Genomic DNA, 115343 nt, shown 5'->3' with positions numbered 1-115343 from the left:
GGAACGCGGCCGACGCGGTATCCGGCGTCCGGATGCGTTCCGATATTGTTTACAATGTTCAATATTGACCTGCAATATTTCAAATAGTTTCGTCCGCAGCAGCTTCCGTTTCTTCGTTTTTTAAATGAATTTCGATTTCGCCGTAGCTTTCGGGCTGCACAACCCTGACCAGCCCCTCTTTCGCCAGTTCCAGCAGCGCGATGAAATTGACCACCAGATAGGCTGCGCCCTGCTCCGGCCGGAACAGGGCGGAAAACCGGCTGAAACCTTTTTCGTTCAAAATCCGCAGAATCGACGTCATCTGCGCGCGCACCGAGATGGCTTCACGCACTACTTCGTGGCTGCGCGTATGCTTGGCGCGGGAAAGGATGCCGAGCCAGGCCTGCGTCAGGTCGGCGACATAAACTTCGGGCAGCTTGGCTTCGACGGCGATTTCCAGCGGCAGGTATGCCCAAGCGAAATCGCGCCCCGCCCGCGGCAGCGCGTCCAACCCCTGCGCCGCGAGTTTCATCTGCTCGTAAGCCAAGAGCCTGCGCACCAGTTCCGCGCGCGGGTCGGCCTCTTCCTCTTCCGCCTCTTGCGGACGCGGCAGCAGCAGGCGCGATTTGATTTCAATCAGCACCGCCGCCATCAGCAGGTATTCCGCCGCCAAATCAAACTGATAGGCTTCCATTTGGGCAATGTAGTGCAGATATTGCTCGGTGATTTTCACCATCGGAATATCGAGCACGTCGATGTTTTGCTTGCGGATCAGGTACAGCAGCAAATCCAGCGGCCCCTGAAAACTGCCCAGCACCACTTTCAGCGCGTCCGGCGGGATGAACAAATCCTGCGGCACATCGGTAACGGGTTGGCCGAACACCCATGCAATGGTATTTTCAGACGGCATCGGCGGTTGTGCGGACGGCGCGGCGGTACCGGCGGCGAAGTCGGGCTGCGGCATCATCGCGTTTTCCCTTTTCCGGTGTTTTCAGACGGCCTCATACCGGCCGCCACCGCATCTACCGCCGCCTGCGCGCAATACAGGCCGAACGTTGCCGTTACCAGCATACTCGCCCCGTAACCCGCGCACGACAACCCCTGCGGCGACGCGTCCGCCGCACACGTGCCGCCCGACTGCGGCGGCGTGATGTTTTCGGTGGAATAAACGCACGGCACGCGCATTTTTTCCTTCGTGTCGCGACTGAAGCCGTAACGCTTGCGCAGCGTGTAGCGTAGGTTGGCCAACAGCGGGTCGTGCGTTACCTTAGACAAATCGGCGGTGCGGATAAGCGCGGGATTTTTCTGCCCGCCCGCGCCGCCGCTGATGATGAAAGGCCGGCCGCTGCGCACGAAATATGCGGCCATCGCCGCTTTCACGCGCACCTGGTCGATGGCGTCGATAACGAAGTCAAAAGGCCGTCTGAAAATTGTTTCCAGATTGTTTTCGTCCACAAAATCCTCGATTTCCTCCACCTCGCACTGCGGGTTGATTTGCAGGATGCGTTCGTGCAGCGCCGTTACTTTCGGCTTGCCGAAATCGTCGGTCAGCGCATGGAGCTGGCGGTTGACGTTGGACTCGGCCACATTGTCCAAGTCAATCAGGGTCAGCCGGCCGATACCCGTGCGCGCCAGCGCCTCGACCGCCCACGAACCGACGCCGCCCACGCCGACCACGCAGACATGCGCCTTGCGGAAACGTTGCAGCGCATCGTCGCCGTACAGCCGCGCGATACCGCCGAAACGGCGTGAAAACAAGAAATCGGTATCGGACATATTCTGCCTTGCGGTGGGTCAAAAATCGGTAGGAAAGGGCTGGAAATATTGTTCGGACGCATTATACTTGAAAGCGCGGGGGCTGTTGCACAATGCGGAAATAACAGCCATAATCGAAACTCACTTTACAACCCTGCCGCTTGATGCGGTGCGCCAAGGAGAATGAATATGTACAAACATTTAGTTGTTGCTGTCGACGGCAGCGAAACCGCTCTGAATGCGTTGAAACATGCAGCCGATCTGGCAAGCTCGGTCCAAGCCCGCCTGTCGCTGGTCCATGTGGCCAATCCGGCCGAATACATGGCGCTCGCGCCCGAATTCCTCCAGCACGAAAGCTATGAAGCCGCTGCGGTGGCGCAAGGCAACGAAGTTTTGGACTTCGCGGAGAAAACGGCGGCGGGATACGGCGTGACCGATGTTGTGAAGTACCTGCTCGTCGCCAACAAAGGCGCGCGCGAAATGGCGCAGGATTTGGTGGATTACGCCGATGAAAACGGGGCCGACCTTCTGGTATTGGGTACCCACGGCCGCACCGGCCTGATGCACCTCCTGATGGGCAGCTTTGCCGAAACTGTCATGCGTCAGAGCCACCTGCCGCTGCTGATTATCCGTAGTAAAGCGGAAGAAGAGGCTTGAATCGGGAATACCCCGCAAGCCAAAGGCACTAAAGGAGCCGATAATAGCGAGAGGCCGTCTGAAATCCAGTTTCAGACGGCCTCTCGGCGTTTTAGCCGGATTGGCAAGTAACGGCCTTTGCATCCTTTAAAACAAACGGCCGCATATCCCCGCCTACCAAAGGTTAAACCACTCTTTATCCTGCTGTTTTTTCCTACTGCCGCCCTGCCCGTTCTGCACTTCGCGCTGTTCCCGACGGTAATCCCACGGCGCCTGCGGGTGCAGCCCGTTCCACAATCCGTTGCGACTCTGCCGCGCATTTTCCTGGGCGGCGGCATAGGCGGCGTAGTCCGTTTTTTTCTGTTTTTTCGCGGCATAGGCATTGTAATGCCATGCCGCGCCATCCCGAATCTGCATCAGGTTCAAGTCCTCGCCGTCCATGCGGACCTGCGCGACTTCCCGCCCGTAGCGGTCAAGCTCGAAAACGGTAACATTCACGTTTTCGCCGTCCGCCGCCCTTTTCAGGTTTTGATGCGAACGGGTGCCGTAAGCCTGCTGCAATTCGGGCGCGTCGATATAGGCCAAGCGGATTTTATGTTTGAGGCCGTCGCTGTCGGTAACGTGCAGGGTGTCGCCGTCGGATACGGAGCTTACGCGGCCGGTATAGGCCTGTTTGCTTATGCTCTTTCTGCGCTCCGGCTGTTTTTGCCGTACTACGGACGACAGCAGCTCGGTCAGGTCTTCGGGAACGGCGCCGCTGATTTTCCGTGCGGCGGCAAGGCCCGTGTCCAGCCATTCCGTCTGCCCGCTGCCGAGCACACCGAGCAATGCGATGATGATTGCGGCCTTTTTGAACATAATCGGGTTTTCTCCGTATGATATTTGAACAATCAGGCCGTCTGAAAAATTTTCAGACGGCCTATCCTGTTTTTAAACTGATTTTTCAGGCATTATCGGGTTCAAGTCAGTTTTGGCCGGGCAGGATGACTTTCGCGCCCTGTTCGGTACCCAATATCAGCACGTCGGCGGCGTTATGGCCGAAGATGCCGTTTTCCACCACGCCGGTAATGCGGTTGATTTCGTCTTCCATGCTGACCGGACGGTCGATGTACAGGCCGTGTACGTCTACAATCTGATTGCCGTTGAAAGTAGTGAAACCGACGCGCAGTTCCGGTTCGCCGCCCATCGCCACCAGCTTGCGCGACACCAGCGAACGCGCATGGGGGATGACTTCCACCGGCAGCGGGAATTTGCCCAAACGGGATACATATTTGCTTTCGTCGGCAATGCAGACGAATTTATCAGACGCGCTGGCGACGATTTTTTCGTTCAGATGCGCGCCGCCGCCGCCTTTAATCATTTGCAGCATACGGTTGACTTCGTCCGCGCCGTCCACATACACCGCCAAACCGGACACGTCGGACAAGGATACTTCGGGAATGCCGTATTTTGCCAAAAGTTCGCTGGATTTCACGGAAGTGGAAACCGCCCCTTTAATCTGTTTGCCGCTTTTGCCCAAAGCCTCGATGAAGATATTGATGGTCGAGCCGGTACCGATGCCGATGTATTCGTTTTCAGGTACGAATTCCACTGCTTTTTCAGCAGCAACGCGTTTCAGTTCGTCTTGAGTAGCCATAATGTTTTTCCTAATCGGTTGGGGGAAGGTAGATTGTTTCGATACTAACACTTTTCATGCCGCCAGTCATGGGGTATCGGCTTTTTGCAGCAACACCGCCGCCTGTGCCTCGATGGCCTCCATGCGCCCCAAGTAACCGAGTTTTTCGTTGGTTTTGCCTTTGATGTTCACACAGGCCGTCTGAATGCCCAAATCGGCGGCAATGTTGGCGCGCATGGCGGGAATGTGCGGCGCGAGTTTGGGCTTTTGTGCGATGATGGTCGTGTCCACGTTCACAACGCGCCAGCCTAAAGCCTGCACGCTTCTATACGCTTCGCGCAACAATACGCGGCTGTCGGCATCTTTAAACTCGGCGGCGGTATCGGGGAAATGGCTGCCGATGTCGCCCAAGCCCGCCGCGCCGAGTAAAGCGTCGGTAATCGCGTGCAAAAGCGCGTCGGCATCGGAATGACCGAGCAGGCCTTTTTCAAACGGGATCTTTACGCCGCCGAGTATCAAATCGCGGCCTTCGACGAGTTGGTGGACATCGTAGCCTTGTCCGATACGGATATTCATGTTTTGTCCTTTTTTCAATGTCAGGTCGTCTGAAAAACGGGTTGAGCATCTGTTCCCAAAATTGATTTTCTTTAAGCCCTTTTTTCAGACGGCCTCAGTATTTGATTTGATAGGCCGCTTACGAAAACTCGAATATTTCAAAACTCACGGCAGCTTGTTTCCTAACAATCCGAGTTTGCACAAAAAGTCTAAGTTGCGACGATTCAATCTGCCGAGCGTTCCGAAGCCAGATATTCGTCCAACACTTTTACCGCCAATGCCAGCGGCAGGTTAAACTGTCGGCGGATAAGTTTTAAATCCTGGATGCGGCTGCCCGACAAATTCTGCTGCAACCAGCGGTAGGATTCTGCTTTATCGGCATATAGCGCGGCCAGTGCTTTTTGGCCGGCACGTTTTTCCATGCCGTCTGCAAACAGATAAGCGGCTCCGACAAACACCAGCCCATACCATCCTTGCTTCTGTTCGGGCGAATAAAATACGACGACCGCAATAAAGGCGGACAATAAAATCAATTTCAGCCATACGAATGGTTTTTTCATTGCCTCATCCTGACTCAGAAAAATAAGATTTTCAGACGGCCTGCAACAACAGCCTCACAATAAATTCATCCTGCGGCAGCGTCAGCTTCAAATTGCGCGTATCTCCCTGCACCAGCAGCGGCTGCACGCCCAGCTTTTCCACTGCCGACGCTTCGTCTGTAATATCGCTCAAATCCTCGACCGACAAAGCTCGGTGCAATAAGGTCGTCTGAAAAAGCTGCGGGGTTTGCGCCTGCCACAATCCGGCGCGGGAAACGGTTTCGCCGATATGTTTTTTACCGTCGGCGCGTTTGAGCGTGTCGGCAACGGGTATTGCCAAAATACCGCCCTGTTCTTGTCCGCCCGCTTCCTCAATCAGACGGGTCAACGCCTCGGGCGGCAGGCAGCAACGGGCAGCATCGTGAACGAGAATGTTGTCCTGCTCCGCCGCCAACCCTTGAACCAACAATGCGGATACGCCGTTGCGCACCGTTTCGGCACGGCTTGCTCCGCCTACACGGAATACGCGTGTTTTACTGGAAGGGGCCGTCTGAAACGTTTGGTCTTCGGGCGATACGATAACGGCAATCAAATCAATGGCAGGATGGTTTTCAAAAATGGCTATCGTATGCTGCAACACGGTTTTGCCGTTGATTTCAACGTATTGCTTGGGCTTTCCCGCCCCAAAGCGCGCTCCGATACCGGCGGCCGGAATCAGGGCGATATGGCGACGCGTCATTCTTCGGCTCCGGCTGTTTCAGCTTTGTTGCGCCACAAACAGGCTTCGCCCAAACCGTCCAGATATTGTTCGTGTGCGGCGAGTTCCTCTGCGTTGGCTTTGATAACCTTCAAATGAGCCGGACGCTTGGTTTCGGCAATAATGACCGGTTTGACTTCCTCGTCTTCTTCTTTTTCGCCGCCCATTAAATCAAACTGTTGGCGCGTCATGGCGAGATAGACCTCGCCCAAAAGCTCGCAGTCAATCAACGCGCCGTGCAGCACGCGCTTGCTGCGGTCGACAGAAAGGCGATTACACAAAGCATCCAGACTGGCTTTCTGACCGGGGAACATTTCCCGCGCCATCGCCAGCGTATCAGTTACGGTACAGCCAAGCTCCTCGATGGAAGGCAGCCCCATACGGCGGAATTCCATGTTCAGGAAGCCGACGTCAAACTTGGCATTGTGGATAATCAGCTCGGCATCGCGTATAAAATCGGCAATCTGCCGCCCTACTTTGGCAAACGGCGGCGCGTTTTTCTCTTCCAAAACCTCAATGGTCAAACCGTGCACCTTTGCCGCTTCTTCAGGCATATCGCGTTCGGGATGGATATATAAATGAAGGTTGTTGTCAGTCATTTGGCGGTTGATCATTTCCAGACCGGCAAACTCGACCAAGCGGTCGCCGCCTTCGGCATAAAGGCCCGTGGTTTCGGTATCAAGGATAATCTGGCGTTTGCTCATAAAAATGTCGTCCTGTTTGAATTGGCTGCATCATACTAAACAGAGGGGTGAAAGTATAGCCGTCCCGCCATACAGATCTGAGGTCGTCTGAAAACACCAGTTATTTTCAGGCTTTGATATGAACACCTACACGACTTTTTGATTTAAATCAAAATTTTTCAAATTTATTTTATTTTAAATCATTAGGTTACCATTGATTACGACAATAATAACAATTATCATTTGCAATCTTGGATTTTTTGCGTATAATTCAATCCAACGAAACAGCAATCACAGAACGAAAGGAGAAAGAAATGCCGGAAAGTATTTTTAAGCAAGTCTCTCTCGACATTCTGAGACTGCATCAACAAACCGTGCGTTCGCTTTTAGCCACGCAATGTTGCAACGATTGCGAAGTGCACGATGCTATATATGTTACCTTAGACGGTCGTTATTACGTTTGGCTCCCCTGCATGGCAGAGGCGAAGCAGCCGCAAACCGGTATCCTGCTCATTGAAGACGAAGACAGCCACGCGCGTCTGAGCTGGGTGGCCAGCACAAGGGAAGTCAAACAAAAAGACAGCCTCTACAACCGCGTCGTTTCCGCCCTACAACGCAAAATGCGGCGGACGAAAAACAAATTCAATCAAACCGCCGATGCGCGTTTGCTCGAACTGACCCCGCAGCAGGGACGGCTGACTACAGACAGCAAAGATTTATCGCTTTCACCCCACGATTTGGTAAAGGCCCTTTATCCGGCAACACATCAATTAGGAGAATTTGCCTTGTAACAGTTTTGGTAGTGGTTTGTGTTCCTTTTGCGCCCCTTAAAATTTTAAAGGGGCGATTTTTTTGGCCGGACGACATACCGCCGTTTTCCCAACGGCCCGCCGGTTTTTCCAGTAAAATAAGGCCGTCTGAAAATACTGCTGGAACTGATATGCAACTGCTCAAATACATACAAGCGCAAGGATTAGGCAGCCGCAAACAATGCCAGTGGCTGATTGATAACGGTTGCATAGCCGTCAACGGCGAAATCCGCAGCGACGCCAAAAGCAGCATCAAACCGGAAGAAGTCGAAACACTGGCTATCGACGGAGAACCCATCTTTGCCGTGCCCCTGCCCTATTTCTATATATTGCTCAACAAGCCTGCCGATTACGAAACTTCGCACAAACCACAGCAATATCCCAGCGTATTCAGCCTGTTTCCCAATCATATGCGCAATATTGACATGCAGGCGGTTGGCCGTTTGGACGCCGACACCACAGGGGTTTTACTGATTACAAACGACGGACAGTTTAACCATCGGGTTACTTCGCCCAAACACAAGGTTCCCAAACTCTACCGCGTTACTCTAAAACACGCTGCCGACAACCGTCTGTGCGAAACGCTGAAAAACGGCGTATTGCTGCATGATGACAACGAGACAGTCGCTGCCGACGAAGCAGTATTGGAAAAACCGACCGTCTTGCTGATGACGATTACCGAAGGCAAATACCACCAAGTTAAACGTATGGTAGCTGCCGCCGGCAACCGGGTCGAACGCCTGCACCGCGAAAAATTCGGCGATTGGAGCGCCGACGGTCTGCCCTCCGGCGGTTGGAAATTTATCCGTGTGTAGGAAATTTTCAACCTTTTCAACAAATTTGTGAAATATTCTGTATTTTTTATTTTATAAAAATCAGTTATATAGATATAACAAAATTGTATTAACTCAATTTAACATCATGAAAAGTGAACTATTGTATAATTCACCTGTCTGAGTAACACTTACCCCGCAAGGGGTGAGTAAGTGAGTAAGACGTTTTCCCCGTAATGTGTTTGGCCATCTATACTTTTCCCCTTAGTATAGATGGTTTTTTTTATCTGCATTTTTTAATAACTAAAAATATTATCACTATAAAATTATTTTCTTACCATTTAATTTTTTTAATTTTACAGCGTAGAAAATATCTATCTGTCCATTCCTCCCTCTTCTCACTTTTACTCGGCTACCTGCATACAGCTGCAATTACCAACAGCATGAAAATCATTCAAGCCTCACTGAAATCGTATCTTCAGACGGCCTCTATATTCCTCTCGCAGGATATTTTCCTGTTATTATCCAATTTAGCAGGAAAATACACTATTTCTCTTTCTATTATTTGGTCAAAGCGGATAAATCCCTAAGCGTATAATATTACACTTCTTTACCAATTATTTATCCGTATCAAGAATGTCTGCAAACCAAACCCGTCAAACTTGGTCCAACCGTTTGACTTATATCCTTACCGTTGCCGGCGCGACTGTCGGTTTCGGCGCAACGTGGCGTTTCCCGTATTTGGTCGGTGAAAACGGTGGCGGTGCGTATGTGTTTTTATTCTGTATCGCCATGTTTGTTATCGGTATTCCGATGATTTTAGTGGAAAACGTTATCGGACGGCGCAAAGGTGTGAACGCGCTGGATGCGTTCGGCGGCTCGATGAACGGCAAACCCGTCGCTAAAATTTGGAAACTGGTTGGCTGGATGGGCTTACTCGGCGCGTTCGGCATTATGGCTTATTACATGGTGCTCGGCGGTTGGGTGATCAGCTATATCGTTAATATTATTAGCGGAAATCTGAATATTTCCAGCCCTGTCAGCGGCGAAATAACGAAAAGCTTCTTTACCGAACACATCGAAAACAACCCTTGGGAAATTGCGTTTTATACGCTGCTGTTTGTGGCGGTGAACCAATGGATTTTGGTCAAAGGCGTCATCGGCGGCATTGAAAAAGCGGCGAAATACCTGATGCCGCTGCTGTTTTTGTTCCTGATTGCCATGGTCGTGCGCAACGTTACCCTACCGGGCGCGATGGAAGGGATTACTTTCTATCTGAAGCCTGATTTCAGCAAGATTACCGCAGAACTTTTCGTCTTTGTTTTGGGGCAAGTATTCTTCGCTCTGAGTTTGGGTTTCGGCGTGATGATCACCTTGTCCAGCTATCTGGATAAAAACGAAAATCTGGTGCAAACCGCAGTCATTACGGCAATTACCAATACCATCATCGCCGTACTTGCGGGCTTTATGATTTTCCCGTCGCTCTTCAGCTTCGGCGTCGCCCCTAATTCCGGTCCGACTTTGGTATTCCAAAGTTTGCCGATTGTGTTCTCGAATATGTGGGCTGGACCTGTGTTCGCCGTGATTTTCTTCTCGTTGCTTCTGATTGCTGCGCTGACAACTTCGCTGACCATTTATGAAGTGTTGATTACGACCATTCAGGAAAAAACCAAAATCCGCCGTACCGCCGCGATTACGATTGTATTGGCTGCTATCTTTATCTTCGGCAACATCCCGTCTATTCTGAGCTATGGCCCGTGGAAAGACGTTTCCGTGTTCGGCAAAAATATTTTCGATGCTTTTGACTACATCAGCGGCAACATCTTGTTTATGCTGACCGCTCTCGGCTCCGCGCTGTTTGTCGGTTTCGTGATGAAGGATGAAGCGAAGGACGAATTGCTTTATAAAGGCAACCATAAGACGGTCAATATTTGGTTTGCCTATGTGAAATACCTCGTGCCGCTGGTGATTTTGCTGATTTTCGTCAGCAACCTGTTCTAACCGAACCAGACAATATTCATCAAGGCCGTCAGAAAACATGAAACAGGCTTTCAGACGGCCTTTGTTTCGTTTCTCGCAGCGAAATACGGTATAATCAGGCATTTCAGCACATTACCGACCCGTTTTCAGACGGCCTTTATCTTGAATTTATGGCTACAAAACCTTCCTCTTCCAAATCGCCATCACCGCGACAAAAAAACAGTCCTGCCAAAAACAACACGCGGAAAACCGGTGTCAAAACCCAACCCAACAAACTTTCAGAAAACCTGAAGGCTGCTAAAGCCCTGCAACGGGACGAAGCCAAGAAAAACCGTCCTGAACATGTCGTCAATCTGATTAACGATACCTTGTGGCTGCTGGGTTTGGTCGTAACCGCCTACATCGGCATTTCTCTGGCCAGCTTCGATATGACCGACCCTGCATGGTCGCACAGCGTGATGCCTGTCGAAGAGGTGCGCAACTTCGGTGGTTTGTTCGGCGCATACCTTTCCGACGTCGGCTACTATCTGTTCGGCCTGTCGTTTTGGTGGTGGATTGCCGCCTCTTGCGTGTTTTTGTATAAAAATTTCCGCCCGTTGCAAAAACAGGAAAACCACAAACCCTACAACCACCGTATCGCAGGCATGGCTTTGCTGCTGCTGTTGTTTTGCAGCCCGATTTTGGAATTTTTCCTTCTTAACAATACACTGGGCGACCGCCTGCCCGTCGGCGCGGGCGGTTTGGTCGGCGCGGTCGCCGGTACCGGCTTAAGCTGGCTGTTGGGCAAATCAGGCAGCCTGTTGATTATCGCCGTTATCCTGCTACTTGCCGTGTCGTTGCTGGCGCAAGTCTCTTGGCTGGAAGTTATGGCCAAAACCGGCCGCAATACCGAAAACATGCTGGTCGGACTGTTCCGCAGGCTGTTTGCGAAAAAACAGGAAGGCGTCATTACCGATCTGCCTGACGCGAAAAACACCCGCCGCATGGTCAAGGAAGCCAAAACGATTACCGCCGCCCCCGCACCGCTGCTGGAAGGCAGCAACAGTAACCGTAAAAAGTCAGTTGCCGTGTCTGTCGCCCCGCCGCCCAAAATCCAAACTTCGCTGTTTGACGACGAAAACCTCAACAATCCACCACCTTCCGGCGAATACCAGAAACCCGCAGTCAACTTGCTGCGCATCCCGCAAAGCGAACCCGTTACCGTCAACCCTGAGGAATTGCAGCAAACCGCCGAGCTTATCGAATCCAAACTGGCAGAGTTCGGCATCGGCGTGCAAGTCGTGTCCGCCACTTCCGGTCCCGTGATTACACGCTATGAAATCGAACCGGCTCAGGGCGTGAAAGGCAGCCAGATTGTCGCCTTGTCGAAAGATTTGGCGCGTTCGATGTCTCTTCAGGCAGTGCGCATTGTCGAAACCATCGCCGGCAAAAACACGATGGGCATTGAGTTGCCGAACGAAAAACGCCAAGACGTGATGTTGAGCGAAATTCTCTCTTCACCCGTGTTTACCGAAGCCAAATCCAAACTGACCGTTGCCTTGGGCAAAGACATCTCCGGTACGCCCGTGGTCGGCGACTTGGCAAAAATGCCGCACCTTTTGGTTGCCGGCATGACCGGTTCGGGCAAATCCGTCGGTGTGAACGGCATGATTATGTCGATGTTGTTCAAAGCCAAACCCGACGAAGTCCGCTTCATCATGATAGACCCGAAAATGCTGGAACTGAGCATTTACGACGGCATTCCGCACCTGCTCTGCCCCGTCGTTACCGATATGCGCGAAGCAGGACAGGCACTGAACTGGTGTGTGGCCGAAATGGAAAAACGCTACCGCCTGCTCTCGCACGCCGGTGTACGTAATTTAGACGGTTTCAACAAGAAAATCGAAGATGCCAAAGCCGCAGGCAAACCCTTGCTCAATCCGTTCAGTCTGAACCCCGACGAACCCGAACCGCTGGAAAAACTGCCAATGATTGTGGTCGTTATCGACGAATTGGCCGACCTGATGATGACCGAACGCAAAGCCGTCGAGCAACAAATCGCCCGCCTCGCCCAAAAAGCGCGTGCCGCCGGCATTCACATGATCGTCGCCACACAACGCCCCAGCGTCGATGTCGTAACAGGCCTGATTAAGGCCAACATCCCGACGCGTATGGCGTTTACCGTACAAAGCAAAATCGACAGCCGCACCATCCTCGACCAGATGGGAGCGGACGAATTGCTGAAATACGGCGACTCATTGTTCCTGCAACCGGGCAGCGCCGAACCCGTGCGGCTGCAAGGCGCGTTCGTTTCGGACGACGAAGTACACCAAGTCGTCAACTTCGTCAAAGCCCAAGCACCCGCCGACTATATTGAAGGTTTGCTCAGCGGCGAAGCCGCACTGGAAACCACCAACATCGTCAATCCGAATGCAGGCAGCGACGAACTGTTCGATCAAGCCGTCGCCTTCATCCTCGAGTCGCGCAAGACCTCCATCTCCGCATTGCAGCGGCAACTGCGCGTCGGTTACAACCGAGCCGCCAACCTGATGGAGGCACTGGAAAACGCCGGTATCGTCTCCCCTGCCGACGCCGGCGGAAGCCGGCGCATTTTGGCACAAAAAGACAATGCCTAAACAAGCAATCCTAAAAAAGGCCGTCTGAAAACCTCCGCAGGCATTTTCAGACGGCCTTTTCCCGAATTGGGCCGCATCTCCCTGCGAAATATATTTTATCCGAACATTGTGATATACTTTGCGGCTGAATTTTACCTTTTCCGCCTTAGAAACTGCGACAGGAAAACAATACGTTCCGGCCCTGCCGGGCTTCACTTTCCGCAAAGGCGGGAAACCGTTATCCGTTTATCAATCAACACAACAAATTAAGGGCTTACGATGAGCGTAACTGTTGAAACTTTAGAAAACTTGGAACGCAAAGTAATAGTGTCTTTGGCTTGGGCCGACATTAACGCTGAAACCGACAAACGTCTGAAACAAACCCAACGCCGCGTTAAAATCGACGGCTTCCGTCCGGGCAAAGCCCCGCTGAAAATGGTCGCCTCTATGTACGGCGCAAGCGTTCAGAACGAAGTTATAAACGAATTGGTGCAACGCGCGTTCTACGACATCGCCGTAAGCGAAAACCTGAAAGTCGCCGGCTTCCCCCGTTTTGAAGGCGTGGAAGAACAGGACGACAAAGATTCCCTCAAAATCGCCGCCATCTTCGAAGTATTCCCCGAAGTCAGCATCGGCGATTTATCCGCCAGCGAAATCGAAAAAGTAACTTCCGAAGTCGGTGACGCCGAAGTCGAGAAAACCGTGGAAATCCTGCGCAAACAACGTACCCGTTTCAACCATGTCGACCGCGCGGCCCAAAACAGCGACCGCGTCATCATCGACTTCGAAGGTAAAATCGACGGCGAACCGTTTGCCGGCGGTTCTTCTAAAAATTACGCCTTCGTACTGGGTTCCGGTCAGATGCTGCCCGAATTTGAAGCCGGCATCGCCGGCATGAAAGCGGGCGAAAGCAAAGACGTGGAAGTCAACTTCCCCGAAGACTACCACGGTAAAGACGTTGCCGGTAAAACTGCAGTATTCACCATCACCCTGAACAACGTATCCGAAGCCACCCTGCCAGAAGTGGATGCCGAATTTGCCAAAGCGTTAGGCATTGCAGACGGCGATGTCGCCAAAATGCGCGAAGAAGTGAAGAAAAACGTAGCGCGCGAAGTGGAGCGCCGCACGCAAGAACAAACCAAAGAATCAGTGATGGATGCGCTGCTCAAAGCGGTCGAGCTCCAAGTGCCCAACGCCCTTGTCAACGACGAAGCCGCACGGCTGGCGGAAGAAATGAAGCAGAACTTTGTCAACCAAGGCATGGCTAATGCAGGCCAGGTGAACCTGCCGGCAGATATGTTCAAAGAACAGGCGCACCGCCGCGTGGCATTGGGTCTGATTTTGGCCAAACTGGTTGAAGAAAACAAACTGGAACCGACCGAAGAGCAAATCAAAGCTGTGGTTGCCAACTTTGCCGAAAGCTATGAAGACCCGCAGGAAGTCATTGATTGGTATTACGCGGACGCAAGCCGCCTGCAGGGCCCGACATCGCTGGCCGTCGAAAGCAACGTCGTCAACTTCGTGCTGGGTAAAGCCAAAGTAACCGAAAAGACCTTATCGTTTGACGAAGTCATGGGCGCTCAAGCCTAAGGCCGTCTGAAACAGATATGAAAGCACCGAAGCGGCGCATAGCGTGTTTTGGTGCTTTTCAACCATTTACAGGAAACAAAAAATGACCTTCGACTTCAATAATTACCTCGTGCCGACCGTTATCGAGCAAAGCGGTCGGGGCGAACGCGCTTTTGATATTTATTCACGTCTGCTCAAAGAACGCATCGTATTTCTGGTCGGTCCGGTGGACGACCAATCCGCCAATCTGGTCGTGGCGCAACTGCTGTTTCTGGAAAGCGAAAATCCCGACAAAGATATTTTCTTTTACATCAATTCTCCGGGCGGCTCCGTATCGGCGGGCATGTCGATTTACGACACCATGAACTTTATCAAACCTAACGTATCGACCCTGTGTCTCGGCCAAGCCGCCAGCATGGGGGCATTCCTGCTGTCCGCCGGTGAAAAAGGCAAACGCTTCGCCCTGCCCAACAGCCGCATTATGATTCACCAGCCGCTCATCAGCGGCGGCCTCTCAGGTCAGGCATCAGACATTGAAATCCACGCTAAAGAGTTGCTCAAACTGAAAGAAAAGCTCAACCGCCTACTCGCCAAACATTGCGGCCGCGATCTGGCCGATTTGGAACGCGACACCGACCGCGACAACTACATGTCGGCCGAGGAAGCCAAAGAATACGGCTTGGTCGACCAAGTTTTGGAAAACCGCGCCTCTATACAGGCGTGACGACGGTAATCGTAAAAGGCCGTCTGAAACCGAAGTTTCAGACGGCCTTTCCATTTATATCAAACGTTCGGAATCAAATCACTCCGTTATTGGCCGTCACATCATCTGCACCTACGGCCTTCAACAGTTGCGAAGCGGTATAGCTTCCTCCCGAAGCGAATGTGAAACTATCGGCATTATTCGTGTGAGCATTCAGGATAGTCAGCGTATCGTCGGTACCTTTCAACTTGATTGTCCAGTTGGTACCGGTGGTGATTTCCAAATCTTTGATGCTCAGGCCGTCTGAAAAACGCACGCCGGCCTCGCCGACCCCTTCTCCGATACTCAGGGTATCATGTCCGCTCCCCTTGCCGAAGACTACGGTATCGGAATCTCCCTTGAAAGTAATCTTATCGTCGCCGATGCCGGCATCGACGATTGTTTTTCGCTCCACTTCAACGGTATCGTTACCCTTGCCTCCGTAAAAAGTGGTGTTTTTGAAATAATCTCCTTGGATATGAATTTTATCTCCTTTATCCGTACCGTAGATTATGTGTTCCCTTCCTTCATAAAAAGAACTGCTTGGACCTATTGTCCTATCATCCAGATATTCGATTACCTTGCCGTCGTCGGATAAATGCGAAATTCGCAAGCCGAAATGCTGGATAATCTGATTGAAAGTATAGCTGCCGCTATCAAATTCAAAATTGGACACCGCCCCCATCCACATCTGGTTTTTGATGGTCAGCACATCATCCGTACCTTTAATCGAAATATTCCATGTATCTCCGTCCGTGCGGGGAGTGGTAACAAAATCATTAAGATGGGGCATATAGCCGATACCTTCTTTGCCGTATCCACGGGTTACGGAAATTGCCAAGTCGTCCAGCGTCAGCCCGCCGGTGAATTTCACCGTATTCGCATGGATGAAGGGAGTGTATTCGTCATCAAGATCAAACATGAAATCAAAGATGGTATCGTGCCCGTATCCTCTGCCGAAAATATAGGTATCCTTATGCAATCCTCCTTCCAGATAGTCATTACCCGCGCCCCCATCCAGCAAATCGTCTCCTGAATCTGCGTAAAGTCTGTCATTGCCGTTACCGCCATAGAGTTTATCGTCAGGCACACCCAAAATTAAGGCACTGTGTTCAACGATGAGGTCATCCCCGTCTCCGCCGTAGAGGGTATCCCTTCCGTCGCTGCCGCCATTAATATAATCATCGTCGGCCGTTCCCCGCAGCGTGTCATTTCCTGAGGTACCGTACAGGCTTTTGCCGTAATGCCCTCCGCTCACCGCTTTCTGAAACTCGGCCGCACTGTATGATTTTCCGCCGATTTCAAATCTGCTGATAACCGGATTGGACAGGCCGTCTGAAAACTGGCGGCTGATGGTCATTTCCCCTCTTACGGAAGCAATAATCCAATCCGTACCGCCGCCGTCGGCTGCACGGGTAAACAGCCTAAGCGTACCGATATCGATTTTATCGTCGAATCTGACGGTATTGCGGTCGGAAGCCTCATCGATAACGGTGGTTTGCCCGTCGAAGAGATAAGTATCGTTGCCCTTTCCGCCATACAGACGGTCTTTACCTGTTCCACCGTCCAAAACATCGTTGCCGGCTCCGCCATAGATAATATCGTCTCCCTTTCCGCCATAGAGCCTGTCGTTTCCATCACCTCCGTTGATGTGATCGTTGCCGGCTCCGCCATCTACGATATCGTTGCCCCGACCGCTGTACAGACGGTTACGGCCTGCATTGCCTACCAGCAAATTATCGGCATTATTGCCCGCGCCATAAATATTCGCCTCTCCCAATAACTCAAGATTCTCAACATTGGTCGGCAAGGTATAGCTGATACTGCTGTTTACGCTGTCAATCCCTTCGCCCGGATTTTCAATAACCACATCTCCGATGTCGTCCACTTTGTAAGTATCGTTTCCGACGCCGCCGCGCATGGTATCTTGCCCCTGATCGCCCCAGAGTTTGTCGTGTCCGTCGCCGCCGTTGAGCGTGTCGTTACCATCCCCGCCGATCAATTCGTCATTTCCGGCATATCCGTTGAGCGTATCGTTACCGACTCCGCCGTCAATAACATCCCTACCGTCCGTACCGTTTATAACGTCATCTTTGGCAGTTCCCATGATTTTATTTTTAGGCGGTTCTTCATAAGTCGGCCGAGACAGCCCTTCTTTCAGCAAAGCCAATTCACGCGCCGTATAAGTCTCTGCTCCGAATTGAAACCGGTTGACGGCGGGTTCGGTTTCCGTTTTCAAATATTGGTTGCGGATGGTTAACGAAGTTTCATCATTGATTTTGATGACCCAATCCGTATTACCGGAAACATTGGTTGTCTGCGCGATTGAAATTTTATCTGCACGGATTCCGCTGCCGAATCGCACGGTATTGTTACCTTGATTATCGATGACGGTATCGTGCCCGCTGTCGGCATTGAAAACAAAAGTATCTTCGCCCATATCGCCCTGCAATATATCGTTACCCTTGCCGCCGTTGAGAATATCGTCGCCGTTCCCGCCATAAAGCCTGTCATCACCTTCGTCACCGTTGACCGAATCTTTGCCCTCGCCTCCGTAGAGTTTGTCGTTACCCTCGCCACCGCTGATATTGTCTTCACCGCCCATGCCGTAGACGGTATCGTTGCCGCGGCCGCCGTTCAAACGGTTGTAACCGTCGTTGCCGGTCAGAGTATTGTCGGCATTATTACCCAAACCGTAAATATTCTGCGTACCGGTCAGCGTAAGGTTTTCAACATTATTCGGCAAAACGTAGCTGACATTGCTGTATACACTGTCCGTACCGCCGTTGACGGCTTCATTGATTTTATCCGTGCTGCCGGTTACATAATAAACATCGTCTGCCGCCGTTCCCTGCATGGTTTTCGGAGACGCTTCTTTAATTGGGCTTACTGCATAGACAGTGTGTGCTTTTGTTAAAACATTACCTTTGTTCGCTTCCATGATTTATATTTCCCGTCAGTAGACTTCATTTCAATTTTTACAGTATTTAAAATTACTGCGAAGTATTCGACTTTAATTTTTCATAATAGTTCAAATCTTTTCTTTAAATAAAGTTTACGGTGAATTCCGCAATTTATTACAGACAATTTATCGATTGATACTCTCATACAAAAAATATAAAGAAGGCCGTCTGAAATCTTTGCAGATTTTTTCAGACGGCCTTTTTATGCTCAAAATCCAGTTACTGCACTACAGCGAACGGGCTACCTCGATAACGTCGAAACATTCAAGCTGATCGCCTTCCAAGATCTCGTTGAAGTTTTTCAGCATCAGGCCGCATTCGAAACCCATGCGTACTTCTTTAACATCGTCTTTAAAGCGTTTCAACGAGGCAAGTTCGCCGGTATGAATAACGACATTGTTGCGAATCAAACGGATGTGTGAATCGCGTTTTACCACGCCGTCGGTAACCATACAGCCCGCAATATTGCCAACCTTGGATACGCTGATAACCTGGCGGATTTCCACCGTACCGGTAACCTGCTCTTTCTGTTCCGGCGCCAACATTCCGCTCATGGCGGCCTTCACGTCGTCGATGGCGTCGTAAATAATGTTGTAGTAGCGGATTTCCACATCCTCATTTTCAGCCAGCTTGCGGGCGGAAGCATCGGCACGCACATTAAAGCCGATAATGAACGCGCCCGAAGCAATGGCAAGGTTGACATCGGATTCGGTAATCCCGCCGACGCCGCTGTGCAACACGTTCACCACCACTTCTTCGTTGGACAGTTTTTTCAGACTGCCTGCCAAGGCTTCGTAAGAACCCTGCACGTCGGCCTTGATAATGACCGACAACGACTGGGCTTGGTTTTCGCCCATATTGTTGAACATATTTTCCAGCTTCGCCGCCTGTTGCTTAGCCAAACGCACATCGCGGTATTTGCCTTGGCGGAACAATGCGATTTCACGGGCTTTTTTCTCGTCCGCCAATACCATTGCATCTTCGCCTGCATTCGGCACGTCCGACAAACCGAGGATTTCCACAGGAATCGACGGACCTGCCTCATTAATGGCCTTGCCGTTTTCATCGGTCATGGCACGGATTTTGCCAAAAGCCGTACCGGCCAGCAGCATATCGCCTTTTTTCAGCGTACCGCTTTGCACCAACAATGTCGCTACCGCGCCGCGCCCCTTATCAAGGCGGGCCTCAACAATGATACCTTTGGCCGGAGCATCGGCAGGCGCGGTCAGTTCCAACACTTCCGCCTCCAGCAACACCGCCTCCAGCAACGCATCAATGTTCAAACCTTTTTTGGCGGAAACATCGACAAACTGGACATTACCGCCCCATTCGTCAGGCACGACTTCATGCGCGGTCAGCTCTTGGCGGATACGCTCGGGATTGGCCGCCTCTTTATCGATTTTGTTTACCGCTACCACCATCGGCACGCCCGCCGCTTTGGCATGGGCAATAGCTTCGATGGTTTGCGGCATCACGCCGTCGTCGGCTGCGACCACGAGAATCACGATGTCGGTCGCTTTCGCACCGCGCGCGCGCATGGCGGTAAACGCTTCGTGACCCGGAGTATCCAAGAAGGTAATCACGCCGCGCGGAGTTTCAACGTGGTATGCACCGATGTGCTGGGTAATGCCGCCCGCTTCGCCTTGTACCACTTTGGCGCGGCGGATGTAGTCCAACAGCGAGGTTTTACCGTGGTCGACGTGGCCCATGACGGTAACAACCGGCGGACGCGGCAGCGCTTCGGCTTCCACTGCTTCCACGCCTTCATCCAAGAATGCTTCGGGATCGTCGGCGGCGGCAGGTTTGCCGATGTGGCCGAGTTCTTCCACCACAATCAGGGCGGTGTCTTGGTCGATGGATTGGTTGATGGTCACCATCATGCCCATTTTCATCAGGGCTTTGACCACTTCCACGCCTTTGACTGCCATTTTGTGCGCCAAGTCGGCCACGGTAATGGTTTCGGGAACCAAGACTTCGTGTACGACAGGTTCGGTCGGCGCTTGGAAAGCATGTTGGTTCGGCTCGAGTTTCAGTTTTTTGCCTTTCTTGCCGCCGCGTACGCGTTCCTCATCACCGCCGCGTGCCGCATTACGGTCGCGGCCGCCTTTGCCGCCTTTACCTTTGCTGTTGCGGCTTTGGTTATCATCGTCGCGGTTGTGACGGTCGTCTTTTTTCATGCGGGCGGAGCCGGCGGATTTATCACCGGCAGCCGCTGCTTTTTCAGACGGCCTCTGTGAAGATTCTGCCGTTTTAACGCCGCCTTGTTCGGCGGACTTACCTTCTTTGGCAGCCTTTGCTTCCTGCTGTACTTGTTGCCTCATGGCTTCGCGGCGTGCTTGGCGTTCCTGTTTTTCCTTCAGCAACGCCTCCTGATGAGCGCGCATGGCGGCGGCCCTGCGTGCCTCTTCGTCACGCTGCGCCTGTTCTGCCGCGCTGACAACGGGTTGCGGCACCTCAGGTTCGACGGTCGTCTTTTTCGTTTCCTTGGATTTGGCCGATTTACCCTGTTTGGCCTGTCGAGTTTCTTTAGGTTGCGATTCCTCTTTGGCGGGATGTTCCGTTTTACCCGCTTTCTCTGTTCCGGTTTTTGCCTCTTTGGCAGCTTTCAACTTGGCCGCTTCCGCTTGCGCTTTAGCTTTTTCTTCCGCCGCTTTTTCAGCGGCAGCCTTATCCGCTTCCGCTTTCTCTGCCGCGGCTTTTTCCGCTTCAACCCTTGCGGCTTCCGCCGCGGCCGCCTGCATTTTGACTTTTCCCGCTTCGGCTTTGGCTGTTTCCGTTGATATTTCCGCAGAAGGAATCACGACCGCGCGGCTGCGGCGGCGGGTTTCCACTTTCACTCCGCCGACAGTGCTTTCTTCGGTTCTGGTACGGCGCACGCTGATGGTACCGCCGCCTTCATTACCGTTTTTCTTTTGCAGGTAATCGCGCAAACGGCTCTTATCTTCCAAAGTGAGGCCGTCTGAACCGCTGTTTTTTTCCACACCGGCGCTTTTTAATTGTTTCAGCAGGTCGTCTACCGACCTTTTCAGTTCGGCGGCAAATTGTTCTACTGTCGTGTTACTCATCTATTACCCCCTCAGTTGCTTTCGGTAAACCAGTGTTCGCGGGCGGCCAAAATAACTTTTTTGGCTTCCTCTTCAGTAACGCCGGTAATTTCAATCAGTTCGTCCACGGCCAGTTCGGCCAAATCGTCACGGGTGATGATACCTGCCTGTGCCAAATCCCGCAGCATTTCGGTATCCAACCCCTCCAGCGAACGCAGGTCGTCGGCCACATCCTCCAGTTTTTCTTCGGAAGCAATGGCCAGCGTCAGAATCGCGTCGCGCGCACGGTTGCGCAGAACCTCCACGATTTCCTCGTCGAAACCGTCGATTTCCAACAGTTCCGCAGCCGGCACATACGCCACTTCTTCCAGCGTGGCAAATCCTTCCTGTAACAGAATGTCGGCGGTTTCTTCGTCGATGTTCAGATGTTCGGTAAAGAGTTTGCGGATGGCTTCGTCTTCTGCCGCATTGCGCTCGTCAGCTTCGGCCACGGTCATGATGTTCAACTGCCATTCGGTCAGGTCGGAAGCCAAACGCACGTTTTGTCCGCCGCGGCCGATGGCCAGTGCAAGCTGGTCTTCCGCCACGACGACATCCACCGCATGTTTGTCCTCGTCAATCACGATGCGCGTTACCTCTGCCGGTGAGAGCGCGTTAATCACGAACTGTGCCGTCTCCGGCGACCACAATACCACGTCGATACGTTCGCCTGACAACTCGTTGCTGACGGCGTTCACGCGCGAACCGCGTACGCCGATGCAGGTACCCTGCGGATCGATACGTTGATCGTTGGCTTTTACGGCCACTTTCGCCCGTTGTCCCGGATCGCGTGCAACGGCGCGGATTTCCAATGATCCGTCCTCGATTTCCGGTACTTCCATCGCATACAGCTTAGCCAGGAAATTTTTGTCGGTACGGCTCAGGATGACTTGTTTGCGGCCGGTACTGCCGATTTCGTCCACTCTCAACAGCAAAGCGCGGATACGGTCACCGCTGCGGAAGTTTTCACGCGGAATCATTTGGTCTCGGGGAATCAGCGCATCCAGTTTGCCCGACACTACCTCCACGATGATGCCGTGGCGTTCGACACGCTTGACCGTACCGGAAACGATGTCTTCTTTCCTTGCCAGAAACTCATTCAGAATCTGCTCGCGCTCGGCATCGCGGATGCGTTGCAGGATGATTTGTTTCGCCGTTTGCGCGGCTTGGCGGCCGAAGCCTTCGTTTTCGAGCTGCTCTTCATAATATTCGCCGATTTGGATTTCCGTACCCGGGATTTCTTCTTGGATTTCCTCGATGGTTTTTTCCACATCGGGATAGGTATAGTCTTCGTCGGCAACAATCAGCCAACGCCGGAACGTGCGGTATTCGCCCGTATCGCGGTCGATTTCTACGCGCACATCCATATGTTCGCGGTTGGCTTTCTTTTTGGCGGCGGTAGAAAGGGCAAATTCCAGTGCCTGAAACACCACTTCTGTATCTACGTTTTTCTCGCTGGCCAATGCTTCGGCCAATTGCAACATTTCACGACTCATTCTCAGAATCTCCGTTCATTATCAATAACTTTAAAAATTGAATTCGGGACGCAGACGGGCTTTGTCGATATTGTCGAATTCAATATCCACGCTTTTGCCGTCAAACGAAATGCTGACCGTACCGTTTTCGCAGTTTTCGATACGGCCGATGAAATTCTTTTGTCCATCAATCGGCAGACGGGTTTTGATTTTGGCCTGCCGTCCCGCAAAACGGACGAAATCGGCGGCTTTTTTCAACGGGCGGTCAAGGCCCGGACTGGAAATTTCCAGACGCTTGTAATCAATGTTTTCCACCGTAAAAACGCGGCTCAGATGATTGCTTACAGTCGCGCAGTCTTCCACGGTAATGCCGCCCTCTTTATCTATAAATATGCGCAAATCACCTTGCGCGGTCAGCTCAAAATCCACCAGCTCGTAACCCAAGCCCGGCAGAGTCTTGTCAAGAATATTTTGAATATCCATGTCGCTCCAGAGTACATAATAAAAAAATGGCCCTATGGCCATTTTTCCTGTAATACGAAAAATTTACTAATTATAACCCGTTTACCGAGAAAATAAAAGTATTGATTTGGCGTGTATTTTTCAGACGGCCTGTATCTATCGGGGGCGTTATCCGAAAAGCTTGCAGGACGCGGATGTGCCGACTAAAATCGTTCGGCCAATCAAACTGTTTATAGGGAAACCGCAAACCATGCCTGCACATACGATTTACAATTTTTCCGCCGGTCCCGCCGTTCTGCCCGAAGCTGTGTTGCGTACCGCGCAGCAGGAAATGCTTGATTACAACGGCACCGGTTTTCCCGTGATGGCGATGAGCCACCGTTCGGACATGTTTTTAAGCATTTTGCACCACGCCGAACATGACTTGCGCCAACTGCTGAACATTCCGTCGCATTATAAGGTCCTGTTCCTGCAAGGCGGCGCGACCACGCAGTTCAACATGGTCGCCATGAATCTGGCGCACGGTTTCAAACGCGCCGATGCCGTTGTAACAGGTAACTGGAGCCGCATTGCCTACGAACAGATGAGCCGCCTGACTGATGCCGAAATTCATCTGGCGGCAGACGGCGGCAAGCAGTTCGGCTACACCGCCCTGCCCGCCGTAGAATCATGGGACGTCTACAAGCATTCGGCTTTCGTCCATTTTGTGATTAACGAAACCGTACACGGCCTGCAATATCAAAACGTACCGAAACTTTCAGACGGCCTGCCGCCTTTGGTGTGCGATATGTCGAGTGAAATCTTATCGCGCGAATTCGATGTGAACGATTACGGTTTGATTTACGCGGGCGCACAGAAAAATATCGGTCCTGCCGGTGCAACCGTGGTTATTATCCGTGAAGACTTGCTCGATCGCTGCCCGAAAGACATCCCCGACGTATTCAACTACCAATCGCATATCAAACGCAACGGTATGTACAACACGCCTGCGACTTATCCGATTTATATGGCGGGTTTGGTGTTCCGCTGGCTGCTGACACAGGGTGGCGTAAAAAAAATCGAAGCGGTCAACAACCTGAAAGCCGAAACGCTCTACCGCGCCATCGACGGCAGCGGCGGCTTCTATATCAATAATATTCAAGCCGATGCCCGCTCAAAAATGAACGTTATTTTTAAAACGTCCGATCCTGACTTGGACGACACCTTCGTCCGTGAAGCCGAACTGCGCGGGTTATGCGCTTTGAAAGGCTACAAACTGCTGGGCGGAATGCGCGCCAGTATCTATAACGCCATGCCGCTTGAGGGCGTGGAAGCCTTAGCTGCATTCATGCAGGATTTCCAACGCCGTTACGGTTGAATGACCGGCAGGCCGTCTGAAAATAAAGATAAGGGATTTTCAGACGGCCTCATATCCGACCAGTCCGAACGGCCTGTTTTGAATTTATGCTATAACCCTCTTTTTTCACACATTTATCAAAGGTATGCCTATGGATGCCCTCCACCTTCTGACCACCCGCCGCTCTTCGAAGAATTTGACTGCTCCGGCCCCGAACGCGGAACAAATCGAGCAGATGTTGCAAGCCGCGACGCAAGTGCCCGATCACGGCAATATGCGCCCGTTCCGTTTTACCGTCATCGAAAGCGAAGACGGTTTGTCGTATTTCCGCAAACTGCTGACCCAAACCGTAACCGAATGCAATTTCGGTGAGGATTCGATGAAAAAAGCCGAAAAAGTCGGCAATATGGCACCACTGGTTATCGGCGTAACATTTAGTCCGAACTGCTCTTCGCCAAAACCGAAACCGGAATGGGAGCAGATGCTCAGCGCAGGATGTTCCGCCTATGCCCTGCAACTGGCGGCCTCGGCCCAAGGGTTCGACAATGTCTGGATTACAGGCTTGTGGGTAAACAGCCCGCAACTGCGAGAAGCGTTTGATTGCAGCGATCGGGAAAAAATCATCGGTTTGATTATGATCGGCACTTCCGCCGAAGAAACCGCCGGTCCGAAAAATACGGATTTAGACGAGTTCGTTACCCACTGGTAACGGAAGTTTTTGCGATTCCCTATATTTTTCAGACGGCCTTCCCTCCTTAATTGAAACAATAGGACAAAAGGCCGTCTGAATTTTTTCCGCAGTGAAAATCAATATGCCCTTCCGATAACAAGGAAAACTTCTGTATCCAATCTCCCGTTTAGCCGGCAAACCAAAACGTTGACTGAAACCCACAGTCTCCCAACAGTTACATCACGATACAAAAAGGCCGTCTGAAAATAATTTTCAGACGGCCTCTAACGGTTTCAAATCCCTATCAGGCGGGGTTCATGAAATTTTCAATTTCCTGCAAGGAAATATCCGGCGTCGCACCGCGCCGCGCCGCAACCAGCGCGCCCAGTGCGCAAGCGAAGGTAAGCGCCTCCTGCGGTTCGGAATTGTTCAACAGTTTGTAAGTCAAACCGCCCAAGAAACTGTCGCCCGAACCTACGGTATCGGCCACTTTCACCCGGAAACCGCAATGTCTGTGCAACTTACCTTTCTGATACAACACCGCGCCGTGCCCCCCTAGAGTAACGCATATATTGGGAACGCCGGCCAGCTTGGCCAAAAATGCGATGTTTTGTTCGATAGAATGATATGGAGAACCGTAAATTTCGGACAGTTCATACAATTCGTCATCGTTCAGTTTGACCAAATCCACCTTTTTCATGGTATCCAGCAGACGGCCTGTATCGTAAAACGGTTTGCGCAAATTGACGTCGAAAATCTTGAATTTCGCTTTCTCAATCAGCTTATCCAAAGTCGAACGAGAAACCTCATCACGAGTCGCCAAACTACCGAAAATGAAAGCGTCGGATTCGGCCACACGCTGCAAGGCCTCTTCCTGCAACTGAATTCTGTCCCAAGCGCAGGGATAGACTATTTCGTAGCTTGCACTGCCGCACTCGTTCAACTTGACTTTCACCAAGCTGGTAGCCTGATCAGGGGATACCTGCAACAAATCGGTATTGACGTTTTTACCTTTAATCTGACGCAACAACTCTTCACCGTCGGCATCATCGCCGCGGCAGCTGATAATACTACCGCCGACACCGAGCGATTCCAACCGCACTGCGACATTCAAAGGTGCGCCACCCAATACTTTACCCGTAGGGAAATCGTCCCACAGCACTTCACCGAAGCAAGTTACTTTCATTATGAATCTTCCTTAATCAACGACTTAGACAATTCTTCCAATGGTACGCCTTTGGTTTCCGGCATCATGAACATTACGAATACCAATTGCAATACCATCATGGCTGTAAAGCAGGCGAACACCCAGCTTGCACCGATTTCATCAAACAAATAGGGAATCGCAGCAGGAATCGCGGCAGCAAGCACCCAGTGGGTCGAACTGCCCAACGCCTGACCTTGCGCACGCAGGTGACTCGGGAAAATTTCAGAGATAAACACCCAGATTACCGTACCCTGGCCAACGGCGTGGGCAGCGATAAACAGGAAGAAAAACAGCGGTACCATCATGCCTTTCCATCCGAGGAAGAAAGACAATGACACTAAGCCGAGCGAAACAATATAGCCAAAAGAACCGATGTACATCAGTTGACGGCGGCCGAATTTATCGATTAAAGACAGGCCTACGAAGGTAAAAATCAGATTGACAACACCGATACCCACGCTGCTCAATAAAGCCGAACTTTTTTCCAAACCGGCAATTTCAAAAATACGCGGCGCGTAGTACAGGAAGGCATTGATACCCGACATTTGGTTGAAAAACGCAATCAGAAAAGCCAGCAATACCGGCAGACGGTATTTTTTCAGCAACAGACTTTCTTTTTTGCCGCCATCTTTCTGCGCGGAAGCCACCAGTTCGTTAATGTCCGCCTCAGGGTTGATTACCGCCAACACTTTACGCGCATCCTCAATGCGGCCTTTCATGACCAACCAACGCGGCGACATCGGAATGCCGAGTACCATTAAGGTATAAATCGCAGCCGGCACAACCTGAACACCCAGCATCCAACGCCAAGTGTTCGCACCCAAATCAAGGTTTGAGAAAATAAAATTGGAAAGATAAGCAATTAGAATACCGAATACGATATTGAACTGATACATCGCCACCAAGCGGCCGCGTTTGTCCGCCGGAGAAATTTCGGTAACGTAGGCGGGTGCGGCAATGGTCGATGCACCGACACCCAAGCCGCCGATGAAACGGAAGCAAGCAAAGGAATAAGGATCATGAACGAGCGCAGAGCCTAGAGAACCGACAACATACAGGATACCGATGGCAATCAGCGTTTTTTTACGGCCAAATTTATCGGTCGGAATACTGCCGAACAGCGCGCCGATAACCGTACCCCATAGGGCGGATGCCATGACGACCCACCCGTGAAACAGGCTGGAGCTGTTCCACAAATGCTGTAACGCCTGATCCGCGCCAGAAATCACCACGGTATCGAAACCGAACAGGAAACCCGCCAGCGCCACCGTGATGGACCAGATGAGAAGTTTTGACTGATTCATAAAGCGCCCTCACTTGATTTAAAGTTAAGAAGAATAGCCTGATACCACAATGCAATACCCGCCGTACCACATACGTGGCAAAACGGTAAAACTTCCGGTTTTCAGTCTGTTTCCTGATAAGGTGTCGTGAGGCGGCGGGCCTTTTTTTGAAATTGTTATTACACAGTGCAGGCAACGCCTTTTTGTAATAAAATTTACAATAGAAACTCTATATATAAACTATTATGTTTTAAAACATCAGCGCTTGCAAGCAAATATCAGTTTCATACTGCGATAAACTTGACCATTCGCAACCTTTTCCGATTTATCTCTTTACAGAAGGCAAACGCTTATCTACTTTTCTTTCAACCTCTCTTCTATCTGACACTGATTCTTAGTATTTAATGAAATTTAAATACACTAAACAAGCAATATTCGAATTATCAACAGGTTCTATAGTATAAATGTTGCCTAACCAATAAACAAAAGGCCGTCTGAAAACAATCAACCATATTTTCAGACGGCCTCAATACAAAAACCGGCCGACAACAGATGTCGACCGGTCACCGATTTTCGGCAAACTCAATTTGCCAATGTTTTCTCCAAATCAGCCAAAATAGTTTCCAACTCCGCGCGTACTTCTTTCGCATCAGCAGCCGGATTCCCTTCCGAATCCAGCGCATTATGATTGAAACTATCCACGAAAGGAGCAAATGTATCTTTCAATTTCAGCAGCTTAACCACATCCAGACGAGTATAACGGTTTCCGCCGTAACCAATAACAGCACCATTCTCATGCTGCCACTGGGCAAATTGCGACGGGCTGATTTGCACCAACTCACACACCTCGTCAAGCGTGAAATAGCGTTTGGCGGGAACAGCAGGACGATTAGCGTTGTTTGTCATAGTAATGCTCCACCATGCCTTTGAGTTTTTGGCTGGCATGGAAAGTGACTACGCGGCGGGCGGTAATCGGTACTTCTTCGCCGGTTTTCGGATTACGGCCGGGACGTTGCGGTTTGTCTCGCAACTGAAAATTACCGAAACCGGAAATTTTGATTTCTTCGCCGCGTGCCAAAGTGCTGCGGATTTCTTCAAAAAAGAGTTCGACGATTTCTTTGGCATCGTTTTTGGTTACATTGCTGACTTTATCTACCAAAATATCGGCCAATTCGGCTTTAGTTAGTGTCATATTATTACCTTCTGTTGTAATAGGTGCAGATTATTACCAATTTCTATTTAAAATTCAAGCGAATATTTATTTTTTAACTGCGAAGTTGCGCTCCCGCAGCAGTTGCCGCATCAATCAGTTTTCCGATAACCGGCTCGACTGTTTCATCCGTCAGCGTGTTTTCCATATCCTGCAAAATCACTTTGACCGCCATGCTCTTCATCCCTTCAGGCAGGCCCGTACCGCGATACACGTCAAATACGCTGATTTCCTGTACCAACTTGTTTGCCACACCTTTCAATGCGGCCAACAAATCATCATGAGTCACGGCTTCAGGTATGACAAACGCCAAATCCCTGCGAACCGGCTGGAATTTCGATACTGCCTGATAGCGCGTTTTTTCGCGTTCTAACACGGCTGCCATGTCGATTTCAAATATCAGCGGCGCTTGCGGCAAGTCGTATTTTTGCAGCCATTTCGGATGCAATTCGCCGACAAAACCGATGACCTGGCCGTCTGAAACAATATTGGCGGCGCGTCCTGGATGCAGGGCGGGATGTTCGGTTTTGACAAACTCAACCGCTTTGTTTTTCAACAGATTTTCTACATCGGCCTTGATGTCGTAAAAATCCGCGTTGCGCGTTTTTTCGCCCCATTGTTCCGGCATAGCCGCACCGTACCACAGGCCGCCGATGCGTTCGTTTTGTACAAACTGGCCGTCTGAACCTTTGCTGAACACGCGGGCAATTTCAAACACACGCACGCGGTTTTGCTTGCGGTTCAGATTGTTCTGCAAAATTTCCACCAAGCCGCCGATAAGCGTGGAACGCATCACGGCATACTGCGCTGCCAGCGGGTTTTGCAGGCGGATGGGGTTGGCGTTGGCGGCAAAATCAAGTTCCCACTGCTCGTCAACGAAGGCATAGCTGACCACTTCGCGGTAGCCGCGCGTCGCCATTTCGTTATAAACAGCAAAACGCGGACGACGGGTTTCGGGTAGCGCCAGCATTTTCAGACGGCCTGACGTGTAATCGTCGGGGATATTTTCATAGCCGTAAACGCGGCCGATTTCTTCAATCAAATCAGCCTCGATTTCGATGTCGAAACGGAAGCTCGGCGCGGTAACGCGGAAGCCTTCCGCCGTTTTTTCAGGCTGCAAACCCAAGTGCTGCAAAATGGTTTCCACCTGTTCGGCAGGAATGTCCACGCCCAACACGGTTTTCAGACGGCCTAAACGCAATTCGACCTGTTTGTTTTCAGGTAGCCTGCCCAACGCTTCCACCATTTCGCCTGCCGCACCGCCGCAGATTTGCAAAACCAATTCGGTAGCGCGTTCGATAGCATCAGCCTGCAAACGGTAATCCACGCCGCGCTCAAAGCGGAACGACGAATCCGAACCAAAACCGTATTGGCGCGATTTGCCGGCGATGATTTCAGGCGCAAACCAAGCCGCTTCCAGCACGATATTTTGCGTGTCGTCTGAAACTGCGCTCGCTGCGCCGCCCATCAGGCCTGCCAAACTCAACGCGCCTTTTTCATCGGCCACTACCAGCGTGTTTTCAGACAGAGACACGGTTTTCTCGTTCAGGCATTCCAGCGTTTCACCTTCGCGCGCGCGGCGGATGTGCAGGCTGCCTGAAAGTTTGTCGGCATCAAAAACATGCATCGGCTGACCGATTTCCAGCATCACATAATTGCCAATGTCCACCAGCGCGGAAATACTGCGGATACCGCTGCGCTCCAAACGCTGCTTCATCCAATCCGGCGTAGCGGCGCGCGCATTTACATTTTCAATCACACGGCTGATAAAGCGGCCGCAATCGGCAGGCGCATCAATCTGCACGGGCTGTTTGCGGCTGCCCGTGATTGGCGCGGCATGGATTGCAGGCTGCTTGAACGCGCAACCCGTCAGCGCGGACACTTCGCGCGCAATGCCTTTGATGCTCAGACAGTCGGCACGGTTCGGCGTGATTTTCAGCGTGAAGACCGTATCGTCCAAATCCAAATATTCACGGATGTTTGCGCCGACGGGAGCATCTTGCGGCAAAATGTGCAGACCGTTCACGCCGTCATCGGGCAGACCAAGTTCATCGGTAGAACACAACATCCCGTTCGACACCACGCCGCGCATCTTGGTCGGCTTGATTTTGAAATTGCCCGGCAACACCGCACCCGGCAGCGAACACGGCACTTTGATGCCCGCTTTCACATTCGGTGCACCGCACACAATCTGCACCAACTCCCCCGTACCCACATCGACTTGGGTAACATTCAAACGATCGGCATCCGGATGTTTTTCAACGGATTTCACTTCGGCAATCACCACGCCCGTAAACGCAGGCGCGGCAGTCTCGGCTTCTTCCACTTCCAAGCCGGACATGGTTAACAGATGTTCCAGCTTATCGGCGGAAAGTTCGGTATCGGCTTGGGTTTTCAGCCATGAGTAGGAGAATTGCATGTTATGTTCTCAATCAACTAATTAACTTTTTATCAGATTTTGTTTTCAGACGACCTGTTTGCTTGGGAGTGCAGGCTGCTTTTTAACTTTGTTAAGGCGGTTACTTTCAGGTAGCCTTTTCAAACCTTAAGCAATCAAATCAATAATATTGTTACGAACCACGCCAACAAGGTATAGCCTAAGGTGACACTCACTGTAAACGCCACACGCTCCCAGCTTTTAAACCACGGCATCAACCAACTACCGATCGCGGTGGCAAAACAGGATACGACAAACGCGGTAAATCCGTAATTCGACCATCTTATTGCTCCTTCCACATCGTCGCCGGTCAGGGTTTTCAAATCGGCCAACGACAAAGAGCGGTTTTCGCAATAGATGGACAGCAACCACAGCGCAACAGCAAGTGCATAGCAGGCGGATGGAGCGATATAGCGTTTCATGCCTCGGCTTTCGGGTAAGCAAATTTGATTTTTACTTCGCTGAAGCTGCCGTTTTCAAGTAACCTTTATCGTGCTATTTCAGCGTAATTTCTGCAAAAACGGATTAAAGGCAATTTCCCATAAAAAGCCATCGGGGTCAGCGATATAGCCGCTGTATCCGCCCCAAAATACTTTCTGCGGGGCTTTGACGATATTCACATTTTTTGAGGCGAGCTCAGAAAACAATGCATCCACTTCAGCTTCGCTGCCGACATTATGCGCCAACGTAAAACATGGAAAACCGCTACCCTGCACTAACACCTGCGCGTCTTGCGCTAAGGCTTCCTTACCAAACAGAGCAAACCGCAGCGCGCTTCCTGTTTCAAAAAACGCAATGTTTTCATTACTGTCCACCGTTTCCTGCCAACCGAATATGTCTTGGTAAAAACGGCGGGAAATAGCAAGATCGTCTACGCCGAGCGTGATGTAGTTAATATGCTGTTCCATAACGTTTTTCTATATTGGTTTAGTAAGCCCAGTATTGCTAGGCTACTTGTAATCCGCGTGGATATAACTAACCAGTTTGAGCAACTAGGCCGTAAAACTACCGAATACAGCATCAATTTCTGCACAGGCGCGTTGAACCGCTACATCCCAGTTACCCGCCGTGCCTTCGGCATAGATAGTGTCCACTGAAGCAAAACCTAAAAAGCCGCCAAGCAGCGTTTTCAGATAGCTCGAGGCAAAATCCATTTGCGCCATCGGTCCATCAGTATAAACACTACCACTAGCCTGCAACAGTAGTACTTTGTGCGCACTCATCAGCCCTCGCGGTGTACCATCCGCTCCGTAGCGGAACGTTTCGCCAGGCACAACTAAATTATCTAACCAGTCTTTCAAACAGGCAGGAATGCCGAAGTTGTACATCGGATAGGCAATGACGAGTCGGCGGGCGGATTTGACTTGATTTACTACCGACATCAGTTGTGCCAGCAAAGCGGTCTGTTCCGCATTCGGCTGCTGCCCTTGGAACACAGTTGCGACAAACATTTCCAGAACCGCCTTGTCCAGCGGCTGTATGTCAGTCTCTGCCAAATTAACAGTTTGTGCACTACCTACGGGCAGTTTGGATAACAGGTGTGCAACCATGCGATTGGTGGCGGAAGCAGAGGAATACGGGTCAGGGTGTGCGTTGATAATCAGAGTATCCATAATTTCGGCATCCTTGTCTTTACAATGGGGAAACAAACAATTGCTGGAAAATCAGGTTTAGGCTTGTAGCCTAGATTAACAAATCCGACATTTTCAAGCTATTTGAAAGGCAAGTAAGGCTACTTTTTAGGTCCAAACCGCCTGAAATAGCAGATGCAATGAAGTTAAAATCGCTTAGCCAAACTGCTTCAAAAAGTTCAAATCGTTATCAAAAAACAACCGCAAATCATTCACGTTGTAACGCAACATAGCGAAACGGTCGAGGCCGATGCCAAAGGCGAAACCGGTGTATTTCTCGGGATCGATATTCACGTTTTTCAACACGTTGGGATGTACCATGCCGCAACCGCCGACTTCCAGCCATTTGCCGTTTTCGCCCATGATGTCAATTTCGGCAGACGGTTCGGTGAACGGGAAGAAAGACGGACGGAAACGTACCTGCAAATCATCACGTTCGAAAAAGCGGCGGATAAAGTCGGTGAACACGGCTTTCAAATCGGCAAAAGTTACGCCCTCTTCTACCCACAAACCTTCAGCTTGGTGGAACATGGGCGAGTGCGTAGCATCGCTGTCCACACGGTAAACGCGACCGGGGGCGATAATGCGGATGGGCGGCTCTTTTTTGTCGAGCATGTAGCGGATTTGAATCGGGGAAGTGTGCGTGCGCAAAACATCGCCGTTTTCAACGTAGAACGTATCCTGCATGGCGCGCGCCGGGTGGTTTGCGGGGATGTTCAGGGCTTGGAAGTTGTGGAAATCATCTTCGATTTCCGGGCCGTCTGCCACTTCAAAGCCCATACCGTGAAAGAGTTCGACCACGCGCTGCAAAGTCAGGGTTACGGGATGCAGACCGCCATTTTCCTGCGCGCGTCCGGGCAGGGTAATATCGAGTGCTTCGGCGGCAAGCTGGGCTTGCAGTTTGGCTTCGTTGAGGGCATCACGTTTATTGTTAAAGGCCGTCTGAAACTGGTTTTTGCATTCATTAATATGCGCACCTATGGTTTTGCGCTCTTCAGGCGACATTTGACCTAAGGTTTTCAGAAGTCCGGTCAACTCGCCGGTTTTACCAAGATAACGGGCTTTGATTTGTTCTAGAGCGTTGAAGTCTTGCGCGGCCTCTACTGCGGCAATACCTTCTGCAACGATACGGTTTACATTTTCCATAGTGGTTTATCGTCTGTCGGTTGATGATGGGTCGTCTGAAACAATGAGGTCGCCTGTATGGTTTGGTATTGCCAAACTTTTCAGACGACCTTTTATCGTTTACGGCCAATCCGTTTGATAGAATCGGCGTATTTTAGCGCAAATCAATTCAAAAAAATAGGCTTTAAAGAAAGAAAATCAATCACATAGACTTTCTTCAAACAAAGAAAAAAGGAAGCCGTAGCTTCCTTTTCAAATTTTTTAGATTAAGCAGCCAAAGCTGCTTTGGCTTTCTCAACCAATTGTGCAAAAGCGGCTTTATCGAATACAGCCAGATCAGCCAATACTTTGCGGTCGATTTCGATAGAGGCGCGTTTCAGACCGTTCATAAATTTGCTGTAAGACAGACCGTTTTCACGAGCACCTGCATTGATACGAACAATCCACAATTGACGGAATTGGCGTTTGCGTTGACGACGGTCACGGTATGCGTATTGACCGGCTTTCATTACCGCTTGCTTGGCAACGCGGTATACGTTTTTACGACGGCCGCGGTAACCTTTGGCTAACGCGAAGATTTTTTGGTGACGGGCACGAGCGGTTACACCGCGTTTTACGCGTGGCATATTCTAAACTCCTTAAGCGTAGGGTAACATTTTAGCAACAGAAGCCAAATCGCGATCGTTTACCATAGAGGTACCGCGCAGTTGGCGTTTGTTTTTAGTGGTCTTTTTAGTCAAGATGTGGCGTTTGAACGCATGAGCGCGTTTTACACCGCCGTTACCCAGTACTTTGAAGCGTTTTTTCGCGCTAGACTTGGTTTTCATTTTAGGCATGGGAAAACTCCATTCGTTATTTAGATAAGGCATCAGGGGGTTTTAAAACATTGGTTTCAAACACTTGAACCCAAAATGCCACGGTTTTTTTGCCGCCAATCAAAAGCTTACTCTGAAGCGGCGATCAGAGTAAGCTAAGAATTGTAACTTTATTTTTTCTTCGGTGCAATCATCATCACCATTTGACGACCTTCCATTTTAGGGAAGGATTCGATTTGAGCCACTTCCGCCAAATCCTCTTTCACGCGCTCTAAAAGTTGCGCACCGAGTTGCTGGTGAGCCATTTCACGACCGCGGAAACGGAGTGTTACTTTGACCTTATCGCCGTCAGACAAGAAGCGGTTGATGTTGCGCATTTTTATTTGATAATCGCCTTCATCGGTACCCGGACGGAATTTAATTTCCTTAATTTGTACCTGCTTCTGGTTTTTCTTGGCTTCGTCGCGTTTCTTGGCCTGTTGGTATTTATATTTACCGTAATCCATCAGTTTGCACACAGGCGGTTTGGCAGTAGGGGAAATCTCTACCAAATCCACATCCTGCTCTTCGGCCATAGCCAAAGCTTCACGAACCGATACGACACCAAGCTGTTCGCCTGACTCACTGATTAAACGCACTTCTTTGGCGGTAATTTCGCCATTGATTCGTGCTTCGCGTTCTTGAGCGATGATGAATACTCCTATAAAAAATTAACTAATCACTAAGGACTCAGCGATTTCCTGTTTTAATTGTGAAATAAAATCGTCGATATTCAATGAACCTAAATCTTCTGCTTTACGACGTACTGCCACTTTGTTTTCCTGCTTTTCCTTATCACCGACAACGATTTGATAAGGAAAGCGATATTGGCTGTTATCACGAATTTTGTAACCGATCTTTTCATTGCGCAAATCTAGTTCGACACGAAAATTTTCCGCACGGAGCCTTTCCACTACCTGACGACAGTAATCCGCCTGATGTTCGGTGATATTCATTACCACCATTTGAACCGGTGCCAACCACAACGGGAACGAACCAGCATGGTTTTCAATCAGGATGCCGATGAAGCGCTCCAAAGAACCTAAAATCGCACGATGTAACATTACGGGACGCGCACGGCCGTTATTCTCAGTGACGTACTCGGCATCCAATCGATCAGGCAGGACAAAATCTAATTGCAAGGTACCGCACTGCCATGAACGACCGATAGCATCTTTAACATGATATTCAATCTTCGGACCGTAAAATGCTCCCTCTCCAGGCAACTCTTCCCATTCTACTCCACAGGCAGTCAAAGCATCGCGCAAACCTTGTTCAGCCTTGTCCCAAATATCATCCGAACCGGCACGTTTTTCAGGACGTAGGGAAAGTTTTACGGCTACATCATGAAAACCGAATTGTTTATAAATACGCACCAGCAGTTCGTTGAAACGGCGTGCCTCATCAACAATTTGATCTTCTGTACAGAAAATATGAGCATCATCCTGCACAAATCCCCGTACTCTCATCAGACCATGCAAAGCACCACTTGGTTCATTGCGGTGACAAGAACCAAACTCTGCAAGACGCATCGGCAAATCTCGGTATGAACGCAGACTGTTATTGAAAATCTGCACATGACCCGGGCAATTCATCGGCTTAACGGCATATTCGCGTTTTTCCGATTGGGTGACGAACATATTGTCTTTATAGTTATCCCAATGACCGGATTTCTCCCAGAAGGTTTTATCCATAATTTGCGGCGTTTTAACTTCTCTATAACCGGCAGCATCCAATTCTTTGCGCATATGCTGCTCTATGGTTTGCCACAACGCCCAACCGCGGGGATGCCAGAAAACCATACCAGGAGCCTCATCTTGCAAATGAAACAAATCCAACTGTTTGCCCAATTTTCGATGGTCGCGTTTTTCTGCCTCTTCGATGCGCTGGATATAGGCTTTTAATTCGTCTTTTGTTGCCCAAGCTGTACCGTAAATGCGTTGCAGCATTTCATTGTTACTGTCGCCGCGCCAATATGCGCCTGCCAGCTTGGTCAGCTTAAAATTTTTCAGAAAACGCGTATTAGGAACATGCGGTCCGCGGCACATGTCGACATACTCCTGATGATGATACAGCCCCATTTCCTCCACTTCGGGCATATCATCAATCAGGCGCAGTTTGTATTCTTCGCCGCGCTCCTGGAATGTTTTAATGGTTTCGGCGCGGGGAGTCATTATCTTAACGACATCATAATCCTGATTAATCAGCTCTTTCATCCGCGCTTCAATAGCGGCAACATCATCGGGTGTAAATGGTTTATCGGTAGCGATATCGTAATAAAAACCGTCTTCAATCACCGGACCAATAACCATTTTGGCGTTGGGATAAAGCTGCTTAACCGCATGACCGATCAGGTGCGCACAGGAATGGCGGATGATCTCTACACCCTCTTTGTCTTTCGGTGTAATAATCTGCACGCTGGCGTCTTTGCTAATCGGATCGCTTGCGTCTACGAGTTTGCCATTGACTTTACCTGCCACTGTCGCCTTCGCCAAACCGGAACCAATGGACGCAGCGATTTGCGCCACTGTTACGGGGGCTTCGTATTGGCGGACTGAACCGTCAGGCAGGGTAATGTTCAACATCAAAAACTCCGAAACATTAAAAAATAACGGCATTTAATGCCGTCTGAAATATTTGGTAGGCACGATTGGATTCGAACCAACGACCCCCACCATGTCAAGGTGGTGCTCTAACCAACTGAGCTACGTGCCTTCTACTTCTAAGCGTCGGATTGTATCTGATTACAACCTCATTTGGCAAGCAGGAGGTGTTTTTCAGACGGCCTGTATGACAATTCGTCCGCTTTTTGCCTCACTTTTAAGTTTGTGAGGCATCAACAACTGAAATTCCATCAATATCAAAAAACAACCTTCATTATCCGAACCTCTTGTATCAATAGCCCTCTTGCCATTCTGCCTTCATCCACTCCCTAGACGCGCACACCTGGGGTAAATTGCAGCTTTCGGCGCAATAGACTAGGTAGTAAGCCGGAGGACTGGGAATGGAAATATCGGGCCAGCCTTCCTGCCTTGAGGTCATCTGAAACCAAGAGGCTGCGCGCCAGCGCGATACCGCCGCCGTCCATTGCCGCCTGCAAGACTGCGGCGGAATTGTTGATGTACAGGACGGCAATGTATCGTCATGGATAAGGAGCAGATTCTACAAATCGCTCGGCTGGCGGATGTCGTGCATGGCGATAACGGCGAGCCTTTGATTATCCTGCGCCTATAATTTCTGCAAACCCTGCGCAACTGCTCGAAACCGCTCTGAATGTCGGGCAGTAAGTACATTCAATAAACTTTCAGACGGCACACGCCGCGTCCGCCCGCCGCTTTGGCGTATGAACAACGGCTTGCCCAAATAGTCTTCCAAACCTTGGATCAACTGCCGCTGGAAGCAGTGCGGCTGGGGTTGGCGGATTGACTTTCGGAAATACGGTATGGCCCCATAATCATAAAAAGGCCGTCTGAAATCAGGTTTCAGACGGCCTTTTTCTTATTTCCGGTTAAACGTCGCTGCTGGGTAGCTCTTTTTCAGTCAGCGGTTTGATGAACCAGATGTCGCGGCAGTAATCGGCAATCGAACGGTCGGACGAGAAAAAGCCCATATTGGCAATATTGATTAAGGCCGAACGGCGCCATTTTTTGGCGTTGCGGTAATGCTCGTCGGCTCGATACTGGGTATCGATATAGCTGCGGAAATCAGCCATCAGTTGGTAGTAGTCGCCGTAGGGTTGCAGCACATCGTTGTAACGGTTCGGCTCTTCGGGTGAGAAGGTGCCGTTGCTGATTTGGTTGACGACGCGGCGCAGGTCGTTGTCGCGTTCGATATAGCCCAGCGGGTCGTAACCGTTGCGGCGGATTTCCTCCACCTGCTCTACGGTATTGCCGAAGATAAAGCAGTTGTCGGCACCGACTTTTTCCAGAATTTCAACGTTCGCGCCGTCCAGCGTACCCATGCAGAGTGCGCCGTTGAGAGCGAATTTCATGTTGCTGGTACCCGATGCTTCGGTACCGGCAAGGGAAATCTGCTCGTGCAGGTCGGCGGCCGGAATGATGATTTCGGCAAGGCTCACGCTGTAATTGGGAATGTAAACGACTTTAATCAGATCGCGGATACGTTCGTCGTTATTGATGATTTTGGCAACGTCATTAATCAGGCGGATGATTTTCTTGGCCATGTAATAGGCAGATGCCGCTTTACCGGAGAAGACAAACACGCGCGGCTGCCAGTCGAAATCGGGGTTTTCCAGAATTTTGTTGTAGCGGTCGACGATGTGCATCACGTTCAACGCCTGGCGCTTGTATTCGTGAATGCGTTTAATCTGTACGTCGAACAGCGCGTCGGTACTGACTTTGATGCCCAGTTCGTTTTCGATATAGCGCGCCAGACGGGTTTTGGCCGCTTTTTTCACTTTGGCAAATTCGTTTTGAATGCGGGTATCGTCTACTTTTTCGTTGAGCCTAGTCAGATTGTCCAAATGCAGGCGCCAGTCGTCTTCGTCGAGATGTTTGTCGAGGAAGCGGGTCAATTCGGGGTTGGCGATGTTGATCCAGCGGCGCGGGGTTACGCCGTTGGTCACGTTGGTGAAGCGTTCGGGGAACACTTTGGCAAAGTCGGCAAAGATGGAAGTGGTCATCAGGTCGGAGTGGATTTTCGCCACGCCGTTGACTTTATGCGAACCGATGACTGCCAGCCATGCCATGCGGACGCGGCGACCGTTGTTCTCATCGATGATGGATACGCGGCGGACGAAGTCGTCGTCGAAGTTGCCGATGGCGCGCAGGGCGTTCAGGAAGTAGGCGTTGATTTCAAAGATGATGTCCAAATGGCGCGGCAGCAGGCGGCCCATCAAATCGACCGGCCAAGTTTCCAAGGCTTCGCTCATCAGGGTGTGGTTGGTGTAAGAGAAAATCTTGCAGCACATATTCCATGCTTCAGTCCATGCGATGCCTTCCTCGTCAATCAGGATGCGCATCAGCTCGGGAATCGCCAGCACGGGGTGGGTATCGTTCAGGTGGATGGCGACTTTGTCGGCAAGGTTTTTGATGCTGGGGAAACGGCATTTGTGGCGCGCCACGATGTCTTGTACGGATGCGGAAACAAGGAAATATTCCTGTTTCAGGCGCAGTTCGCGGCCGCTGTCGGTGGAGTCGTTCGGATAGAGGACGCGCGAGATGTTTTCATCGCTGTTTTGCGCACGGACTGCGGATGCGTAATCGCCGCGGTTGAAGTCTGCCAAGTCGAAACGGTTACCGGCGTGAGCCGTCCACAGGCGCAATGGGTTGGCGACGTCGCCGCCGTAGCCGGGGATGATTTCATCGTATGCCATCGCGGAAATTTCTTCGCTCGGATGCCATTCTTTTTTGTCACCCATATTGATGACTTGTCCGCCGAAGCTGACGGCGTATTGTTTGCTCGGACGGCCGATTTGCCATGCCAAATCTTGGTCGAGCCACAAATCGGGTTTTTCCACTTGCTGACCGTCCACGATTTCTTGTTTGAACATGCCGTATTGATAGCGGATGCCGTAGCCCATGGCGGGAATGCGCAAGGTGGCGAGCGAGTCGAGGAAGCAGGCAGCCAAGCGGCCCAAACCGCCGTTGCCCAAACCGGGGTCTTGTTCTTGTTCGCAGATGTTGGCGAACTCTTTACCCAACTGTTTGAACGCCTCGGCAAATTCGGCATACACGCCTTCGTTGATCAAGGCGTTGACGAAGGCGCGTCCCAACAGGAATTCCATGGAGAGGTAGTAAACCATGCGTTTGCCGTTGTCGATGTGGGCGCGGCGGGTTTTAAGGAAGTCTTCCGCAATCAGGTCGCGCGCAGCCAACATCGCGGCATTGAGCCACTGGTGTTCGGTTGCATCGTTGGGATCGACGCCCAAAATGAAAATCAGCTTGTATACGATAGATTTGCGGATGGTTTCGGCATCCGGTTTCGGCATAACGTATTCAAAGCCAGAGATAGGTTGTTTTTTCTTAGCCATAATAGTCTTTCTCGTGATTACCTTAGTTTGTGAAACGGAATGAAAATTTTAAATGGGGCCGTCTGAAAATACGGGCGGCCTGCCGGATTTCGGTATCAATCGCCTGCCTTATCTGTTAATTGCACACTTAACTGTTTCAGACGGCCATTATATAGGAAATCGGACGGGCTGATGCGGCACGGGTTGTAAAATGACGGTTCTTTGAACAAGGTCATACGCAACCCGATTCCAGCAGCGGTGGAAATTCCCGTCCGTCAGTCTTTTTTGTGCAGAATCCATATCCCCATATGCTCGACCGTGCATTTGGCGCTGTTGTAATTAAATTTCTTGGATGGCACACAGGACATTTCCCATTGTCCTTGAGGAAGGTTAAACAACTGCTGGCTGCGTTTTGCATTGACCAAAAGCAGCCATTCGCCGTCTATCAGCACCTGCATCGCCTTGATGCCGCGGTTGTGCCAACATGTTTCGCCCATTGCGAGGCCGTCTGAAGACAACCACTGTACCCGCTGCTCGTTCCACCACTGGTCTTCGTTCAGCAGCCTGATGCGGTTGCGCACGGCAATCAGTTCCTGTACATAAGTCTGCAACCCGTGTCTTTTATCCGGCCAGTCGAGCCAGCTAATCGAATTGTCCTGACAATAACCGTTGTTGTTGCCCCCTTGGCTGTTGCCGAACTCATCGCCCGCCAGCAGCATCGGCGTACCGTTGGCCATAAGAAGCGAGGCCAGCAGTGCTTTGGCCGTGTATTCGCGGTCGTTCAACACATGGATGTCGTAGGTCTCGCCTTCCACACCGTGGTTGTAGCTGATGTTTTCGTTGTGGCCGTCGCGGTTTTCCTCACCGTTGGCCACGTTGTGTTTTTCGTTGTAGCTGACCAAATCGTGCAGCGTAAAGCCGTCGTGGGCGGTGATGAAGTTGATGCTGGCCGACGGACGGCGCCCGCTGTGGCAGAAAATATCCGACGAACCGGCCAGCCGCTCGGCAAACGCGCCCAAACTGCCGCTCTCCCACACCCAGAACGCGCGCATGTCGTCGCGGAAACGGCCGTTCCACTCGGCGAACGGCTGCGGGAAATTGCCTAAATGGTAGCCGCCTTCGCCGATGTCCCATGCTTCGACAATCAGTTTGCGCGAGGCCAGCACCGGGTCTTGGTATACGACTTGGAAAAACCGCCCGTAGGCCTGGAAATCAGGTTCGCGGCCCAATACCGTACCCAAATCGAAGCGGAATCCGTCCACATGGAACTCTTCCACCCAATAGCGCAGGCTGTCGGCCGCCCAGCGGGTTACGTCGCGGCGGACGATATTCAGCGTATTGCCGCACCCCGACCAGTTTTCATAGTATCCGTCGCCGTTGAGCCAGTACCAAAGGGTATTGTCTATCCCCCGCTGGCAAAGCATCGGCCCTTGCCCGTCCTGCTCGGCGGTATGGTTGTAAACCACGTCCAAAATCACTTCGATACCGGCTTTGTGCAGCGTGCGCACGGCTTTTTTCAGCTCGTCTTCCGCGTTGGCGGGATTGACGGCATACGACGGCTCGACCGCGAAATGGGAATAGGTGTTGTAGCCCCAGTAATTGCTCAGGCCTTGCCGTTGCAGATGATATTCGTCCAGATGCTGGTGGATGGGCAGCAGTTCGACGGCGGTGATGCCCAGTTTCTTCAGATAATCGACAAGACGCGGATCAGACAAAGCCTGATAAGTACCTTTGTGTTTCAGATGCGGAAATTGCTTGGTCAGGCCTTTGACGTGGGCTTCGTAAAGCACCGTCCTGCCCCACGGCGTATTTGGGTGTCTGTCGTTGCCCCAATTGAACCGGCTTTTGCCGGCCACTATGCTTTTTGGGGCGATATGCGCATTGTCGCGCTCGTCCGTGTGATGAAACCAAGCCAGTTCTTCCTCGTTGCGGTAAACGGGCTTGCCGTCGATTTTTTTGGAATACGGGTCTATCAGCAGCTTCTGCGGATTGAAACACGAACCGCGCGCGGCATTTTCCCTGCCGTATACGCGGAAGCCGTACCGCTGCCCCGCCCTTACGCCCGGAACGAAACCGTAAAACACCGAACCGACCCGGTCAGGCAGGGTCAGGCGCGTTTCGACATCACCGTCGAACAGGCACAATTCTACTTTTTCGGCATTGATGGAAAACAGGGTGAAATTCACGCCCTCATTGGTCAAGGTGGCACCCATCGGGTAAGGCACACCTTCTTCGATATGCCATGTTGCGGCAGTCATGATGCTTCCTGAATCTTTTATTCTTTTATTTGAACTTAGGAGACGCGTGTCGGGCGTTTTTTGCTCCGAGGCCGCGTCCGAGGCCGTCTGAAACCGGCAGTTCCGTTTTCAGACGGCCTGTTCCAACAGACAGCTTATTCGCCGGATTGTTCCTCAACTGCCGCTTTATCCGCCTCTTTATACAAATAAACCGTCGCCAGCGGCGGGATGGTCAGCGACAGCGACTGCGCCCTGCCGTGCGAACCGATTTCATCGGTGCGGATTTCTTCGCCGCCCGATACGCCGCTGCCTTTGTAGACGGTGTTGTCGGAATTCATAATCTCGCGGTACACGCCGGCCTGATTGACGCCGAAACGGTAGTTTTCGCGCACCACCGGCGTGAAGTTGCTGATAACGATGACGCGGTTGCCTTCGCGGTCGCGGCGTTCGAATACAAATACCGAATTGTCGCCGTCATCGGCCACCAGCCACTCGAAACCTTCCGGCCATTGGTCAAGCTGGTAGAGCGGCGCAGTGTCTTTGTAGATATGGTTCAACTCGCGCACATAGTCCTGCATACCTTGGTGCCAGCCGCCCTCTTGGTCGAGCAGGAACCAATCCAGCCCTTCGTTGTAGTTCCACTCGCGGCCTTGGGCAAATTCGTTGCCCATAAACAGCAGTTTTTTGCCGGGGTAGCCGTACATAAAGCCGTAGTAGGCGCGCAGGTTGGCAAACTGCTGCCAGCAGTCGCCCGGCATCCGGCCCAGCAGCGAACGTTTGCCGTGCACCACTTCATCGTGCGACAACGGCAGTACGAAGTTTTCACTGTACTGGTACATCATGCCGAAGGTCATTTTATTGTGGTGGTATTTGCGGTTGATGGGGTCTTCCATCATGTAGTGCAGCGTATCGTTCATCCAGCCCATATTCCATTTATAGCTGAAATTCAGACCTTCTTGGCGGGTTACGTTGGCAAACGAGGTCGACTCTTCGGCAACTTCGGTGGCCGAAGGCACTTCGTTTTTCAGCATGGTGTTGGTGTCGCGCAAAAACGCCACCGCTTCCAGATTTTCGTTGCCGCCGTACTGGTTCGGAATCCACTCGCCCTGTTTGCGGGAATAGTCGCGGTAAACCATAGAGGCGACCGCGTCCACACGCAGGCCGTCGAAGCCGAAACGCTCTATCCAGTAAAGCGCGTTGCCTTGCAGGAAGTTTTTGACTTCGGTGCGGCCGAAGTTGTAAATCAGCGTATTCCAGTCTTGGTGGTAGCCTTCGCGCGGGTCGGCGTGTTCGTACAAAGCCGTACCGTCGAAATGGTTGAGGCCGTGGTCGTCGGTCGGGAAGTGTCCGACCACCCAGTCGAGGATGACGCCGATGCCCGCATCATGGGCGGCCTTAATCAAATGGCGCAATTCTTCGGGCGAACCGAAGCGGCTGGTCGGCGCATAAAGGCCGGTTGCCTGATACCCCCACGAACCGTCGAACGGATATTCGGAAACGGGCAGAAACTCGATATGGGTGAAACCCATCTCTTTGACATAACTTACCAACTCCGTGGCAAGCTGTTCGTAAGTCAGCCAGTAATTGTTTTCCGGATTGCGCTTCCACGAACCCAGATGCACTTCGTAAATACTGATGGGACTGTCGATGGCGTTGGCCTGCGCACGGAACGCCGGCTCCTCCACTTTGTCGGGCAGTCCGCGCACCACGGACGCGGTGGTCGGACGCAACTCCGCGCCGAACGCATACGGGTCGGCTTTTTCGCGCACGTTGCCGTTGGCGTCGCGGATTTCGAATTTATACAGGGCGTTCAGTTTCACGGCGGGGATGAAGATGTCCCAGATGCCGTTGTCGCGGTGGAAACGCATCACATGACGGCGGCCGTCCCAGTAGTTGAACTCCCCGACGACGGATACGCGCTGCGCGTTCGGCGCCCATACGGCGAAACTCACACCTTTCACGCCGTCAAGTTCGGCAAAATGCGCGCCCAAAGCTTCATACGGACGCAGGTGCCGTCCTTCGGCCAAGAGCCACAAATCCATGTCCTGCAAGGCGGTGCCGAACCGGTACGGGTCTTCTTCGCGCACGGCTTCGGCATCTTCGTTATAGCGGATGCTCAGGGCGTAGTCGGACGAGCTGTCGGGCAGTACGGCCACGAAAAAACCCCTGTCGTCGATTTTTTCAGACGGCCCGATGAGTTCTCCGGTTTCGCGGTTGACAATATCCACGCTGAACGCGCCCGGAATCAGGGTACGCACGACTTCGCCGCCTTCCGCCAGACGGTGGCGGCCCAAGTAGGCAAACGGATCGCCGTGGGTGGCGGAAAACAGGCTGTCGATGGTGTCGCGCTCTGCTTGGTCAAGCTCGTGGTAGGCTTTGGCGGCCTTGATTTTGCTGTTTGTTTTCATGCGTACCTCGTCAATCATGGCAAGTTGTCCGGCCATCAGCCGGTGGTTGGGGAAATCCTCCAGCGCAACCGGCAGCCTGCACGCCCAGTTGGGGTAGCCTTCGGCCACCCCCGGCACGTTCAGGTTTTCGGTTACGCCCAATAAATTTTCAAGCTGTACGGCATAAAGCCTGCTGCTGCTCAACGCACCGTAACGGTTTACCGCGTCCAGCAGTTCCTTCGTCATTTCAGACGGCATCTCTGCCTGCTGCGGCAGGCAGCCCGTCTGCTTGAGTTTGGCGAACAAATCGGCCTTATCGCGTTTGCGCTGTTCCGAGGCCGTCTGAAAAGCCGCATCGTCGGGCAGCGTACCCAGCCGGTGCATGATTTCCAAATCGCGTCCCGTCCAATATCCGGCCAGCGGCGCGACATCGTGGGTGCTGATCACCGTAACGGACTGCACCGGATAATGTTCCGGCAGCTCGAAACCGTCTTGGTTTTTGCTGAAATACATGACCTTGTAAGAGAAAACCTTGTAATGGTTGAGCAGATGGCGCGCCTCGTCAGGCACCGTACCCAAATCCTCGCCGACGACCACGCAGCGGTTGCGGTGGCTTTCCAAAGCCAATATGGCGAACATGACCGGCGCGTCATAATGCACATACGCGCCGAAATCCGCCGTTTTGTCGCCGACCACCCACCACAGGCGGCACAACGCCATTACATGATCGATGCGCAACACGCCGTACAAATGCATGTTTTTACGCAAAATTTCAACAAACTTGCGATAACCCGCACGCTTGAGCGCCTGCGGATTCAACGGCGGCAGGCCCCAGTTTTGTCCCGTCGGCCCCATCGGGTCGGGCGGCGCGCCGACGGACATATCCATACAGTAGCTGCCGCGGTCAAGCCAAGTATCCGCGCCGCTCCTAGCCGCGCCGACGGCCAAATCCCCGTAGATGCCGAGTTTCACTCCGTTGCGTTCCGCCGCCTCGTTGACTTTGGCAAGCTGTTCGGCACAGAGCCATTGCAGCCACATATAAAAGTGGATTTCCCGCCCGTGCGACTTGGCGAAATTCTGCACGGCCTTGCTATACGGATCGCGGAACTCCTCCGGCCAGACCGTCCAACCGACCGCGTCCGTTTTGCCGTAATACTGGTCGAGCGCCTCAAATAGGCCGAACCCGTACAAATCGCTGCCTTCACGGGCCACAAAGTCCTGAAACGCCGCCCTGTCCAACTGCGCCTGCGCGCTGCCGTCTTGTTCGAAAGCATCGAACGCGATTTGCAGCGCATCTCGTTTCAGTTCCCACACCGAGGCATACGCCACCGTATCGGTCAGACGCAATGCGGCTAGGCGTTTTTTAAGCGCGGACCGGTTCAGCCACTTGCGCGCTTTTTCGGAATAAGAAAACACGCCGACCTGTTCCACATCCAAATAAACCGGATTCAGCCGCGAACGCGAAGACGGACTGTACGGGCTGGCAAACGCCGGCTGCGACGTAAACAGCGCGTGCAGCGGATTGATGCCGACAAACTCAAGCCCGCGCCCGCCCGCATACTCCATCAGTTGCGCCAAATCGGTAAAATCGCCTATGCCCCAGTTGCGCTGGGAACGCAGGCCGTAAAGCTGCACGGTCAGCCCGTTCATCCGCAGGCCGTCTGAAAGACCTGCCGGCCGGTAAACCGTATCCGGCGCAACGATCAGCATCACCTGATAACTTTTGCCGTCGCCGTACACTGACAAATTGTGATAACCGCAAGGCAGCTCCGGCAGGAGCACCCATGCGCTGCCGTTCTCTTCACATAATCGGACAGGCAGCGTTTCTCCACCTTCGGTCCTCACCATCACCGTTTGCGCGTCAAGGAATCCGGCCGGTACGCTCACCCGCTCCTGCCGAAATTCGTGCAGCGCAACCGTGTCGTCATAGAGGCCGTCTGAAAAAAGGCCGTCTGAAACGTGGTTCTGCTGCAAAGTATGGACGATGGCCTCCATCACTTCGGGTTTCGTAACGTGGTACATTCCGTTGATGTCGTAAAAACCGGCATCAATGCCCAAACCCGCGGCCCGCTCCGTCAAAACGTTGTCATTCATGGCAACAATTCCGTCAATAGTTTCATTTTATTCAAAGTTTATCTTAATACAGATTGGCAGAGGCCATAAATGTAATTTCAGGTAATCCGCCATACTCGCCAATATATTCTTGCTTGATTTGATATAAACCAAAATTTTAATTTTTCCATTTGAAAATTTATCTCATTAAATTTCACGTACCAAGCAATATAATGTTGAATCGTGCGTATTAACGGTTTTGGCGACCCCGCCCGCATATAACAAAAGGCCGTCTGAAACAAACCAGTTTGTTTCAGACGGCCTCTCGAATACTGACGATACCGGACTTCTTAATGATGATGGCCGTGCGGACCGTGGATATGGCCGTGGGCGATTTCCTCGTTGGTCGCGTCGCGGATGCTGTCCACCGTCGCTTTAAAACGTATTTTCATACCGGCCAACGGATGATTGCCGTCCACCACCGCCTTGCCGTCGGCCACATCGGTAACACGGTAAATAATCACGTCACCGGTTGCAGGGTCGTCCGCCTCGAACATCATTCCCGCCTCCACTTCAACCGGAAAAACGCTGACATCCTCGACACGCACCAGCTCCGGATCATGTTCGCCGAAAGCATCGTCCGGCGACAACACCACATCCACCGTATCGCCTACCTCTTTACCGTGCAACGCCTCTTCCACCAAAGGGAAAATGCCGTCGTAACCGCCGTGCAGGTACACAATCGGTTCTTCCGTTTTATCCAGCAACTGATTGTCGGTATCAAACATTTCATAGTGAAGCGATACCGCAGAATTTTTAGCAATAGCCATTTACTATCCTTTTATCGGGTTATTGGCCGCATGTCCGCCGGCAGGTTTCCGACAAACACCGGAATCCGCATTCTAGCACAGCCCGACACCCCTTAACCGCCCCATGCCGTAAAATACGGCTCCCCAGTACATACTTGATTTAACTTCTGCAACCTGCAAATGGTAAATTTTGAAAATTTTTTAGTTTTTTGTTGCATTTTCACAACTAATACTCTTTTTTATATCCGACCTCCGAATATCATCTGAAATATATTTTCTCAAGCAATAAAATCAGGTCAACACGCTGATATATAAATCGTTTAACCCAAATAAATAAAAAGCGCAGGTAATAAATTTTCACGATTTACGGAACTAAAATGCCACTTTCACAAACTAAGCAGTACATTCATGCCTTTCCCTTAATATCCGAGTCCGTTGCATCGTCATATGCAGTGCGGCATAATTGAGGAAATTCAGCAATGAATTTTACTGTAAGGGGCCGTTCGCGGCCGTTTTTAGTTAAATTTTAAATCGATTTAAAAGAAGGTAATACAAAATGAAAAAATCTCTATTTGCTGCTGCTTTGTTGTCTTTAGCCCTGGCTGCCTGCGGTGGTGCCGACAAAGCTGCCGATACTGCTGCTTCCGCTGCTTCTAACGCTATGGATGCTGCTGCTTCCGCTGCCGACGCTGCTGCTTCTGCCGCTGATTCCGCTACCGACGCTGCTGCTTCTGCCGCTACCGGTGCCGCCGATACTGCTGCTTCCGCTGCCGCTTCTGCCGCTGACGCCGCTGCTTCTGCTGCCGACAGCGCTGCTTCTGCCGCCAGCGGAGCTGCTAAATAATACGCTTTCTAGCATACAAAGCAGGATACTTCATGTATCCTGCTTTTATTTTTCCCTTTTCAGACGGCCTCCGGCCCGTTGCCCAAACAATATGACGCATCCAGACCTCTACGCTCAACTACGCCTCTTCCTCGACGGCAACGAAATTACCGAACCGTCCCCCGATCTGCTTACCGACCAGCGCCGGCGGTTTACGTCCTCCCCCGACATCGTATTGCAACCGCGTTCCGTGGAAAGCGTGCAAAACATCATGCGCTTCTGTTTCAAACACAAAATCCCCGTTACCCCTCAAGGCGGCAATACCGGATTATGCGGGGCGGCGGTGGCCGAAAACGGCGTTTTGCTGAACCTTTCCAAACTCAACCGCATCCGTGAAATCAACCTTGCAGACAACAGCATCACGGTTGACGCAGGTGCCGTCCTGCAAAACGTACAACAAGCTGCGGCCGAAGCGGGACGTTTATTTCCCCTGAGCCTTGCCAGCCAAGGTTCGTGCGAAATCGGCGGCAATATCGCCTGCAATGCGGGCGGATTGAACGTTTTGCGTTACGGCACGATGCGCGACCTGGTATTGGGGCTGGAAACCGTCCTGCCCGACGGCAGCCTCGTCTCCCACCTGCACCCGCTGCACAAAAACACTACCGGCTACGACCTACGCCATCTGTTTATCGGCAGCGAGGGAACGCTGGGCGTGATTACCGGCGCGTCGCTGAAACTGTTTGCCCTGCCGCAAACCACCACAACCGCGTGGGTCGGCCTGCCCGACATCGAATCGGCAGTGAAGCTGCTGACCCTGATTCAGGGGCATTTCGCCGAAAGGCTGTGCAGTTTCGAACTTATCAGCCGCTTTGCGCTGGAGCTGTCTTCCGGTTTCAGCAACATTCAAAAGCCTGTCGAAGCCGAATGGCACATCCTGCTGGAACTGACCGATTCCGTCCCTGATCCGGAACTGGCCGACCGTTTGGCCGAATTCCTGTTCGAACGCGGTTTGGAAAACAGCGTATTGGCGCAATCGGAACAGGAACGCAACGATTTGTGGGCGTTGCGCGAAAACATTTCCGCTTCGCAACGCAGCCTCGGCACCAGCATCAAACACGACATCGCCCTGCCGATAGCCCGCGTCGCCGCCTTTGTCCGCCGTTGCGCGCCCGCCTTGAAAGCGCGGTTTGCCGACATTGAAATCGTCTGCTTCGGCCATCTGGGCGACGGCAGCCTGCACTACAACACCTTCCTGCCCGAAATCATGAGCAACGACGTTTACGAATACGAGGACATCATCAATACCATCGTTTACGAAAACGTTTTGCAGGACAACGGCACCATCGCCGCCGAACACGGCATCGGCACCATTAAAAAACACTGGCTGCCGCGGGTGCGCACCGAGTCCGAACTGACATTGATGCGTGCAGTGAAAGCCCATCTCGACCCGTACAATATTATGAATCCGGGCAAACTGCTGCCGTAGCCGTCAGAAAAGCTCAAGAGGCCGTCTGAAAAGTTTTCAGACGGCCTCCGCCCGTTTTCAAGGCAGCCGCCCTTCCCTGCCGCATCCTTACTTTCCTTGACATTTGCCCGTTCAGGCAACAATATCTGTTTATCCATCCAACTAACGAAAGGACAACCATGCCACAACCCCACACCAGAGACCCCTACGCGGGCTGGCGCGAGCTGACGTTGCGCGGCATGATTTTGGGCGCGCTGATTACGGTGGTGTTTACCGCATCCAACGTATATCTCGGCCTTAAAGTCGGCCTGACTTTCGCCACGTCGATTCCGGCCGCAGTGATTTCGATGGCGGTTTTAAAATTCTTCAAAGGCAGCAATATTCTGGAAAACAATATGGTGCAGACGCAGGCTTCGGCGGCGGGCACGCTTTCAACGATTATCTTCGTGCTGTCCGGACTGCTGATGGCGGGCTACTGGAACGGTTTTCCGTTTTGGCAGACCACGCTGCTGTGCGTGTCGGGCGGCATCTTGGGAGTGATTTTCACCGTACCGCTGCGTTACGCGATGGTGGTGAAAAGCAGCCTGCCCTACCCCGAAGGCGTAGCGGCGGCGGAAATCCTGAAAGTCGGCAGCGGCGAACATGAAGACGCGGAACAAGGACAAAGCGGCGACAGCGGCGTGCGCGAAATCCTGTCGGGCGGGCTGCTGGCCGGACTGATGAGCTTCCTGTCCGGCGGCTTACGCGTGATTTCCGACAGCGCCAGCTACTGGTTCAAAGCGGGCAATGCCATTTTCCAACTGCCGATGGGCTTTTCGCTGGCCCTGCTCGGCGCGGGTTATCTGGTCGGACTGACCGGCGGCATCGCCATTCTGGTCGGCATCTTTATCGCCTGGGGCGGCGCCGTGCCGTATTTTTCCAACATCATTCCGCAACCGTCCGACATGGACATGACCGCTTTCGCCATGCAGCTTTGGAAGGAAAAAGTCCGCTTCATCGGCGCGGGCACCATCGGTATCGCCGCAGTATGGACGCTGATTATGCTGGCCAAACCGATGGCCGAAGGCATGAAGCTGTCGTTCGGGACGTTCAGCGGCAGCGGTTCCGCTTCCGCCGAGCGCACGGAACAGGATTTGTCGCCCAAGTCCATGATTCTGATTGTGTTGGGCATGATGCTGCTGCTGGGTTTCAGCTTCTACCACTTTATCGCGGCGGCACAAATGTCCGCGGGCATCGCTTGGACGCTGGTGGTGGTGTGCACGCTGCTGACTTCGGTTATCGGCTTTCTGGTGGCGGCGGCCTGCGGCTATATGGCGGGTTTGGTCGGTTCATCGGCCAGCCCGATTTCGGGCATCGGCATCGTATCGATTGTGGTGATTTCGCTGGTGCTGCTGGCGGTCGGCGAATCGTCGGGACTGTTTGCCGACGAGGGCAACCGTCAGTTTATGCTGGCGCTGACGCTGTTTTGCGGTTCGGCTGTCATCTGCGTGGCTTCGATTTCCAACGACAACCTGCAAGACTTGAAAACCGGCTATCTGGTTAAGGCCACGCCGCGTTTGCAGCAGATTGCACTGATTATCGGCTGCGTCGCCGGTGCGATTGTGGTTTCGCCCGTGCTGGAACTGCTGTACGAAGCCTACGGCTTCACCGGCGCCATGCCGCGCGCGGGGATGGACGTATCGCAGGCGCTGGCCGCACCGCAGGCAACTTTGATGACCACCATCACGCAGGGCATTTTCGCGCACAACCTACAATGGAATTACATCTTCACCGGCGTCGGCATCGGCGTGGCGCTGATTATCGTCGATTTCATACTGAAGAAAAGTTCCGGCAACCGGCTGGCGTTACCCGTGCTGGCGGTGGGCATGGGCATCTACCTGCCGCCGTCGATCAATATGCCGATTGTCGTCGGCGCGTTCCTTGCCGCATGGGAAATCCCGCATCCGCACCCGCTCGGGCGATGCCGAAAACAGCCTGAAACGCGCCGACCGCACCGGCACGCTGTTTGCCGCCGGCCTGATTGTCGGCGAAAGCCTGATTGGCGTGGCGATGGCCTTCGTTATCGCCGTTTCCGTTACCAACGGCGGTTCCGACGCGCCGCTGGCCCTCGGTCTGAAAAACTGGGACACCGCCGCCTCATGGCTCGGCCTGGCCGGCTTCCTGCTCGGCATGACGGTTTTCGCACGGCGGATTCTGAAGGCTGCCCGTTAAACGGAAAAAGCAAAACACCTGCCGGAAAACTGTTTTCCGGCAGGCGTTTTGTTCTTATTTGGGCGTCGAGGCCGTCTGAAAAATGGGCGGGGGGAATTTTCAGACGGCCTCGGAACGCTATTTCAACACCACGTCGTTCGGCAGCTCGTCGGTTGAGGCCGTCTGAAAACGCGGGAAATGCTGCACCAGCAGCTTGTCCGTTTCCCGCAATCCCTGCTCCAGCCCGTTCACATAATCGCCGTTCAGAAAATGCCGCCGCATCGTGTCGCAGATGTCCTGCCAGCGCGGCTGGTCGATTTTGGCGGCGATACCGCGGTCGGCCACGATTTCGATAACGCGGTCGGCAAACGACACATACACCAGCACGCCGCTGTTTTCCTCGGTATCCCACACGCCCAATTCGCCGAACCATTGCAGGGCGCGGGTGCGCGGTTCCACCCTGTTCCATATGGCCGAAGCGGGATAGTGCGACTCGATGACGAAACGCACCTGCCCCCGATGGTTTTGTTCCGAAGCACCGATTTCACGACTGAGGCGTTGCAAATCCGATGTAGGAAAGTGCCGCTCCACCCTGCGGCGGGGGCTCAGCCAGTGCCGCCACAGGCGTTTGAATCTGTTTTGTTCCATTACCAACCTCCTGATGCGCCGCCGCCGCCGAAGCTGCCGCCTCCACCACTGAAACCACCGCCTCCGCCGCCATGCCAGCCACCGCCTCCGCCGCTGTGCCAGCCGCCCCCATCGCCTCCGCCGTCCGAAATGAAAATCTCCGCGATCTTAAAAAGACCGCTGAAACCGATCAGTGCAAGCACCGTCATAATCAGTCCGGCGACAAGGCCGGCCTGTACTCCCAAACCCAGCATCAAGGCCGCACCGAAAGCCGACGAACCGGTCAGCAGGCTGCCGATTGAGGGGCCGAAACACATTTTTAAAAATGCGCCGATGAAAAACAAGACAACCAGCAACACCAACAAATTGCCCATTCTGTCATCCGCGGCATCGGATTGCGTCGAGGCTTCAGGCAGTTTTTCGCCGGCAATCAGTTTTTCAATCTGGGCCACCGCCGCCGCCACGCCTTCGCCGGTCTTGCCCTCGCGCAGGTAAGGTCTGAGCACGTCTTGCAGTATTCGTTTGGCGTACACGTCGGGAATCGCGCCCTCCAAGCCGCGCCCTACCGCTAGATGGGTTTTGCGCTCGTCGCGCACCAGCAGCAGCAAAACGCCGTCGCTGACGTCTTTGCGGCCCAGCTTCCATTCCTCCATCACCCGCGCCGAGTAGTCGAACGGCGTTTCCGGACTGATGGCCGGCACGGTCAGCACGGCAATCTGGCTGCCTTTCTCGCGGCTGTATTGCAGCAGGTGCCCGTTCAGCTCTTCGCGTTCTTCGGGCTGCAACATCTGCGCGGTATCCATTACCGGATCGGTCAGTTTTGGGACGGGGGTCAGGTCGGCGGCAAACAGCCGCACGCAGGCAAACAGCACGGCTAGAAATGCCCCCAGCCTTTGTATTGCAGGTAGCAGCATGATGGCTTCTCCCTCTGTCGTTCGAGGCCGTCTGAAACTTTTTCAGACGGCCTCTGCGCCGTATCAGAACGATACTTTGGGCGCGGTGGACACTGCCGATTCGTTTTCGACGCTGAAGTTCGCACGCTGTTTCAGGCCGAACATTTTGGCGGTCAGGTTATCTGGAAACCGGCGGATGGTCGTGTTATAGGTCTGCACGGATTTGATGTAGTTGTTGCGCGCCAGTGTAATGCGGTTTTCCGTGCCTTCGAGCTGCGCCTGCAAATCGCGGAAACTCTGGTCGGCTTTCAACTGCGGGTAATTTTCCGACACCACCAGCAAACGGGACAACGCGCTGCTCAGTTCGCCCTGCGCCTGCTGGAACCGCTTGAGTTTCTCGGGGTCAGTCGCGTCTTCCGCCGTCATCTGGATGCTGCCGACTTTGCTGCGCGCTTCCGTTACCTTGGTCAGCACTTCGTCTTCGTGCTTGGCATAGCCTTTGACCGTATTGACCAGATTCGGTATCAGATCGGCGCGGCGCTGGTATTGGTTCAGCACCTCCGACCACGCGGCATTGGCCGCCTCGTCCTGCTCCTGCATGGTGTTGTAGCCGCAGCCGCTCAATACGAACAGGGAAGAGAACACCGTCAGCACGGCCAGTATTTTTTTCAACATAGGTTGTCTCCGTTAGTCAACAATGATTGCGCCCGTCGCGGGCGGGACAGGTCCAGTATATAGGAAAACGCAGCCGTTGGAAAAACGGGCGGCGGCGGGGGCGGCCTGAAACAAACGGACCGCCGCCCCCTTCGGTATCAAGGGAACGGCGGTCCGATAAGGCTGCCTGCGGCAGCCGCCGAACGCCATGCGGGATTTCAGACGGCCTCAAAGATGCAAAGGCCGTCTGAAAACGAAAGGCCGGCCATTTCCGTTCTGCTGCCGCAAATAAAACGGCATCAGGGCAGTTTCTGCTGCCACTTCTTCAGGTTCGCGCGCAAAAAGGCGAGCTGTTTGCGGTAGCGGCGGCAATGGATGCAGGCAAACAGGTGCAGTTTGAGCGAAAGGCGTTCGCGCGGGGTCAGTTTCCTGTCTTGCGCTTCGGAAAGCAGTTTGCAGGCTTCGCGGCATTTGAGCATGTTTTTCCTCCTCAGGCGTCCGAATCAAACCAGCGCAGTTGCAGGCAGCGGCGCAGGCCGTTGCGGGCGCGGTGCAGGATGACGTAGCAGTTGTCTTTGCTGATGTCGAACTGGCCGCATATTTCGTCCACCTCCATGCCCATGATTTCGCGCAGGTAAAAAATGCGGGCGGTGTCTTCGGGCAGGCCGCCCAGGCAGTTTTCCAGCGTGCGGAAAAAGTCCTGCTGCTCGGCGTAGTCTTCCGGCGGCCGCCACTGCGCGGGCGAGGCGGAATCGAGCCAGTGGCCGTCGGCATCGAAACAGGCGCGCCACGCTTCGTCTATGGCCTCGTTTTCCCGTTGCAGGCCTTCCAGACTGATGCCACCGTGCCTGCTGCGGCGGAAATGGTCGGTGATTTTATTTTTCAGGATGGCCATCACCCATGTTTTCAGGCCCGCTTCTCCGCGGAACTGCCGCTGATTGTCCCATGCGGCGGCAAGCGTGTCCTGCACGATGTCTTCGGCCAGCGCTTCGTCGCGCAGTTGGACGGCGGCGAAACGCAGGATGGTGGGGCGCAGGGCGGACAGAAGGCTGCCGAATGTTTCTTTTCCGAATGATGTCATAAATCCTGACTCTGCTTGGCGGGGCGGCCGGTACGGGGTGTTCCGCCGCGGTGCCGTAATATACCTTACCGCCGCCGGAGCGCCAAGTCGAAACGCCGCGCGGCCTAACCGTCAAACGGCTTTTTCTGCCAATAAGGCTTCCATGTTTTCAGACGGCCGCGGTATACGTTGCCGCCGCCCAGTTCGAACAACAGCGCGCCCGACAAATCGGTACGCAGCAGGGTGATGCCGTGCGCCTTCACCCGTGCCTGTACTGCGGCGGCCGGATGTTTGTAGGCATTGGCGTAGCCGCTGGAGGCGACGGCATATTGCGGCGACACGGCGTGCAGGAACAGGCCCGACGAGGCGGTGTCGCTGCCGTGGTGCCCCAGCACCAGAACCTGACTGTACAACGCGCCGCCGTATTTCCCGACCAGATCCGCCTCGCCGCGCCGCCCCAAATCGCCCGTTACCAAAAGTGCGTCGCCGCCCGCCACCACCCGCAGGACGCAGCTTCGGTCGTTGTCTTCCAGGCCCTGCGCGTTTTCAGACGGCCTCAGCAGCTCGAACCGCACGCCGTCCCACTGCCACTGCGTTTCGCGGCAGGGTTCCGCCTGCGGGTAAAATTCGGGCTGCCCCGCCGTTATCCGCGCCACCGTCCTGCCGTCGGTCACGGCTTGGAAGCCGCCGTCGTGGTCGTTATCGTGGTGCGACAGGATGAGCCTGTCCAGACGGCGCACGCCCAAGGCGTTCAGGCTGGGTACGATGCCCGCCGCCGCGGCCTGCGCCGTGCCCGTGTCAAACAACAAATCGTGTTCCTTCGTCCGCACCAGCACCGAAAGCCCCTGCCCCGCATCCATCACCACCGCTTTCAGACGGCCTTCGGCAACCGCTGCGGGACGGTAAAACGCAAAGCCCGCCAGCACCAGCCACGCGAACGGCCTCAAGCCGGTACCGCGCGGCAGCAACGCCAGCAGCGTGGCAACTGTGGCCAATACCGCCAGCGGCGGGGGCGCGGCGGCAACGGCCGCTTCGGGCGCGTGTCCGGCCAGAAACACAAGCAGCCGCAACGTATATTCCGCCAATGCCGCCGCCGTCCACTGCAACGGTGCGAACGGCAATACCGAACCGAGCAGCGCCAGCGGGGTCAGTACCCACGAAAACCACGGAATCGCCAGCGCATTCACCAGCGGGCTGGCCAGCGGCAGTGAGGCGAACAGATAGCCCAACAGCACCACCGACAACAGCGAAGCCGCCCACTGGCCGCGTACCGCCGCCATCCGGCCGCGCGCGTTCAGACGGCCTGCCGACACCCACACCAGCGCGGCGACTAGGCCGAACGAAAGCCAAGTGCCGACGCCCAGTACCGCCGACGGGTCGAACAGCAGCACCGCCGCCAGTGCCCGCCACCAGCCGTCCCAGCCCGACGCGCCGCTGCCGCGCCACCACGCCCATGCGAACACGGCCAGCATCAGCACGCTGCGCTGGGTCGGCACGGAAAAACCGGCCAGCACGGCATACAGCAGCGCGCCGGCCAACCCGCCGGCCAGCACCCACAACCGCGGTCTGGCCGGCACCAGCGGCAGCCGCCGCAATACCAGTTTGACCAGCCAGCCGAACAACACCGCCACCATCGTAACATGCAGCCCTGAAATGCTGACCAGATGCGTCAGTCCCAACGGGCGGAACGCCTGCCACAGTTCGGGCCGCAGCGCCGACTGTTCGCCTATGCTCAAGGCCCGCATCAGGCCGAGGCCGTCTGAAAAATCGTGTCCGCCGGTCTGCACGCCCTGCCAGCGGCGGCTGACCGCGTCGCGCCAGACGGCAATGCCCCCGCCGCCCGCTTCCAGCCGCACGCGTTCCCTGCCGACCGAGCCGATTCCGCCGATGCCGTTGGATAAGGCCCACGCCTCGCGGTTCAGCCCGCGCAGATTGACTTCGCCGACCATCGGCCTGACCCGCGCCGATACCCGCCACCTGCTGCCCACCGGCCAATCGCGCAGGCGGTAGTCCGACAGCAGCAGCGTAAACCTGCCGCCCCGCTCGTCCTGCGCGTTGCCGGTAAACTGCACCCGCCTGCCGTCCCGCCGCGGCATGTCCGCCACTTCGACGACCAGTTGCGCCGTTCCGACCCCGTCTAACGGCCACTGCCGCTGCAACGCCGCTTCCGTGCGCCACACGCCGTAGGCCACTCCCGCCAGCAGGAACAACAATCCCGCCACCGGCCTGAATTTCCAAGCCGCAGCCGCCGCGCACAAAAAGGCCGCCGCCCATCCTGCCCAGTGCGGCACGGACGGCAGCGCGAACGACAACACCACACCCGCCGCCCAACACGGCAGCGCATAACGCAACATAGTAACAATTCCCTTTTTAATAGTTTTATTTATGATAAATTAAATCGGCGTATGCGTCATGTGCCGCTCCGACGGCCGAAAGCTGATACGAAAGGCCGTCTGAAAACGGGATTCCCCCTTTTTCAGACGGCCTCTGCGCTTCGTCAGGCATCATAAAAACCGGAATCCCCCGAATCGGAAGTTCCGGCTTCGTATCGCAAGGCACCGGCTATTTTTTGGTCAGCGTAAAGCCGGTCCAGCCGAACAACAGCGTCAGCACCAGACACAGATAGCAGAAAAACGCATACGGCAGGTATTCCCACACCGGCACGTTCAGCGCGTGGCTGATGAACACGCCGCAGACGCTCCACGGCACCAGCGGGTTAATGACCGTACCTGCGTCTTCCAGCGTGCGCGAGAGGTTGCGCGAATGCAGGCCGAGCTTGTCGTATACGGGTTTGAAGGTTTCGCCCGCCAGCAGGATGCTGAGGTATTGCTCGCCAATGAGGAAATTCACGCCCACCGAGGTGGCGGCGACGCTGAACGTGGCGCGGCCGGCGTTGCTCAGAAACGCGCGCACCGCATCAAGCAGGCTGGGAATCACGCCCACGGCAAACAGCAGCCCGCCCAAACTCATGCCGAGAATCACGATGGTCTGGGTGAAGAACATGCTCTCCAGCCCGCCGCGCGAAATCAGTTTGGCAATGTCCTTAAACGCATCGCCTTCGAGTTTGTAGCCGCTGTAAAACCACGCGCCGAGCTGCTGCAAATCGGGCGTGCTGTGGAAATAGGTAACGGCCAGCGCGGCGGCGATGGTAAACAGCATGGCGACCACGGCGTTGACGCGCATCAGCGCCAGCACCACCAAAAGGCCGAACGGAACCAGCGAATAGGTGTGAATCAGCCCCGTGGCCTCAAGCTGGGTGCGGAAAACGTCTACGCTGTTCAAATCATTGGCGGCGACGTTGGGCAGCAGCCACAGCATCAGCGCCGCGCTGACCACCCACGCGGGAATGGTCGTATACATCATGTTTTTGATGTGCTCGAACAAATCGATGCCGACGATGGAGGCCGCGATGCCGGTCGTGTCCGACAGCGGCGACATTTTATCGCCGAAAAACGCGCCGGACACAATCGCGCCCCCCGTCATCGCCAAATCGGCATGAAACGCCGCCCCCATCCCCATGAACGCCACGCCGACGGTGGCGCAGGTGGTCAGGCTGCTGCCGATGGCCACGCCGATGACCGAGCAGAGGGCGAAGGCGGAAAAATAGAAATAAGTCGGCGAAATCAAGCCGAAGCCGTAATACATCAGCGTCGGAATCGCACCGCTCATCATCAGCGCGCTCACCATCAGCCCGATGAAGAAAAACAGGTATATCGCGCCCATACCCTGCCCGACCGCGCCGACCATGCCGTTTTGCATGTCGCCGTATTTCAGGCCGCGGCACAGGCCGTACGCCAGCAGCGCGGAAATGGCGGTAACGATCGACATATGCGGCAGCCAGCCCAGCGAAATGATGGTGTAACCCATGCCCGCAATCAGCACCAATACGACCAGCAGCGCCTCCCAGCGCGGCATTTCGAGCAATGATTTGAAACTGAACATATTGTCGTTCCCAGATAGATGTTTTTTGAATTTTTGGCATTTTATATGCTTGAGGCCGTCTGAAAAACAGTTTTCCGCACGATTTTGGAAATTTGGCCGAAATTTCCGACAATTCATTGCAAAATGGATTTTTCAGACGGCCTCGGGGTCAAGGCTGCAAAAATCTGCCGCAGCGCAGGAAATGCGCCGTCTGTTCCGCCACCGTCCGGCTGAATATCATCCCGCTGTGGCTGACCGGCAGCACGATGTGTCCGCCCATGCCCGGGCAGCGGGTCTCCCCGACCAAAACCGTACCGTCCTGGCTGCCGTGTAGTCCGAGCATCCGGCCCAAACCCTGCGGCTTGCTGCCCGCGATACTGCCCAGTTCGATGCCCGACGGCAGGGGCGGCGCGCCGCCGTCGAGCGCGCAACGGTAGGAGCCGCCCAAAAGCGGCGTACCCAAGCCCATGCTTCTGACCCGTTCCGCCGCCATACTGCCGCAATGCGGCGTTCCCAGCGTTACGATGCGCCCGCTCACTTTATCGGGATGGGCGGCGGCAAAATGGCGCAACACCAGCCCGCCCAGGCTATGGCCGACAAAATGCAGCGGCCCGCCGCCGTACCGGCCTGTCTCGACAAAGCGGTTCAGGGCGGCGGCATGTTGCGGCAACGTCTGCCACACGCTGTAATAACCGAAAGTGTCGACGGTGAAACCCTGTTCTTTCAGCAAAGCGGCAAACGGCTTCATCGCCCACGCGTGCATGTGCAGACCGTGCAGAAGAATAACGTGCGGCATATTTTGGCTCCAAACGATAAAGGCATATCCGCATATTACCGAAAACACAGGCCGTCTGAAACCCGCGGCGGCGGTTCAGACGGCCTTTCTGCTATAATTGCGCCCTACATCCTTCAATACGGAAACCAGCCATGTTTGCCCGAGCCGCCCAAGAACTTTCCACCGTGCGCGACATCCTGCGCTTCGCCGTCAGCCGTTTCAACGATGCCGAACTGTTTTTCGGGCACGGCTCCGACAATGCCCACGACGAGGCCGCCTATCTGATTCTGCACACCTTAAACCTGCCTCTCGACACGCTGGAGCCGTATCTCGACGCCAAACTGCTGCAAAGCGAAAAAGAAGAAGTGCTGGGGCTGATAGAGCGGCGCGTCACCGAGCGCGTACCCGTCGCCTACCTGACGCACCAGGCTTGGCAGGGCGACTTCGATTTCTATGTGGACGAGCGCGTCATCGTGCCGCGTTCGTTCATCTACGAGCTGCTCGGCGACCCGCTGCTGCCGTGGATAGAACACAACGAGCTGGTACACCGCGCACTTGATTTGTGCACGGGCAGCGGCTGCCTCGCCATCCAGATGGCGCACCACTACCCCGCCGCCGAAATCGACGCCGTCGACCTGAGTCTGGACGCACTCGAAGTTGCCGCCGTCAATATCGAAGAATACGGGCTGGAAGAACGCATCCGGCTCATCCACACCGATTTGTTCGAAGGTCTGGACGATACCTACGACCTCATCGTCTCCAACCCGCCCTACGTCGACGCCGAATCGGTGGAAACCCTGCCCGACGAATACCGGCACGAACCCGAACTCGCCCTCGGCAGCGGCACGGACGGTTTGGACGCCACCCGCAGCATCATCCTGCACGCCGCCAAACACCTCAATCCGCGCGGCGTACTGCTGGTGGAAATCGGCCACAACCGCGACATCCTCGAAGCCGCCTATCCCGAGCTGCCGTTCACCTGGTTGGAAACCAGCGGCGGCGACGGCTTCGTCTTCCTGCTGACACGCGAACAGCTTTTGGGTGAAAAATAAGCACCACCGTTGCCTTCGGCAATCAACAAATCACAAAGGCCGTCTGAAAAATTTTCAGACGGCCTTTGTTTCAACCGTTTCAATCCAATTCGTTGCCTTCTTCGTCCCAATAGGTTTTCTTCACCAACTGGTCATCCACATACACCGCTTCCGATTTCTTCGCCCCGTCGTCGTGCCAGTCCAGCACGATGCCGTTGCGGCGGCCGTTGGTAATGGTGATTTCCGACAACAGGCGGCCGTCCTCGTTCCAACTGATAATCTCGGTCGGCTTGTCGTTGACCATCATCATTTCGGTTTTCGGGCTGCCGTCGGCATACCATTGCTTCCAATAACCGTTGGCCTTGTCGTTTTTAAACTGGATTTCGCTTTCCTTGACGCCGTTACGGTAGTAGCGCGAACCCGTGCCCTCGCTCAACCCGTTCGCATACGGCATCACCGCCGATTTTTTACCGTTCGGATACCAGTTTATCCACTCGCCGTGCGGTTTGTTGTTGCGGTACGGACCGACCATTTTCTTTTGGCCGTTGAAATGCCACAACGTCAGCGTACCGTTGCCCAGCACCGGCACGAAATCCTTAATCTGGGCTGCCGATACCTGATACGGGTCGGAATACTTCTTCATCGACGGATAATAAAAATCCTGCACCTGCGCCATACCCGCATCAACCTGATACTGGCGGACATAAGCCACCGACGACATCGTCGCCGTGATTTTACCCTGCTGGTTGAAATAAACGGTATGGTATTGGGCAAACGCCGCTGCCGAACAGCAGACCAAACCCGCCGCCAACCCTGTGTTCCATAATCGGTTCATAATTGGTTTACAGTAATATTTACAAATCGACGGCCTTTTCGGTACAAATCGGGAATCAAGCAAAAAGGCCTCAAACCGCCTGTCCCGTCCGAACTCAAACCGTCTGCATATTTCGATAAGATATTATAAAACACTCCGACAGGCGCCGTCATAGCCCAATCGCACCATATCCGTTTGAATTGCCAAATAAAATGAGACCGATTGACTGTTTCTACTTCCGCACCCGCCAAACAAGGCAGGTTCGGCGGAAAGAACGGTACGCTGCCGCTTTATTTTATTTCGCATTAGAGAAACAAAGGCGGATAAAAGTTTCCCCATTATGCCAAATAATTTTACAAAGCGGCAAAAGGCCGTCTGAAACATCCTTTTTACAACGTTTCAGACGGCCTCGGATTATTTGCGGTTAAATAAAAACTCCCCGACGCAACGTCGGGGAGTCCGTAAACTGGCACGCCCACGGGGAATCGAACCCCGGTTACCGCCGTGAAAGGGCGATGTCCTAACCGCTAGACGATGGGCGCGGAATATTCTTGTGGCGCACCCGGAGCGATTCGAACGCCCGACCCTCTGGTTCGTAGCCAGATACTCTATCCAACTGAGCTACGGGTGCATCCTAATCCGCGCCTGACTTGCTGCGCGATTCAAGAAAGGGCGAATGATATAGAAACCGGACGGTATTGTCCAGCCTTTTTTAAACGATTTTCCGCCAAACGTTACAAGCATATGAATTTGAAAAACTTTCAAGGCCTGCGCCAACGGCTAGCCGCGTATTCCCAGACCGGACAAATCCCTGGCCATTTTTGCAGCCGCGTTGTCGGTCATGCCGCCGGCAAAGTCCAGAATCTTCATATAAGCCTGATAGAGGCTGTCGCCTTCGAGAATCGGTTCGCTGTTTTTCAACAGTTCCAATGCCAACGATTTGCGGACGTCGGTTTTCTTTTCCACGATAAGCGCGTAGGCAGCGGGAACAAGCAAATCCAAAATCGACCCTAGGCAAGGGAAAGTGGCGATTTCGGTAATCAGTTTGGTATGGTGGCGGAAAATGCGTGTGCGGGCCAGTTCTTTGGCTTTTTCCAGCGTATTCTGCACAGCGGGGCTGCACAATGCCAGCAAATCCTTACCCTTGAAACAACCTGCCAGCAAATCGGACTGGTGCATCATAAAGGTTTGCGCCACATCTTCGATGGCCCGTCCGATGGCGATGCCGCGCAGCATGGCGCAACGCTGCCGGCCCGACTGGGCGTGCCATGTGGGTTCGATGAAGGTCAGTTCCGACAGGATGCTTTCGACTTCGGCATCACTCAGCAAATCCAACTCGACGGCATCTTCCAAATCCAGTAACGCATAACAAATGTCGTCGGCAGCCTCCATCAGGTACGACAACGGGTGGCGCGCCCAATAATCCGCGCCTAATTCGATCAACCCCAATTCATCGGCCACGCGGCGGATAAACGGCAGCTCCGTCTGATAGATATTAAATTTTTTCAAACCGTTTTCGTGCAGTGTCGTCCACGGGTATTTCAGCAGCGCGCCGATGGTGGCCGAAGTCAGGCGCATTCCGCCGCCGTTCGGATACATTTCCAGACTGGCCAGAATCCGCAGGCTGTGCGCGTTGCCTTCATAAGTTTGCACGTCATTGCGTTCGGCCTGGCTCAAACCTTGCAGGTATTTACCGTTTTGCGGGTTTCTGAACCAATGGCGCAACGCATCTTCGCCGGTATGGCCGAACGGCGGGTTGCCCAAATCGTGCGCAAGGCAGGCGACCTGCACTACGGCGCCGATGTCGCTCGGCGTATTGCCTTCCGGCAGGAAGCCGCCCGCCTGCAACATCACGCCGACGCGGTTGCCGATGCTGCGTCCCACACTGGCGACTTCCACGCTGTGGGTCAGTCGGTTGTGCGTCAGGTCGTGTTCGGCCAGCGGGTGCACCTGCGTTTTTCGGCCCAGCCTGCGGAACGAACCGGAAAACACCACGCGGTCGTAATCGATATGGAAGTCGGTGCGCAGCGCATCCGCCCCTTCCTGGGTGGACGGCGTTACCGTCGGGACGATTTCGCCGTCTTTCGTGCGGAAGCGTTGGGTGGAAAGCAGGTTTTGCCAATTCATTTTTGCGGTCATCGGATACTCCGTCGGTCTGCCGGTTTCTTCTCTCTATTAAGACAAGAGGCCGTCTGAAAACGGATTTTCAGACGGCCTCTGAACAAAGGCAAACTGAGCATTCGGTTCTCAGGCGGTTGCGCGGCAAAAATCCCGGTTGCAAGGAAAAGCCCGGCAGCGGTATGGCGGGACGGGCAGCCTGAACGGCTGATCCGCCCTGCCCCGGCCGGATTTATTTGCCGCGCATCAGTTCGAAGAAATCGTCGTTGTTTTTAGAATCTTTGAGTTTGCCCACCAAAAATTCGGTAGCCTCGATTTCGTCCATCGGATGCAGGAATTTGCGCAAGAGCCACATGCGCTGCAACTGGTCGTTCGGCACCAGCAACTCTTCGCGGCGCGTGCCGGATTTGTTGATGTTGATGGCGGGGAACAGGCGTTTTTCGGCCATGCGGCGGTCGAGGTGCAGTTCCATATTGCCCGTGCCTTTAAATTCTTCGTAAATCACGTCGTCCATGCGGCTGCCGGTTTCCACCAGAGCGGTGGCGATGATGGTAAGCGAACCGCCCTCTTCCACGTTGCGCGCGGCACCGAAAAAACGTTTGGGACGGTGCAGCGCGTTGGCATCCACGCCGCCGGTAAGGATTTTGCCAGAGGTCGGCACGACGGTGTTATAGGCGCGGGCGAGGCGGGTAATCGAGTCAAGCAGAATAACCACGTCTTTTTTGTGTTCCACCATGCGCTTGGCTTTTTCAATCACCATTTCGGCAACTTGAACATGACGCTGCGCCGGTTCGTCGAAAGTAGAGGAGACGACTTCGCCGCGTACGGAACGGCTCATTTCGGTAACCTCTTCGGGGCGTTCGTCAATCAAAAGGACGATGAGTTCGACGTCGGGATAGTTGGCGGTAATCGCATGGGCGATGTTTTGCAGCATCACGGTTTTACCGGTTTTCGGCGGCGCCACCAGCAGGGCGCGCTGGCCGCGGCCGATGGGGGAAACGAGGTCGATGGCGCGGCTGGTCAGGTTTTCTTCCGCCTTGATGTCGCGTTCCAGTTTGAACTGTTTGGTCGGAAACAGCGGCGTGAGGTTTTCAAACAGGATTTTGTGTTTGCAGGCTTCCGGATCGTCGCAGTTGATGCTGTCGAGTCGCACCAGCGCAAAGTAGCGCTCGTTGTCTTTCGGAACGCGCACGCTGCCTTCGATGGTATCGCCGGTATGCAGGTTGAAGCGGCGTATCTGGCTCGGCGACACATAAATATCGTCGGGGCCGGCAAGATAGGAAGTATCGGCGCTGCGCAAGAAGCCGAAACCGTCGGGCAGGATTTCGAGCGTGCCCGAGCAGGTGAAGCTCTCGCCCTGCTTCATCATCTGGCGCACAATGGCAAACACGAGGTCTTGTTTGCGCAAGCGGTTGGCATTTTCGATACCGTGCTGCTCGGCCATTTCCAGTAGTTTGGAGATATGTTGGGTTTGTAGTTCTGAAACGTGCATAGTCGTCGGTTTTGGATGGATGTAGTCGTAATGGGAACGGAAGACGGGAGGCCGTCTGAAAAGAAAGGATTTTGTAAAAGGGAATTTCGGGCTGCCGGTCGGCGGAGAATTTTTTGGAAACCCGAATTGTAGGCAGTCGGCACGCAGGTGTCAAATGTTATGACAACAGACAGGAGGCCGTCTGAAACTCGTTTCAGACGGCCTGTATCGGTTTTACCGCTTGGGCTGCCAAGAATCTTTCAACGTAACCGTGCGGTTGAACACGGACTTGCCCTGCTAACGCTTTTTGCGGTCGGTAACGAAATCACCCAGCCGTTCAAACTGCCGGCGGCTCTCCGCAGGCAAATCGTTGGCGGCCGCTTCGATGTAGGCGGCGATTTCTTTGACCGATCCGGAGGTGAGGGAACCGGTAAACAACAGGGATTTGCCGTCTTCGCCGCGCACCACATCAGGGCGCGGCTTGGCGAACAGGCATCAACTTATTATCAAAGCACAGCCAATGGAATTTGAATTTATATTAATAAAATCAGCATCTTCCTAACACAGACGGGTATAAATTATTTTTCACAACTTAATTGGAATTTAAGAAACAAATTAAGAGAAATAACTCTAAAAATTATCAGAAACCATGAACGGTATCTGAACCATGTATTTTTATTGATTTTAATTAACGAAAGGAGATTTCAAAATGAAAGAAATCGACAGCAAAGAACTTCAATATGTTTCCGGTGGCGGGATACTCCCTTGGCCGTTTCCGGATCCGTCTGTACTGCCCCGAAGTAATCCGTCTACCCCGCCCCGCCGCTATAATAATCCTCATCTGTGGTTGCCTTTCTTTTTATAAAAACGCAGTTAAGGTAGGTTGAATATCCTGCCAATCAAACCTCAGAGTTCTGTATTTTTTATTTTTATTGATTTTAATTAACGAAAGGAGATTTCAAAATGAAAGAAATCGACAGTAAAGAACTTCAATATGTTTCCGGTGGCATGATAATCCGTTGGCCGCTTCCTGATCCGTCTGTGCCGCCCCACTACTATAATGACATTCGTCTGTGGTTTCCTATCTTATAATAAATAACGCAGTAAGGCAGGTTTGATGCCTGCCGATCAAACTGCAAAGGCCGTCTGAAAAATTCAGACGGCCTTTGTAATTTTGCTGTTTATGCTTTCGCCTGCCAGGTGTCCCTCAACCCTACCGTGCGGTTGAATACGGGCCTGTCTTTCGCGTGGTCTTTGCGGTCGGTGACGAAATAGCCCAGCCGTTCAAACTGCCAGCGGCTCTCCGCAGGCAAATCGTTGGCGGCGGCTTCGACGTAGGCGGTGATTTCTTTGACCGATTCGGGGTTGAGGAAATCGGTGAACGGCAGGTATTCGCCGTCTTCGCCGCGCACGGCATCGGGGCGGGGTTCGGTGAACAGGCGGTCGTACAGGCGCACGGTGGCGGGCACGGCATATTCGGCGGAGAGCCAGTGGATAACGCCTTTCACTTTGCGGCCTTCGGGATTTTTGCCCAAGGTGTCGTAATCCAAGCTGCATTTGAGTTCGACGATGTTGCCGGCGGCGTCTTTCACCACTTCGTCGCACTTCATCACATAGCTGTGGCGCAGGCGTACTTCGCCGCCGAGGGTCAGGCGTTTGAAGCCTTTGGGCGGGTTTTCGCTGAAATCGTCGGCTTCGATGTAGAGCGTGGACGAAATCGGCAGTTCGCGGCTGCCCATGTCTTCGCGGTTCGGATGATAGGGTGCGGTGCGGCTTTCGGCCAAGGCCGTCTGAAAATTGGTGAGCGTTACTTTGAGCGGGTTGAGCACGGCCATCATGCGCGGGGCGGAATTTTCCAACTCTTCGCGAATCGCGCCTTCCAACACGCTCATGTCGACGATGTTTTCAGATTTGGAAATACCGGCGCGTTTGGCAAACAGGCGCAGGCCTTCGGGCGTGTAGCCGCGGCGGCGCATACCGGAAATCGTCGGCATACGCGGATCGTCCCAGCCGGCAACGTGGCCGTCTGAAACCAGTTGGTTCAGCTTGCGTTTGGACGTGATGGAATACAAAAGCTCCAAACGGGAAAACTCGTATTGGCGCGGGCGGGTGGCGTGCGGCGCGGGGATATTGTCCAACACCCAGTCGTACAGCGGGCGGTGGGCTTCAAATTCGAGCGTACACAAGGAATGCGTGATGCCTTCGATGGCATCGGAAATGCAATGCGTGTAGTCATACATCGGGTAGATGCACCATTTGTCGCCGGTATTGTGGTGATGGGCGCGGCGGATGCGGTAGATGACGGGGTCGCGCATATTGATGTTGCCTGATGCCATGTCGATTTTCAGGCGCAGGGTTTTGCTGCCGTCGGGGAACTCGCCGTTTTTCATGCGTGTGAACAGGTCGAGGTTTTCTTCGACGCTGCGGTCGCGGTAAGGGCTGTTTTTGCCCGCTTCGGTCAGCGTGCCGCGGTATTCGCGCATTTCTTCGGGCGTCAAATCATCCACATACGCTTTGCCGTCTTTGATTAAGCCGACGGCGTAGTCATACAGCTGGTCGAAATAATTGGAAGCGAAACGCGGCTCGCCCGCCCAATGGAAACCGAGCCACTCGACATCTTCTTTGATGGCGTTGACGTATTCGTCGTTTTCTTTTTCGGGGTTGGTATCGTCGAAACGCAGGTTGCACAGGCCGTCGTAAATATACGCCAAACCGAAGTTCAGGCAGATGGATTTGGCGTGGCCGATGTGCAGATAGCCGTTGGGTTCGGGCGGGAAACGGGTTTGGATGGCTTCGTGTTTGCCGCTTTTTAGGTCTTCTTCGATGATGGTGCGGATGAAATGGTTGTCCGCGAACTGGTCTTTGTTGAGCATGATGGAATCCGGCGAATGTATTTTTCAGACGGCCTGCCGCCCGAACGGGAAATCGAAATCGGTTATTTTACCTGAGTCGTGCCGTTTTAGAAATCAGGCCGTCTGAAACCTTTTTTCAGACGGCCTCGCACGGCATCAGGCTGAAACACGGGGTTTGGTTGCGGCCAGACAGGGATGCAGCGCATTCATTTCATCCGCCCACGCCTTCAGTTCAGAAATGCCCGCCAATCCGGCGGCGGCGGTCAGATTATCCCTGAACAGCAGGAAGTCGACGGCGCACACGGCAAACAGCGTGCCGATGTTGAGCTGCGTGCCGAAGGGTTGCAGGTGCTCGGCCAACACGGGAACGGTGCGCGCGTTGCGTTGTTTGATTTGTTCGTGCCGCGCCGTCCACCATTCGTTTTCGGGACGCAGCATTTTTTCGGCAATCATGGCGACGGTGTTTTCCAGCAGCCCTTCCGCCAGCGCGTGCAGGTTCAGCACCTGCCAGCGGCTTGCGTCCTGCGGGTAAAGCGTCGCACCCTGCCCGACGGAATCAAGGTATTCGGCGATGACGTTGCTGTTGAACAGCCATTCGCCGTTATCGAGCTGCAATACGGGGATGCGGCCGAGCGGGTTGTCTTGGTTGTGCGCCGATTCGGCGGCGAACGACGATTTGACGGTTACCGGTTCTATCCGGTTTTCCAGCCCGTGATGGATGGCGGCGGCACGCACTTTGCGCACATAGGGGCTGGTTGTTGAAGACCATAGTTTCATTTTTCATCCTTTGCTGTTTCCGTTGCATGTTGGCAGATTTCGGGAACCAACCATTCCACGCCCGCGGCGGTGAGGATTTTCTGCATTTCCCCGTCGGGAGCGCGGTCGGTGAAGACCCTGTCGAAATCGGTGATGTCGCCCAGCCGCACCAGCGCGTGCGACTGGAATTTGCTGTGATCCACGCCGAGGAAGCGCACCCGCGCGTTGGCCATCATCGCCTGCATCACGCTTACTTCCTTGTAGTCGTAATCGAGCAGCGAGCCGTCGCCTTCCACGCCGTGCGTGCTCAATACGGCGTAGTCGACTTTGAACTGGTTGATGAAGTCCACCGTAGCGACGCCGGTTACGCCGCCGTCCAACGGGCGGACGACGCCGGAGGTGATGATGACGGTGTAGTCGCTGCGCGCGGAGGCCAGGGCGGCGACGTAGATGTTGTTGGTGATGATGCGCAGGTTTTTCCGCTGTTTGATCAACGCGGCGGCAACGGCCTCCATCGTGGTGCCGATGCTGATGAATAATGAGGCGTTGTCGGGAATATGGGCGGCGATGAGCTGGGCGATGGCGTTTTTCTCTTCCCTGCGGCTGTGGCGACCGCCCTGCCCGAATTCGCCTTCGAGCAGCACCTCGCCCAAGGCCGCGCCGCCGTGGTAGCGGCGCAAGACGTTTTCCGCACTCAGGATGCCGATGTCGCGGCGTATGGTCTGCGGGGTAACTTCCAATTCTCTGGCCAGTTGTTCGACGGACATAAAGCCGTGTTCGCGCACCAATGCGGTGATTTTTTCGTGTCGTCGGATTTGGGGTTTCATGGTTTCGTCCGTCGGGGGAATACAAACGGCGTGCGGCCGGTGCGTAATATTCAAACTTAAGGCCGTCTGAAACAGACTTTTCAGACGGCCTTACCGAATCCGGTTATTGCGCCTCGAATTTTTGTTCCAGACGCTCGATGCATGCGCCCAGATGCCGGCGCATGATTTTCACCACGCGGTTGCGTTTGCCGCTGACCAGCAGGTCTAAAATTTCGCGGTGCTCGGCGTGGGTATGCGTGTTGATGGGGCGTTTCTCGCGGCGCTTGGCATCGAACACCGCCACAATCAGCGACGAGCGGGCGCACAGCGTGTTCATAATGTCGAACAGCACGTCGTTGTCCAGCAGGCGCGCCAGTTCGACGTGGAAGGCGTTGGAAAGGCGGTTCCAGCCCACGCGGTCGCCGCTGCCGGACGCGGCCTCTTCGTGTTCTATCATGGCATAGAGCGGCTGCAAGCGCGCCTCCAAGTCGGGAAGGTCGACCAACATACCCAGAATCATGCCCTCCATTTCGATGCGTGCGTTGAACACGTCCTGCATTTCTTTCAAATCGGGCACATGTACGAACGCGCCGCGGTTGGGCTGCAAATCGACGATTTTATCGTGCGCCAGCAGTGAAAGCGCACCGCGCACGGTATTGCGCGAGCAGGTCATCTGGCGGCAGAGTTCCGATTCGGTGAGCTTTTTGCCCGGCAGCAGCACATGGTCGGTAATGCCGTCTAAAATCAGGGCGTACACGCGGAAAAGCTCGGAATCGTGGCGCTCTTCCAGAATCAATGAGGACGTTGTCGGTGCATTGACGGTTTTATTTTCGTTATTCATCATGGGGGTAGGTTTCCGGTTTTTCCCGAAGGCAGACGCAGGGCGGATGCCTGCCGTTCATAAAAATTAAAATTGTTGACAATATCAACACAGGCCTGCACAATAAGTGCACAAGAAAACGCCGAGTATTATAAAGGCAGCATATAGAGAGAGAAGCCCGCGCAGGCAGATATATTCCGGTTACGGTTTGAATATATCTGCCTGTTTTTTGTTGCCATTATAACCAGCGCGGACTTTTCTTGCCAGTTTTCAGACGGCCTGCAGCGCCGTCTGAAACGTTATGCTTCGACAATTTCGAAGCTGTGGGTTATTTTGGCCGTTTTGCCCAACATAATCGAGGCGGAACAGTATTTTTCGGCGGAAAGCCGGACGGCCTGTTCGACCGCGCCCGCTTTCAGGCCGCGGCCGGTTACCGTGAAATGGATATGGATTTCAGTGAACACGCGCGGCGGCTCTTCGGCGCGTTTGGCCGTTACCGCCGCTTGGCAGCCGGTGATGTCCTGCCGCTGCTTTTCGACAATCATGACCACGTCCGTGCTGGAGCAGCCCGCCACGCCCATCAGCAGCATTTCCATCGGGCTGGGGCCGCGTCTGACGCAGCCTTCCGCCGCCGAACCTTCCATGACCACGCTGTGGCCGGCCTCGTCGGTCGCCACGAAACACATACCGTCCATCCATTTTGAAGTAATCTGCATGATTTTATCCTGTCCTGAAATGCCGCCCCGCGTTAAGCGGCGGCTTTGGTTTGAAAACAGTGCGGATTGTAAATCATTTCGGCGGCCGGCAGAATCGGGAAGCCGGCCGCGTTTTTTCAGACGGCCTTCAGTCCCGATACGCCCAATGGTTGACCGGCCCGTGTCCCGAACCGATGTTCAGCGGATTGGCGATGGCGGCGGTGATATAGGCTTTCGCCGTTTTCACCGCATTCTCCACACTGAAGCCCTTGGCCAGCTCCGCCGTTACGCAGGCAGAAAACGTGCAGCCCGTGCCGTGCGTATGCGGCGTCGGGTAGCGGCGGCCCGACAGCTCCAGTTTTTCCCCGTCGGGCAGGAACACCCAGTCCGTGCATTGCGCGCTGCGGCTGCCGCCCGAATGGCCGCCTTTGATGACGACTGTCTTCACGCCGGCATCCTGCAAAATCCGCGCCGCGCGTTCGGCGTCTTGCGCGTTTTCCACATCGACGCCGGTCAGCACCTGCGTTTCGGGCAGGTTGGGCGTCAGCACGTCGGCCGACGGCAGCAGATGCCGCTTCATCGCCGCCACCGCCGAATCGTGCAGCAGCGGCGCGCCGCCTTTGGCTATCATCACGGGGTCGAGTACCATCGGGCCGAAACTGCATTCTTTCAGGCATTCGGCCACACATTCGATGATTTCCGCCGTTCCCAGCATACCGAGTTTGAAGGCGCTGATTTGGAAATCGTCGCGCACGGCTTCAATCTGGCTGCGGATAACCTCGGTCGGCACGAGGTGCACCGCCGCCACGCCGAGCGTGTTCTGCGCCGTTACCGCGGTAACGACGCTGGTGCCGAATACGCCGCGCATCTGAAAGGTTTTCAAATCCGCCTGAATGCCCGCGCCGCCGCCGGAATCCGAGCCTGCGATGGTTAATGTCTGTACGAACCGTTCTTGTTCCATTTCCAACCTCCTTGTGTTTTCAGACGGCCTGCACACTCGTGCGTGCCGCTTCCGAGACCTGCCGCGCCGTTACCGCCGCAAGGCTGTCCACCAATCTGACGCCGAACGTACCGCTCTGCGCCGCCGCCAGCCCTTCGGCCGCCGTCTCGCCCGCAACGGCATACACCGTGCACGCCTCGGCGGCCGCGTCCAAATATTCCTGCTCCGGCGCCACGGCCAGAAACGCCGCGATGACCGAACCGAGCAGGCAGCCCGAAGCCGTGATTTTCGGAAACAGCGGCGTACCGTTCGCCACCGCGACTGTGCAGAGGCCGTCTGAAACATAATCGGTCGCGCCGCTCACCGCCGCCACGCAGCCGTAACGCTTCGCCGCCGTTGCCGCGACTTCCGCCGCATTTGCCGCGCCGCCGCCCGCGTCGACCCCTTTACCCTGCCACGCGCCGCCCGCAATATAAGCCATTTCCGCCGCATTGCCGCGTATGGCCGCAAACCGGACTTCGGCCAGCAGCCGCTCCACCGTATCGCGCCGGAACTGCGTCGCCGCCGCGCCGACCGGATCGAACACCACCGGAATCCCGCGCGCGTTGGCCGCCTTCCCCGCCGCCAGCATCGCCTCGACGGTCTGCCGGCGCAACGTGCCGATATTAATCAGCAGCGCGGAACATATCGCCGCCATGTCCGCCATTTCCGATACTTCGTCCGCCATAATCGGCGACGCGCCGAGCGCCAGCAAACCGTTGGCGGTAAAATTCATCGCCACGCCGTTGGTGATGTTGTGTACCAACGGATTTTGCCTGCGCACCTTGTCTAAAAAACGAATCTGCATAATCACCGCTCCGCTAAACGTGTTGCCGGCCGTCTGAAACCGCGCCGGAATACAAAAAAGCACGCCTTCCGAACCGGGCGGAAGCCGTGCTTTTCCAAAAAACGAAAAAATACAAAAAGTTTCATCAGTTTCCTACGCCAGCATTATCTGTATCAGGTTCACGGGTATCATCTCAGCCGCCACCCGTTACGGCAGCAGCACCCCGACTTCTGCGGCTATCTTAGCGCAAACCGGCATACCGGCGCAAACCGCGCCGTTCACTTCATTGAGGCCGTCTGAAAACAGGCCGCGCGTCGCTGCAAATAAGCAAACCACCACTTAATTAACGGTATATTACAAAAACAAGCCGTAAAACCTCTTTTTATGCCTAATAAAACAACATTTTCCTAAATAAATGTAAAAATGAAATTGCAGATTAAAACAAAACGATTTATATTATCATTAACAATTTTATACAAAAACTGATTCTCCACAATAACGGGCTATTTCAATCATTCGAGATATTTAAGCCATGAAACCATCACACATACTCCCCCTTGCCGCCCTTATCGGCAGCATCTTCGGCAATCCCGTTTTCGCCGCGGACGACGCCGCATCCGAAACCGCTCCCGCACAGACCGAACTGAAGCAGGTAACGGTAAAAGGACATCGCAACGCGCCCGCCGCCGTGGAACGGGTCAACCTCGGCCGCATCCAACAGGAAATGATACGCGACAACAAAGACTTGGTGCGCTATTCCACCGATGTCGGCCTGAGCGACAGCGGCCGCCATCAGAAAGGCTTTGCCATTCGCGGCGTGGAAGGCAACCGTGTCGGTGTCAGCATCGACGGCGTGAGCCTGCCTGATTCGGAAGAAAACTCACTGTATGCCCGCTACGGCAATTTCAACAGTTCACGCTTGTCCATCGACCCTGAGTTGGTGCGCAACATCGACATCGTAAAAGGGGCGGACTCTTTCAATACCGGTAGCGGCGCCTTGGGCGGCGGCGTGAATTACCAAACCCTGCAAGGACGTGATTTGCTGCTGCCGGAGCGGCAGTTCGGCGTGATGATGAAAAACGGTTACAGCAGCCGCAACCGCGAATGGACGAACACAGTCGGCTTCGGCATGGATAACGGCAGCGTCGATGCAGCCTTGCTGTATTCACAACGGCGCGGCCATGAAACCGAAAGCGCGGGCAACCGCGGCTATGCGGTGGAAGGTGCGGGCAGCGGCACGAATATCCGCGGTTCGGCACGCGGCATTCCTGATCCGTCCAAACACAAATACCACAGCTTCTTGGCCAAAATCGGTTATCAGATTAACGAAAACCACCGTATCGGCGCGTCGCTCAACGGCCAGCAGGGACATAATTACACAAATGAAGAATCTTATAATTTGATGACTTCCGCGTGGCGCGAAGCCGACGATGTAAACAAACGGCGCAATGCCAACCTGTTTTACGAATGGACGCCTGATTCAAATTGGTTGTCGTTGTTGAAGGCAGACTTCGATTATCAGAAAACCAAAGTGGCGGCGGTTAACAACAAAGGCTCGTTCCCGATGGATTATTCCACCTGGACGCGCAACTACAATCAGAAGGATTTGGACGAAATATACAACCGCAGCATGGACACCCGATTCAAACGTTTTACTTTGCGTTTGGACAGCCAGCCGTTGCAACTGGGCGGGCAGCACCGCCTGTCGTTCAAAACCTTCGCCAGTCGGCGTGATTTCGAAAACTTAAACCGCGACGATTATTATTTCAGCGGCCGTATTTCCCGCACGACCAGCACGATTCAGCATCCGGTGAAAACCACCAACTACGGTTTCTCGCTGTCCGACCAAATCCAATGGAACAACGTGTTTTCAAGTCGCGCGGGCATCCGTTACGACCACACCAAAATGACGCCGCAGCAACTGAATGCCGACTGTCATGCCTGCGACAAAACCCCACCCGCACCCAATACTTACAGCGGCTGGAGCGGTTTCGCCGGTTTGGCGGCGCAACTGAATCAGGCTTGGCGTGTCGGTTACGACATCACTTCCGGCTACCGTGTCCCCAATGCGTCCGAAGTGTATTTCACCTACAACCACGGTTCGGGTAATTGGTTGCCCAATCCCAACCTGAAAGCCGAGCGCAGCACCACCCACACCCTCTCCCTGCAAGGACGCGGCGAAAAAGGCATGCTGGATGCCAACCTGTATCAAAGCAACTACCGCAATTTCCTGTCTGAAGAACAGAAGCTGACCGCCAGCGGCGAACCCGGCTGCACCCAGATGGATTATTACTACGGTCTGTGCAGCGACCCCTACACCGAAAAACTGGATTGGCAGATGCAGAACATCGACAAGGCCAGAATCCGCGGCATCGAGCTGACAGGTCGTCTGAATTTGGACAAAGTAGTCTCTTTTGTCCCTGAAGGCTGGAAGCTGTTTGGTTCCGTGGGTTACGCAAAAAGCAAACTGTCGGGCGACAACAGCCTGCTTTCCACCCAGCCGCTGAAAGTGATTGCCGGTATCGACTATGAAAGTCCGAGCGAAAAATGGGGCGTGTTCTCCCGCCTGACCTATTTGGGCGCGAAAAAGGCCAAAGACGCGCAATACACCGTTTATGAAAACAAGGGCTGGGGTACGCCTTTGCAGAAAAAAGTACAGGATTATCCGTGGCTGAACAAATCGGCTTATGTGTTCGATATGTACGGCTTCTACAAACCGGTGAAAAACCTAACCCTGCGCGCGGGCGTGTACAACCTGTTCAACCGCAAAGACACCACTTGGGATTCCCTGCGCGGTTTGTATAGCTACAGCACCACCAACGGGGTCGACCGCGACGGCAAAGGCTTGGAACGCTACCGCGCGCCCGGCCGCAACTACGCCGTATCGCTGGAATGGAAGTTCTAAACCCGTTTAACCGTTTTCAGACGGCCTTCAAATCATCAAAAGGCCGTCTGAAAACAACACCCGAAAGGACACACAATGAGCAATGAAATCACTTTTGCCAAAACACTCAAAGAAAAAACCGCCACCATCCACGACAGCGTAGACAATCTGGTGATGTCGGTTGAACCTTTCGCCAGCAACGAAAACTACATCAAGTTTTTGAAACTGCAATCCGTGTTCCACAAAGCAGTGGACCACATCTACAAAAACCCCGAACTGAACAAAGTCATTCCCGAACTGGAATACATGGCGCGTTACGATGCCGTGGTCAAAGATTTGGCCGATTTGGGCGAGCGGCCCTACGAATACGGCAAACCGCTGCCGCACGAAACCGGCAACAAAGCCATCGGCTGGCTCTACTGCGCCGAAGGCTCCAATCTGGGCGCGGCCTTCCTGTTCAAACATGCGAAAAAACTCGATTTCAGCGAAGAAAAAGGCGCGCGCCATCTGGCGGCCCACCCTGCCGGACGCGGCAAACACTGGCGTGCCTTTGTCGAACTCCTAAACGCCCTGCCTTTGAGCGAAGCCGACCAAGCCGAAGCGATTGAAGGCGCGAAAGAAGCGTTCGCCTTCTATAAAGTCGTGTTGCGCGAAACCTTCGGCCTGCCCGCAGGCGCGGAAGCGCCGGAAGGAATGCAGGCGCACCGCCATTAAGCCGTTCATTCAATAGGCCGTCTGAAAACAGTTTTTCAGACGGCCTTAACCGTTTTCCCGCCCCCGCCGAACATCCAAACCTGCAACACCCCAACCGTCATAATTCCCGAAATCCCCACCATTTGGCCGCCGGCGATATAAATCCCGCCCCATATCCGCTATAATCGCCCATTCTCCCCCATTCAAACAGGTACAACTATGGCGCAAAGCCGTTTCAACCAAACCGGTCCCAAAATCGGCCTGAGCGTACGCCTTGCCGAAACCCAAGCCGAAATCGAAGCCGCGCAACGCCTGCGCTATCAGGTCTTCGCCCAAGAACTGGGTGCGGAAATCGAAAGCGACGACGGCCGCGACGTCGACCCTTACGACCAATACTGCCACCACCTCCTCGCATTCGACGACGCCACCGGCGAAGTCATCGGCTGCTACCGGCTGATTACCGAAGACACCGCCCAAAAAGTCGGCGGCTGGTACAGCGAACACGAATTCGACCTCACCCCGTTGAAAGACATCCTGCCGCAAACCGTCGAACTCGGCCGCGCCTGCACCCACCCCGACTACCGCAACGGCGGCCTCGTCATGCTCCTGTGGACGGGGCTGGTCAAATTCATGAAAGACGAAAACCTGCGCTTCATGATAGGCTGCGGCAGCATCGAAATGCGCGACGGCGGCTGCGACGCGGCGGGACTCTACCACATCCTGAAAACCAAATACCTCGCGCCGGAACAATGGCGCGTCAAAGCGCTCAACCCGCTGAAATGGGATCGGATCACACCGTCCGAGAACCCCGTAACGCCGCCGCTGATTAAAGGCTACCTCAAAGCCGGCGCGTGGTTTTGCGGCGAACCTTGCGTCGACGAGGCCTTCAGTTGCGCCGACGTGCTGATTATGATGGACATCACGAAACTGAGCGACCGCTATCTGCAAAAATTCGCCCCCCGCCCATAAACGTCAGGGCACACAGGCCGTCTGAAAGTGCGAATCCAGCCTTTCAGACGGCCTGAAACGATTCAAACCCACACGCCCGACACACACAAACACACTCCCCCTTTGACATGACTGCCAAACTACGCTTCGCCTTCCGCCTTTCCTGCATCGCCGTCTGCCTGCTTTACGGCATGGCGGAAATGTTCTTCCTGTTTCCCTTTTACAGCAAACGGCGCAAACTGCGCGCCATCCAGTTGTGGTCGCTGCGCGTGCTCGCTTCCTGCGGCATGAAGCTGGAAACGTTCGGCACGCCGCCCGTCGAAGGCCGCGGGCAGCTCCTCATCTGCAACCATATCTCCTGGCTCGACATCATGGCGGTAAACGGCGCCTTTCCCGGCCGCTTCGTCGCCAAAGACGACGTTGCCAAATGGCCGGTGGTCGGCTATCTCGCCACGCAGGCGCAAACCGTTTATGTCACACGCAACAAAGGCACCAAAGGCAATACCGCCAAAATCAACAACGTTACCGAAGCCCTGCAAAACGGCGACACGGTCGCCCTGTTTCCCGAAGGCACCAGTACCGAAGGCCGAGAAATCCTGCCGTTCAAACCCAGCTTTTTTCAGACGGCCTATAACGCAAACGTCCCGCTGATTCCCGTACTCTGCCGCTACCCCAACCCCGACGGCAGCAGCCCCAACCCGCACATGGCCTACTACGGCGACATCAGCCTGTGGCAATCCATCTGCATGATTATCGGCCAGCCTTCGGGCAAAGCCGAGCTGCATTTCCTCGACCCGATAACCGCCCCCGAAGACCGCTACGCCGCCGCACAGGAAGTGCACGCTCTGTTGAGCCGGAAACAGCAGGAGTTGGGCTAAAACCGTTTATCCGGTGCCGGCAAACCGTATTTCAGACGGCCTGCCCTTCTATCGGCACCGTCAACACGAATCGGTCCGCCACTCAAATCAAAATAAAAGGCCGTCTGAAAGCATCTCCCGCTTTCAGACGGCCTCATCACTATCCGCAAAAGCCGCCAATCAGTATTTCACCGAATCATTGCCGCTTTTTTTCTGGATAAACTCGATTTTATAGCCGTCGGGGTCTTCGGCGAAAGCGATGACGGTCGTGCCGTGCTTCATCGGCCCCGCCTCGCGCACGACTTTTCCGCCCTTCTCTTTTACACGTTCGCAGGCTTTGTAAGCATCGTCCACCTCAATGGCGATATGGCCGTAGGCATCGCCCAAATCGTAGCTTTCGGTGTCCCAGTTGTGGGTCAGTTCCAAAACCGTGTTTTCGTCCTCGCTGCCGTAGCCGACAAAAGCCAGCGTGAACCTGCCTTCCGGATAATCGCGGCGGCGCAAGAGTTTCATGCCCAAAACGTTTTGATAAAAATCCAGGGATTTTTCGAGGTTGCCGACGCGCAGCATGGTGTGAAGCAGGCGCATGATTCTGTTCCTTTCATTATTTTCTAAACGATTCATTCTAACACACTCTCCGGCCTCCCGCCCGAACCGCGCAACGTCCATACGGAACGCATACACACTTCTTTGCATTCTATATTTGGCCGCCGCTATTGTCAGCGGCGGCGAAATTCGTTATAACACTATCGTTAAAGTTTATTTACACTGCTTTTTTATTCAGAAAAGGATTAAGAGATGAGAATCGGTATTCCAAAAGAATCTCTGGCAGGCGAAACCCGCGTGGCCTGCACACCCGCTACCGTCTCCCTGTTGCAGAAACTGGGTTTCGAGACCGTAGTCGAAAAAAACGCAGGTTTGGCCGCCAGCCTTGACGATGCGGCTTTCCAAGCGGCAGGCGCGACCGTTGCCGACAAAGCGACGGTTTGGGCCTGCCCTTTGATTTATAAGGTCAACGCGCCGTCCGAAGGCGAGCTGCCGCTGCTCAAAGAAGGGCAAACTATCGTCAGCTTCCTGTGGCCGCGCCAAAACGAGGCTTTGGTCGAAGCCTTGCGCGCCAAGAAAGTGAACGCGCTGGCGATGGACATGGTGCCCCGCATTTCCCGCGCGCAGGCTTTGGACGCTTTGTCTTCGATGGCAAACATCAGCGGCTACCGCGCCGTGATTGAAGCCGCCAACGCCTTCGGCCGTTTCTTCACTGGTCAAATCACTGCCGCAGGCAAAGTGCCGCCCGCGCAGGTTTTGGTGATTGGCGCCGGTGTGGCGGGTTTGGCGGCGATTGGTACGGCAAACTCGCTCGGCGCAGTGGTGCGCGCGTTCGATACCCGCTTGGAAGTGGCGGAACAAATCGAATCGATGGGCGGTAAATTCCTGAAACTCGACTTCCCGCAAGAATCGGGCGGCAGCGGCGACGGCTACGCCAAAGTGATGAGCGACGAATTTATCGCCGCCGAAATGAAGCTCTTTGCCGAGCAGGCGAAAGAAGTGGACATCATCATCACCACCGCCGCCATTCCGGGCAAATCCGCGCCCAAGCTGATTACCAAAGAAATGGTGGAAAGCATGAAATCCGGCTCCGTCATCGTCGATTTGGCGGCGGCGACGGGCGGCAACTGCGAACTGACCAAACCGGGCGAATTGTTCGTAACCGACAACGGCGTGAAAATCATCGGCTACACCGACATGGCAAACCGCCTTGCAGGGCAGTCTTCCCAGCTTTACGCCACCAACTTGGTCAACCTGACCAAGCTGTTAAGCCCGAACAAAGACGGCGAAATCACGCTGGACTTCGAAGACGTGATTATCCGCAACATGACCGTTACCCGCGACGGCGAAATCACCTTCCCGCCTCCGCCGATTCAAGTTTCCGCCCAGCCGCAGCAAACGTCGTCTGAAAAAGCCGCACCTGCCGCCAAGCCTGAGCCGAAACCCGTTCCCCTGTGGAAAAAACTTGCGCCCGCCGTCATCGCCGCCGTGTTAGTGCTGTGGGTCGGCGCGGTCGCGCCCGAAGCGTTTTTGAACCACTTTATCGTATTCGTTCTCGCCTGCGTTATCGGCTACTACGTCGTTTGGAACGTCAGCCACTCGCTGCATACCCCGCTGATGTCCGTGACCAACGCCATTTCCGGCATCATCGTCGTCGGCGCGCTGCTGCAAATCAGCCAAGGCAACGGTTTCGTGTCCCTGCTTGCCTTCATCGCCATCCTGATTGCCAGCGTCAACATCTTCGGCGGCTTCTTTGTAACGCGGCGGATGCTGAATATGTTTAGGAAAGGGTAAAAGCATGACTTTAGCCTACTGGTGCATCCTGCTTGCCTACCTGCTGCCGCTATTTTGCGCCACCATCGCCAAAGCGACCGGCGGTTTCAAGCCGTCGGACAACCGCAATCCGCGCGAGTTTCTCGCCCATACGCAAGGCTTGTCGGCGCGCGCCAATGCCGCGCAGCAAAACGGCTTCGAAACCTTCGCGCCCTTTGCCGCCGCCGTTTTGGTGGCACACGCCACAGGCAACGCCGAACAATCGACCATCAACCTGCTGGCCGTGTTATTCATCGCCTTCCGCCTCGCCTTTATCTACTGCTACCTGACAGATAAATCAACCATGCGGTCTTTGACGTGGGCGGGCGGATTATGCTGCATTATCGGGCTGTTTGTTGCCGCCGTTTGACGGTAGAGGCCGTCTGAAAACAAGCGTAGCGAGTTTCGCTAAAACATTTTTTTCAGACGGCCTGAAACCCGATTCCCCAATATTTAGGAGTTCGACCATGAAAGCAAAATGCCTGTGCGGCAACGTATCTTTAGAAGTGGAACACGACAAACACGTCCACGCCTGCCATTGCGGAATGTGCCGCATTTGGGGCAGCGGCGCGACGTTTTCGCTGATTGCCGCCAAACCGCCGAAAATCGACGGCGGTGAAAACATCGCCCGCTACCATTCGTCCGAATGGGCGGAACGCGCGTTCTGCAAAAACTGCGGTACCCACCTGTTCTACCATTTCCTGCCGAACGACAGCTATTTCGTCTTCGCCGGACTGTTTTCCGACAACGCCGATTTCAAATTGGAAGAGCAGATTTTCATCGACGCCAAAGCCCCCTATTACGAACTGGCAAACGACACGCCCAAGCTGACCGAAGAAGAATTTTTGGCACAATTCGGCGACGGATAATGTCGCTTGGGGCAACGGCTGTCTGAAAGTCGGGCAGGGTTGAGCTTACCAACCCGACCTGCCCTGCTACGAAATACAAAGGAAATTAGTATGAAAAAGTCTTCCATCATTATCTTGATTTCATCATTTTTTCTTACTGCTTGTGATTTGGGCTTTCCAAGGATGTCTGTCAATTATGATCACCTGCCTAAAGGAGAAATCAAAGAATATATTACTAAAATATTTCCCAATAAACCGGAGAAAGAAGAGTTGGGAAAAATGGTTTCGTCCCATTTAAACGGCGACAATAGCCCTGAAAATATCCAAAATGTAGTTTCAAATATGGGTATGACTTGTGCGGCAGGAAAAGAGTTTTGCGAATATAACGGGTATATTCGGTCAAGAGCTACAGGAGGACATTCCGGAAGCGGTCGTGCAAAACATATTTACCGCATCATTGTCTCTCCTAAAAAGGGGTTGGATTCTTTGAACGTTGAAAAACAAATCGTAGAAGATACTGAAAAAGGAAATTGAACATGGCAGATACCGGAAATTATAAAATCGTTAAATCACAACTTCCGCTAATTGGTGGCACGGCAGGACATAATTTTATTGTCGTATTGGACCCGAATAACCGTCCGATACACGAATTAAACGGGCTAGCAACTTCACAAGACGGAGAAATTAAACCAATAGGTTATTTACCTTCTGACAGATTACGTGTCTACAATGAACAAGAAGCTAAAATGAGGTTTTATCATCCCTCTCAAAACCAAGAAATAGTTTTCGAGGGAAGCTACGAAGAAGTCATGCATAAATTCAATTTAGGGTATGAAATAGGCCAAGAAATTAACAGACGCAATCCCTCATACCCTATATTGGGCTTGGGACAGAACAGCAATTCGGTTGCTTCTACCTTGTTAAGGGGCATGAATTTAAAAGACCCTGATTTGGGAATGGCCCTTACGCCTGGAGAAAATTCTTTGTTAATCCCTGAAGAAGAATTGAAACGTATCCGTCAAAATTGGGAACAACAACATAAATCCTTAAATTCTTCTCAAGAGAAACCCCAATCCAAATACGAAAAAACTATGGCTATGCTGCAAGGATTATTGAATGATACCGACGGTTCGTATGCAAAAAAACTTTTGGCTGATAATCCTGACAAAGTTGCCAGTTTCAACGAAAGAGTCCAACAGGCTTTAGAAGAAGAGCGGCAACAACAGCTAGTTGCTCAAGAAAACCAAAATATTCAACAAGAACAACAACGAGGCTTCTCCCGTTCTGTCTAAGCAAACATTGCCCTGACTAATGCAGCTTGAAGAGGCCGTCTGAAAAACGGTTTTCAGACGGCCTTAATACCTGTTTCACAATCAGTTACTTTCACAAATAATTGGAGAATCACCATGTCTTCAGGACTCGTTACAGCGGCGTACATCGTAGCCGCGATACTGTTCATCTTCTCGCTGGCGGGGCTGTCCAAGCAGGAAACCGCCAAGCAGGGCTGTTATTCCGGCGTAGCGGGGATGGCGGTCGCCTTGTTCGTTACCGTGTTTTCCGAAAACACCAACGGACTGGGCTGGATCATCATCGCCATGCTTATCGGCGCGGCCATCGGCATCTACAAAGCCAAAAAAGTAGAAATGACCGAAATGCCCGAGCTGATTGCGCTCTTGCACAGCTTCGTCGGCTTGGCGGCGGTTTTGGTCGGCTTCAACAGCTATATCGAGCCGGGCGACATCTCATCCGATATGCACACCATCCATTTGGTCGAAGTCTATTTGGGCATCTTCATCGGCGCTGTAACCTTTACCGGCTCGCTGGTCGCGTTCGGCAAGCTCAACGGCAAAATCAGCAGCGCACCGTTGCAACTGCCCGCCAAACACAAGCTCAACCTCGCCGCATTGGTTTTATCCTTTATCCTGATGCTGGTGTTCGTATCCGTTGACGGCAGCGGCCTCATCCTGATCCTGATGACCCTGATCGCGCTCGCATTCGGCTGGCACTTGGTCGCCTCCATCGGCGGCGCGGATATGCCCGTGGTCGTGTCCATGCTGAACTCCTACTCAGGCTGGGCGGCCGCAGCAGCAGGCTTCATGCTCTCCAACGACCTGCTTATCGTAACCGGCGCACTCGTCGGCTCCAGCGGCGCAATTCTGTCCTACATCATGTGTAAAGCCATGAACCGCTCCTTCATCTCCGTCATCGCAGGCGGCTTCGGTACCGACGGTTCCGCCGCAGCCTCAGGCAGCGAAGAAATCGGCGAATACCGCGAAGCCAAACCCGCCGAAGTCGCCGAAATGCTGCGCAATGCAAGCAGCGTCATCATCACCCCGGGCTACGGTATGGCAGTGGCGCAGGCGCAATACCCCGTTGCCGAAATCACCGAGCTTTTGCGTAAAAACGGCGCCGAAGTACGCTTCGGCATCCACCCCGTCGCCGGCCGCCTGCCCGGTCATATGAACGTACTGCTCGCCGAAGCCAAAGTCCCCTACGACATCGTGTTGGAAATGGACGAAATCAACGACGATTTCCCCGAAACCGACGTAGTGCTGGTTATCGGCGCGAACGACACCGTCAACCCCGCCGCCCAAACCGACCCGAACAGCCCGATTGCCGGCATGCCCGTATTGGAAGTGTGGAAGGCAAAAGAAGTCGTCATCTTCAAACGCTCGATGAATACCGGCTACGCAGGCGTACAAAACCCGCTGTTCTTCAATGAAAACAGCGTGATGTGCTTCGGCGACGCGAAGAAAACCGTTGACGAGATTTTGGCGGAATTGAAGAAATAACATTTAGAAACCAAGACAAAAGGTCGTCTGAAAACCTGATTTCAAGGTTTTCAGACGACCTTTTCTTATAAACAAATCACGCCAAACACCCTCCTCTGCCGTCATTCCCGCGCAGGCGGGAATCCATTGGTGGGATTAGGTTTGTTTGAATTGTTCTTAAGATTTCTTCGCCGAAAAGTAGATTCCCGCCTGCGCGGGAATGACGGTAGTGCGACAGAAATCTATGTCTCTACGCGCAACCTGCCCCCTCTCCCGTCTGGCGGGAGAGGGCTGGGGAGAGGGTGGCTTTACGGGCTGCACCAATTTGATTTTGCCTAAAGCCGCAAAGCCACCCCCATCCTAACCTTCCCCCGCTGGACGGGGGAAGGAACAAGGTTGCTGCTGCGACAAAAGGTTGTCTGAAACCGTAAACTCAGTTTCAGACAACCTTCTCCTTTTTTGCCATTACGCAATACTATAAAATCCGTGCTGCCGCCGGACGCGATATGGCTTGAAATTCAATAAAGGGAACGAAGAAATGGCGAAATGGAATATCTGGAAGAAAATCACGGAAACAATCAGTAAAAGTAAGACTTGGCTGGATGGACAGAGCAATGCGGTAAAAGTTTTGTGTGCAGGAGCCATGTCAGTAATCATTTTTGTGCTTGCTTATCTTGCAGCCATCAGAAACAGCGACAGCAATTCCGTCGGCTATTGGAACTTCATCATTCTGATTGTTTCCGCCCCTGTCGCTTTCGTCATCTGGCATTTCCGCGATGAAAACAACAGGCAGCAAATCGAGAACCAGCGCAAAGACATTAATCTGAAAGAATTTCAAAAACTATCAGAATGGGTCAGCGGAGTACATTTGCCGGAAATAAAAACCGTCAGTAAAACCACGCAGAAAAGCAGCTCAAAAGACGGAGCAGAAATTACAGAGCAAACGATGGAACAATCCGAAGAATATGCCAAAAAGCCGGATGCCGCCGATTTCGATACATTCAGCAAACGGGAGGGCGCGGTCGCTTTGCAGATTTCCGCCATTTACAACCTGCTGCCGTTTTTTCGAGGAGATTACGGAGAAAGTTTCCGTTTACCAGCGTTCAATTTATTAAAATCCGCTTGGCAGGCGATGCAGCAGGATAGTTTAAATCAGTTGGAAGTGGATAATTTATCCGATGAAAAACGGACGGAAATTATTGTTGATTTAGTAAAAAAAGCAAACCGCCCTATAGGGGTGGCTTTAACTCATATACTATTAAGTTTGAATCAGGGAAACACGAAACTCAATCTGCGCGATTTTCCTGAAATGCTGCCTAATATTTGCTTGGCTGGAATGAATTTTTCCTTGGGTGGAGTGAGTGAAATTGCTAAAGATTTATCGGGTTTGAATTTGAATGGAATTGATCTTCGGGGAAGCTTCTCAATAGAGGTTCAGTTTCAAGGAAGTCAATTGTTTATGGCTAAGTTACAATATGCCCAATTATCGTCAGTAAATTTTCAAAATGCAGATTTATCGCTTGCTAATTTACAGAATGCGGATTTACAAAATGCCGATTTAAGAGAATGTCAATTTGAATGGACGCAACTAAAACATAGAGAGACGCTGTCTTTCGCAAAAATAACAGTAAAAGATTTTATTGAAAAAATTTATCCTGATTGGAAAGAAAAAAATGATTCAGAATGGGAAGCATTGACGGAAGATGAGCAAACGAAAGTAATGCAACAATTCTGTAATGAAACAGGGATGCGGATTTTTGATGAAGAAGGGAAACGAATAATACCTCCCCTTTAGGAAAATAAAATCTGACTTCAATCGTGATTTACGCCCCAAAGGTCGTCTAAAACCGAAATCTTGTTTTCAGACGACCTTTTTTCATAATCAGACCATGCCCCCGTCGTCATTCCTGTGCAGGCGGGAATCCATCTGTGGGATTAGGTTTGTTTGGATTGCTCTAAAGATTTCTGTTGCTGAGAAATAGATTCCCGCCTACACGGGAATGACGGTAGTCAGGCAGAAATTGATGCAGAGACTTGCAGCCTGCCCCCTCTCCCGTCCGGCGGGAGAGGGTTGGGGAGAGGGTGGCTCTATGGGCTGCACCAGTTTGATTTTGCCTAAAGCCACAAAACCACCCCCATCCTAACCTTCCCCCGCCGGACGGGGGAAGGAACAAGGTTGCTGATACGGCAAGGGGTCGTCTGAAACCGCAAACTCAATTTCAGACGACCTCTTCTTATGAACAAACCACGCCAAACACCCTGCTGTCGTCATTCCCGCGCAAGCGGGAACCCATCGTAAATTCTAAGAAACAGATGTTTAAGAACAGCTGCCGAGATTTAAAAGTCGATTCCCGCCTGCGCGGGAATGACGGTAGTCAGACAAAAATTTATGCTGCGACTTGCGACCTGCCCCCTCTCCCGTCCGGCGGGAGAGGGTTGGGGAGAGGGTGGCTCTATGGGCTGCACCAGTTTGATTTTGCCTAAAGCCACAAAGCCACCCCCATCCTAACCTTCCCCCGCCGGACGGGGGAAGGAACAAGGTTGCTGCTATGGAAAAAGGTCGTCTGAAACAGAAATCCCATTTTCAGACGACCTCTCTTCATCACTCCGCAAGATCTCTAACACTCAAGCGGACAATCCCAAACGGGCGGCTTACCGCAAGCCGTTTGCGTCCAGCCATTTCTCCAAGTCTTCCACGCTGATTTTGCTGCCGTTTTCTTCCAAATCCAGCTTGTTGACTTGTTTGCCTTTGCCGTATTTCGCCAAGACGGGAGCCGCCGAGTTTGTATTGTCGGCAGCGGTGCATATGCTTCGGTATCCGCTCTGTCGGCGGCCGTCTGAAACGGTTTGATGAATATGAAGGCCGTCTGAAAACCTGATTTACGGTTTTTCAGACGGCCTTTTGCTTTCCTGCCGGCTTACAACAAATCCGGCAATGCCGAAGGCGATGCGATGCGGTGGTCGAACGGCCATGTTTCGGTTTGGTCTTCGGCGGCGATATAGCCCCAGTCGGCAAGTATGGTTTTCATGCCCGCGTTGCGTCCGGCCTGCATGTCGCGTTCGGCGTCGCCGACGTAAACCGTGTGTTGCGGGTCGGCATGGATTTGTTCGCACGCATACAGCATGGGTTTGACGCTGGGTTTGGATTCGCCGCAGGTGTCGCCGCTGACGACGACGGCGGGCGGGATGACGAAGCCGAGTTTGGGGACGAGTTTGTCGGTGAAGCGCATGGGTTTGTTGGTGATGATGCCCCATTTGATGCCGCGTTTGTCGAGTTCGGCAATCATTTCGTTCACGCCGTCGAACAGCGTGGTTTTGTCGGCATAGCAAAGGCTGTATGCTTCAAGGCATTCTTGCCGCCATGCTGCGAAATCAGGATGTTCGGCAGTCATGCCGACGCCGATTTTCAACAGGCCGGCCACGCCGTGGCTGGCATACGGGCGGATTTCCTCGATGCTTTTTTCGGGCAGGTTGTGGCGGCGCAATACGGTGTTGAGTGCGCCGCCGAGGTCTAGGGCGGTGTCGGCGAGCGTGCCGTCGAGGTCGAACAATACGGCTTGTATCATGTGTTTTCCTTTGGTGGAGGCCGTCTGAAAGGTTTTCAGACGGCCTTGTTGATTTAATGGCTGTGGCTGTGATGTGCTTCTGCATAGGGCGAACACAAAATCTCGTTTTTGTGCGGGTGGTGTTCGCTTTCGATTTGGATGGTGCAGTGTCCGATGTTTTTGTGGGACAACTCGTGTTCGATGCGGTAGGCGATTTGTTCGGATTCGGCAACGGTCATGCTGCCGTCCACGACGATGTGGCAGGATAAAACGTTGATATTGCTGGTAATCGTCCAGACGTGTAAGTCGTGGACGGATTTGACGCCGTCGGTATTGCGGATGACGGCGAGCAGGTCGTCGGTGTGGATGTTTTCGGGCGCGCCTTCCATGAGGATGTGCAGCGTTTGTTTGAGCAGGCTCCAGCCGCTGCGTCCGACCAGTGCGGCGACGAACACGCTGGCGAGCGGGTCCGCCCATTTCCAGCCGAACGCCATCATGAGTACGGCGGCGGCAATCGCGCCGATTGAGCCGACAAGGTCGCTTAAAACGTGCAGATACGCGCCGCGCATGTTGACGTTGGCTTCGGTGTCGCTGTTTTTCAGCATGTAAACCGCCACGCCGATGTTGACCAGCAGCCCGATGACGCTGATGACGAGCATCCCCAGCGTGGCGATTTCGGGCGGATAAAGCAGGCGTTTGACGGCTTCATAGAAAATCAGCACGGCGATGACCACCAGCGACAAGCCGTTGAACATGGCGGTGAGGATTTCAAAACGTTTGTAGCCGAAGGTCTTTTGCAGCGTGGTTTCTTTTTCGCCGAGTTTGAACGCCCACAACGCCACGCCCAAGGAAAATGCGTCGCTGAACATATGCCCTGCGTCGGAAAGCAGCGCGAGCGAATGGGTCAGCCAGCCGCCGAACGCCTCCAGCAGCATAAAGGCAGCGATGATGATAAACGACACGCGCAATACTTTTTTGTTGGCGGTATGCGTGTGGGCGTGTGCGTGATGATGGTGTTCGTGATGGTGAGACATAACGTTCCTCAACAGAGGTCGTCTGAAAATCCGGATGCAGGGTTTTCAGACGACCTTTTTGCCTTGTTTCAAACCCTGCTCGAAATCTTCCAACATATCCAATTCAAAGCGGCTGAAGCCCGCTTTTTCGCGCGCTTCGATGTTCACATAGCCGCGGAAGATAAACATATCGTAACGGGCAATCAGACTGCGGAACAGGGCCACAGGTTCCAAACCGCGTTCGCGGCAGAGGTGCTGATACCAATGGTTGCCGATGGCGACATGGCCCACTTCGTCGCGGTAAATGATGTCCAACACGCCGCAGGTTTCCGAATCGCCGCGCTGTTCCACCTTCGCGCGTATCCCCGGCGTAACGTCCAGCCCGCGCGCTTCCAACACGCGCGGCACCAACGCCATGCGCAACAGCGGGTCGTAGGCGGTTTTATACGCCATGTCCCACAAATGGTTGTGCGCCTCGAAATCGCCGTAATCGAAGCCGAAAGCGCGCAGCCTTTTGCGCATCAGGCGGAAGTGGTACACCTCTTCCTTCGCCACCCGCACCCAGTCGCGCACAAACTGAAACGACAGCGTGCGGAAACGGTATGCCGCGTCCAAAGCCAGATTGATGGCGTTGAACTCGATATGCGCAATCGCGTGCAGCATCGCCGCATAGCCTTCGGCCGTGTTCATCTTGCGCGGCGTCAGTTGCGACGGTGCGACCAAAACAGGCTTCGGCGGCCGTCCCGCGTGGCGGAAGTCCAGCGGCGGCGCGGCTCCTCCGGCAGTCAGCCCGTTATCTTCAACGGCGGCGGACAAGCTGTCTACCATCTCGCCCTTGCGGTCGGGATGGTGCTCCAGCAAAGCCTGTTCCAACAAGGGATAAGGGTTGTAAGGCATATCAATCCAATCGGACAACGTTGCCCCATTATACCGCAGGCCGTCTGAAAACCCGCCCGAATAAAAACCGGCCTGCTAGGCCGGTTTGGAAAAATGCTCGCAATCAGAATTTATACTGCGCACCCACGCCCAGATAATCCGCACCTTTCCATTTCACGTCTTCGTCGCCGTTGCGTTTGAAATAGTGGTCGTAATCCGCGCGGACGGCCCAGTTGTCGTTGACGTCAACCGTCGCACCCACGCCTGCGGTGGCGCGGGCTTTGGTGTCGGAGTCTTTCGCACCGGCAGTTTTCGATTTGTGCCGCACGCCCGCCACGCCCGCTTTTGCAAACACGCGCGCTTTTTTGGCGACTTTCGTGCCTGCGGTCAGGCGTCCGCCGTAAGTGTCGTTGCGCACTTCCACTTTTTCGTTGCCGAGGTTTTCAGGCGCGTCGTATTCCTGTTTGTCGCCGCCCTGATAATACACTTCGCCGCCCAGCCATTCGTTGAACTGGACGCCCGCACCGACTTGTCCGGCGGCGGAAGTATCGCGGTCTTTATTGCGGCGGTTGCCCCGTTTCACAGAAGCCCCGTCGCGCAACGCACCCGCCGTACCGAACACATACGGACGCGCACCGGCTTTTTTTTCGGCAGCCGGCTCGTTTTTGACCGGAGCCGCTTCGGCGGCGGGTTCGGGTGCACGCTCCGGCGGCAGCGGAACGGCGCGCGGCGCGTTACCCGAAAACCAGTTGTCGCACTGCTGCATACTCGCGCGGGTCGGTTTGCCCGAAGCATCCAGATACACGTTCACCTGCATATCCGGGCTGAACGGGATATATTTGCCTTGCAAGGCTTTGGACACACCGTCGCGCCCCATCCTGCGGCCCACGCCCTTATCGCACGCGCCCAAACGGTATTGCGGACCCAAATCCTTAATCGTCGCCGCTTGGACGCTGGTTTCGCCCGGGCGTTTCAAAGTCGGTTTATGAGTAAACGATTCATAAAATTTGGCCTGACCCGACTGCACCGCCGCATCGCATTCTTCGGCGGTGTCGTAGCCCACGTTGCCGTGCGCATCGCTCACCATGCCCGCATGGGCCTCGAAAGCAACGAAAGACGCGCCGACGGCGGCCAAAGCGGACAGCAATTTGATATTCTTCATAAAAGTCTCCGGTAAAATCCATGCCCGCATGCGGCGGACATGTCGCATATCTCATATACAATCTTAATACAGCCGCTGCCGTTTGGCTAACCGCATGTAATTTAAAGTAGCAATATTCAAATAACATTACCGCATTTACAACAATAAAATACCGCACAAAACAATAAACCTGCAACAAAAATACCAAAACCCGATTAAATAAATGTGAAACCGATTTCCGCCCCAATCATAGAAATCCATTGAATTTCAACGAATTAAAAACCAGCACCCGTTTTTACAAAAATTAAACGCCGCAATTAAGGCTTGTTTCCCGCCGAATAACACCTATACTAAGTCGCACTTAAACTATCCGGCAGCACGGACGCACCGTCCGCATGCCGCGAATCCACCACATCCAGCCGAAAGGAAGGACGACACATGAAACAAAACACCCTGCTGAAATTCCTTGCCGCCGCAGGCCTGAGCATAACCGTCGGGCTTGCGCAGGCAGGCGCGGTCGACGCGCTCAAAAAGTTCAACAACGATTCAGACGGCATCAGCGGCAGTTTCAGCCAAACCGTCAAAAGCAAAAAGAAAACCCAAACCACCAACGGCACATTCCAAATCCTGCGCCCCGGCCTGTTCAAATGGGAATACACCAAACCATATAAACAAACCATCGTCGGCGACGGCAAAACCATCTGGCTCTACGACGTCGATTTGGCCCAAGTAACCAAATCCGCCCAAGACCAGACCATCGGCGACAGCCCCGCCGCCATCCTCTCCAACAAAACCGCGCTTGACAGCAGCTACGCCCTCAAAGAAGACGGCGCAAGCAACGGCATCAGCTACGTTTTGGCCACGCCCAAGAAAAACAACGCCGGCTACCAATACATCCGCATCGGCTTCAAAGGCGACAACCTCGCCGCCATGCAGCTTAAAGACAGCTTCGGCAACGAAACCACCATCAGCTTCAGCAACCTGAACACCAAACCCAACCTCTCCCGCAACGCATTCAAATTCACCCCGCCCAAAGGCGTGGACGTATTGAGTAACTGATTTCTGCGTCCTCAAACAAAGGCCGTCTGAAAATTTTGTTTTCAAACGGCCTTTTATTGTCAAAAACAGAAGGAAACTATATCACCGCAGCAACCAAAACCTCGTCTGCCGTTATCGTTATTGCTTGCATTTACAACAACCATTGCCCATATTTATAGCCTCTGAAACTCTTGACATATGTACAAAACTCCAATTTTAGTTACTTACTTGATAAAATCCTAAGTTTTTTATATTTTTCTTTACGGCTAATTATAAAAAATAATAGAGACATTATAAAAAAACCAAATCCAAAAGATAAGTCTGATTTTAAATTACCAATATATTTATCCTTATAAATCATAACCATTTCATCATAAGAATAAAACATCACATTATTCAACTTCAGTTCATAAACGGTCATATTCTCATCCACTTTCGCATAAATTTTATAACCATATAAACTTCTTGGATTTTCACAAAATATTTTATTTGAATCAGACTCACACCTCCCTTCTCTCTGTCTCTTTACTGCTATCCAATCGCATCTACCAGGAGCATAAAGCCCACCGCCACTTCTAGATCCATAAGATACCAAGGGCTTGTCTACATTATCACAATAAATATTTATATTCTTATCCTTCGTTTTAATATAGATTCCATCTAACCTGTCGTTATACCTATCAGGTGGAGGACGGTCATCAAATATAATTTCACCCTCTACTGAATGAAGGTTTGCGTATTTAGGTTGTTCATAAATAAAATACTCATACTTTTTTAAATTCTCGATACCGACAATCAGAAAAGGAATAGAGAAAAAAAACAAAACAAAAGAAATCTGTTTAGGGTTAAAAGAGGAGGTTTTTACCTTTTTCATGAGGATACCATTCTCTGAAAAAAAATTTTCAGCAAACCACCACATTATCATATTCCTGCAACCTATTTTTCTTTTTTAGCCAAACACCGCTTTCGATATGGTGCGTAAACGGAAACTGGTCAAACAGGGCGGCGCGTTTGACGGTGTGGGTTCGGCAGAGGGTGTCGAGGTTGGCACGCAGGGTTTCGGGGTTGCAGGAAATATAGATGATATTGTCGAACCGGGAAACCAGCTTGAGGGTTTCTTCATCGACGCCTGCGCGGGGCGGGTCGACAAAAATAGTGGAAAAACCGTAATCTTTCAACGAAATGCCCTGCTCTTGCAGGCGGCGGAATTCGCGGCTTTGGGTATAGGCTTCGGTAAATTCTTCGGCGGAAAGGCGGGCGATTTTGATGTTGTCCCTTTGGTTGGCCTCGATGTTCCACTGCGCGGCGTAAACGGAAGTTTTGGACACTTCAGTCGCTAAAACCTGACGGAAATGCTGCGAGAGCGGCAGGGTGAAATTGCCGTTGCCGCAATAAAGTTCGAGCAGGTCGCCGCCGAGGTTTTGCGCGACATCACACGCCCAGCCGAGCATTTTTTCGCACACGCGGGCGTTGGGCTGGGTAAAGCTGCCTTCAACTTGGCGGTAGCGGAAGGTTTTGCCGTTTACGTTCAGCTCTTCGGTTATATAGTCTTGAGTCAAAACAATTTTCTGCCCCCTACTCCGACCGATGACATGAATGCCCAATTCACGCGCCAAAGTTTCGGCGGCAAGCTGCCACGCTTCGCCCAGTTTTTTGTGGTAAATCATGGTAACGAGCATCTCGCCGCTTAGTGCAGACAAAAATTCTACGGCGTACCAGCGGTTTTTGAGTTCGGGATTTTGCACAGCGGCTTCGATGAGCTTGGGCATCAAGGCGTTGATGGATTCGGAGGCGGCGGGAAATTGGTCGCAGCGTATCAGGCTTGCGCCGCTCGCTTTCTGCCCGCGCTCGAACATGGCGTAAAACATTTCGCCGCCTTCGTGCCAGATGCGAAATTCGGCGCGCATCCGGTAATGCTGTTCGGGAGATTCGAAAACTTCGATTTCAGGGAAATCGAGACCTTGGAAAAGTTTTTTCAGATAATCGGTTTTGTCTCGCAACTGCTGCTGATAAGCGGTCATTTCAGGCTACTCTTTTGATTTTGAAATTTTTTCGGTTTCGGCCGGATATTCGGCACGGCACCTACACCAGCCGGTTTTCTTCCAGTTTTTTTGTTACGGTTGCCGCGTCCCAGCCGTTGCTTACCGCCAAGGTGAGCAGTGCGGTTGCGGTTTCCAAGTTGCATTTGCCTGCGGTTAACGCGCCTGCCTGCCGCAACGGGCCGCCTTGGGCGTAGACGGCGGCGGCGCAGCCTTGCGGTACCTGGCTGATGTTGAGCAGCAGCCCGCCTTTGCGGGTAAATTGCCGCACGGCTTCGATAAATTCCGGTAAGGCCGGGGCGTTGCCGTGTCCGTAGCTTTGCAGGATGAGGGCTTTGGCGCGGGTGGTTTTGAGGCCGTCTGAAAGGTCTCGGACGGCGAAACCGGGAATCAGGGTGCGGCAGGCGACTTCGGCGGCGGGATTGAGCACCGATACTTGCAGGCCGTCTGAACGGTTGTTTTCAGACGGCCTCGGCATCAGGTTTTGCCAACCTGTGTTTTCATGCCATTCTGCGACGGCGCCGAAATGGGGATTGGCGAAACCGGCGGCGGTTTCGGTGCTGACTTTGCTGCTGCCGACGGCGGGATAGAGCTTGCCGTCAAAGGCGATGACCACTTCTTTCAAACCGAGTGAAAACGCGGCGGCGGCAACGGCCAGGTTGGACGGCGCGTCGCTGCCGTCCGCATCGTAAGGCCATTGCGAACCGGTCAGGACGACGGGTTTGTCCAGCCCCTGCAATGCCAGTGCGAACAGGTTGGCGGTATAGGCCATCGTGTCCGTGCCGTGCAGCACCAGCACGCCGTCGTACTGCGGGATTTTTACGGCGAGGATGTCCAGCCAGCCGCGCCAGTCTTCCAACGTAACGGCGGACGAATCGATAAGCGGGTCGCAGATGTGCCAATCAAAGTCGAGGCCGTCTGAAAAAGGTTGCAGGGCTTTTCCGGCAAGGGCGGTATCGGGACACAGGCCGTCGCTGCCGCGGCTCATGCCGATGGTACCGCCGGTGTAGAGTACAAAAATTTTCCGTTTCATTGTATTTTCCGTGAACAGGCCGTCTGAAAGAAACTGCGAATCTTTCAGACGGCCTGTTAACCGTGTTTGACAGACTGCCGCTATTCCGAACTTTGGCCCGCGTTTTTCGCGGCTTTGGCTGCCCTGGCGGCTTTACGTTTGTCGCGCAATTCACTGAGTTTCGCGCGGAAGAAGCTGATGCGGCGACGGCGCCTCCACCAGAAAAACAGCAGCACGGCCGCGCCGATGCCAATCAACACCAGCAGCCCCGATTGCAGGCTGTGGACTTTGGCCATCAACCAATCGATGTTTTCCGCACCATACGAACCGAGATACACCCACACCGGTACGGAAATCAGGGCGGCCAGCCCGTCCATCAGGATAAAGCGCAGGTAGGAAACTTTGCGGCTGATACCTGCGGTAACGAAAACGGCGGTGCGCAGGCCGGGCAGGAAACGGGCGACGAACAGCACCCAGTTGCCGTATTTGTCGAATTTTTCCTGCACTTGGGCGTAACGCTTGGGCGTCATTACGCGGGCAACGGGCTTAAAGTCCAAAATGCGGTGCCCCCACACGCGTCCGGCAACAAACATCAGGCCGTCGCCCGCCAATACGCCGAGCATACAGACCAACACCATCATATGCGCGTTGGCTTGGCCCAGACCGGAAATCACGCCGCCGGTAACCAGTGTAATGTCTTCGGGGATAGGCACGCCGAAACCGCATGCAATCAGCACGAGGAACACGGCGGCGTAGCCGTATTGGGAGAAAAAGGCTTCTAAGAATGCAAACATCGGGCTGGGTTCCAAAAGAAAATGCGTTGGGCTTTCAGACGGCCTTTCCGTCATATCGGGCTATTTTACCAAGAGATGAGGCCGTCTGAAACGTTCGCAAGGCCGTCGGTGAAAAATAAAGGCGGCAGCCGGACGCAGAATCCGTCCGGCTGCCGTTTGGGGCGCAGGCACCGTTTATTTTTTAGAACCCTGAATGGCCGCGGCGATGCGTTCCGCACCTTTTTTGGCCCAGTCGGCCTGTTTGGCTTCGACCATCACGCGCACAACCGGCTCGGTGCCCGATGCGCGCAACACCACGCGGCCGCGCCCTTCGAGTTCTTTTTCCACTTCGGCCAATACGCCCGCCGAAGCTTCCTGCCATTTCTGGCCCTTCTGGATGCGCACGTTAATCATGGTTTGTGGATACGGCTGCCAGTCGGCGCACACGGTGGCCAAGTCCTGCCCCAAAATGCGCAGTGCGGCCAAGACTTGCAGCGCGGAAATGATGCCGTCGCCGGTGTTGTGTTTGTCCATACACAAAATATGGCCGCTGGCTTCGCCGCCGATGAGCCAGCCGCGCTGGTGGAGCTGTTCCAACACATAACGGTCGCCAACCTTGGCGCGGCAGAACTGAACGCCCTGCTCTTTGAGCGCGATCTCCATCGCCATATTGGTCATGACCGTGCCGACCACGCCGCCGATTTCGATGCCTTCGAGGGCACGGGCTTTGGCGATGACGTAAATCAGGCTGTCGCCGTCGTATACTTTGCCGTTGCGGTCGACCATCATCAGGCGGTCGCCGTCGCCGTCGAGCGCGAGGCCGTAGTCGGCTTCGTTCTGCAATACGGCCGCCTGCAACGTTTTGGGATGGGTGGCGCCGCATTTTTCATTGATGTTGTAGCCATTCGGCTCGTCGCCGATGCTGACCACCTGCGCACCGAGTTCGTGGAATACCTTGGGCGCGACGTGGTAACCCGCGCCGTTGGCGGTATCGACCACCAGCTTCAGCCCGCGCAAATCAAGGTGGTTTGGGAAGGTGGATTTGCAAAATTCGATATAGCGGTCGTCCGCACCGTTGATGCGGCGGGCGCGTCCGAGCCGGTCGGACGGCTGGGTTTTCATTTCCTCGTCGATTTTGGCTTCGATTTCCAGCTCGATTTCATCGCTCAATTTCACGCCGCCCTCGGCAAAGAACTTAATGCCGTTGTCGGAATAGACATTGTGCGATGCGGAAATCATCACACCCGCGGAAAGGCGCAGCGCACGGGTCAGATAGGCCACGCCCGGCGTGGGCAGCGGGCCGGTCTGAATCACATTGACTCCGGCAGAGGTGAAACCCGCCACCAGCGCGGCTTCGAGCATATAGCCGGAAATGCGCGTGTCTTTACCGATTAACACGGTCGGCCGGTGTTCGCTGTCATGCTGCACCAGCACCTGTCCCGCCGCGTAGCCGAGTTTCAATACGAAATCAGGGGTAATCGGGAACTGACCGACTTCGCCGCGCACGCCGTCGGTGCCGAAATATTTTTTTGCCATGTGATACTCCGTTGCTACAGATACCGAATCGGTATCTGATAAAGTTGGGGAAAATTTTTAAGGTTTTAAAATGAATTAGATACGGTTCAAAAAACTTAGTTTCAGACGGCCTGCGGCTGGAATACGCCCAGAGCCCGCCACACTTTCAACGCATCCGCCGTTGCTTTCACGTCATGCACGCGCACGATTTGCGCGCCGCGCGTCACGGAAGCCAGAGCCGCCGCCACGCTGCCGTGTACGCGTTCCGCCGCGTCTGCCTCGCCGGTCAGCTCGCCTATCATACGTTTGCGCGACACGCCGATCAGCAGCGGAAAGCCCGTTTCCGCCATCAATTCGGGCAAGTGCCGCATCAACTCGATATTGTGTTGCAGGTTTTTACCGAAGCCGAAACCGGGGTCGAGCACCAGCCGTTCTGCGGCGATGCCCGCCTCCAGACACGCTTCGGCCCGGCCGGACAGATAACGCGCCACTTCGCCGGCAACATCTCCGTATTGCGGATTATCCTGCATATTTTCCGGCAGGCCCCGCATGTGCATCAGGCAGATACCTGTGTCCGGCTGCCGCGCCAGCAGCGCCAGTGCGCCTTCGTCGGCCAGGGCGGCGACATCGTTGATAATGTCCGCCACGCCTTGTTCCAAAGCGCGCCGCATTATCTCCGTACGCCGCGTGTCCACGCTGACGGGCACATTCCATTTCGCCACTTCCGCCAATATGGGGGCCACCCGCCGCCATTCTTCTTCCGGCGGAACATAATCCGCCCCGGGCCGCGTCGATTCGCCGCCGATGTCGAGAATGTCCGCACCGTCTTTCAACAGCCGCTCGGCGTGGGCCAGCGCCGTTTTGACATTTTGCGAATACGAACCGCCGTCGGAAAACGAGTCAGGCGTAATGTTGGCGATGCCCATGATTTTCGGTTGGGCAAGGTCGATACGGAAACGCCCTGCCTGCCAGACGGACGGCTTCATGAAAATTCCTGCGGATGGTTGGGAAAACGCCATTATAGGCCGTCTGAAAAATATATGCGCACGTTTTTCAGACGGCCTCCGATTGTCAACAATCGGCCTTTGTGCCACAATCTTTCCGTGTTTTCATTATCCGAATCCGAACAAGGATGTACAAAATGTACCGCCACATCGAATATTACCCCGGCGACCCGATTTTGAGCTTGGTCGAAACCTTCAAAAACGACCCTCGCCCTGAAAAAGTCAATTTGAGCATAGGCATTTATTTCGACGACGAAGGCAAAATGCCCGTGTTGGAATCCGTGCGCCGTGCCGAGACCGCCCGCGCCGCCACGCCTGCACCGTCGCCCTACCTGCCGATGGAAGGTTTGAACACTTACCGCAGCGCGGTGCAGCATTTGTTGTTCGGCAAAGACAACCCCGCGCTCGCGCAAGGACGCATCGTTACCGTACAAACCTTGGGCGGTTCGGGCGCGCTCAAAGTCGGGGCGGACTTCCTGCACCGCTGGTTCCCCGCAGCGCGCGCCTATGTCAGCGACCCGACTTGGGACAACCACCGCGGCATTTTTGAAGGCGCCGGTTTCGAGGTCGGCACTTATCCTTATTACGACCCCGCCACCGTCGGCGTGAAATTCGACGAGATGACCGCGTTTTTCAACACCCTGCCCGAACACAGCGTCTTAATCCTGCATCCCTGCTGCCACAACCCGACCGGCGTGGATATGTCGGAACAGCAATGGGACGAAGTATTGCAAATCATCAAAACGCGCAAACTGATTCCGTTTATGGACATCGCCTACCAAGGCTTCGGCGGCGATTTGGACAGCGATGCCTACGCCATCCGCAAAGCGGTGGAAATGGAATTGCCGCTGTTCGTCAGCAATTCTTTCTCGAAAAACCTGTCGCTCTACGGCGAGCGCGTCGGCGGTTTGAGCGTGGTTTGCCCGAATAAAGAAGAAGCAGAATTGGTGTTCGGACAACTCAAATTCACCGTCCGCCGCATCTATTCTAGCCCGCCCGCACACGGCGCCTATATCGCCGCCGACGTGATGAACAGCCCCGAACTTTACGCTTTGTGGCAAAACGAGGTCTATGTCATGCGCGACCGCATCCGCGCCATGCGGCAGAAACTTTATGACGTCTTGACCGCCCAAATCCCCAACCGAGATTTCACTTATTTCATCAAACAGCGCGGCATGTTCAGCTATACAGGATTGAGCGTGGAACAAGTCCGCAGGTTGCGCGACGAATTTGCCGTTTACCTGCTGGATTCAGGCAGGATGTGCGTCGCCGGGCTGAATGCTTCGAATATTGCCTATGTCGCCGATACGTTTGCCGAAGTGCTGAAATAAACCGCGCCATGCAAAGAGGCCGTCTGAAACAGATTTTCAGACGGCCTCTCCATCTATTCTGGCGCACCCAACAGGGATCGAACCTGTGGCCTCCAGCTTCGGAAACTGACGCTCTTCCAACTGAGCTATGGGTGCGGCTCAACGAAAGCCGTAAGATTAACTTAAAAATCCCGCATTGGCAAAATTTTCTGCGCCAAATCAATAAAGCGCTACATTGCACAACAAAGCGTTCTCCCCGCCGCAAGGCCTGAAAACAAAGCGTTTCAGACAGCCCGCCTTCATTATTTTACAGATTTTTTTACAGAATTTCGGCATCAGCGATTGGAAACCCCCTGTGAATTCAGTATAATCCAGCAAAATATTGTTAATTGCATTTAACATACTAAAAAGCATCCGAACCCCGCCGTTCCCCCTCTTGCACCGCTTTGCGCCGTACTCCGGATAAGCCGGATTACCCTGCAAACGGGAAGCCGGACGACCGGTTCTCCGGATACTTCCGATTACAAACCTAAAGCACAATCCAAAACTGACGGTGAGGCCTACCAAATGAAACAACCAAGTAATATCAGAGCCGGCGGCTCGGCATTATTCAACCTTGTGAGCGGCATCGTTATCCTGCTTGCAGTCGTTTTCTTCTGCATCAAACTGGCAGGCAGCGGTTCTTTCGGAGACGTAGCTGCCACCACCGAATCCGCCACCCAGACCCGCATCCAGCCTGTCGGACAGGTTACGATGGGCGACGGCATCGCCGTCGGCGAACGCAAAGGCGATCAGATTTTCAACAAAATCTGTATCCAATGCCACGCAGCCGACAGCATTGTCCCCAATGCGCCCAAACTTGATAACAAAGGCGATTGGGCGCCCCGTATCGCACAAGGCTTCGACACCCTGTTCCAACACGCTTTGAACGGTTTTAACGCCATGCCTGCCAAAGGCGGCGCGGCCGATTTGACCGATCAGGAATTGAAACGGGTAATTACCTATATGGCCAACAAAGGCGGGGCCAGCTTCCCCGATCCTGACGCTGCTGCTCCTGCCGATGCAGCGACTTCCGGTGCGGCTCCCGCCGCCGCTTCCGCTGCAACCGACGGCACTGCATCTGCCGCGCCTGCCGCAGCAGATGCCGCCAAAGCGGAAGACAAAGGAGCGGCCGCTCCCGCCTCTAGCGGTGCGGACGGCAAAAAAGTCTATGAGGCAAGCTGCCAAGCCTGCCACGGCGGCGCCGTTCCCGGCGTTCCCCATGTCGGCAAAAAAGAAGACTGGGCACCGCGTATCAAACAAGGTAAGGACACGCTGCACAAACACGCGCTCGAAGGCTTCAACGCCATGCCTGCCAAAGGCGGCAATTCCGGCCTGAGCGACGATGAAGTCAAAGCAGCCGTTGACTACATGGCCAATCAGTCGGGTGCCAAATTCTAAAAGCCCGCTTTGAAAGCCGAAAAAAAAAAAACGCACCGTCTGCGATACGGTGCGTTTTTTTATACCCGATTGCGTGTGTGCACCGACCAAATCACGGCAAAGCGATAACGGATTTGGTTCAGACCTTGGGTGGAAACGGCGGCATCAGGCAGTTTCCGGCTGCCGTTTCCGCGCATCTTTTAATCGCCCCTCAACGGACGCGGCAGGCCGTCTGAAAATTCACTTCAGGCTGCTGATGACCCCGTTTGCGCCGGCTGCCACCGCCAATCTATACAACACGTTCTGCGGCATATCGTTGTGCCACAGGCGTGTAATATTGACGATAACGGGCAAATGGCTCGCACGCCGCACGCGCACGATGGCGTCGACGTCCAGCCGGCGGGTATGTTCCGGCTCGAAACTGAGCGTACCCGCCTCGCCCAAAATCACATGGCGGTTGCCGCGCTGGGCGATGTGTTCTGCCGCTACCAGCCAGTCGTCCGCGCGATGGTGTTTGTCTTTACATAGTACCACCGGTGTATTCAGACGGCCTACTTCATCCTGCAAGGCCCGGTTGTCCATCAATTCGCCGCCCAGATACAAAATGTCCGCTTCCGCCGCCAGCGCCGCTTCAATCTGGCGCACGTCGCGTATCCGCACCAACACCGGTTTACCTGCCTCATGCAGACGTTGCAGGCTGTCTTTCATATCCGTTTCCTGCGCCCTGCCTTTGCCGGTATCCCACCCCGTATAAGCGCGCGCAGGCAGATAAAACGGGTCGGCATACACTGCATCGGCGCGTCCGGCGGATTGCTCGTCCACGGTAATATCCAGCATCCTGCTGCCGCCGAAAGCCACGCCGCGAACGTGAATCACACTGTCTTCGGGCTGCACTTCGCGGCTGATGGTTTGCCAGTCGTTAAGAATGCGGATAACGCGCTCCACGCCCGGCAGATTGTCCAATTCGTTGGACCGGAACACCCGCTCGTCGCCGACGGCGCCGATAACCGTCCGTTCGCTGCCCTGCGAAATATGTTCGGTCAGGCCGCGGCTGCGGATAATGCCGACCACGCGGGCCACTTCCTCCGCACCCGCCTTTTTCTGCATTACAATAATCATGTCTACCCTCCCTGAAACAGGCTGTCGAATCCGGCGCGCCGCTCTGTTTGAAAACAGGGGCTGCCGCAACCGATGTTAACATAATCCGCTGTCGCCGCCGAACAACCGCCGGCGGTCGGACATCATGGCAAATTAAAGTTTTCAGACGGCCTTATGCTATACTGTCAACCGTTTTACTCTGTGCCCCTATCATGATTCGTCTGCTGCATTCTGGAAAATTCTGGCTGAAACTGGCTGCCTTTTGCATCTTGGCTGCAATTCTCGCCACCATCGGCCTGAATGTCTTGCTGCATCATGTTTTCAGCACGGATCAAGTCCGACGCCATACCGAAGCGTTCATCCGCAAAACCGGCCGTACCATCAATTTCGACCGGTCGGTCGGCCGCAGCCTGCTGCCGCGCCCCACCCTCACCTTGAAAAACGTCGTCATCAGCACACCCGACGGCAACCATCCGGCCATCCTCATCCGCGAAACAAAAATCGGCTTTGCTTGGTCGGCACTGTGGTCGGACAACGCGCCCATCGAAAAATGGGTAGTCTCCGGTGCGGACACCACACTCGAACAAACCCCCGACGGCTGGAACCTTCAAGATTTATGGCAACAGCCCGCCGGCTCCACCCCCAACCGCCTCATTATCGAAAGCAGCCGTATCAATGTGCGCCTGCCGCAGGGCAGCTACAAAATCGAAAACTTCGGCCTGAACACGCAGCGGCCCGAAGCAGGCGGCAGGCCGTTTAAAATCAACGGTACGCTCCAACACGACACGCTGCCGCTGCGCTGGCAGGGCAACGGCATCTGGCGGACGTCCGGCGGCAACTGGGAAACCCCTTCGTTCCACTTGGAAGCGGCAGGCCGTCTGAACGACCATACGCTGACGGTCAGCACTGACAGCGCTTTGCTCTGGCAACCGCAAAGCAGCACCCTTCAAGCCAGAAACTTCAACCTGCGTGCCGACAGCTCGTTCCACAACCTGCACCTGACCGCGCAAAGCCCGCTGATTACCCTGAGAAACAATCACCTGAGCCTCAACGCCCTGAGCAGCGCCTTTACCGCCGGCACATCGGAAAGCCGCTGGGACGGTTCGCTGGAGCTGGACAAAGTCAGTCTGCGCCCCAGCATCGCGGTGCTCGACAACTTCAAATTCAACGCAGGCCACAAAACCGAGCAGCAATACACCACATTCACCCTTTCCGGCCCCGCCATCTGGCAGCGCAGCAAAGGCGCGTTTTCAGACGGCCTGCGCATCAACACCCATCAAGACACTCTCGTCAAGGCTCCGCGGCCGCGCTTTATCAGCGCGTTCGAAGGTTCGTTCTCCATGCCCGACCTGAACCACTGGCAGGGTCAGTTCAAAGGCTTATTCGACCGTCAGCCCGCCGCACTGACCGTTCGATATGCCGCCGAACCGGAGCAACAGCCGCGCCTCGAAGCGGGCATCGCCCTCAGCAAACTCTCGCTCACCCCTTACTGGGACGATCTGCAAGCACATTCCGGCAAGGCTTATCCCGGATTCCTCAGCCGCTCCGGTGCGCCTGCGATTGAGGCCCAAATCAAAATCGATGCCATCACCCTGCCCGGCCTGCAACTGGACAACGTCGAAACCCTGCTTTCCGCCGACAAAGACCATATCGCCCTGAGCAACTTCAAAGCCGGACTTTACGGCGGCAAAACCGAAGGCGGCATCAGCATGGCCAACACCGAGCCGCCGTCCTACCACCTCCAACAGAACGCGCAGGGCGTACAGGTACGCCGCCTGCTGCAAGACCTTCTTACCGTCAACAGCATCAGCGGCACAGGCGATGCCGTTATCGACCTGACTGCCCGCGGACAAGACCGGACCAGCCTGACCAAAACACTCAAAGGCACACTCACGCTCAATGTTTCCAACGGCGCATGGCTGGGCATAGACATCGACAACATCATGCAAAGCGGCACCATTTCGCGCCGCGGGCACAACGGCGAAATCCCGCGTACCCCATTCCGCCGCTTCTCGCTCACCAGCACCATCGACCAGGGTATCAGCCGCCACTTCAATACCGAAGTTACATCCGACAGCCTGTTGATTGTCAGCAACGGCTTTACCGACTTGGGCAAACAAGAGTTGTCGGAAGAAATGCTGATACGCAACGCCCGCAATCCGAAGGCCAAACCCATCCCGCTCAAAATCAACGGTCCGATTAACAATCCGTCCATCACCATAGATTACAGCCGCCTGACCAACGGTCTGAGCACTCCGGCCGAAAAACAGAAAGCCCTTGAAAACACATTGAAAGAACAATGGCAATGGCTGAATCCGAACCGCGAATAACGACAAAGGCCGTCTGAAAACAAATGTTTCAGACGGCCTTTGCTTATTCTCTACACATGAGTCCGAAATGTCGCCCCCATCGCCTTTCCGAATCCTACCGCATTCACCACAATATACCGCCGGTGTTTCTGAAAACCGCCGCAAGAGCAAATTGATATGCCGTCTGAAATCAGGTTTTCAGACGGCCTTTAGAAGCTGAAGGCTGTTTGAAAAATAGAAAAGCAGCCTGCACTTGGGAGATTCAAAATGCAGGCTGCTTTGTTATGTATTAAAACTTCATTGAAGCTATATTTTCAGAGCCTTCCTCTCCAACTGCTCCGCAAAAAAATCCACAAAAGCCCGGATTTTCGGGCTGACTGCATTATCGCCGTAATAGACGGCGTAAAACGGTTTGGCTTCGTTCAAGGCGCGGTCGGACAGGAGTTCGTGCAGGTGTCCCGCAGCAATATCGGCGGCGACGGTGAAATCCGACAGGCAGGCGATGCCGTTGCCTTCCAGGCACAGGCGGCGGATGGTTTCGCCGCTGTTGGCGGACAGTTGCGGCACGGCGGCGTAAGGCGTGTGGCCGGTGTCGGCAAACGGCCAGTTGTTCAGGGTTTTGGGCTCGGAGAAGCCGATGAGGGTGTGCTGCGACAGGTCGGCGACGGTTTGGGGCGTGCCGCGGCGGGCGAGATAATCGGGCGCGGCAACGAGTTTCAGACGGCTGTCAAACAGATGGCGGGCGCGCAGGGCGGAGTCGTGCAGGCTGCCTGCGCGGATGGCGATGTCCACGCGCCGCTCGATGAGGTCGATGTAGCCTTCGGACGAGGTGAGCAGCAGCGACACCTGCGGGTGGCGTTCGCAGAACGGGCGTACCAGCGGAGCGACGAGGTGCAGCAGCGTGGGCGTGGCAGAATCCACCCGAAGCACGCCCTGCGGCGCGCCGCCTGCGGAGAGGATTTCGGCTTCAGCAGCTTCAATGTCGTGCAGTATCTGCCGCGCGCGCTCGAAAAAGCGGCAGCCTTCTTCGGTAAGCCGCAGTTGGCGCGTGGTACGGTTGAGCAGGTTGGCGGAGAGTTTGTCTTCCAGCCGCTTCACGGTACGGCTGACGGCGGAGTTGGCCAGCCCGAGCCGCTCTGCCGCGCGGCTGAAACTGCCGCTTTCCACCACCTGCACGAACACGGCCAGTTCGTCTGAATGGGTTTTCATTGTTGCTTTTCCTAGAAAAGTGTTTTGCAATTATTGCTGTTTTCATTATAAAGCATCGGGGTATAATAATGCTTTTTCAACGCAATTATTTGAGGAACAAACATGAATATTCTGTTAATTGACGGCGGCCAACATTTCGGCCATTCCGTCGGCCGCCTGAATCACACGCTGCACCAAACCGCGTGCAACACGCTGAACGCACTCGGCTATGCGGTGAAGGAAACCGTGATTGAAGAAGGCTACGACAAAGATGCCGAGGTGGAAAAATGGCTGTGGATGGACGCGGTGGTTTGGCAGATGCCCGGCTGGTGGATGGGCGAGCCGTGGACGGTGAAAAAATATATCGATGAAGTGTTTACCGCAGGCGTGGGCGAGAACAAGCTGGTGGCCAACGACGGCCGCCACCGTGTAAACCCGACGGAAGGCTACGGCACGGGCGGCTTGCTGCATGGCAAAAAACACATGATTTCATCCACTTGGAACGCGCCGATTGAAGCGTTTACCCGCGAAGGCGATTTCTTTGAGGGCGCGGGCGTGGATGGCGTGCATTTCCATTTTCATAAAGCCAACGAGTTCCTCGGCACGACGCGGCTGCCCTCCTTCATCTGCAACGATGTGATCAAGAATCCGCAGGTGGAGCGGTATTTGGCGGATTATCGGGCGCATTTGGAGAAGGTGTTCGGTAGAGGGTAGAAGCCGTAGGTCGTGCATTCATGCCCGACCTACCGACACTGAAAAGCACACGCCAGAAACAGTCCGAACCCTACTTTCAGACGGCCTGAAAATAAGGACGACATGCCAGACGCCATGCTTTCTCCAACGCATATATTACTGCCCTATGCGTCTCGCCCGTCGGCTTGGAAAAGAAGTATTCTTCAGTGTGATGAGGATAAAATCCGCATTTCTCCAGCACGCGTTGCGAAGGGGTATTTTCCTGATAAGTTCCACCCCAAAGCCGCACCAGAGACAATTCCTCAAAAGCATAGGCGACCACTGATTGCACCGCTTCGGTTGCATAGCCCTTTCCCCAAAAATCTTCGCCCAGCCAATAACCTATTTCCGCTTCACGGTCGCTCAGTGGTAGGATGCTATCGTTTTGAAAAAGCAGGCCGATGCTGCCTATCGCTTTATTATCGTCCAAGCAAATGGCAAAACTATGCGCCTTTCGGAGGACGTGTTCAATAATCTCACGGCTTTCCGCCACGCTGGTATGAGGAGGCCAGCCGCACATGGCCCCTATTTTAGGGTTGCGGGCCTGTTCATACACCGCTTCGGCATCGGTCAGCGCCCAAGGGCGGAGGATTAGGCGGGATGTTTTTCGTGTTTCCATGCTCAAAAATGCCTAATATTGTTTGGAAATTTTGTTGAAACACTGCTTTCAGACGACCTTCCAAAAGGTGCAGGCTGCCTGAAACGCCTGTTTTTACAACCCCAATTCCCCCCAAATCTCATCAATAAAATTGTGTTTCCTGCATGTGCCCGTCTGCTTCCAGCGTTCGGCGGTTGAAGACTTTGCGCCACGGATTGAACAGCCCTTTGGTGCGGATGGTGATGTCGTGCGGGCATTGATTGACGATTTCCACCGTCTGCCCCATCGGTTGCGACAACGCGCCAGCAAGCGGGAAAGCGGCGATACGGGCGGATAATTTCACGGTGATCCTTTCAAATCGGGGTTTGGGTCCTGCTATGGTTGGATACGTTTATAATCTCGGGATAAAAAAACGATATAATTGCATGCTGGATAACAGAATCCAAACCAATAGCAGACAAAATAAGGAATCCACCCCCCTTCTTCATTAAGAATATATATCGAGAAACAAATACTGTATAAACAGAAAAAACTTAGGAGATAAAGCCATTTCATCCCCCTATTTAAGAATCTGGCCAAGATAGGTATTTTGTATTCTAAAAAAAAGAAAGACATATCCAAGGGAAAAATGCTAGATAAAAATTTTTGTTTATTTTTTACTATAAATAGAACCCTACTTCTCAAGAGAAAACCATTAATAATACCAATTACCATTATTAATATATAAAGAATAGTATAGGTATGAATAATCTTCATTAAACAAAAAGTGGAAACGGCAGATAAATTACATAAGATAAATTGGAATATAAAATATTTACGGTCTAAACCTTGTTCGATTGCAATTTTTTTAAAATTGCCTTGCACAAAAAAATCAAAGGAATTCATTGACTATCCATTAAAATAAAAACTGAATGATATCGAACGCATATAAAGTATTACCTGTAATTTATTTAAAACAGCAGCCGTAGGTCGGATACTTATATCCGATAAACCGTTATGCCGAACATATCGGATTCGAGAATCTGATTTACGACTGCTGTTTTTCGTGTTTCTATGCTCAAAAATACCTAATATTGTTTGGAAATTTTGTTGAAACGCTGCTTTCAGACGGCCTTCCAAAAGGTGCAGGCTGCTTTCTGGTTAGGGAGGTGCAAAAAGCAGCCTGCACTTTGGTTTACAACCCCAACTCCCCCCAAATCTCATCAATCTTAGCCGTAACCGCAGGGTCTTTTTTGATCACCCGTCCCCATTCGCGGTCAGTTTCGCCTGGCCATTTGTTGGTTGCGTCCAAACCCATTTTGCCGCCGAGTCCGCTGACGGGGCTGGCAAAGTCGAGGTAGTCGATGGGCGTGTTTTCCACCAACACGGTGTCGCGTACGGGATCCATGCGCGTGGTTACCGCCCAGATGACTTCTTTCCAGTCGCGCACGTTCACGTCGTCATCGACCACGATGATGAATTTGGTGTACATAAATTGGCGCAGGAACGACCAGCAGCCCATCATCACGCGCTTGGCGTGTCCGGCGTACTGTTTTTTCATGCTGACCACCGCCATGCGGTAGGAGCAGCCTTCAGGCGGCAGGTAGAAATCGGTGATTTCGGGAAACTGCTTTTGCAAGAGCGGTACGAACACTTCATTCAACGCCACGCCCAAAACGGCGGGTTCATCGGGCGGTTTGCCCGTGTAGGTGGAGTGGTAAATCGGGTTTTCGCGCATGGTGATGCGTTCGACCGTGAATACGGGGAAATGATCCTGCTCGTTGTAATAGCCCGTGTGGTCGCCGTATGGACCTTCCAACGCGGTTTCGTTTGGATGAATCACGCCTTCCAGCACGATTTCTGCGCGTGCAGGCACTTGCAAATCGTTGCCGATACATTTCACCAGCTCCGTCCGCGATCCGCGCAGCAGTCCGGCAAACTGGTATTCGCTCAAGGTATCGGGGACGGGCGTTACCGCGCCCAAAATGGTGGCGGGGTCGCAGCCGAGCACGACGGCGACGGGATACGGCGTATCGGGATTGAGTTTGCGGAATTCCTGATAATCCAGCGCGCCGCCGCGATGCGACAGCCAGCGCATAATCAGCTTGTTTTTGCCGATTAACTGTTGACGGTAAATGCCTAAGTTCTGACGTTTTTTGTGCGGGCCCCGCGTGACGGTCAAGCCCCATGTTACCAGCGGCGCAACGTCTTCCGGCCAGCAATGCTGAATCGGCAGTTTATACAAATCAACGTCTTCACCTTCCCACACGATTTCCTGACACGGCGCATTTTTCACCACGTTCGGCGCCATACTCCAAATGTCTTTCAACAGCGGCAGTTTGGAAAACGCATCTTTGATGCCTTTGGGCGGTTCGGGTTCTTTCAGATACGCCAGCGTCTGCCCGATTTCGCGCAGCTTGGACACGCTGTCCGCACCCATGCCCATCGCCACGCGTTCGGGCGTGCCGAACAGGTTCGCCAACACGGGATAATCGTAGCGCGTGCCGTCGGGCTTAATCGGGTGCTCAAACAACAACGCCGGCCCTTCGGCACGCAGCACGCGGTCGGCGATTTCGGTCATTTCCAAATGCGGGGAAACGGGATGCGCAACGCGTTTGAGTTTGCCTTGCTGCTCGAGCATAGCGATGAAGTCGCGTAGGTCTTTGTATTTCATGGTTCGGCTTTCAGACGGCCTCAATAATGATGCACGGTATTATAGCGGTTTTGCGTTGTTATTCCGATAAGGCGGGATAAATGTGTCCAACGCCGCCAAATTAACCGACCGCGCCAAAATCGGCACGGAAAGAATGCGGTATCACCGCCATATGTCCGGCGGAGGCAAGATATAGTAAGTACGGTTTTTCATGACCGGTAATGTATTTTACAAGAGTCGTCATTATACCTCCTTCGATCCCGCCCGTCGGCTTGCCTCCCTGCCGTTTTGTGCTACAATACGCCCTTACCTCGGAGGGTCTGTAGCTCAGGGGTTAGAGCAGGGGACTCATAATCCCTTGGTCGTGGGTTCGAACCCCACCGGACCCACCAAAAATACATAAATCAAACAATTGGTTGCACTTTCACTTGGCGCAACTTTTTTATTTTGCATTTTCTTGTGTGCCCAATTTGTGCCTACACCGGCAACCACCGCATCTTTTGCCTCCATCAACGCATTCTTAACTTTTTCAGACGGCCTGCAAACTATTTGATTACCTGCCATCCGATTTGTACGTTTACGTCCTACCTAAACAAACACTTTGTTAACATACGGGGTGTGCGATATAATTCCTATGTCAATTCATCCCTTAAAATTATTTCTTGGAGCAAAGTTATGGCTACATTTTCCAAACTTTTACTGATTTCCGCCGCCATCGCCCTGACAGCCTGTGCCAACAGCGGTCACAGCTCTTCCGCCGACGCCGGCGGCAATCATACATCCGCAACAACCGCAACCAATTCGTCCTCAGCCTGCCGAAGCATCGGTGAGGGCCGAAAAATCAATAACAAGGGCCAAAACGACGGTTATATGTGCAAAGCCAATACCGCTCTGAGTTCCGAAGAAGCCAAATCCGTATTGGATCCCAATATCCGCGTTTCCTATGGCAATACCAGCGGTGCGACCCTGACCTCCCGCCAAGTAGCCAACGCAGTCGGCAAAAGCCCCGATGAAACCTGCCAACGTGCCTTCCTGAGCGCCGTCAAACGCTTCCAAAGCACTGCCCAACGCCGCAACAAACATGCCGTTCAGGTAGTCAGCTATTTTGACAAAAGAACCGTTGGCGGCAGCGAATACGAATGCCACATCGGTACTTGGAACAGCCGCGTAGTCTTAAAAGGCAGCATCAACTAAATTTGTCCCGACACAAAAACAAAACCATCGGATATTTATCTGCCGATGGTTTTGTTTTAGCCGTTTTTTGCTTTCATCCTCATGACCGACCGTATTCTGCGCTGTCTGCTCGGAGACCCGTTGCTGGCCGCTTCCTATCGCAATAATTTATTGAATTCACACGACCGGCACCGCATCGAACATGCTCCACAATTGGCTGAACGCACCGATTGGAAAGTCAGCCGTGCATTGAAACAACTGGCAGATTCCCCCGTTGTTTCGCTCAGCCATAGCAAAGGTTTTGCCGCCCTTTTGTGTACCGATTGCCCGATACCCGCCGGAGTAGATTTAGAAGCTGTCCGTCCGCGCGACTTCAGATCGCTGTCCGAATGGGTATGTACCGCCGAAGAACAAGAATACCTCTGCCGCCACAACTGGCAGGCGGAAATATTCTATCACTTATGGTGTACCAAAGAAGCCCTGCTGAAAGCCGCTGGATTGAATTTCCCTGCCGATATGGCAAACGTCGGTTATCGGTTTTACGGCAATGAAGTTGGCGGATTACGTGTACCGCACCAAAATGGCTGGCACGGCATTACTGCCCGGCTGACCCCGGACTTTACCTTAGCCTGCGTCTGGCGTGGCGAAGATGTCCGAATCGATTGGCTTTTTTACGGCGACTTGAATGTTGATAGTCTGGGCAAACTAGAGGCCGTCTGAAAAAGGTTTCCCTGCTTTTCAGACGGCCTCATCATGACTAAATCTGTCATTCGGTTGCTAATAAGCCTGCCAGCGTTTGAACACTAACGAAGTATTCACGCCGCCGAAAGCGAAATTGTTGCTGACTACATAATCCGTTTCGATTTCGCGGCCGCCGCTCAAAATATAGTCCACCTTGCCGCAGCGCGGGTCGATGTCGTTCAGATTGACGGTTGGGGCAAACCAGCCGCTGTTCATCATTTCGATGGTGAACCACGCTTCCAGCGCACCGCACGCGCCGAGCGTATGGCCGAGATAGCTTTTTTGCGAACTCATGGGAATGAATCCGAACACGGCTTCGGTCGCCAGCGTTTCGGCAATATCGCCTTTTTCAGTCGCCGTACCGTGGCCGCTGACGTAGCCGACTTTGTCAGGCGTAATGCCCGCGTCTTGCAGCGCGAGCTCCATACATTTCTGCATGGTTTCTTTTTGCGGCTGGGTAACGTGGCTGCCGTCGCTGTTGGCACCGTAGCCGACGAGTTCGGCATAGATTTTCGCACCGCGCCGTTTGGCGTGTTCCAATTCTTCCAACACAAAAATCCCTGCGCCTTCGCCGATGACCAAGCCGTCGCGTCCGTTGTCGTAAGGACGCGGGGTCAGTTCGGGTTCGCCGTTGCGGCGGCTGGCGGCGTAGAGCGAGTCAAAGACATAAACTTCGGACGGACAAAATTCTTCGCCGCCGCCCGCCAGCATCATGTCTATCATGCCGTATTTAATCGCCTCATAGGCATAGCCTATGCCTTGGCTGCCGGACGAACACGCGCTCGATGTCGGGATGATGCGCCCTTTCAATCCGAAAAAGATGCCGATATTGGCGGCGGTCGTATGCGGCATCATGCGCACATAAGTATTGGCGTTGAAATTGCGCGATGTGCCGGTATTCAGAAGTTCGCCCATATCGCCGATGTCTTTGGTACTGCCGACAGACGAACCGCACGCCACGCCCATGCGTCCGTCGGTAATGCTTTCGTCGCCAAGCAAACCTGCGTCCGTCAGGGCTTGTTCCGCCGCATCGACACACAGATGCGACACGCGTCCCATGCTTCTGAGCTGCTTGCGCGTCCAATGTTGGGGCGGAGTGTAGCCTTCAATCGGCGCACCCAGTTGCGCTTCCAATTCGGGGAAACGTTCGCGCCAATCCATGTATTTGACGGCATTTTTTTCAGCTTTAAACGCCGCCTGTATGCTTTGCCAATCGCGGCCGAAGGCGGTAATGCCGCCTATGCCCGTTACTACGACTCTTCTGGTATTCAACACAAACCTCCGTTCACCGCAATCACTTGGCGCGTGATGTACGCCGCTTTTTCATCCATCAGGAAGCGCACCGCATGCGCCACTTCTTCCGGCAGCCCCATACGCGCGGCGGGGACGGCTTTCAAAATTTCTTCGACGGGTACATTTTCATCGACAATCTCCGTATCGATTAAACCCGGCGCCACGCAGTTGACGGTGATTTTGCGTTTCGCCAGTTCGACCGCCAAGGCTTTCGCAGCGCCGATCAAGCCCGCCTTGGACGCGCTGTAATTGACCTGCCCGCGGTTGCCGGTCAAACCGGACACCGACGCCATACACACAATCCGTCCGGCTTTGCGGCGGCGTATCATCGGCATGGTCAACGGGTGCAATACATTATAAAAACCGTCCAAATTGGTACGCAGCACCAAATCCCAATCGTCGTCTGAAAACGCGGGGAAGGCATTGTCGCGCGTCAGTCCGGCGTTCAACACCACGCCGTAATACGCGCCGTTTGCTTCGATGTCGGCAGTCAAAATATCGCGGCAGGCTGCACGGTCGGACACATCAAACTGCAACACCCTCGCCTGTCTGCCCAAAGCGCGGATTTCTTCCGCTACGGCTTCGGCTTCATCGCGGCGGCTGCGGCAATGAAGGACGATATCAAAGCCGTCCTCAGCCAAACCGAGTGCGACGGCTTTGCCTATGCCACGGTTGGAGCCTGTGATTAAAATGGTTTCGGTCATGGAGTTTTTCTTTCGTTTGAGCTTAACGGGTTACTTAAAAAATTATTTTTCAGACGGCCTGTTGCAGGTACTTCGCCAACGACCTCTCATTATAGAATCTGTCCCGTCCATGATTGCTCCAATCGAACCAGAACCCCGACGTCATACATATTGCCTATATTCAAGATGCCATACATACAAAAAATAAATAGCCAATCTGTTTGCGTGCATCTTTACAAAATTTGAACGCAGTGTCGTCATTTGCCAAAATCACCCAATTAAATTTGCCGAGACTATCTTTGCGTGCTAGCTTGGCCTCCTTTCTTTTCCAACCTTCGCATCTTTCGGACTGTACACATTCAGGGCAGCCCGCACCAACAAGCCGTCAGTAGGTAACAAATGTTTTATCATTTCCGGTGCGTCAGTCCAGCGCAGCTCACAGTCAAACACCCCCATACCATTGTTGTCCTGAGTGGAAACTTTGGCTGTTGCCAATAATTTTGTTCCAATTGGAATATTTTCTGCATACAAGTCCAATCTGCGCGTTCCTAATAAAAAACCCAGCTTCACTTGTTCATTTGCTAATAAAGCTTGTATTCCCGCAAATGCACCGATGGACTGCGCCATAATCTCCATTCCTGCCGTTGAGGGCAAGGCGCCATCATGCAAAAGAATATGTTTTTCATCTACCCTCGCCTCAACATAAACATAATCATCACCATACTCAAGCACACGATCGATAAGAATCATATGCCCGCTGTGTGGTAACAGAAAGGCAGGATTTTCAATAGGACAAGTAAAATTGAACATGAAAATTGACAAAGCCGTCTGAAATTGACTCATAAAGGCAGTATTATAACGAATTACCGTGTTACATCATATCTATCTATAGATTTTTCATAAACTTAAAATAATTCAGAAGCGAAACAAGCGGCCATAGTCAAGAGTTGTTTCTGACTTGGCAGTTTTGCGAAGCCGAAGCGCGCCGTAGGCCGGTTCCCTTACCGAGTCTCCAACACGTAAAGGGCATTTGCGGAAGCCCGCATGTTGAACATCGTTGGCCATGATGGAGCTGGCATATAAGAAGCTGGGCAAACCGCAGCTGGCAGCGGACAGCAGACGCATTCTGGCCGGCAA

General features: G+C 53.6%; 101 protein-coding genes, 5 tRNA genes, 5 pseudogenes and 1 riboswitch. Of the genes and pseudogenes, 35 read left to right on the top strand and 76 right to left on the bottom strand.

The window, feature by feature from the left end; all coding sequences use genetic code 11:
* Positions 1-79: 79 nt before the first annotated feature.
* The gene (locus ACI43T_RS08165) at positions 80-943 is read right to left on the bottom strand and encodes a segregation and condensation protein A (RefSeq protein WP_405386465.1); all 864 of its coding nucleotides are present in this window, start codon (positions 941-943) and stop codon (positions 80-82) included.
* Positions 943-1755, bottom strand: a complete 813-nt coding sequence (locus ACI43T_RS08160; protein WP_405386418.1) for a tRNA threonylcarbamoyladenosine dehydratase — start codon at positions 1753-1755, stop codon at positions 943-945. The genes ACI43T_RS08165 and ACI43T_RS08160 overlap by 1 nt, the downstream gene beginning before the upstream one ends.
* 168 nt (positions 1756-1923) lie before the next feature.
* Between ACI43T_RS08160 and ACI43T_RS08155 the strand changes: the two genes are divergently transcribed.
* The gene (locus tag ACI43T_RS08155) at positions 1924-2391 is read left to right on the top strand and encodes a universal stress protein (protein WP_009174046.1); all 468 of its coding nucleotides are present in this window, start codon (positions 1924-1926) and stop codon (positions 2389-2391) included.
* A 153-nt stretch (positions 2392-2544) separates the two neighbouring features.
* On the opposite strand, the gene ACI43T_RS08150 is transcribed toward ACI43T_RS08155, so the two are convergent.
* From ACI43T_RS08150 to dnaQ, 6 genes are all read right to left on the bottom strand, one after another.
* A complete protein-coding gene (locus ACI43T_RS08150) occupies positions 2545-3228 on the bottom strand; it encodes a thermonuclease family protein (RefSeq protein WP_293277529.1) in 684 nt (227 codons plus the stop codon).
* Between the two features lie 106 nt (positions 3229-3334).
* A complete protein-coding gene (gene rpiA / locus ACI43T_RS08145; RefSeq protein WP_405386415.1) occupies positions 3335-4006 on the bottom strand; it encodes a ribose-5-phosphate isomerase RpiA in 672 nt (223 codons plus the stop codon).
* A gap of 66 nt (positions 4007-4072) precedes the next feature.
* The gene (gene ispF, locus ACI43T_RS08140) at positions 4073-4561 is read right to left on the bottom strand and encodes a 2-C-methyl-D-erythritol 2,4-cyclodiphosphate synthase (RefSeq protein WP_405386413.1); all 489 of its coding nucleotides are present in this window, start codon (positions 4559-4561) and stop codon (positions 4073-4075) included.
* A gap of 203 nt (positions 4562-4764) precedes the next feature.
* Positions 4765-5100 (bottom strand): hypothetical protein, encoded by a 336-nt coding sequence (locus ACI43T_RS08135; RefSeq protein ID WP_405386411.1) that lies wholly within the window; start codon positions 5098-5100, stop codon positions 4765-4767.
* A gap of 31 nt (positions 5101-5131) precedes the next feature.
* Positions 5132-5818, bottom strand: coding sequence for a 2-C-methyl-D-erythritol 4-phosphate cytidylyltransferase (gene ispD / locus ACI43T_RS08130; protein ID WP_405386409.1), 687 nt, complete (start codon positions 5816-5818; stop codon positions 5132-5134).
* On the bottom strand, positions 5815-6540 hold the full coding sequence (gene dnaQ, locus ACI43T_RS08125) for a DNA polymerase III subunit epsilon (protein WP_405386407.1): 726 nt from the start codon (positions 6538-6540) through the stop codon (positions 5815-5817). The genes ispD and dnaQ overlap by 4 nt, the downstream gene beginning before the upstream one ends.
* 293 nt (positions 6541-6833) lie before the next feature.
* Here dnaQ and ACI43T_RS08120 point away from each other — a divergent pair, with 293 nt between their 5' ends.
* The 6 genes from ACI43T_RS08120 to clpP all read left to right on the top strand — a co-directional run bounded on the left by ACI43T_RS08120 (position 6834) and on the right by clpP (position 14968).
* Entirely contained in the window at positions 6834-7310 is a 477-nt protein-coding gene (locus tag ACI43T_RS08120) for a pyridoxamine 5'-phosphate oxidase family protein (RefSeq protein ID WP_293277519.1), read from the top strand.
* 149 nt (positions 7311-7459) lie between these two features.
* Complete coding sequence (locus ACI43T_RS08115; protein WP_377082019.1) at positions 7460-8143, top strand: pseudouridine synthase; 684 nt, start codon at positions 7460-7462, stop codon at positions 8141-8143.
* A 594-nt stretch (positions 8144-8737) separates the two neighbouring features.
* Positions 8738-10102 carry a sodium-dependent transporter gene (locus ACI43T_RS08110; protein ID WP_405386404.1) on the top strand — a complete coding sequence of 455 codons (1365 nt, stop codon included), beginning with the start codon at positions 8738-8740 and terminating at the stop codon, positions 10100-10102.
* Positions 10103-10251: 149 nt separating this feature from the next.
* A complete protein-coding gene (locus ACI43T_RS08105; protein ID WP_405386402.1) occupies positions 10252-12696 on the top strand; it encodes a DNA translocase FtsK in 2445 nt (814 codons plus the stop codon).
* A 258-nt stretch (positions 12697-12954) separates the two neighbouring features.
* Positions 12955-14265, top strand: coding sequence for a trigger factor (tig, locus tag ACI43T_RS08100; RefSeq protein ID WP_405386400.1), 1311 nt, complete (start codon positions 12955-12957; stop codon positions 14263-14265).
* 82 nt (positions 14266-14347) lie between these two features.
* Positions 14348-14968, top strand: a complete 621-nt coding sequence (clpP, locus tag ACI43T_RS08095) for an ATP-dependent Clp endopeptidase proteolytic subunit ClpP (protein WP_377081601.1) — start codon at positions 14348-14350, stop codon at positions 14966-14968.
* A 73-nt stretch (positions 14969-15041) separates the two neighbouring features.
* On the opposite strand, the gene ACI43T_RS08090 is transcribed toward clpP, so the two are convergent.
* The 5 genes and pseudogenes from ACI43T_RS08090 to rimP form a co-directional block, all read right to left on the bottom strand.
* The gene (locus ACI43T_RS08090; protein WP_405386398.1) at positions 15042-17927 is read right to left on the bottom strand and encodes a calcium-binding protein; all 2886 of its coding nucleotides are present in this window, start codon (positions 17925-17927) and stop codon (positions 15042-15044) included.
* 249 nt (positions 17928-18176) lie between these two features.
* A pseudogene (gene infB / locus ACI43T_RS08085) lies at positions 18177-20408 on the bottom strand (translation initiation factor IF-2); the annotation flags it as partial.
* 324 nt (positions 20409-20732) lie between these two features.
* Positions 20733-21014 (bottom strand): annotated as a pseudogene (locus ACI43T_RS12325) (translation initiation factor IF-2 N-terminal domain-containing protein); the annotation flags it as partial.
* Positions 21015-21025: 11 nt separating this feature from the next.
* The gene (gene nusA / locus ACI43T_RS08080; protein WP_293277506.1) at positions 21026-22528 is read right to left on the bottom strand and encodes a transcription termination factor NusA; all 1503 of its coding nucleotides are present in this window, start codon (positions 22526-22528) and stop codon (positions 21026-21028) included.
* Positions 22529-22558: 30 nt separating this feature from the next.
* Complete coding sequence (gene rimP / locus ACI43T_RS08075) at positions 22559-22990, bottom strand: ribosome maturation factor RimP (protein ID WP_405386395.1); 432 nt, start codon at positions 22988-22990, stop codon at positions 22559-22561.
* 229 nt (positions 22991-23219) lie between these two features.
* Between rimP and serC the strand changes: the two genes are divergently transcribed.
* Positions 23220-24326, top strand: coding sequence for a phosphoserine transaminase (serC, locus tag ACI43T_RS08070; RefSeq protein ID WP_405386393.1), 1107 nt, complete (start codon positions 23220-23222; stop codon positions 24324-24326).
* Between the two features lie 130 nt (positions 24327-24456).
* Entirely contained in the window at positions 24457-25014 is a 558-nt protein-coding gene (locus ACI43T_RS08065) for a nitroreductase family protein (protein ID WP_009174065.1), read from the top strand.
* A 265-nt stretch (positions 25015-25279) separates the two neighbouring features.
* Here the strand turns inward: ACI43T_RS08065 and ACI43T_RS08060 are convergent, their stop codons facing one another.
* From ACI43T_RS08060 to ACI43T_RS07975, 18 genes are all read right to left on the bottom strand, one after another.
* Positions 25280-26161, bottom strand: a complete 882-nt coding sequence (locus ACI43T_RS08060) for a carbohydrate kinase family protein (RefSeq protein WP_405386391.1) — start codon at positions 26159-26161, stop codon at positions 25280-25282.
* The gene (locus ACI43T_RS08055) at positions 26161-27486 is read right to left on the bottom strand and encodes a sugar porter family MFS transporter (protein ID WP_314106134.1); all 1326 of its coding nucleotides are present in this window, start codon (positions 27484-27486) and stop codon (positions 26161-26163) included. The genes ACI43T_RS08060 and ACI43T_RS08055 overlap by 1 nt, the downstream gene beginning before the upstream one ends.
* A 561-nt stretch (positions 27487-28047) precedes the next feature.
* Complete coding sequence (locus ACI43T_RS08050; protein WP_297958523.1) at positions 28048-28371, bottom strand: hypothetical protein; 324 nt, start codon at positions 28369-28371, stop codon at positions 28048-28050.
* On the bottom strand, positions 28355-28657 hold the full coding sequence (locus ACI43T_RS08045; RefSeq protein WP_003675494.1) for an integration host factor subunit alpha: 303 nt from the start codon (positions 28655-28657) through the stop codon (positions 28355-28357). The genes ACI43T_RS08050 and ACI43T_RS08045 overlap by 17 nt, the downstream gene beginning before the upstream one ends.
* Positions 28658-28730: 73 nt before the next feature.
* Complete coding sequence (gene pheT / locus ACI43T_RS08040; RefSeq protein WP_405386388.1) at positions 28731-31094, bottom strand: phenylalanine--tRNA ligase subunit beta; 2364 nt, start codon at positions 31092-31094, stop codon at positions 28731-28733.
* 134 nt (positions 31095-31228) lie between these two features.
* Positions 31229-31534 (bottom strand): hypothetical protein, encoded by a 306-nt coding sequence (locus ACI43T_RS08035; RefSeq protein ID WP_405386386.1) that lies wholly within the window; start codon positions 31532-31534, stop codon positions 31229-31231.
* A 78-nt stretch (positions 31535-31612) separates the two neighbouring features.
* Positions 31613-32020: a VOC family protein gene (locus tag ACI43T_RS08030; RefSeq protein WP_405386384.1), complete on the bottom strand. Its 408-nt coding sequence runs from the start codon at positions 32018-32020 to the stop codon at positions 31613-31615.
* A gap of 84 nt (positions 32021-32104) precedes the next feature.
* A complete protein-coding gene (locus tag ACI43T_RS08025) occupies positions 32105-32725 on the bottom strand; it encodes an FMN-dependent NADH-azoreductase (RefSeq protein ID WP_405386382.1) in 621 nt (206 codons plus the stop codon).
* A 174-nt stretch (positions 32726-32899) separates the two neighbouring features.
* Complete coding sequence (gene pheS, locus ACI43T_RS08020) at positions 32900-33889, bottom strand: phenylalanine--tRNA ligase subunit alpha (RefSeq protein WP_070870134.1); 990 nt, start codon at positions 33887-33889, stop codon at positions 32900-32902.
* A 245-nt stretch (positions 33890-34134) separates the two neighbouring features.
* Entirely contained in the window at positions 34135-34494 is a 360-nt protein-coding gene (gene rplT, locus ACI43T_RS08015; protein WP_002214103.1) for a 50S ribosomal protein L20, read from the bottom strand.
* A 12-nt stretch (positions 34495-34506) separates the two neighbouring features.
* The gene (rpmI, locus tag ACI43T_RS08010; RefSeq protein WP_002232040.1) at positions 34507-34704 is read right to left on the bottom strand and encodes a 50S ribosomal protein L35; all 198 of its coding nucleotides are present in this window, start codon (positions 34702-34704) and stop codon (positions 34507-34509) included.
* 149 nt (positions 34705-34853) lie between these two features.
* A complete protein-coding gene (gene infC / locus ACI43T_RS08005) occupies positions 34854-35375 on the bottom strand; it encodes a translation initiation factor IF-3 (RefSeq protein WP_405386463.1) in 522 nt (173 codons plus the stop codon).
* An 18-nt stretch (positions 35376-35393) separates the two neighbouring features.
* On the bottom strand, positions 35394-37307 hold the full coding sequence (gene thrS, locus ACI43T_RS08000; RefSeq protein ID WP_405386378.1) for a threonine--tRNA ligase: 1914 nt from the start codon (positions 37305-37307) through the stop codon (positions 35394-35396).
* A 53-nt stretch (positions 37308-37360) separates the two neighbouring features.
* Positions 37361-37437: transfer RNA gene (locus tag ACI43T_RS07995), tRNA-Val, on the bottom strand.
* Between the two features lie 793 nt (positions 37438-38230).
* A complete protein-coding gene (locus tag ACI43T_RS07990; protein ID WP_405386376.1) occupies positions 38231-40714 on the bottom strand; it encodes a glycogen/starch/alpha-glucan phosphorylase in 2484 nt (827 codons plus the stop codon).
* Between the two features lie 254 nt (positions 40715-40968).
* Positions 40969-42951, bottom strand: a complete 1983-nt coding sequence (glgX, locus tag ACI43T_RS07985; RefSeq protein ID WP_405386374.1) for a glycogen debranching protein GlgX — start codon at positions 42949-42951, stop codon at positions 40969-40971.
* A gap of 134 nt (positions 42952-43085) precedes the next feature.
* Positions 43086-47411 (bottom strand): 1,4-alpha-glucan branching protein GlgB, encoded by a 4326-nt coding sequence (gene glgB, locus ACI43T_RS07980; RefSeq protein ID WP_405386372.1) that lies wholly within the window; start codon positions 47409-47411, stop codon positions 43086-43088.
* 308 nt (positions 47412-47719) lie between these two features.
* The gene (locus ACI43T_RS07975) at positions 47720-48199 is read right to left on the bottom strand and encodes an FKBP-type peptidyl-prolyl cis-trans isomerase (protein ID WP_405386370.1); all 480 of its coding nucleotides are present in this window, start codon (positions 48197-48199) and stop codon (positions 47720-47722) included.
* Positions 48200-48734: 535 nt separating this feature from the next.
* On the opposite strand from ACI43T_RS07975, the gene ACI43T_RS07970 reads away from it, so the two are divergent.
* The 3 genes and pseudogenes from ACI43T_RS07970 (at position 48735) to ACI43T_RS07960 (ending at position 52677) form a co-directional block, all read left to right on the top strand.
* Complete coding sequence (locus tag ACI43T_RS07970; RefSeq protein ID WP_009174082.1) at positions 48735-49022, top strand: hypothetical protein; 288 nt, start codon at positions 48735-48737, stop codon at positions 49020-49022.
* 91 nt (positions 49023-49113) lie between these two features.
* Positions 49114-50487, top strand: coding sequence for an FAD-binding oxidoreductase (locus tag ACI43T_RS07965; protein ID WP_405386367.1), 1374 nt, complete (start codon positions 49114-49116; stop codon positions 50485-50487).
* A gap of 158 nt (positions 50488-50645) precedes the next feature.
* Positions 50646-52677: pseudogene (locus ACI43T_RS07960) on the top strand (OPT family oligopeptide transporter).
* A 117-nt stretch (positions 52678-52794) separates the two neighbouring features.
* Here the strand turns inward: ACI43T_RS07960 and ACI43T_RS07955 are convergent.
* The 8 genes from ACI43T_RS07955 to ACI43T_RS07920 form a co-directional block, all read right to left on the bottom strand.
* A complete protein-coding gene (locus ACI43T_RS07955; protein ID WP_405386365.1) occupies positions 52795-53304 on the bottom strand; it encodes a TPM domain-containing protein in 510 nt (169 codons plus the stop codon).
* On the bottom strand, positions 53304-54197 hold the full coding sequence (locus ACI43T_RS07950) for a TPM domain-containing protein (protein WP_314106108.1): 894 nt from the start codon (positions 54195-54197) through the stop codon (positions 53304-53306). The genes ACI43T_RS07955 and ACI43T_RS07950 overlap by 1 nt, the downstream gene beginning before the upstream one ends.
* Positions 54198-54260: 63 nt before the next feature.
* Positions 54261-54851 (bottom strand): LemA family protein, encoded by a 591-nt coding sequence (locus ACI43T_RS07945; protein ID WP_009174087.1) that lies wholly within the window; start codon positions 54849-54851, stop codon positions 54261-54263.
* A 278-nt stretch (positions 54852-55129) separates the two neighbouring features.
* Positions 55130-55309, bottom strand: a complete 180-nt coding sequence (locus ACI43T_RS07940; RefSeq protein ID WP_293276916.1) for a zf-HC2 domain-containing protein — start codon at positions 55307-55309, stop codon at positions 55130-55132.
* 11 nt (positions 55310-55320) lie between these two features.
* Positions 55321-55911, bottom strand: coding sequence for a sigma-70 family RNA polymerase sigma factor (locus ACI43T_RS07935; RefSeq protein ID WP_405386361.1), 591 nt, complete (start codon positions 55909-55911; stop codon positions 55321-55323).
* A 104-nt stretch (positions 55912-56015) separates the two neighbouring features.
* A complete protein-coding gene (locus ACI43T_RS07930) occupies positions 56016-58244 on the bottom strand; it encodes a DNA internalization-related competence protein ComEC/Rec2 (protein WP_405386359.1) in 2229 nt (742 codons plus the stop codon).
* Between the two features lie 208 nt (positions 58245-58452).
* On the bottom strand, positions 58453-59832 hold the full coding sequence (gene nhaC / locus ACI43T_RS07925; RefSeq protein WP_405386357.1) for a Na+/H+ antiporter NhaC: 1380 nt from the start codon (positions 59830-59832) through the stop codon (positions 58453-58455).
* A 148-nt stretch (positions 59833-59980) separates the two neighbouring features.
* Positions 59981-60607, bottom strand: a complete 627-nt coding sequence (locus ACI43T_RS07920) for an esterase/lipase family protein (protein WP_405386355.1) — start codon at positions 60605-60607, stop codon at positions 59981-59983.
* Between the two features lie 131 nt (positions 60608-60738).
* Here ACI43T_RS07920 and prmB point away from each other — a divergent pair, with 131 nt between their 5' ends.
* Positions 60739-61638 carry a 50S ribosomal protein L3 N(5)-glutamine methyltransferase gene (gene prmB / locus ACI43T_RS07915; RefSeq protein WP_405386353.1) on the top strand — a complete coding sequence of 300 codons (900 nt, stop codon included), beginning with the start codon at positions 60739-60741 and terminating at the stop codon, positions 61636-61638.
* A gap of 79 nt (positions 61639-61717) precedes the next feature.
* On the opposite strand, the gene ACI43T_RS07910 is transcribed toward prmB, so the two are convergent.
* The 6 genes and pseudogenes from ACI43T_RS07910 to ACI43T_RS07885 form a co-directional block, all read right to left on the bottom strand.
* Positions 61718-62452, bottom strand: a complete 735-nt coding sequence (locus ACI43T_RS07910) for a toxin-antitoxin system YwqK family antitoxin (protein ID WP_039850669.1) — start codon at positions 62450-62452, stop codon at positions 61718-61720.
* A gap of 446 nt (positions 62453-62898) precedes the next feature.
* Positions 62899-62973, bottom strand: a tRNA-Glu gene (locus ACI43T_RS07905).
* Positions 62974-62985: 12 nt separating this feature from the next.
* Positions 62986-63062, bottom strand: a tRNA-Arg gene (locus tag ACI43T_RS07900).
* Between the two features lie 149 nt (positions 63063-63211).
* Positions 63212-64570, bottom strand: coding sequence for a deoxyguanosinetriphosphate triphosphohydrolase (locus ACI43T_RS07895; protein WP_405386351.1), 1359 nt, complete (start codon positions 64568-64570; stop codon positions 63212-63214).
* A gap of 211 nt (positions 64571-64781) precedes the next feature.
* Positions 64782-66041 carry a transcription termination factor Rho gene (gene rho, locus ACI43T_RS07890; RefSeq protein WP_009174097.1) on the bottom strand — a complete coding sequence of 420 codons (1260 nt, stop codon included), beginning with the start codon at positions 66039-66041 and terminating at the stop codon, positions 64782-64784.
* Positions 66042-66317: 276 nt separating this feature from the next.
* A pseudogene (locus ACI43T_RS07885) lies at positions 66318-66512 on the bottom strand (glutamine--tRNA ligase); the annotation flags it as partial.
* 217 nt (positions 66513-66729) lie between these two features.
* Here ACI43T_RS07885 and ACI43T_RS07880 point away from each other — a divergent pair.
* Both ACI43T_RS07880 and ACI43T_RS07875 read left to right on the top strand, forming a co-directional pair.
* Positions 66730-66885, top strand: a complete 156-nt coding sequence (locus ACI43T_RS07880) for a hypothetical protein (protein ID WP_293276899.1) — start codon at positions 66730-66732, stop codon at positions 66883-66885.
* Between the two features lie 98 nt (positions 66886-66983).
* On the top strand, positions 66984-67112 hold the full coding sequence (locus ACI43T_RS07875; RefSeq protein WP_256359119.1) for a hypothetical protein: 129 nt from the start codon (positions 66984-66986) through the stop codon (positions 67110-67112).
* 89 nt (positions 67113-67201) lie between these two features.
* On the opposite strand, the gene ACI43T_RS07870 is transcribed toward ACI43T_RS07875, so the two are convergent.
* The 8 genes from ACI43T_RS07870 to ACI43T_RS07835 form a co-directional block, all read right to left on the bottom strand.
* Positions 67202-68893, bottom strand: a complete 1692-nt coding sequence (locus tag ACI43T_RS07870; protein WP_405386348.1) for a glutamine--tRNA ligase/YqeY domain fusion protein — start codon at positions 68891-68893, stop codon at positions 67202-67204.
* Between the two features lie 135 nt (positions 68894-69028).
* Positions 69029-69649, bottom strand: a complete 621-nt coding sequence (locus ACI43T_RS07865; protein WP_405386346.1) for a glutathione S-transferase — start codon at positions 69647-69649, stop codon at positions 69029-69031.
* Positions 69646-70455 carry a DeoR/GlpR family DNA-binding transcription regulator gene (locus tag ACI43T_RS07860; RefSeq protein ID WP_050748723.1) on the bottom strand — a complete coding sequence of 270 codons (810 nt, stop codon included), beginning with the start codon at positions 70453-70455 and terminating at the stop codon, positions 69646-69648. The genes ACI43T_RS07865 and ACI43T_RS07860 overlap by 4 nt, the downstream gene beginning before the upstream one ends.
* A gap of 103 nt (positions 70456-70558) precedes the next feature.
* Entirely contained in the window at positions 70559-71275 is a 717-nt protein-coding gene (locus tag ACI43T_RS07855; RefSeq protein WP_293277738.1) for a GntR family transcriptional regulator, read from the bottom strand.
* 278 nt (positions 71276-71553) lie between these two features.
* Complete coding sequence (locus ACI43T_RS07850; protein WP_009174102.1) at positions 71554-71970, bottom strand: OsmC family protein; 417 nt, start codon at positions 71968-71970, stop codon at positions 71554-71556.
* 127 nt (positions 71971-72097) lie between these two features.
* A complete protein-coding gene (thiD, locus tag ACI43T_RS07845) occupies positions 72098-72910 on the bottom strand; it encodes a bifunctional hydroxymethylpyrimidine kinase/phosphomethylpyrimidine kinase (protein ID WP_405386343.1) in 813 nt (270 codons plus the stop codon).
* Positions 72911-72929: 19 nt separating this feature from the next.
* Entirely contained in the window at positions 72930-73736 is an 807-nt protein-coding gene (thiM, locus tag ACI43T_RS07840; RefSeq protein ID WP_405386341.1) for a hydroxyethylthiazole kinase, read from the bottom strand.
* Positions 73737-73848: 112 nt separating this feature from the next.
* A riboswitch (TPP riboswitch) is annotated at positions 73849-73951 on the bottom strand.
* A complete protein-coding gene (locus ACI43T_RS07835; protein ID WP_405386339.1) occupies positions 73923-74054 on the bottom strand; it encodes a hypothetical protein in 132 nt (43 codons plus the stop codon). Its footprint overlaps the riboswitch before it by 29 nt.
* A gap of 193 nt (positions 74055-74247) precedes the next feature.
* Between ACI43T_RS07835 and ACI43T_RS07830 the strand changes: the two genes are divergently transcribed.
* The 4 genes from ACI43T_RS07830 (at position 74248) to ACI43T_RS07815 (ending at position 79118) form a co-directional block, all read left to right on the top strand.
* The gene (locus tag ACI43T_RS07830; protein WP_405386337.1) at positions 74248-76620 is read left to right on the top strand and encodes a TonB-dependent hemoglobin/transferrin/lactoferrin family receptor; all 2373 of its coding nucleotides are present in this window, start codon (positions 74248-74250) and stop codon (positions 76618-76620) included.
* A gap of 75 nt (positions 76621-76695) precedes the next feature.
* Positions 76696-77313: a biliverdin-producing heme oxygenase gene (locus ACI43T_RS07825; RefSeq protein WP_405386335.1), complete on the top strand. Its 618-nt coding sequence runs from the start codon at positions 76696-76698 to the stop codon at positions 77311-77313.
* A gap of 198 nt (positions 77314-77511) precedes the next feature.
* Complete coding sequence (locus tag ACI43T_RS07820; protein ID WP_405386333.1) at positions 77512-78261, top strand: GNAT family N-acetyltransferase; 750 nt, start codon at positions 77512-77514, stop codon at positions 78259-78261.
* Between the two features lie 107 nt (positions 78262-78368).
* Positions 78369-79118, top strand: a complete 750-nt coding sequence (locus ACI43T_RS07815) for a lysophospholipid acyltransferase family protein (protein WP_405386331.1) — start codon at positions 78369-78371, stop codon at positions 79116-79118.
* 159 nt (positions 79119-79277) lie between these two features.
* Here the strand turns inward: ACI43T_RS07815 and gloA are convergent, their stop codons facing one another.
* Positions 79278-79685: a lactoylglutathione lyase gene (gloA, locus tag ACI43T_RS07810; protein WP_293276876.1), complete on the bottom strand. Its 408-nt coding sequence runs from the start codon at positions 79683-79685 to the stop codon at positions 79278-79280.
* A gap of 210 nt (positions 79686-79895) precedes the next feature.
* Here gloA and ACI43T_RS07805 point away from each other — a divergent pair, with 210 nt between their 5' ends.
* From ACI43T_RS07805 to ACI43T_RS07775, 7 genes are all read left to right on the top strand, one after another.
* Positions 79896-81437, top strand: a complete 1542-nt coding sequence (locus ACI43T_RS07805) for a Re/Si-specific NAD(P)(+) transhydrogenase subunit alpha (RefSeq protein ID WP_405386329.1) — start codon at positions 79896-79898, stop codon at positions 81435-81437.
* A gap of 4 nt (positions 81438-81441) precedes the next feature.
* Positions 81442-81825 (top strand): MAPEG family protein, encoded by a 384-nt coding sequence (locus tag ACI43T_RS07800; protein WP_405386327.1) that lies wholly within the window; start codon positions 81442-81444, stop codon positions 81823-81825.
* Positions 81826-81922: 97 nt separating this feature from the next.
* Entirely contained in the window at positions 81923-82324 is a 402-nt protein-coding gene (locus ACI43T_RS07795; RefSeq protein WP_405386325.1) for a GFA family protein, read from the top strand.
* A gap of 90 nt (positions 82325-82414) precedes the next feature.
* Positions 82415-82837 carry a hypothetical protein gene (locus ACI43T_RS07790; RefSeq protein ID WP_405386323.1) on the top strand — a complete coding sequence of 141 codons (423 nt, stop codon included), beginning with the start codon at positions 82415-82417 and terminating at the stop codon, positions 82835-82837.
* 2 nt (positions 82838-82839) lie between these two features.
* Complete coding sequence (locus ACI43T_RS07785) at positions 82840-83595, top strand: hypothetical protein (RefSeq protein WP_405386321.1); 756 nt, start codon at positions 82840-82842, stop codon at positions 83593-83595.
* A gap of 114 nt (positions 83596-83709) precedes the next feature.
* Positions 83710-85095, top strand: coding sequence for a Re/Si-specific NAD(P)(+) transhydrogenase subunit beta (gene pntB, locus ACI43T_RS07780; protein ID WP_405386319.1), 1386 nt, complete (start codon positions 83710-83712; stop codon positions 85093-85095).
* Between the two features lie 517 nt (positions 85096-85612).
* Positions 85613-86869, top strand: a complete 1257-nt coding sequence (locus ACI43T_RS07775) for a pentapeptide repeat-containing protein (RefSeq protein WP_405386317.1) — start codon at positions 85613-85615, stop codon at positions 86867-86869.
* A gap of 195 nt (positions 86870-87064) precedes the next feature.
* Here the strand turns inward: ACI43T_RS07775 and ACI43T_RS07770 are convergent, their stop codons facing one another.
* The 5 genes from ACI43T_RS07770 to ACI43T_RS07750 form a co-directional block, all read right to left on the bottom strand.
* Positions 87065-87199, bottom strand: coding sequence for a hypothetical protein (locus tag ACI43T_RS07770; protein WP_405386315.1), 135 nt, complete (start codon positions 87197-87199; stop codon positions 87065-87067).
* Positions 87200-87992: 793 nt separating this feature from the next.
* Positions 87993-88640 (bottom strand): HAD family hydrolase, encoded by a 648-nt coding sequence (locus tag ACI43T_RS07765; RefSeq protein ID WP_405386313.1) that lies wholly within the window; start codon positions 88638-88640, stop codon positions 87993-87995.
* A 53-nt stretch (positions 88641-88693) separates the two neighbouring features.
* Positions 88694-89653 carry a cation diffusion facilitator family transporter gene (locus ACI43T_RS07760; protein WP_405386311.1) on the bottom strand — a complete coding sequence of 320 codons (960 nt, stop codon included), beginning with the start codon at positions 89651-89653 and terminating at the stop codon, positions 88694-88696.
* Between the two features lie 45 nt (positions 89654-89698).
* Complete coding sequence (locus tag ACI43T_RS07755) at positions 89699-90529, bottom strand: ferritin-like domain-containing protein (protein ID WP_405386461.1); 831 nt, start codon at positions 90527-90529, stop codon at positions 89699-89701.
* Between the two features lie 103 nt (positions 90530-90632).
* Complete coding sequence (locus ACI43T_RS07750; RefSeq protein WP_293276853.1) at positions 90633-91670, bottom strand: porin family protein; 1038 nt, start codon at positions 91668-91670, stop codon at positions 90633-90635.
* Between the two features lie 417 nt (positions 91671-92087).
* On the opposite strand from ACI43T_RS07750, the gene lolA reads away from it, so the two are divergent.
* Positions 92088-92708, top strand: coding sequence for an outer membrane lipoprotein chaperone LolA (gene lolA / locus ACI43T_RS07745; RefSeq protein WP_405386309.1), 621 nt, complete (start codon positions 92088-92090; stop codon positions 92706-92708).
* Positions 92709-92907: 199 nt separating this feature from the next.
* Here the strand turns inward: lolA and ACI43T_RS07740 are convergent, their stop codons facing one another.
* The 6 genes from ACI43T_RS07740 to folP form a co-directional block, all read right to left on the bottom strand.
* Positions 92908-93606, bottom strand: coding sequence for a hypothetical protein (locus tag ACI43T_RS07740; RefSeq protein ID WP_405386307.1), 699 nt, complete (start codon positions 93604-93606; stop codon positions 92908-92910).
* Positions 93590-94708 carry a tRNA (uridine(54)-C5)-methyltransferase TrmA gene (gene trmA, locus ACI43T_RS07735; protein ID WP_405386305.1) on the bottom strand — a complete coding sequence of 373 codons (1119 nt, stop codon included), beginning with the start codon at positions 94706-94708 and terminating at the stop codon, positions 93590-93592. Before trmA ends, ACI43T_RS07740 begins: the two co-directional genes overlap by 17 nt.
* Before the next feature lie 61 nt (positions 94709-94769).
* The gene (locus ACI43T_RS07730; RefSeq protein ID WP_405386303.1) at positions 94770-95759 is read right to left on the bottom strand and encodes an asparaginase; all 990 of its coding nucleotides are present in this window, start codon (positions 95757-95759) and stop codon (positions 94770-94772) included.
* An 80-nt stretch (positions 95760-95839) separates the two neighbouring features.
* A complete protein-coding gene (locus ACI43T_RS07725; protein ID WP_405386301.1) occupies positions 95840-96532 on the bottom strand; it encodes a DedA family protein in 693 nt (230 codons plus the stop codon).
* A gap of 174 nt (positions 96533-96706) precedes the next feature.
* Positions 96707-98047 (bottom strand): phosphoglucosamine mutase, encoded by a 1341-nt coding sequence (gene glmM, locus ACI43T_RS07720; protein ID WP_009174125.1) that lies wholly within the window; start codon positions 98045-98047, stop codon positions 96707-96709.
* Positions 98048-98148: 101 nt separating this feature from the next.
* Positions 98149-99012, bottom strand: a complete 864-nt coding sequence (gene folP, locus ACI43T_RS07715; protein WP_405386299.1) for a dihydropteroate synthase — start codon at positions 99010-99012, stop codon at positions 98149-98151.
* Positions 99013-99167: 155 nt separating this feature from the next.
* Here folP and ACI43T_RS07710 point away from each other — a divergent pair, with 155 nt between their 5' ends.
* A complete protein-coding gene (locus ACI43T_RS07710) occupies positions 99168-100361 on the top strand; it encodes an amino acid aminotransferase (RefSeq protein WP_405386297.1) in 1194 nt (397 codons plus the stop codon).
* Positions 100362-100420: 59 nt separating this feature from the next.
* Here ACI43T_RS07710 and ACI43T_RS07705 read toward each other — a convergent pair.
* A tRNA-Arg gene (locus ACI43T_RS07705) sits at positions 100421-100496 on the bottom strand.
* Positions 100497-100907: 411 nt separating this feature from the next.
* Between ACI43T_RS07705 and ACI43T_RS07700 the strand changes: the two genes are divergently transcribed.
* Positions 100908-101780: a c-type cytochrome gene (locus tag ACI43T_RS07700; RefSeq protein WP_405386295.1), complete on the top strand. Its 873-nt coding sequence runs from the start codon at positions 100908-100910 to the stop codon at positions 101778-101780.
* A gap of 219 nt (positions 101781-101999) precedes the next feature.
* Here ACI43T_RS07700 and ACI43T_RS07695 read toward each other — a convergent pair whose 3' ends face one another.
* Positions 102000-102878 (bottom strand): chorismate mutase, encoded by an 879-nt coding sequence (locus ACI43T_RS07695; RefSeq protein WP_009174129.1) that lies wholly within the window; start codon positions 102876-102878, stop codon positions 102000-102002.
* 191 nt (positions 102879-103069) lie between these two features.
* Here ACI43T_RS07695 and ACI43T_RS07690 point away from each other — a divergent pair, with 191 nt between their 5' ends.
* The gene (locus ACI43T_RS07690) at positions 103070-105187 is read left to right on the top strand and encodes an AsmA family protein (protein WP_377080259.1); all 2118 of its coding nucleotides are present in this window, start codon (positions 103070-103072) and stop codon (positions 105185-105187) included.
* Between the two features lie 285 nt (positions 105188-105472).
* Here the strand turns inward: ACI43T_RS07690 and ACI43T_RS07685 are convergent, their stop codons facing one another.
* Positions 105473-106375 (bottom strand): LysR substrate-binding domain-containing protein, encoded by a 903-nt coding sequence (locus tag ACI43T_RS07685; RefSeq protein WP_405386292.1) that lies wholly within the window; start codon positions 106373-106375, stop codon positions 105473-105475.
* Between the two features lie 102 nt (positions 106376-106477).
* Here ACI43T_RS07685 and ACI43T_RS07680 point away from each other — a divergent pair, with 102 nt between their 5' ends.
* Positions 106478-107068 (top strand): NAD(P)H-dependent oxidoreductase, encoded by a 591-nt coding sequence (locus ACI43T_RS07680; protein ID WP_405386290.1) that lies wholly within the window; start codon positions 106478-106480, stop codon positions 107066-107068.
* Between the two features lie 76 nt (positions 107069-107144).
* Here ACI43T_RS07680 and ACI43T_RS07675 read toward each other — a convergent pair whose 3' ends face one another.
* The 5 genes from ACI43T_RS07675 to ACI43T_RS07655 all read right to left on the bottom strand — a co-directional run bounded on the left by ACI43T_RS07675 (position 107145) and on the right by ACI43T_RS07655 (position 110560).
* A complete protein-coding gene (locus tag ACI43T_RS07675) occupies positions 107145-107705 on the bottom strand; it encodes a GNAT family N-acetyltransferase (RefSeq protein WP_405386288.1) in 561 nt (186 codons plus the stop codon).
* A 121-nt stretch (positions 107706-107826) separates the two neighbouring features.
* Entirely contained in the window at positions 107827-108027 is a 201-nt protein-coding gene (locus ACI43T_RS07670; protein WP_377080251.1) for a hypothetical protein, read from the bottom strand.
* A gap of 32 nt (positions 108028-108059) precedes the next feature.
* The gene (locus ACI43T_RS07665; protein WP_405386286.1) at positions 108060-108569 is read right to left on the bottom strand and encodes a hypothetical protein; all 510 of its coding nucleotides are present in this window, start codon (positions 108567-108569) and stop codon (positions 108060-108062) included.
* A gap of 289 nt (positions 108570-108858) precedes the next feature.
* A complete protein-coding gene (ubiD, locus tag ACI43T_RS07660) occupies positions 108859-110337 on the bottom strand; it encodes a 4-hydroxy-3-polyprenylbenzoate decarboxylase (protein WP_070613632.1) in 1479 nt (492 codons plus the stop codon).
* A gap of 100 nt (positions 110338-110437) precedes the next feature.
* A complete protein-coding gene (locus ACI43T_RS07655) occupies positions 110438-110560 on the bottom strand; it encodes a hypothetical protein (protein WP_377081797.1) in 123 nt (40 codons plus the stop codon).
* A gap of 72 nt (positions 110561-110632) precedes the next feature.
* Between ACI43T_RS07655 and ACI43T_RS07650 the strand changes: the two genes are divergently transcribed.
* The 3 genes from ACI43T_RS07650 to ACI43T_RS07640 all read left to right on the top strand — a co-directional run bounded on the left by ACI43T_RS07650 (position 110633) and on the right by ACI43T_RS07640 (position 112209).
* A tRNA-Ile gene (locus ACI43T_RS07650) sits at positions 110633-110708 on the top strand.
* 283 nt (positions 110709-110991) lie between these two features.
* Entirely contained in the window at positions 110992-111510 is a 519-nt protein-coding gene (locus ACI43T_RS07645) for a hypothetical protein (protein ID WP_297957396.1), read from the top strand.
* An 81-nt stretch (positions 111511-111591) separates the two neighbouring features.
* On the top strand, positions 111592-112209 hold the full coding sequence (locus ACI43T_RS07640; RefSeq protein WP_405386283.1) for a 4'-phosphopantetheinyl transferase family protein: 618 nt from the start codon (positions 111592-111594) through the stop codon (positions 112207-112209).
* Between the two features lie 57 nt (positions 112210-112266).
* Here the strand turns inward: ACI43T_RS07640 and ACI43T_RS07635 are convergent, their stop codons facing one another.
* The 3 genes from ACI43T_RS07635 to ACI43T_RS07625 form a co-directional block, all read right to left on the bottom strand.
* Positions 112267-113505 carry a beta-ketoacyl-ACP synthase gene (locus ACI43T_RS07635; RefSeq protein WP_377081790.1) on the bottom strand — a complete coding sequence of 413 codons (1239 nt, stop codon included), beginning with the start codon at positions 113503-113505 and terminating at the stop codon, positions 112267-112269.
* Complete coding sequence (gene fabG, locus ACI43T_RS07630) at positions 113499-114227, bottom strand: 3-oxoacyl-ACP reductase FabG (RefSeq protein WP_293276817.1); 729 nt, start codon at positions 114225-114227, stop codon at positions 113499-113501. The genes ACI43T_RS07635 and fabG overlap by 7 nt, the downstream gene beginning before the upstream one ends.
* 285 nt (positions 114228-114512) lie before the next feature.
* The gene (locus ACI43T_RS07625) at positions 114513-115016 is read right to left on the bottom strand and encodes an ApeP family dehydratase (RefSeq protein WP_405386280.1); all 504 of its coding nucleotides are present in this window, start codon (positions 115014-115016) and stop codon (positions 114513-114515) included.
* Positions 115017-115260: 244 nt separating this feature from the next.
* On the opposite strand from ACI43T_RS07625, the pseudogene ACI43T_RS07620 reads away from it, so the two are divergent.
* Positions 115261-115343, top strand: a pseudogene (locus ACI43T_RS07620) (outer membrane protein assembly factor BamD); the annotation flags it as partial.

It is taken from the genome of Neisseria oralis, assembly GCF_045062685.1.
Lineage (GTDB): Bacteria > Pseudomonadota > Gammaproteobacteria > Burkholderiales > Neisseriaceae > Neisseria > Neisseria oralis.
The sequence above is the reverse complement of the archived record's forward strand: the minus strand, read 5'-3'. Positions and strand labels throughout refer to the sequence as shown.

What these genes read in the sequence shown, in the direction of transcription:
- ACI43T_RS08165 (WP_405386465.1), bottom strand. Translation starts at nt 943, where the DNA reads ATGCCGCAGCCCGACTTCGCCGCCGGTACCGCCGCGCCGTCCGCACAA.
- ACI43T_RS08160 (WP_405386418.1), bottom strand. Translation starts at nt 1,755, where the DNA reads ATGTCCGATACCGATTTCTTGTTTTCACGCCGTTTCGGCGGTATCGCG.
- ACI43T_RS08155 (WP_009174046.1), top strand. Translation starts at nt 1,924, where the DNA reads ATGTACAAACATTTAGTTGTTGCTGTCGACGGCAGCGAAACCGCTCTG.
- ACI43T_RS08150 (WP_293277529.1), bottom strand. Translation starts at nt 3,228, where the DNA reads ATGTTCAAAAAGGCCGCAATCATCATCGCATTGCTCGGTGTGCTCGGC.
- rpiA (WP_405386415.1), bottom strand. Translation starts at nt 4,006, where the DNA reads ATGGCTACTCAAGACGAACTGAAACGCGTTGCTGCTGAAAAAGCAGTG.
- ispF (WP_405386413.1), bottom strand. Translation starts at nt 4,561, where the DNA reads ATGAATATCCGTATCGGACAAGGCTACGATGTCCACCAACTCGTCGAA.
- ACI43T_RS08135 (WP_405386411.1), bottom strand. Translation starts at nt 5,100, where the DNA reads ATGAAAAAACCATTCGTATGGCTGAAATTGATTTTATTGTCCGCCTTT.
- ispD (WP_405386409.1), bottom strand. Translation starts at nt 5,818, where the DNA reads ATGACGCGTCGCCATATCGCCCTGATTCCGGCCGCCGGTATCGGAGCG.
- dnaQ (WP_405386407.1), bottom strand. Translation starts at nt 6,540, where the DNA reads ATGAGCAAACGCCAGATTATCCTTGATACCGAAACCACGGGCCTTTAT.
- ACI43T_RS08120 (WP_293277519.1), top strand. Translation starts at nt 6,834, where the DNA reads ATGCCGGAAAGTATTTTTAAGCAAGTCTCTCTCGACATTCTGAGACTG.
- ACI43T_RS08115 (WP_377082019.1), top strand. Translation starts at nt 7,460, where the DNA reads ATGCAACTGCTCAAATACATACAAGCGCAAGGATTAGGCAGCCGCAAA.
- ACI43T_RS08110 (WP_405386404.1), top strand. Translation starts at nt 8,738, where the DNA reads ATGTCTGCAAACCAAACCCGTCAAACTTGGTCCAACCGTTTGACTTAT.
- ACI43T_RS08105 (WP_405386402.1), top strand. Translation starts at nt 10,252, where the DNA reads ATGGCTACAAAACCTTCCTCTTCCAAATCGCCATCACCGCGACAAAAA.
- tig (WP_405386400.1), top strand. Translation starts at nt 12,955, where the DNA reads ATGAGCGTAACTGTTGAAACTTTAGAAAACTTGGAACGCAAAGTAATA.
- clpP (WP_377081601.1), top strand. Translation starts at nt 14,348, where the DNA reads ATGACCTTCGACTTCAATAATTACCTCGTGCCGACCGTTATCGAGCAA.
- ACI43T_RS08090 (WP_405386398.1), bottom strand. Translation starts at nt 17,927, where the DNA reads ATGGAAGCGAACAAAGGTAATGTTTTAACAAAAGCACACACTGTCTAT.
- nusA (WP_293277506.1), bottom strand. Translation starts at nt 22,528, where the DNA reads ATGAGTCGTGAAATGTTGCAATTGGCCGAAGCATTGGCCAGCGAGAAA.
- rimP (WP_405386395.1), bottom strand. Translation starts at nt 22,990, where the DNA reads ATGGATATTCAAAATATTCTTGACAAGACTCTGCCGGGCTTGGGTTAC.
- serC (WP_405386393.1), top strand. Translation starts at nt 23,220, where the DNA reads ATGCCTGCACATACGATTTACAATTTTTCCGCCGGTCCCGCCGTTCTG.
- ACI43T_RS08065 (WP_009174065.1), top strand. Translation starts at nt 24,457, where the DNA reads ATGGATGCCCTCCACCTTCTGACCACCCGCCGCTCTTCGAAGAATTTG.
- ACI43T_RS08060 (WP_405386391.1), bottom strand. Translation starts at nt 26,161, where the DNA reads ATGAAAGTAACTTGCTTCGGTGAAGTGCTGTGGGACGATTTCCCTACG.
- ACI43T_RS08055 (WP_314106134.1), bottom strand. Translation starts at nt 27,486, where the DNA reads ATGAATCAGTCAAAACTTCTCATCTGGTCCATCACGGTGGCGCTGGCG.
- ACI43T_RS08050 (WP_297958523.1), bottom strand. Translation starts at nt 28,371, where the DNA reads ATGACAAACAACGCTAATCGTCCTGCTGTTCCCGCCAAACGCTATTTC.
- ACI43T_RS08045 (WP_003675494.1), bottom strand. Translation starts at nt 28,657, where the DNA reads ATGACACTAACTAAAGCCGAATTGGCCGATATTTTGGTAGATAAAGTC.
- pheT (WP_405386388.1), bottom strand. Translation starts at nt 31,094, where the DNA reads ATGCAATTCTCCTACTCATGGCTGAAAACCCAAGCCGATACCGAACTT.
- ACI43T_RS08035 (WP_405386386.1), bottom strand. Translation starts at nt 31,534, where the DNA reads ATGAAACGCTATATCGCTCCATCCGCCTGCTATGCACTTGCTGTTGCG.
- ACI43T_RS08030 (WP_405386384.1), bottom strand. Translation starts at nt 32,020, where the DNA reads ATGGAACAGCATATTAACTACATCACGCTCGGCGTAGACGATCTTGCT.
- ACI43T_RS08025 (WP_405386382.1), bottom strand. Translation starts at nt 32,725, where the DNA reads ATGGATACTCTGATTATCAACGCACACCCTGACCCGTATTCCTCTGCT.
- pheS (WP_070870134.1), bottom strand. Translation starts at nt 33,889, where the DNA reads ATGGAAAATGTAAACCGTATCGTTGCAGAAGGTATTGCCGCAGTAGAG.
- rplT (WP_002214103.1), bottom strand. Translation starts at nt 34,494, where the DNA reads ATGCCACGCGTAAAACGCGGTGTAACCGCTCGTGCCCGTCACCAAAAA.
- rpmI (WP_002232040.1), bottom strand. Translation starts at nt 34,704, where the DNA reads ATGCCTAAAATGAAAACCAAGTCTAGCGCGAAAAAACGCTTCAAAGTA.
- thrS (WP_405386378.1), bottom strand. Translation starts at nt 37,307, where the DNA reads ATGTTGAACATTACCCTGCCTGACGGTTCAGTCCGCCAATACGAAGCC.
- ACI43T_RS07990 (WP_405386376.1), bottom strand. Translation starts at nt 40,714, where the DNA reads ATGGCTAAGAAAAAACAACCTATCTCTGGCTTTGAATACGTTATGCCG.
- glgX (WP_405386374.1), bottom strand. Translation starts at nt 42,951, where the DNA reads ATGACTGCCGCAACATGGCATATCGAAGAAGGTGTGCCTTACCCGATG.
- glgB (WP_405386372.1), bottom strand. Translation starts at nt 47,411, where the DNA reads ATGAATGACAACGTTTTGACGGAGCGGGCCGCGGGTTTGGGCATTGAT.
- ACI43T_RS07975 (WP_405386370.1), bottom strand. Translation starts at nt 48,199, where the DNA reads ATGGCTATTGCTAAAAATTCTGCGGTATCGCTTCACTATGAAATGTTT.
- ACI43T_RS07970 (WP_009174082.1), top strand. Translation starts at nt 48,735, where the DNA reads ATGAAAAAATCTCTATTTGCTGCTGCTTTGTTGTCTTTAGCCCTGGCT.
- ACI43T_RS07965 (WP_405386367.1), top strand. Translation starts at nt 49,114, where the DNA reads ATGACGCATCCAGACCTCTACGCTCAACTACGCCTCTTCCTCGACGGC.
- ACI43T_RS07955 (WP_405386365.1), bottom strand. Translation starts at nt 53,304, where the DNA reads ATGGAACAAAACAGATTCAAACGCCTGTGGCGGCACTGGCTGAGCCCC.
- ACI43T_RS07950 (WP_314106108.1), bottom strand. Translation starts at nt 54,197, where the DNA reads ATGCTGCTACCTGCAATACAAAGGCTGGGGGCATTTCTAGCCGTGCTG.
- ACI43T_RS07945 (WP_009174087.1), bottom strand. Translation starts at nt 54,851, where the DNA reads ATGTTGAAAAAAATACTGGCCGTGCTGACGGTGTTCTCTTCCCTGTTC.
- ACI43T_RS07940 (WP_293276916.1), bottom strand. Translation starts at nt 55,309, where the DNA reads ATGCTCAAATGCCGCGAAGCCTGCAAACTGCTTTCCGAAGCGCAAGAC.
- ACI43T_RS07935 (WP_405386361.1), bottom strand. Translation starts at nt 55,911, where the DNA reads ATGACATCATTCGGAAAAGAAACATTCGGCAGCCTTCTGTCCGCCCTG.
- ACI43T_RS07930 (WP_405386359.1), bottom strand. Translation starts at nt 58,244, where the DNA reads ATGTTGCGTTATGCGCTGCCGTGTTGGGCGGCGGGTGTGGTGTTGTCG.
- nhaC (WP_405386357.1), bottom strand. Translation starts at nt 59,832, where the DNA reads ATGTTCAGTTTCAAATCATTGCTCGAAATGCCGCGCTGGGAGGCGCTG.
- ACI43T_RS07920 (WP_405386355.1), bottom strand. Translation starts at nt 60,607, where the DNA reads ATGCCGCACGTTATTCTTCTGCACGGTCTGCACATGCACGCGTGGGCG.
- prmB (WP_405386353.1), top strand. Translation starts at nt 60,739, where the DNA reads ATGTTTGCCCGAGCCGCCCAAGAACTTTCCACCGTGCGCGACATCCTG.
- ACI43T_RS07910 (WP_039850669.1), bottom strand. Translation starts at nt 62,452, where the DNA reads ATGAACCGATTATGGAACACAGGGTTGGCGGCGGGTTTGGTCTGCTGT.
- ACI43T_RS07895 (WP_405386351.1), bottom strand. Translation starts at nt 64,570, where the DNA reads ATGACCGCAAAAATGAATTGGCAAAACCTGCTTTCCACCCAACGCTTC.
- rho (WP_009174097.1), bottom strand. Translation starts at nt 66,041, where the DNA reads ATGCACGTTTCAGAACTACAAACCCAACATATCTCCAAACTACTGGAA.
- ACI43T_RS07880 (WP_293276899.1), top strand. Translation starts at nt 66,730, where the DNA reads ATGAAAGAAATCGACAGCAAAGAACTTCAATATGTTTCCGGTGGCGGG.
- ACI43T_RS07875 (WP_256359119.1), top strand. Translation starts at nt 66,984, where the DNA reads ATGAAAGAAATCGACAGTAAAGAACTTCAATATGTTTCCGGTGGCATG.
- ACI43T_RS07870 (WP_405386348.1), bottom strand. Translation starts at nt 68,893, where the DNA reads ATGCTCAACAAAGACCAGTTCGCGGACAACCATTTCATCCGCACCATC.
- ACI43T_RS07865 (WP_405386346.1), bottom strand. Translation starts at nt 69,649, where the DNA reads ATGAAACTATGGTCTTCAACAACCAGCCCCTATGTGCGCAAAGTGCGT.
- ACI43T_RS07860 (WP_050748723.1), bottom strand. Translation starts at nt 70,455, where the DNA reads ATGAAACCCCAAATCCGACGACACGAAAAAATCACCGCATTGGTGCGC.
- ACI43T_RS07855 (WP_293277738.1), bottom strand. Translation starts at nt 71,275, where the DNA reads ATGAATAACGAAAATAAAACCGTCAATGCACCGACAACGTCCTCATTG.
- ACI43T_RS07850 (WP_009174102.1), bottom strand. Translation starts at nt 71,970, where the DNA reads ATGCAGATTACTTCAAAATGGATGGACGGTATGTGTTTCGTGGCGACC.
- thiD (WP_405386343.1), bottom strand. Translation starts at nt 72,910, where the DNA reads ATGGAACAAGAACGGTTCGTACAGACATTAACCATCGCAGGCTCGGAT.
- thiM (WP_405386341.1), bottom strand. Translation starts at nt 73,736, where the DNA reads ATGCAGATTCGTTTTTTAGACAAGGTGCGCAGGCAAAATCCGTTGGTA.
- ACI43T_RS07830 (WP_405386337.1), top strand. Translation starts at nt 74,248, where the DNA reads ATGAAACCATCACACATACTCCCCCTTGCCGCCCTTATCGGCAGCATC.
- ACI43T_RS07825 (WP_405386335.1), top strand. Translation starts at nt 76,696, where the DNA reads ATGAGCAATGAAATCACTTTTGCCAAAACACTCAAAGAAAAAACCGCC.
- ACI43T_RS07820 (WP_405386333.1), top strand. Translation starts at nt 77,512, where the DNA reads ATGGCGCAAAGCCGTTTCAACCAAACCGGTCCCAAAATCGGCCTGAGC.
- ACI43T_RS07815 (WP_405386331.1), top strand. Translation starts at nt 78,369, where the DNA reads ATGACTGCCAAACTACGCTTCGCCTTCCGCCTTTCCTGCATCGCCGTC.
- gloA (WP_293276876.1), bottom strand. Translation starts at nt 79,685, where the DNA reads ATGCGCCTGCTTCACACCATGCTGCGCGTCGGCAACCTCGAAAAATCC.
- ACI43T_RS07805 (WP_405386329.1), top strand. Translation starts at nt 79,896, where the DNA reads ATGAGAATCGGTATTCCAAAAGAATCTCTGGCAGGCGAAACCCGCGTG.
- ACI43T_RS07800 (WP_405386327.1), top strand. Translation starts at nt 81,442, where the DNA reads ATGACTTTAGCCTACTGGTGCATCCTGCTTGCCTACCTGCTGCCGCTA.
- ACI43T_RS07795 (WP_405386325.1), top strand. Translation starts at nt 81,923, where the DNA reads ATGAAAGCAAAATGCCTGTGCGGCAACGTATCTTTAGAAGTGGAACAC.
- ACI43T_RS07790 (WP_405386323.1), top strand. Translation starts at nt 82,415, where the DNA reads ATGAAAAAGTCTTCCATCATTATCTTGATTTCATCATTTTTTCTTACT.
- ACI43T_RS07785 (WP_405386321.1), top strand. Translation starts at nt 82,840, where the DNA reads ATGGCAGATACCGGAAATTATAAAATCGTTAAATCACAACTTCCGCTA.
- pntB (WP_405386319.1), top strand. Translation starts at nt 83,710, where the DNA reads ATGTCTTCAGGACTCGTTACAGCGGCGTACATCGTAGCCGCGATACTG.
- ACI43T_RS07775 (WP_405386317.1), top strand. Translation starts at nt 85,613, where the DNA reads ATGGCGAAATGGAATATCTGGAAGAAAATCACGGAAACAATCAGTAAA.
- ACI43T_RS07765 (WP_405386313.1), bottom strand. Translation starts at nt 88,640, where the DNA reads ATGATACAAGCCGTATTGTTCGACCTCGACGGCACGCTCGCCGACACC.
- ACI43T_RS07760 (WP_405386311.1), bottom strand. Translation starts at nt 89,653, where the DNA reads ATGTCTCACCATCACGAACACCATCATCACGCACACGCCCACACGCAT.
- ACI43T_RS07755 (WP_405386461.1), bottom strand. Translation starts at nt 90,529, where the DNA reads ATGCCTTACAACCCTTATCCCTTGTTGGAACAGGCTTTGCTGGAGCAC.
- ACI43T_RS07750 (WP_293276853.1), bottom strand. Translation starts at nt 91,670, where the DNA reads ATGAAGAATATCAAATTGCTGTCCGCTTTGGCCGCCGTCGGCGCGTCT.
- lolA (WP_405386309.1), top strand. Translation starts at nt 92,088, where the DNA reads ATGAAACAAAACACCCTGCTGAAATTCCTTGCCGCCGCAGGCCTGAGC.
- ACI43T_RS07740 (WP_405386307.1), bottom strand. Translation starts at nt 93,606, where the DNA reads ATGTGGTGGTTTGCTGAAAATTTTTTTTCAGAGAATGGTATCCTCATG.
- trmA (WP_405386305.1), bottom strand. Translation starts at nt 94,708, where the DNA reads ATGACCGCTTATCAGCAGCAGTTGCGAGACAAAACCGATTATCTGAAA.
- ACI43T_RS07730 (WP_405386303.1), bottom strand. Translation starts at nt 95,759, where the DNA reads ATGAAACGGAAAATTTTTGTACTCTACACCGGCGGTACCATCGGCATG.
- ACI43T_RS07725 (WP_405386301.1), bottom strand. Translation starts at nt 96,532, where the DNA reads ATGTTTGCATTCTTAGAAGCCTTTTTCTCCCAATACGGCTACGCCGCC.
- glmM (WP_009174125.1), bottom strand. Translation starts at nt 98,047, where the DNA reads ATGGCAAAAAAATATTTCGGCACCGACGGCGTGCGCGGCGAAGTCGGT.
- folP (WP_405386299.1), bottom strand. Translation starts at nt 99,012, where the DNA reads ATGAAGCCGTCCGTCTGGCAGGCAGGGCGTTTCCGTATCGACCTTGCC.
- ACI43T_RS07710 (WP_405386297.1), top strand. Translation starts at nt 99,168, where the DNA reads ATGTACCGCCACATCGAATATTACCCCGGCGACCCGATTTTGAGCTTG.
- ACI43T_RS07700 (WP_405386295.1), top strand. Translation starts at nt 100,908, where the DNA reads ATGAAACAACCAAGTAATATCAGAGCCGGCGGCTCGGCATTATTCAAC.
- ACI43T_RS07695 (WP_009174129.1), bottom strand. Translation starts at nt 102,878, where the DNA reads ATGATTATTGTAATGCAGAAAAAGGCGGGTGCGGAGGAAGTGGCCCGC.
- ACI43T_RS07690 (WP_377080259.1), top strand. Translation starts at nt 103,070, where the DNA reads ATGATTCGTCTGCTGCATTCTGGAAAATTCTGGCTGAAACTGGCTGCC.
- ACI43T_RS07685 (WP_405386292.1), bottom strand. Translation starts at nt 106,375, where the DNA reads ATGAAAACCCATTCAGACGAACTGGCCGTGTTCGTGCAGGTGGTGGAA.
- ACI43T_RS07680 (WP_405386290.1), top strand. Translation starts at nt 106,478, where the DNA reads ATGAATATTCTGTTAATTGACGGCGGCCAACATTTCGGCCATTCCGTC.
- ACI43T_RS07675 (WP_405386288.1), bottom strand. Translation starts at nt 107,705, where the DNA reads ATGGAAACACGAAAAACATCCCGCCTAATCCTCCGCCCTTGGGCGCTG.
- ACI43T_RS07665 (WP_405386286.1), bottom strand. Translation starts at nt 108,569, where the DNA reads ATGAATTCCTTTGATTTTTTTGTGCAAGGCAATTTTAAAAAAATTGCA.
- ubiD (WP_070613632.1), bottom strand. Translation starts at nt 110,337, where the DNA reads ATGAAATACAAAGACCTACGCGACTTCATCGCTATGCTCGAGCAGCAA.
- ACI43T_RS07655 (WP_377081797.1), bottom strand. Translation starts at nt 110,560, where the DNA reads ATGACGACTCTTGTAAAATACATTACCGGTCATGAAAAACCGTACTTA.
- ACI43T_RS07645 (WP_297957396.1), top strand. Translation starts at nt 110,992, where the DNA reads ATGGCTACATTTTCCAAACTTTTACTGATTTCCGCCGCCATCGCCCTG.
- ACI43T_RS07640 (WP_405386283.1), top strand. Translation starts at nt 111,592, where the DNA reads ATGACCGACCGTATTCTGCGCTGTCTGCTCGGAGACCCGTTGCTGGCC.
- fabG (WP_293276817.1), bottom strand. Translation starts at nt 114,227, where the DNA reads ATGACCGAAACCATTTTAATCACAGGCTCCAACCGTGGCATAGGCAAA.
- ACI43T_RS07625 (WP_405386280.1), bottom strand. Translation starts at nt 115,016, where the DNA reads ATGTTCAATTTTACTTGTCCTATTGAAAATCCTGCCTTTCTGTTACCA.